Annotated in this window: 119 protein-coding genes and 1 riboswitch (2 of these 120 running past the window's edge); of the genes, 101 read left to right on the forward strand and 18 right to left on the reverse strand. The window is 38.0% G+C overall.

The genetic code is table 11. The features are described from left to right. From wecB to MKX47_RS05270, 21 genes are all read left to right on the forward strand, one after another. Window positions 1–211: the 3' portion of a non-hydrolyzing UDP-N-acetylglucosamine 2-epimerase gene (gene wecB, locus MKX47_RS05170; protein WP_340771886.1), read on the forward strand. Its footprint begins 920 nt before the window's first position; the window shows 211 of its 1,131 coding nt (coding positions 921–1,131); its start codon lies off the left edge, out of view; it ends in the stop codon at window positions 209–211. Further along, window positions 211–1,323, forward strand: coding sequence for a glycosyltransferase family 4 protein (locus tag MKX47_RS05175; protein ID WP_340771889.1), 1,113 nt, complete (start codon window positions 211–213; stop codon window positions 1,321–1,323). Before wecB ends, MKX47_RS05175 begins: the two co-directional genes overlap by 1 nt. Window positions 1,324–1,352: 29 nt before the next feature. Further along, on the forward strand, window positions 1,353–2,711 hold the full coding sequence (locus MKX47_RS05180; protein WP_340771891.1) for an O-antigen ligase family protein: 1,359 nt from the start codon (window positions 1,353–1,355) through the stop codon (window positions 2,709–2,711). Next, window positions 2,674–3,906 (forward strand): glycosyltransferase, encoded by a 1,233-nt coding sequence (locus MKX47_RS05185; protein ID WP_340771893.1) that lies wholly within the window; start codon window positions 2,674–2,676, stop codon window positions 3,904–3,906. Before MKX47_RS05180 ends, MKX47_RS05185 begins: the two co-directional genes overlap by 38 nt. Window positions 3,907–3,930: 24 nt before the next feature. After that, complete coding sequence (locus tag MKX47_RS05190) at window positions 3,931–4,914, forward strand: glycosyltransferase family 2 protein (RefSeq protein ID WP_340771895.1); 984 nt, start codon at window positions 3,931–3,933, stop codon at window positions 4,912–4,914. Next, a complete protein-coding gene (locus MKX47_RS05195) occupies window positions 4,899–6,371 on the forward strand; it encodes a lipopolysaccharide biosynthesis protein (RefSeq protein ID WP_340771897.1) in 1,473 nt (490 codons plus the stop codon). The genes MKX47_RS05190 and MKX47_RS05195 overlap by 16 nt, the downstream gene beginning before the upstream one ends. Window positions 6,372–6,455: 84 nt before the next feature. Next, window positions 6,456–7,013, forward strand: coding sequence for a GNAT family N-acetyltransferase (locus MKX47_RS05200; RefSeq protein ID WP_340771898.1), 558 nt, complete (start codon window positions 6,456–6,458; stop codon window positions 7,011–7,013). A gap of 26 nt (window positions 7,014–7,039) precedes the next feature. Beyond that, a complete protein-coding gene (locus MKX47_RS05205) occupies window positions 7,040–8,182 on the forward strand; it encodes a DegT/DnrJ/EryC1/StrS family aminotransferase (protein ID WP_340771900.1) in 1,143 nt (380 codons plus the stop codon). Continuing rightward, entirely contained in the window at window positions 8,179–8,883 is a 705-nt protein-coding gene (locus MKX47_RS05210; protein ID WP_340771901.1) for a WbqC family protein, read from the forward strand. Before MKX47_RS05205 ends, MKX47_RS05210 begins: the two co-directional genes overlap by 4 nt. Window positions 8,884–8,900: 17 nt before the next feature. Then, window positions 8,901–9,794 (forward strand): glucose-1-phosphate thymidylyltransferase RfbA, encoded by an 894-nt coding sequence (gene rfbA, locus MKX47_RS05215; protein WP_340771903.1) that lies wholly within the window; start codon window positions 8,901–8,903, stop codon window positions 9,792–9,794. A 16-nt stretch (window positions 9,795–9,810) separates the two neighbouring features. Next, window positions 9,811–10,803 carry a dTDP-glucose 4,6-dehydratase gene (gene rfbB, locus MKX47_RS05220; protein WP_340771905.1) on the forward strand — a complete coding sequence of 331 codons (993 nt, stop codon included), beginning with the start codon at window positions 9,811–9,813 and terminating at the stop codon, window positions 10,801–10,803. Window positions 10,804–10,950: 147 nt separating this feature from the next. Beyond that, a complete protein-coding gene (locus MKX47_RS05225; protein WP_340771909.1) occupies window positions 10,951–12,768 on the forward strand; it encodes a CocE/NonD family hydrolase in 1,818 nt (605 codons plus the stop codon). 245 nt (window positions 12,769–13,013) lie between these two features. Next, window positions 13,014–14,288: a glucose-6-phosphate isomerase gene (locus MKX47_RS05230; RefSeq protein ID WP_340771911.1), complete on the forward strand. Its 1,275-nt coding sequence runs from the start codon at window positions 13,014–13,016 to the stop codon at window positions 14,286–14,288. Between the two features lie 32 nt (window positions 14,289–14,320). After that, window positions 14,321–15,307 (forward strand): 3-oxoacyl-ACP synthase III family protein, encoded by a 987-nt coding sequence (locus MKX47_RS05235; protein ID WP_340771913.1) that lies wholly within the window; start codon window positions 14,321–14,323, stop codon window positions 15,305–15,307. A gap of 31 nt (window positions 15,308–15,338) precedes the next feature. Continuing rightward, entirely contained in the window at window positions 15,339–15,584 is a 246-nt protein-coding gene (locus MKX47_RS05240; RefSeq protein ID WP_340771915.1) for an acyl carrier protein, read from the forward strand. Further along, window positions 15,577–16,278 carry an acetyltransferase gene (locus MKX47_RS05245; RefSeq protein WP_340771918.1) on the forward strand — a complete coding sequence of 234 codons (702 nt, stop codon included), beginning with the start codon at window positions 15,577–15,579 and terminating at the stop codon, window positions 16,276–16,278. The genes MKX47_RS05240 and MKX47_RS05245 overlap by 8 nt, the downstream gene beginning before the upstream one ends. Before the next feature lie 434 nt (window positions 16,279–16,712). Further along, window positions 16,713–17,447: a YveK family protein gene (locus MKX47_RS05250; RefSeq protein WP_340771922.1), complete on the forward strand. Its 735-nt coding sequence runs from the start codon at window positions 16,713–16,715 to the stop codon at window positions 17,445–17,447. Continuing rightward, window positions 17,440–18,162, forward strand: coding sequence for a CpsD/CapB family tyrosine-protein kinase (locus MKX47_RS05255; protein WP_340771924.1), 723 nt, complete (start codon window positions 17,440–17,442; stop codon window positions 18,160–18,162). The genes MKX47_RS05250 and MKX47_RS05255 overlap by 8 nt, the downstream gene beginning before the upstream one ends. Before the next feature lie 112 nt (window positions 18,163–18,274). Next, complete coding sequence (locus MKX47_RS05260) at window positions 18,275–18,541, forward strand: stage V sporulation protein S (protein ID WP_340771926.1); 267 nt, start codon at window positions 18,275–18,277, stop codon at window positions 18,539–18,541. Window positions 18,542–19,038: 497 nt separating this feature from the next. Then, complete coding sequence (locus tag MKX47_RS05265; protein ID WP_340771928.1) at window positions 19,039–20,772, forward strand: 2-oxoacid:acceptor oxidoreductase subunit alpha; 1,734 nt, start codon at window positions 19,039–19,041, stop codon at window positions 20,770–20,772. Window positions 20,773–20,774: 2 nt separating this feature from the next. Further along, window positions 20,775–21,641, forward strand: coding sequence for a 2-oxoacid:ferredoxin oxidoreductase subunit beta (locus MKX47_RS05270; RefSeq protein ID WP_340771930.1), 867 nt, complete (start codon window positions 20,775–20,777; stop codon window positions 21,639–21,641). Window positions 21,642–22,011: 370 nt separating this feature from the next. Here MKX47_RS05270 and MKX47_RS05275 read toward each other — a convergent pair whose 3' ends face one another. Next, window positions 22,012–23,325 (reverse strand): short-chain fatty acid transporter, encoded by a 1,314-nt coding sequence (locus MKX47_RS05275; RefSeq protein WP_340771932.1) that lies wholly within the window; start codon window positions 23,323–23,325, stop codon window positions 22,012–22,014. 272 nt (window positions 23,326–23,597) lie between these two features. Here MKX47_RS05275 and MKX47_RS05280 point away from each other — a divergent pair, with 272 nt between their 5' ends. The 18 genes from MKX47_RS05280 to MKX47_RS05365 all read left to right on the forward strand — a co-directional run bounded on the left by MKX47_RS05280 (window position 23,598) and on the right by MKX47_RS05365 (window position 45,422). After that, window positions 23,598–24,464, forward strand: coding sequence for a LysR family transcriptional regulator (locus tag MKX47_RS05280; RefSeq protein ID WP_340771934.1), 867 nt, complete (start codon window positions 23,598–23,600; stop codon window positions 24,462–24,464). A 100-nt stretch (window positions 24,465–24,564) separates the two neighbouring features. Next, the gene (locus tag MKX47_RS05285; protein WP_340771936.1) at window positions 24,565–25,263 is read left to right on the forward strand and encodes a CoA transferase subunit A; all 699 of its coding nucleotides are present in this window, start codon (window positions 24,565–24,567) and stop codon (window positions 25,261–25,263) included. Next, on the forward strand, window positions 25,263–25,895 hold the full coding sequence (locus MKX47_RS05290; protein WP_340771939.1) for a 3-oxoacid CoA-transferase subunit B: 633 nt from the start codon (window positions 25,263–25,265) through the stop codon (window positions 25,893–25,895). The genes MKX47_RS05285 and MKX47_RS05290 overlap by 1 nt, the downstream gene beginning before the upstream one ends. Window positions 25,896–26,161: 266 nt before the next feature. Beyond that, the gene (locus MKX47_RS05295; protein WP_340771941.1) at window positions 26,162–27,688 is read left to right on the forward strand and encodes a methyl-accepting chemotaxis protein; all 1,527 of its coding nucleotides are present in this window, start codon (window positions 26,162–26,164) and stop codon (window positions 27,686–27,688) included. Window positions 27,689–28,236: 548 nt separating this feature from the next. Then, complete coding sequence (locus tag MKX47_RS05300) at window positions 28,237–28,563, forward strand: geranylgeranyl pyrophosphate synthase (RefSeq protein ID WP_340771943.1); 327 nt, start codon at window positions 28,237–28,239, stop codon at window positions 28,561–28,563. A 136-nt stretch (window positions 28,564–28,699) separates the two neighbouring features. Continuing rightward, on the forward strand, window positions 28,700–29,851 hold the full coding sequence (hemW, locus tag MKX47_RS05305) for a radical SAM family heme chaperone HemW (RefSeq protein WP_340771945.1): 1,152 nt from the start codon (window positions 28,700–28,702) through the stop codon (window positions 29,849–29,851). A 110-nt stretch (window positions 29,852–29,961) separates the two neighbouring features. Continuing rightward, the gene (gene hrcA, locus MKX47_RS05310) at window positions 29,962–31,005 is read left to right on the forward strand and encodes a heat-inducible transcriptional repressor HrcA (protein WP_340771947.1); all 1,044 of its coding nucleotides are present in this window, start codon (window positions 29,962–29,964) and stop codon (window positions 31,003–31,005) included. A gap of 24 nt (window positions 31,006–31,029) precedes the next feature. Next, entirely contained in the window at window positions 31,030–31,587 is a 558-nt protein-coding gene (grpE, locus tag MKX47_RS05315) for a nucleotide exchange factor GrpE (RefSeq protein ID WP_340771950.1), read from the forward strand. A 193-nt stretch (window positions 31,588–31,780) separates the two neighbouring features. Beyond that, on the forward strand, window positions 31,781–33,625 hold the full coding sequence (dnaK, locus tag MKX47_RS05320) for a molecular chaperone DnaK (RefSeq protein ID WP_340771953.1): 1,845 nt from the start codon (window positions 31,781–31,783) through the stop codon (window positions 33,623–33,625). 151 nt (window positions 33,626–33,776) lie between these two features. Beyond that, complete coding sequence (gene dnaJ / locus MKX47_RS05325; protein WP_340771957.1) at window positions 33,777–34,886, forward strand: molecular chaperone DnaJ; 1,110 nt, start codon at window positions 33,777–33,779, stop codon at window positions 34,884–34,886. Window positions 34,887–34,901: 15 nt separating this feature from the next. Continuing rightward, entirely contained in the window at window positions 34,902–35,840 is a 939-nt protein-coding gene (prmA, locus tag MKX47_RS05330; RefSeq protein ID WP_340771960.1) for a 50S ribosomal protein L11 methyltransferase, read from the forward strand. Between the two features lie 65 nt (window positions 35,841–35,905). Next, window positions 35,906–36,649, forward strand: a complete 744-nt coding sequence (locus MKX47_RS05335) for a 16S rRNA (uracil(1498)-N(3))-methyltransferase (RefSeq protein WP_340771963.1) — start codon at window positions 35,906–35,908, stop codon at window positions 36,647–36,649. 217 nt (window positions 36,650–36,866) lie between these two features. Continuing rightward, a complete protein-coding gene (locus MKX47_RS05340; protein WP_340771966.1) occupies window positions 36,867–37,751 on the forward strand; it encodes an amidase in 885 nt (294 codons plus the stop codon). Between the two features lie 146 nt (window positions 37,752–37,897). After that, window positions 37,898–41,017: a hypothetical protein gene (locus MKX47_RS05345; RefSeq protein WP_340771968.1), complete on the forward strand. Its 3,120-nt coding sequence runs from the start codon at window positions 37,898–37,900 to the stop codon at window positions 41,015–41,017. 16 nt (window positions 41,018–41,033) lie between these two features. Continuing rightward, entirely contained in the window at window positions 41,034–42,092 is a 1,059-nt protein-coding gene (locus MKX47_RS05350) for a hypothetical protein (RefSeq protein WP_340771970.1), read from the forward strand. A 17-nt stretch (window positions 42,093–42,109) separates the two neighbouring features. Next, the gene (locus tag MKX47_RS05355; protein WP_340771973.1) at window positions 42,110–42,964 is read left to right on the forward strand and encodes a response regulator transcription factor; all 855 of its coding nucleotides are present in this window, start codon (window positions 42,110–42,112) and stop codon (window positions 42,962–42,964) included. Window positions 42,965–42,966: 2 nt separating this feature from the next. Beyond that, window positions 42,967–44,010 carry a HEAT repeat domain-containing protein gene (locus MKX47_RS05360; RefSeq protein ID WP_340771975.1) on the forward strand — a complete coding sequence of 348 codons (1,044 nt, stop codon included), beginning with the start codon at window positions 42,967–42,969 and terminating at the stop codon, window positions 44,008–44,010. 8 nt (window positions 44,011–44,018) lie between these two features. Next, the gene (locus MKX47_RS05365) at window positions 44,019–45,422 is read left to right on the forward strand and encodes a glycosyltransferase family 2 protein (RefSeq protein WP_445683605.1); all 1,404 of its coding nucleotides are present in this window, start codon (window positions 44,019–44,021) and stop codon (window positions 45,420–45,422) included. 56 nt (window positions 45,423–45,478) lie between these two features. Here the strand turns inward: MKX47_RS05365 and MKX47_RS05370 are convergent, their stop codons facing one another. Next, entirely contained in the window at window positions 45,479–45,658 is a 180-nt protein-coding gene (locus MKX47_RS05370) for a hypothetical protein (protein ID WP_340771982.1), read from the reverse strand. 327 nt (window positions 45,659–45,985) lie between these two features. On the opposite strand from MKX47_RS05370, the gene MKX47_RS05375 reads away from it, so the two are divergent. The 20 genes from MKX47_RS05375 (at window position 45,986) to MKX47_RS05470 (ending at window position 65,439) form a co-directional block, all read left to right on the forward strand. After that, the gene (locus MKX47_RS05375; protein ID WP_340771986.1) at window positions 45,986–47,062 is read left to right on the forward strand and encodes a hypothetical protein; all 1,077 of its coding nucleotides are present in this window, start codon (window positions 45,986–45,988) and stop codon (window positions 47,060–47,062) included. A gap of 5 nt (window positions 47,063–47,067) precedes the next feature. Next, window positions 47,068–48,750, forward strand: a complete 1,683-nt coding sequence (locus MKX47_RS05380; RefSeq protein ID WP_340771989.1) for a hypothetical protein — start codon at window positions 47,068–47,070, stop codon at window positions 48,748–48,750. A gap of 127 nt (window positions 48,751–48,877) precedes the next feature. Then, the gene (gene mtaB, locus MKX47_RS05385) at window positions 48,878–50,227 is read left to right on the forward strand and encodes a tRNA (N(6)-L-threonylcarbamoyladenosine(37)-C(2))-methylthiotransferase MtaB (RefSeq protein WP_340771991.1); all 1,350 of its coding nucleotides are present in this window, start codon (window positions 48,878–48,880) and stop codon (window positions 50,225–50,227) included. A gap of 566 nt (window positions 50,228–50,793) precedes the next feature. Beyond that, window positions 50,794–51,270: a hypothetical protein gene (locus tag MKX47_RS05390; RefSeq protein ID WP_340771994.1), complete on the forward strand. Its 477-nt coding sequence runs from the start codon at window positions 50,794–50,796 to the stop codon at window positions 51,268–51,270. Window positions 51,271–51,390: 120 nt separating this feature from the next. Next, complete coding sequence (deoC, locus tag MKX47_RS05395; RefSeq protein ID WP_340771997.1) at window positions 51,391–52,059, forward strand: deoxyribose-phosphate aldolase; 669 nt, start codon at window positions 51,391–51,393, stop codon at window positions 52,057–52,059. Window positions 52,060–52,169: 110 nt separating this feature from the next. Next, window positions 52,170–52,343, forward strand: coding sequence for a 30S ribosomal protein S21 (gene rpsU / locus MKX47_RS05400; protein WP_004227078.1), 174 nt, complete (start codon window positions 52,170–52,172; stop codon window positions 52,341–52,343). A gap of 281 nt (window positions 52,344–52,624) precedes the next feature. Continuing rightward, a complete protein-coding gene (locus tag MKX47_RS05405; RefSeq protein ID WP_340771999.1) occupies window positions 52,625–53,941 on the forward strand; it encodes an NfeD family protein in 1,317 nt (438 codons plus the stop codon). Between the two features lie 20 nt (window positions 53,942–53,961). Continuing rightward, on the forward strand, window positions 53,962–54,963 hold the full coding sequence (floA, locus tag MKX47_RS05410; RefSeq protein WP_340772002.1) for a flotillin-like protein FloA: 1,002 nt from the start codon (window positions 53,962–53,964) through the stop codon (window positions 54,961–54,963). Between the two features lie 23 nt (window positions 54,964–54,986). Beyond that, entirely contained in the window at window positions 54,987–55,460 is a 474-nt protein-coding gene (locus MKX47_RS05415; protein ID WP_340772004.1) for a hypothetical protein, read from the forward strand. A gap of 124 nt (window positions 55,461–55,584) precedes the next feature. After that, a complete protein-coding gene (locus MKX47_RS05420; protein WP_340772006.1) occupies window positions 55,585–55,818 on the forward strand; it encodes an RNA methyltransferase in 234 nt (77 codons plus the stop codon). Further along, window positions 55,815–56,918: a sporulation protein YqfD gene (locus MKX47_RS05425; protein ID WP_340772009.1), complete on the forward strand. Its 1,104-nt coding sequence runs from the start codon at window positions 55,815–55,817 to the stop codon at window positions 56,916–56,918. Before MKX47_RS05420 ends, MKX47_RS05425 begins: the two co-directional genes overlap by 4 nt. 2 nt (window positions 56,919–56,920) lie before the next feature. Then, complete coding sequence (locus tag MKX47_RS05430) at window positions 56,921–57,880, forward strand: PhoH family protein (RefSeq protein WP_340772013.1); 960 nt, start codon at window positions 56,921–56,923, stop codon at window positions 57,878–57,880. 226 nt (window positions 57,881–58,106) lie between these two features. Next, window positions 58,107–60,212 carry an HD family phosphohydrolase gene (locus tag MKX47_RS05435; protein WP_340772015.1) on the forward strand — a complete coding sequence of 702 codons (2,106 nt, stop codon included), beginning with the start codon at window positions 58,107–58,109 and terminating at the stop codon, window positions 60,210–60,212. Between the two features lie 18 nt (window positions 60,213–60,230). Continuing rightward, window positions 60,231–60,716, forward strand: coding sequence for an rRNA maturation RNase YbeY (gene ybeY, locus MKX47_RS05440; RefSeq protein WP_340772018.1), 486 nt, complete (start codon window positions 60,231–60,233; stop codon window positions 60,714–60,716). Beyond that, window positions 60,703–61,053, forward strand: coding sequence for a diacylglycerol kinase family protein (locus MKX47_RS05445; RefSeq protein WP_340772020.1), 351 nt, complete (start codon window positions 60,703–60,705; stop codon window positions 61,051–61,053). Before ybeY ends, MKX47_RS05445 begins: the two co-directional genes overlap by 14 nt. A gap of 36 nt (window positions 61,054–61,089) precedes the next feature. After that, the gene (locus MKX47_RS05450; RefSeq protein WP_340772021.1) at window positions 61,090–61,497 is read left to right on the forward strand and encodes a cytidine deaminase; all 408 of its coding nucleotides are present in this window, start codon (window positions 61,090–61,092) and stop codon (window positions 61,495–61,497) included. Further along, window positions 61,484–62,398 (forward strand): GTPase Era, encoded by a 915-nt coding sequence (gene era / locus MKX47_RS05455; protein WP_340772023.1) that lies wholly within the window; start codon window positions 61,484–61,486, stop codon window positions 62,396–62,398. The genes MKX47_RS05450 and era overlap by 14 nt, the downstream gene beginning before the upstream one ends. 118 nt (window positions 62,399–62,516) lie before the next feature. After that, window positions 62,517–63,707 carry a CapA family protein gene (locus tag MKX47_RS05460; RefSeq protein ID WP_340772027.1) on the forward strand — a complete coding sequence of 397 codons (1,191 nt, stop codon included), beginning with the start codon at window positions 62,517–62,519 and terminating at the stop codon, window positions 63,705–63,707. A 120-nt stretch (window positions 63,708–63,827) separates the two neighbouring features. Next, a complete protein-coding gene (recO, locus tag MKX47_RS05465; protein WP_340772030.1) occupies window positions 63,828–64,601 on the forward strand; it encodes a DNA repair protein RecO in 774 nt (257 codons plus the stop codon). Between the two features lie 58 nt (window positions 64,602–64,659). After that, window positions 64,660–65,439 (forward strand): MBL fold metallo-hydrolase, encoded by a 780-nt coding sequence (locus MKX47_RS05470; protein WP_340772032.1) that lies wholly within the window; start codon window positions 64,660–64,662, stop codon window positions 65,437–65,439. Between the two features lie 20 nt (window positions 65,440–65,459). Here MKX47_RS05470 and MKX47_RS05475 read toward each other — a convergent pair whose 3' ends face one another. Together MKX47_RS05475 and MKX47_RS05480 are read right to left on the reverse strand one after the other, a co-directional pair. Further along, complete coding sequence (locus MKX47_RS05475) at window positions 65,460–66,263, reverse strand: EcsC family protein (protein ID WP_340772034.1); 804 nt, start codon at window positions 66,261–66,263, stop codon at window positions 65,460–65,462. A 63-nt stretch (window positions 66,264–66,326) separates the two neighbouring features. Next, entirely contained in the window at window positions 66,327–66,791 is a 465-nt protein-coding gene (locus MKX47_RS05480) for a hypothetical protein (protein ID WP_340772036.1), read from the reverse strand. Window positions 66,792–66,884: 93 nt separating this feature from the next. Here MKX47_RS05480 and MKX47_RS05485 point away from each other — a divergent pair, with 93 nt between their 5' ends. Continuing rightward, window positions 66,885–67,565 carry an HAD family hydrolase gene (locus MKX47_RS05485; RefSeq protein WP_340772038.1) on the forward strand — a complete coding sequence of 227 codons (681 nt, stop codon included), beginning with the start codon at window positions 66,885–66,887 and terminating at the stop codon, window positions 67,563–67,565. Window positions 67,566–67,746: 181 nt separating this feature from the next. Here the strand turns inward: MKX47_RS05485 and MKX47_RS05490 are convergent, their stop codons facing one another. Beyond that, window positions 67,747–69,135, reverse strand: a complete 1,389-nt coding sequence (locus tag MKX47_RS05490) for a glycine--tRNA ligase (protein ID WP_340772039.1) — start codon at window positions 69,133–69,135, stop codon at window positions 67,747–67,749. A 442-nt stretch (window positions 69,136–69,577) separates the two neighbouring features. Between MKX47_RS05490 and MKX47_RS05495 the strand changes: the two genes are divergently transcribed. From MKX47_RS05495 to MKX47_RS05535, 9 genes are all read left to right on the forward strand, one after another. Next, on the forward strand, window positions 69,578–70,216 hold the full coding sequence (locus MKX47_RS05495) for a helix-turn-helix transcriptional regulator (protein ID WP_340777723.1): 639 nt from the start codon (window positions 69,578–69,580) through the stop codon (window positions 70,214–70,216). 7 nt (window positions 70,217–70,223) lie between these two features. Further along, window positions 70,224–71,039 carry a pyruvate, water dikinase regulatory protein gene (locus MKX47_RS05500; RefSeq protein ID WP_340772040.1) on the forward strand — a complete coding sequence of 272 codons (816 nt, stop codon included), beginning with the start codon at window positions 70,224–70,226 and terminating at the stop codon, window positions 71,037–71,039. A gap of 278 nt (window positions 71,040–71,317) precedes the next feature. Beyond that, on the forward strand, window positions 71,318–73,150 hold the full coding sequence (gene dnaG / locus MKX47_RS05505) for a DNA primase (protein ID WP_340772041.1): 1,833 nt from the start codon (window positions 71,318–71,320) through the stop codon (window positions 73,148–73,150). Between the two features lie 30 nt (window positions 73,151–73,180). Further along, window positions 73,181–74,308, forward strand: coding sequence for an RNA polymerase sigma factor RpoD (rpoD, locus tag MKX47_RS05510; protein WP_340772043.1), 1,128 nt, complete (start codon window positions 73,181–73,183; stop codon window positions 74,306–74,308). 177 nt (window positions 74,309–74,485) lie between these two features. Then, window positions 74,486–75,040: a hypothetical protein gene (locus MKX47_RS05515; RefSeq protein WP_340772045.1), complete on the forward strand. Its 555-nt coding sequence runs from the start codon at window positions 74,486–74,488 to the stop codon at window positions 75,038–75,040. Between the two features lie 192 nt (window positions 75,041–75,232). Beyond that, window positions 75,233–76,369 (forward strand): acyl-CoA dehydrogenase family protein, encoded by a 1,137-nt coding sequence (locus tag MKX47_RS05520; protein ID WP_340772047.1) that lies wholly within the window; start codon window positions 75,233–75,235, stop codon window positions 76,367–76,369. Between the two features lie 237 nt (window positions 76,370–76,606). Continuing rightward, window positions 76,607–76,936: a cytochrome c550 gene (gene cccA / locus MKX47_RS05525; RefSeq protein WP_340772049.1), complete on the forward strand. Its 330-nt coding sequence runs from the start codon at window positions 76,607–76,609 to the stop codon at window positions 76,934–76,936. A gap of 130 nt (window positions 76,937–77,066) precedes the next feature. Continuing rightward, on the forward strand, window positions 77,067–77,762 hold the full coding sequence (locus tag MKX47_RS05530; protein WP_340772051.1) for a tRNA (adenine(22)-N(1))-methyltransferase: 696 nt from the start codon (window positions 77,067–77,069) through the stop codon (window positions 77,760–77,762). After that, window positions 77,759–78,880 (forward strand): Nif3-like dinuclear metal center hexameric protein, encoded by a 1,122-nt coding sequence (locus tag MKX47_RS05535; RefSeq protein WP_340772053.1) that lies wholly within the window; start codon window positions 77,759–77,761, stop codon window positions 78,878–78,880. The genes MKX47_RS05530 and MKX47_RS05535 overlap by 4 nt, the downstream gene beginning before the upstream one ends. Before the next feature lie 58 nt (window positions 78,881–78,938). On the opposite strand, the gene MKX47_RS05540 is transcribed toward MKX47_RS05535, so the two are convergent. Next, window positions 78,939–80,753 carry a dihydroorotate dehydrogenase gene (locus MKX47_RS05540; RefSeq protein ID WP_340772055.1) on the reverse strand — a complete coding sequence of 605 codons (1,815 nt, stop codon included), beginning with the start codon at window positions 80,751–80,753 and terminating at the stop codon, window positions 78,939–78,941. Between the two features lie 98 nt (window positions 80,754–80,851). After that, window positions 80,852–82,105, reverse strand: a complete 1,254-nt coding sequence (dctA, locus tag MKX47_RS05545; RefSeq protein ID WP_340772057.1) for a C4-dicarboxylate transporter DctA — start codon at window positions 82,103–82,105, stop codon at window positions 80,852–80,854. A gap of 387 nt (window positions 82,106–82,492) precedes the next feature. Here dctA and MKX47_RS05550 point away from each other — a divergent pair, with 387 nt between their 5' ends. Both MKX47_RS05550 and MKX47_RS05555 read left to right on the forward strand, forming a co-directional pair. Further along, the gene (locus MKX47_RS05550) at window positions 82,493–82,786 is read left to right on the forward strand and encodes a transposase (RefSeq protein ID WP_340770128.1); all 294 of its coding nucleotides are present in this window, start codon (window positions 82,493–82,495) and stop codon (window positions 82,784–82,786) included. Window positions 82,787–82,797: 11 nt separating this feature from the next. Further along, a complete protein-coding gene (locus MKX47_RS05555) occupies window positions 82,798–83,682 on the forward strand; it encodes an IS3 family transposase (RefSeq protein ID WP_340777677.1) in 885 nt (294 codons plus the stop codon). A gap of 109 nt (window positions 83,683–83,791) precedes the next feature. On the opposite strand, the gene MKX47_RS05560 is transcribed toward MKX47_RS05555, so the two are convergent. Then, window positions 83,792–84,811, reverse strand: coding sequence for a DctP family TRAP transporter solute-binding subunit (locus MKX47_RS05560; protein WP_340772059.1), 1,020 nt, complete (start codon window positions 84,809–84,811; stop codon window positions 83,792–83,794). Window positions 84,812–84,912: 101 nt separating this feature from the next. On the opposite strand from MKX47_RS05560, the gene MKX47_RS05565 reads away from it, so the two are divergent. From MKX47_RS05565 to tnpA, 3 genes are all read left to right on the forward strand, one after another. Next, window positions 84,913–86,511: a sensor histidine kinase gene (locus MKX47_RS05565; RefSeq protein ID WP_340772061.1), complete on the forward strand. Its 1,599-nt coding sequence runs from the start codon at window positions 84,913–84,915 to the stop codon at window positions 86,509–86,511. Between the two features lie 16 nt (window positions 86,512–86,527). Next, complete coding sequence (locus tag MKX47_RS05570) at window positions 86,528–87,235, forward strand: response regulator (RefSeq protein WP_340772062.1); 708 nt, start codon at window positions 86,528–86,530, stop codon at window positions 87,233–87,235. A 177-nt stretch (window positions 87,236–87,412) separates the two neighbouring features. Next, complete coding sequence (tnpA, locus tag MKX47_RS05575; RefSeq protein WP_340772063.1) at window positions 87,413–87,886, forward strand: IS200/IS605 family transposase; 474 nt, start codon at window positions 87,413–87,415, stop codon at window positions 87,884–87,886. A gap of 128 nt (window positions 87,887–88,014) precedes the next feature. Here the strand turns inward: tnpA and MKX47_RS05580 are convergent, their stop codons facing one another. Continuing rightward, window positions 88,015–88,983: a 4-hydroxy-3-methylbut-2-enyl diphosphate reductase gene (locus MKX47_RS05580; RefSeq protein ID WP_340772064.1), complete on the reverse strand. Its 969-nt coding sequence runs from the start codon at window positions 88,981–88,983 to the stop codon at window positions 88,015–88,017. A 200-nt stretch (window positions 88,984–89,183) separates the two neighbouring features. Between MKX47_RS05580 and MKX47_RS05585 the strand changes: the two genes are divergently transcribed. Both MKX47_RS05585 and MKX47_RS05590 read left to right on the forward strand, forming a co-directional pair. Beyond that, window positions 89,184–89,456 carry a DUF1450 domain-containing protein gene (locus tag MKX47_RS05585; RefSeq protein WP_340772065.1) on the forward strand — a complete coding sequence of 91 codons (273 nt, stop codon included), beginning with the start codon at window positions 89,184–89,186 and terminating at the stop codon, window positions 89,454–89,456. Window positions 89,457–89,636: 180 nt separating this feature from the next. After that, window positions 89,637–90,368, forward strand: coding sequence for an HAD-IIB family hydrolase (locus tag MKX47_RS05590; protein ID WP_340772066.1), 732 nt, complete (start codon window positions 89,637–89,639; stop codon window positions 90,366–90,368). Between the two features lie 39 nt (window positions 90,369–90,407). Here MKX47_RS05590 and vrrA read toward each other — a convergent pair whose 3' ends face one another. After that, window positions 90,408–90,908: a VrrA/YqfQ family protein gene (gene vrrA, locus MKX47_RS05595; RefSeq protein ID WP_340772067.1), complete on the reverse strand. Its 501-nt coding sequence runs from the start codon at window positions 90,906–90,908 to the stop codon at window positions 90,408–90,410. 159 nt (window positions 90,909–91,067) lie between these two features. On the opposite strand from vrrA, the gene MKX47_RS05600 reads away from it, so the two are divergent. From MKX47_RS05600 to MKX47_RS05620, 5 genes are all read left to right on the forward strand, one after another. Then, window positions 91,068–92,375, forward strand: a complete 1,308-nt coding sequence (locus tag MKX47_RS05600) for a DEAD/DEAH box helicase (RefSeq protein WP_340772068.1) — start codon at window positions 91,068–91,070, stop codon at window positions 92,373–92,375. A gap of 64 nt (window positions 92,376–92,439) precedes the next feature. Continuing rightward, window positions 92,440–93,327, forward strand: coding sequence for a deoxyribonuclease IV (locus MKX47_RS05605; protein WP_340772070.1), 888 nt, complete (start codon window positions 92,440–92,442; stop codon window positions 93,325–93,327). A 114-nt stretch (window positions 93,328–93,441) separates the two neighbouring features. Continuing rightward, on the forward strand, window positions 93,442–94,860 hold the full coding sequence (gene dacB / locus MKX47_RS05610; protein WP_340772073.1) for a D-alanyl-D-alanine carboxypeptidase/D-alanyl-D-alanine endopeptidase: 1,419 nt from the start codon (window positions 93,442–93,444) through the stop codon (window positions 94,858–94,860). A 15-nt stretch (window positions 94,861–94,875) separates the two neighbouring features. Continuing rightward, a complete protein-coding gene (locus tag MKX47_RS05615) occupies window positions 94,876–95,499 on the forward strand; it encodes a pyroglutamyl-peptidase I (protein WP_340772075.1) in 624 nt (207 codons plus the stop codon). Window positions 95,500–95,664: 165 nt separating this feature from the next. Then, window positions 95,665–95,997 carry a MerR family transcriptional regulator gene (locus tag MKX47_RS05620; RefSeq protein ID WP_340772077.1) on the forward strand — a complete coding sequence of 111 codons (333 nt, stop codon included), beginning with the start codon at window positions 95,665–95,667 and terminating at the stop codon, window positions 95,995–95,997. Window positions 95,998–96,150: 153 nt separating this feature from the next. On the opposite strand, the gene MKX47_RS05625 is transcribed toward MKX47_RS05620, so the two are convergent. Continuing rightward, the gene (locus MKX47_RS05625; RefSeq protein WP_340772078.1) at window positions 96,151–96,747 is read right to left on the reverse strand and encodes a TetR/AcrR family transcriptional regulator; all 597 of its coding nucleotides are present in this window, start codon (window positions 96,745–96,747) and stop codon (window positions 96,151–96,153) included. Window positions 96,748–96,891: 144 nt separating this feature from the next. Here MKX47_RS05625 and MKX47_RS05630 point away from each other — a divergent pair, with 144 nt between their 5' ends. The 4 genes from MKX47_RS05630 to MKX47_RS05645 all read left to right on the forward strand — a co-directional run bounded on the left by MKX47_RS05630 (window position 96,892) and on the right by MKX47_RS05645 (window position 99,129). Next, on the forward strand, window positions 96,892–97,671 hold the full coding sequence (locus MKX47_RS05630) for an SDR family oxidoreductase (RefSeq protein WP_340772079.1): 780 nt from the start codon (window positions 96,892–96,894) through the stop codon (window positions 97,669–97,671). Between the two features lie 467 nt (window positions 97,672–98,138). Next, complete coding sequence (locus MKX47_RS05635; protein WP_340772080.1) at window positions 98,139–98,375, forward strand: hypothetical protein; 237 nt, start codon at window positions 98,139–98,141, stop codon at window positions 98,373–98,375. Between the two features lie 76 nt (window positions 98,376–98,451). After that, entirely contained in the window at window positions 98,452–98,586 is a 135-nt protein-coding gene (locus MKX47_RS05640) for a hypothetical protein (protein WP_340772081.1), read from the forward strand. A gap of 210 nt (window positions 98,587–98,796) precedes the next feature. Then, window positions 98,797–99,129 carry a DUF3889 domain-containing protein gene (locus tag MKX47_RS05645; RefSeq protein ID WP_340772082.1) on the forward strand — a complete coding sequence of 111 codons (333 nt, stop codon included), beginning with the start codon at window positions 98,797–98,799 and terminating at the stop codon, window positions 99,127–99,129. Between the two features lie 77 nt (window positions 99,130–99,206). Here MKX47_RS05645 and MKX47_RS05650 read toward each other — a convergent pair whose 3' ends face one another. Beyond that, a complete protein-coding gene (locus MKX47_RS05650; protein WP_340772083.1) occupies window positions 99,207–99,446 on the reverse strand; it encodes an isopropylmalate synthase in 240 nt (79 codons plus the stop codon). A 104-nt stretch (window positions 99,447–99,550) separates the two neighbouring features. Here MKX47_RS05650 and MKX47_RS05655 point away from each other — a divergent pair, with 104 nt between their 5' ends. The 13 genes from MKX47_RS05655 to MKX47_RS05715 all read left to right on the forward strand — a co-directional run bounded on the left by MKX47_RS05655 (window position 99,551) and on the right by MKX47_RS05715 (window position 108,650). Then, window positions 99,551–100,297: a metal ABC transporter ATP-binding protein gene (locus MKX47_RS05655; RefSeq protein WP_340772084.1), complete on the forward strand. Its 747-nt coding sequence runs from the start codon at window positions 99,551–99,553 to the stop codon at window positions 100,295–100,297. A 15-nt stretch (window positions 100,298–100,312) separates the two neighbouring features. Continuing rightward, window positions 100,313–101,176, forward strand: coding sequence for a metal ABC transporter permease (locus MKX47_RS05660; protein ID WP_340772086.1), 864 nt, complete (start codon window positions 100,313–100,315; stop codon window positions 101,174–101,176). Next, window positions 101,176–101,586, forward strand: coding sequence for a Fur family transcriptional regulator (locus MKX47_RS05665; RefSeq protein WP_340772088.1), 411 nt, complete (start codon window positions 101,176–101,178; stop codon window positions 101,584–101,586). The genes MKX47_RS05660 and MKX47_RS05665 overlap by 1 nt, the downstream gene beginning before the upstream one ends. Before the next feature lie 96 nt (window positions 101,587–101,682). Then, a riboswitch (cobalamin riboswitch) is annotated at window positions 101,683–101,862 on the forward strand. Window positions 101,863–102,032: 170 nt separating this feature from the next. Next, complete coding sequence (locus tag MKX47_RS05670) at window positions 102,033–102,587, forward strand: hypothetical protein (RefSeq protein ID WP_340772090.1); 555 nt, start codon at window positions 102,033–102,035, stop codon at window positions 102,585–102,587. Continuing rightward, window positions 102,577–103,527, forward strand: coding sequence for an ABC transporter substrate-binding protein (locus MKX47_RS05675; RefSeq protein ID WP_340772091.1), 951 nt, complete (start codon window positions 102,577–102,579; stop codon window positions 103,525–103,527). Before MKX47_RS05670 ends, MKX47_RS05675 begins: the two co-directional genes overlap by 11 nt. A 67-nt stretch (window positions 103,528–103,594) precedes the next feature. Further along, on the forward strand, window positions 103,595–104,137 hold the full coding sequence (locus MKX47_RS05680; protein ID WP_340772093.1) for a bifunctional adenosylcobinamide kinase/adenosylcobinamide-phosphate guanylyltransferase: 543 nt from the start codon (window positions 103,595–103,597) through the stop codon (window positions 104,135–104,137). 11 nt (window positions 104,138–104,148) lie between these two features. Continuing rightward, window positions 104,149–104,922, forward strand: a complete 774-nt coding sequence (cobS, locus tag MKX47_RS05685; protein WP_340772095.1) for an adenosylcobinamide-GDP ribazoletransferase — start codon at window positions 104,149–104,151, stop codon at window positions 104,920–104,922. Further along, on the forward strand, window positions 104,895–105,491 hold the full coding sequence (locus MKX47_RS05690; RefSeq protein ID WP_340772097.1) for a histidine phosphatase family protein: 597 nt from the start codon (window positions 104,895–104,897) through the stop codon (window positions 105,489–105,491). Before cobS ends, MKX47_RS05690 begins: the two co-directional genes overlap by 28 nt. Further along, window positions 105,443–105,871, forward strand: coding sequence for a bifunctional adenosylcobinamide kinase/adenosylcobinamide-phosphate guanylyltransferase (locus MKX47_RS05695; protein WP_340772099.1), 429 nt, complete (start codon window positions 105,443–105,445; stop codon window positions 105,869–105,871). The genes MKX47_RS05690 and MKX47_RS05695 overlap by 49 nt, the downstream gene beginning before the upstream one ends. Then, window positions 105,858–106,352 carry an ECF transporter S component gene (locus MKX47_RS05700; protein ID WP_340772101.1) on the forward strand — a complete coding sequence of 165 codons (495 nt, stop codon included), beginning with the start codon at window positions 105,858–105,860 and terminating at the stop codon, window positions 106,350–106,352. Before MKX47_RS05695 ends, MKX47_RS05700 begins: the two co-directional genes overlap by 14 nt. Further along, complete coding sequence (locus MKX47_RS05705; protein ID WP_340772102.1) at window positions 106,349–107,017, forward strand: hypothetical protein; 669 nt, start codon at window positions 106,349–106,351, stop codon at window positions 107,015–107,017. Before MKX47_RS05700 ends, MKX47_RS05705 begins: the two co-directional genes overlap by 4 nt. Before the next feature lie 97 nt (window positions 107,018–107,114). Further along, window positions 107,115–108,185 (forward strand): branched-chain amino acid aminotransferase, encoded by a 1,071-nt coding sequence (locus MKX47_RS05710; RefSeq protein WP_340772103.1) that lies wholly within the window; start codon window positions 107,115–107,117, stop codon window positions 108,183–108,185. A 75-nt stretch (window positions 108,186–108,260) separates the two neighbouring features. After that, the gene (locus tag MKX47_RS05715; protein WP_340772105.1) at window positions 108,261–108,650 is read left to right on the forward strand and encodes a hypothetical protein; all 390 of its coding nucleotides are present in this window, start codon (window positions 108,261–108,263) and stop codon (window positions 108,648–108,650) included. 68 nt (window positions 108,651–108,718) lie between these two features. On the opposite strand, the gene MKX47_RS05720 is transcribed toward MKX47_RS05715, so the two are convergent. The 3 genes from MKX47_RS05720 to MKX47_RS05730 form a co-directional block, all read right to left on the reverse strand. Next, window positions 108,719–110,239: a flotillin family protein gene (locus tag MKX47_RS05720; protein WP_340772106.1), complete on the reverse strand. Its 1,521-nt coding sequence runs from the start codon at window positions 110,237–110,239 to the stop codon at window positions 108,719–108,721. 12 nt (window positions 110,240–110,251) lie between these two features. Continuing rightward, window positions 110,252–110,782, reverse strand: a complete 531-nt coding sequence (locus MKX47_RS05725; protein ID WP_340772107.1) for a hypothetical protein — start codon at window positions 110,780–110,782, stop codon at window positions 110,252–110,254. A gap of 89 nt (window positions 110,783–110,871) precedes the next feature. After that, entirely contained in the window at window positions 110,872–112,317 is a 1,446-nt protein-coding gene (locus tag MKX47_RS05730; RefSeq protein WP_340772108.1) for a bifunctional metallophosphatase/5'-nucleotidase, read from the reverse strand. 111 nt (window positions 112,318–112,428) lie between these two features. On the opposite strand from MKX47_RS05730, the gene MKX47_RS05735 reads away from it, so the two are divergent. Further along, window positions 112,429–112,752, forward strand: a complete 324-nt coding sequence (locus tag MKX47_RS05735; RefSeq protein WP_340772109.1) for a heme oxygenase — start codon at window positions 112,429–112,431, stop codon at window positions 112,750–112,752. A 49-nt stretch (window positions 112,753–112,801) separates the two neighbouring features. Here MKX47_RS05735 and MKX47_RS05740 read toward each other — a convergent pair whose 3' ends face one another. Continuing rightward, complete coding sequence (locus tag MKX47_RS05740) at window positions 112,802–113,416, reverse strand: hypothetical protein (RefSeq protein WP_340772110.1); 615 nt, start codon at window positions 113,414–113,416, stop codon at window positions 112,802–112,804. Between the two features lie 261 nt (window positions 113,417–113,677). Between MKX47_RS05740 and MKX47_RS05745 the strand changes: the two genes are divergently transcribed. Further along, window positions 113,678–114,367, forward strand: a complete 690-nt coding sequence (locus tag MKX47_RS05745) for an O-linked GlcNAc transferase (protein ID WP_340772111.1) — start codon at window positions 113,678–113,680, stop codon at window positions 114,365–114,367. 13 nt (window positions 114,368–114,380) lie between these two features. Further along, window positions 114,381–114,821 (forward strand): iron ABC transporter substrate-binding protein, encoded by a 441-nt coding sequence (locus MKX47_RS05750; RefSeq protein ID WP_340772113.1) that lies wholly within the window; start codon window positions 114,381–114,383, stop codon window positions 114,819–114,821. Between the two features lie 47 nt (window positions 114,822–114,868). Here MKX47_RS05750 and MKX47_RS05755 read toward each other — a convergent pair whose 3' ends face one another. Together MKX47_RS05755 and MKX47_RS05760 are read right to left on the reverse strand one after the other, a co-directional pair. Next, on the reverse strand, window positions 114,869–115,180 hold the full coding sequence (locus tag MKX47_RS05755; protein WP_340772114.1) for an acyl-CoA dehydrogenase: 312 nt from the start codon (window positions 115,178–115,180) through the stop codon (window positions 114,869–114,871). 11 nt (window positions 115,181–115,191) lie between these two features. Continuing rightward, window positions 115,192–115,343 carry the 3' portion of a response regulator transcription factor gene (locus MKX47_RS05760; protein ID WP_340772115.1) on the reverse strand. The gene runs 478 nt beyond the window's last position, so 152 of the gene's 630 nt are visible here — the last part of the coding sequence; its start codon lies beyond the right edge, outside the window; its stop codon occupies window positions 115,192–115,194.

Raw genomic sequence — 115,343 nt, forward strand, 5'->3', positions numbered from 1 at the left:
ACCAGAAGCGATGGAAGAGGTCGCGGTGATGATGGTCGGGCTTGAAAAGGAAAGAATATTACAAGGGTTAGATATATTAGAAACACAGGATACAGACACATTAAGACTTGTGGGGGATTATGGGATGCCGAATGTTTCAGATAAAGTGTTACGAATTATTGTGTCGTACACAGATTATGTAAATCGGGTAGTGTGGGGAGTCGTTCAGTGATGAGATTAAAAGGCGAAAAATTAAAGATTTTATTAATATCCCCTCTACCTCCTCCTGCTGGGGGTATTGCCACTTGGACTAAATTATTTATAAACTCTGAAATCGCAAAAGAACATAATGTGGATCTTATAAATAGTGCAATTAAAGGCAAAAGAATAAATAAACTTGAGAAAAAATTTATAGTTGATGAAATCAAGAGAGTTGCATCAATCTATTTAAAAGTAAGAAAGTTTCTTAAGGATGATTATGATATTGTTCATATTAATTGTGCTGGCTCAACTTTAGGAATGATAAGAGATTATGTTTGTGCAAAAAAGGCAAAAAAAACAACAGCAAAAGTTGTGTTTCATTTCCATTGCGATACAAAATTTATGATTAAAGGGAAATTTCCCGAATTTATATTTCGAAAAATTTGTCATAAAGCAGACCAGATTCTTTGTCTAAATCAGAGTTCTCAAGAATATATAAAATATAAGACCACAAAAGAAAGTATAAAAATCCCTAATTTTATAGACTTCGATAATAGAAAATTTATTCGAGAAGAGATTTCAAGTCAAATTACAAACATTATTTTTGTTGGTCATGTTATGAAGTCTAAAGGTTGTGCTGATATTATTTCTATAGCAGAAAAACTACCGGATATAAACTTCAAATTAATTGGTAAAGTAGCAGAGGAATTTAAAATGTTGCCAAAATTGAAGAACATCCAATATTGTGGAGAAATTTCAAAAGAAGAGGTCTTGAATAATATGCAATCAGCGGATCTATTGTTATTTCCAACTTATACAGAGGGTTTTCCCAATGTTGTTCTTGAAGCTATGGCTTGTGGACTCCCAATTATTACAACACCAGTCGGAGCGATTCCCGAAATGTTAGAGGATAAGGGTGGAGTTCTTGTTGATGTTGGAGATATAAATGGCTATATTACTGCAATAAATACTTTACAAGATAAAAAATTAAGAATAAGCATGTCGTTATGGAATCAAGAAAAAGTATTTAAATCATATACTACCAAAATAGCTATGGAAACTATTTTTTCGGAATACGCTAAAATATCAAGAAATCAGATAAATAATTATTATAAAGAACAGCCTATGAACCTTAAAATATAGAAATGATGCAGTAAGAATGGAGTAAATTTATGAAAAAACTATATAATTCAAACAATAAAAATATAATCATTCTAATTGTTGGACTTTCAATATGTTGGCTTATCTATTGTTACATTTTTAAAACCTTTAACTATACTTTTGGAATTGTTTTTTCATTTTTTTATATATTATTCTTTTTTTATCTAAATCCTGAAAAAAAGTATTATGTAATCTTATTTACTTTACCATTTGCTAGTATTTTTAAGATAGGTAGTGGTCTACCGTCATCTATTGTTTTGCTATATATATTATATATTATTCAAGTTCTTCTTCAAAAGAACACAAAAATAAAAACAATCGATTACTTATTTTTTGTATTAATTGCTTTACTTCAATTTATAAGTATGTCCATATATCAAGGCAGTTATTCAAATTTACTTTCTTTTATTCTAAATATTCTTTTTATGAAAGTTTGTATTTATAATTTCATTCAATTAAATAATAAGCAAACAGTTTTATATAACAGTGTTTATATTTATAGTGTTGCAATGTGTTTGACTATTGTGTCAGCTGATATTTTTCCGGAAATACCATATATAGTTATGTGGGAAAAACAAACTTTATTAATGAGTATTAATAGATTTTCTGGGCTCAATGCAGATCCAAATTACTATAGTCAGTTAGTATTAGTGGCAATATGTTTACTTATTGGATCATTGTTGGCGAAACAGAAAAAAACTAGATTGTTGGGACTGCTCTTAGGCGTGTTTTTAATAATAAATGGATTTAGAAGCATTTCAAAAAGCTATGCTCTCTCAATTATTGTTGTAATAGCCACTTCATTTTATTATTTTATTAATTCGATACAAAATAAGTCATATAATGATAGGTTAAAAAAAATACTCTTATCAATTGTTATTGTAAATGTAGGGATGATTTCATTAATATTCGTTATTCAAGAATTTGTTATTCCTATATTTGAGATGAGAACTGAAACGAATGATATTTTGACTGGAAGAGGGGATATTTGGAAGGAATATATCAATTTAATGATATTAAAACCAGAAATTCTATCCATTGGCGTAGGTTTTGCCAATGATGCGAATATTTTAGGTAAAGAATTAGGTGTATATATGGCGCCTCATAATATTTATATAGAATTAATAATTGGATGTGGATTAGTAGGGATTATTCTACTACTTTTACTTTTCAGAGACTTATTCAAACATTTTAAATACACTATAAAATCACCTTATTTTATGTTTTTAGTAATATTTTTATTTACATCTTTTGGGCTATCACTTTCTAGTAATGATGCTTTTTTTATTTTGATACCATTAATAATATTATTAAGAACTGGGGTTAATAGTAATGAAGAAACTAGCGATAATAACACCTACACTAGCTAATGGTGGAGCTGAAAGAATTATTTCAACATTATCACAATCCGAAAAATTAAAAGAAATGTATGATCTAACAATCATTACTTTTGATAATGATGCCAATGATTATAAATTTGATTGTGAAGTTATCGATTTAAAAAAAATTTATTCAAAAGAATTAAATAGTATTAAGCCAATAAAATACCTAAACTATTTTAAAATTATTTATAAAATAAAAAAAGAAATGAATTTTGATATAGTTCTAAGCTTTATGGAAAATATGGGGATCGTTAATGCAGCTACAAAAAGGAATGAAACCACACTTCATGCAGTAAGTAGTTATTTGTCGGGTCAATTTGAATATACAAGCAGTAAAAAAAAGAATATATATACTTTTATATTTAAAATGTTAATAAAAAAGTATTTCAATAAGCTTGATGGAATTTTAACGATTAGTCAAGAATCGTGTCAGGATTTAGTAGAAAACTTTAAAATAAAAGAAAATAAAACAGTCGTTTCCTACAATCCCTATGATATAAAAATGATAAATAAGTTGTCAGGCGAACTAGAAAAGAGAAGTAATGGAAATTGTTTAAGAATTGTTACGATGGGATCTTTAATAGATCTTAAGGCGCAATGGAATTTACTTAGGGCCTTTAAAGAAATAGAGACTAAATTTAAGGATGTAGAATTACTTATTATAGGAAGGGGCGAAAATGAAAATTACTTAAAAGAAATGACGAGTTATTACCATTTAAATCATAAAGTTAAATTTATTGGGTATGTCACTAATCCTTTTGAATATCTGAAAAACTCCGATATTTACGTTTTAACTTCTATTAGAGAAGGCTTACCTAATGCTTTAATTGAAGCTATGGCTTGTGGTTTACCAGTGATAGCTACTGATTGTTCTTCAGGACCTAGGGAAATAATTGCTCCTTCTACTGAATTTAAAATAAAAACTACTAAACTCGAAATAGCTGCGAATGGCATCTTGATTCCGATAAATAATGGAGTTAAGAAAAAAAATAGTGAGCCATTAGATAGGCAAGAAAATATTTTAAAAAATGCCTTGCAAATCTTAATTGAAGATCGGCAATTAAGGGAAAAGTACGCTCTAAAATCTGTTGAAAGAAGTTTAGATTTTGATGTGAAGACAATTATTCCAATTTGGTTAAATGCTTTAAACAAGTTCGATTATAATTCTAACAAATCCTTATAAGTAGAGTAGGGGAGAGTATAACAAATGGAAACGATTTTAGTGAGCGTTCATTGTTTAACGTATAATCATGAAAAATATATAGCAGAGGCTATCGAAAGTTTTTTAATGCAAAAGACTAATTTTAAATTTGAAATATTAATACATGATGATGCCTCTACCGATAGGACAGCAGATATTATTAGAGAATATGAGTTACAATACCCAGATTTAATAAAGCCTATTTATCAAACAGAGAATCAATATTCAAAAGGAGATTCATTTAATAGGGTAAATCTTATTAATTTAAATCGGGCAAAGGGAAAATATGTTGCCGTGTGTGAAGGTGATGACTACTGGATAGATCCGTATAAATTACAAAAGCAAGTGGATTTTATGGGAAAAAATCCAGATTATTGTTTGTGTGTTCATGGTGGTTATATCGTGTCTGCAGCAGAAAAAACCGTACAATTTTCCAATCGACCTTATAAAAAGAATAAAACTTTTACAGTGGAAGAGGTCATTGAGGGGGGTGGTGGATTGTTTTTAACAAATTCTATGCTATTCCTAAAAGAATATGCATTCGACAAACCCACATTTCTACAAAATGCTCCAGTAGGTGATTATCCCTATGCGATTAACCTATCATTGCTAGGCAAAGTGTATTATATAGATGAATTTATGTCAGCTTACCGAGTGGGGCATAGTGGCTCTTGGTCAGCAACGGAATTTAATAATATAGAAAATAAGAAGCGGCATTATATTGAAATTGAAAAAATGCTAGATAGCTTAAATAACTATACGGATTATCGATATACGGATGCTATTACTAGAACAAAATTAAAAACACAATTCTCTTTTTTATTAGAGCAAAGAAATTATTCTGAAGTAAAAAAGGGTATTTACAAAGAATATTATTTAGCACTAAGTGTTAAAAGGAAATTAATTATTTTTATGGATCAATATAGTCCGTTTATTTCTAATACTTTAAGAGGTGTTAAAAGGAGGTTAAATGGGTGGACCTCCATATAACAAAATTCAAAGTATTATCTTCTCTTCTGTGGAAATTAATGGAGAGGGGTGGGGTGCAAGGGATTCAGTTTATAGTAATGATTGTTCTTGCACGAATTCTTTTACCAGAAGATTTTGGATTAATCGTTCTAGTAACGGTTTTTATTAATATGGCTGGAATTATAACACAAGGCGGATTTAATCTAGCTTTAATTCAAAAGAAAAAAGTTGATGAAGCGGATTTTTCATCGGTCTTTTATTTAAACATATTTATTGCATCTATTCTATATATACTACTCTTTTTCATAGCACCATATATAGCCTCCTATTTTGAACAACCTCAATTAAAATCTATTTTAAGAATACTTGCTATAACCTTATTTTTTTATTCTTTTAGTGCTATTCAAAATACTATAATTTCGCGAGAATTTAAATTTAAAAAACTATTTATTAGTACACTGACGGCATCTATTATAGCTGGAATAGTTGGTATAGTAATGGCATATACTAATTATGATATATGGGCTTTAGTAGGTTTTCAATTAACAAATCAATTTCTAGTTTCGATTATATTATGGTTCACAATAAAATGGAGACCAAAACTTCTTTTTTCTTATAAAAGAATTAAGAGTTTATTTTCATTTGGTTGGAAGTTACTAGTTTCTTCTTTGATTGATGCAATGGACATGAATATTAGAAGTTTGTTAATTGGTAAGTTGTTTAATCCAGCAATACTAGGTTTTTATAATAGAGGAGATCAATTTCCTAGCCTTGTTGTAAATAATATAAATGGGGCGATACAAGCAGTCATGTTTCCTACACTATCGACGCTTCAAGATGATAAAAATAGGGTGAAAGAGATGGTTAGGAGAGCCATTGTGACGAGTTCATTTATCATTTTTCCTATGATGGTTGGATTAGCTGTAATTGCAGAACCATTAGTTGAACTATTATTGACGGATAAATGGTTACCTGCAGTGCCGTTCATCCAAATATTTTGTGCCGGCTATGCATTATGGCCAATCCATACAGCCAATTTACAGGCTATCAATGCATTAGGCAGAAGTGATATTTTTCTCAAATTAGAAATAATTAAAAAGGCTTTAGGTATAGTTGTTTTAATTGTGAGTATCCCTTTCGGCGTTTATGCAGTAGCTATTAGTATAGTAGTTGGTGGAGTTATGGCGTCGTTCATTAATGCATTTCCCAATTCGAAATTACTAAATTATAGTATTCGAGAGCAATGGAACGATGTAATCCCTTCTTTGCTTTTATCCATTGTTATGGGCGCTGTTATATATACGTTTCATTGGCTTGAAATGCCAGCCTTGTTAACGATAGTAGTCCAAGTTTTTGCTGGCATCGTTATATATATAGGACTAGCTGCTCTTTTCAGACTCGAGTGCTTTACTTATTTATTTGTAACGCTAAAAGAACTGGTAAGAAAAAGAAGAAGTATGCAGTTAAATGTAGATTAAATCAAAAACGTTACGATGAAGATGATACGTATATTGTTGAATGCGCAAGTGAAAATATACCATTTAATAACTAAGGAGAATAGCATGAAAAATAATTTATATTTGAGAGCTTTTGAATATAGTGATTTAAACTTATTAAATTTAATAAGAAATGATGATATTCTATTCCAATCAACTTTAGGTAATAAATATTATATCTCTTCTGAATACGATAAAAAATGGATAGAAGATAAAATATTTAATAATTCCAATCAGCTTTATCTTGTAATTTGTTGCAAAGGTATTGATGAACCAATTGGATATATATGTGTAACTAATATTGATTATATTAATAGAAAGGCTGAATGGGGTGGCTTCGTCATTTCTAGAGAATTTATTAGTAAAGGCTTAGGGACTGATGCTGGTTATTTACTGCTAGATCATTTATTTGGCGAGCTTGGTATGAATATGGTTTATGCATATGTAAAGGAAGATAATAAAGCATCCTATAGACTATCTGAAAAGTATGGCTTTAAAAAGGATGGCTTAATAAGAGACTTTGTTTTTAAGCAGAATCGCTTTCACAATGCCTATATATTTTCTATGTTGAAATCAGAATATGAAGAATTACAGCTACGGGAGCAAGAGACCTCAATTAGCTAGTCAACTATAAAAGCAAAGGTGATCATATGGACAAACCTATTCAAGTAACAAGCTCCTCAATGCCCACTTTAGATGAGTATATTGAGGAAATTAAGGATTTATGGGAAAGTAAATGGCTTACGAATAATGGGGCTAAGCATGCTAGATTAGAGCGAGAGCTTGCTGACTATTTAAATACGCCAAATATTGCCCTATTTACAAATGGCCATTTAGCTTTGGAATATATAATAGAAGTTTTCCAGCTTAAAGGGGAAGTGATTACCACACCATTTACGTTTGCATCCACTACTCACGCCATTGTAAGAAGTGGCTTAACACCCGTTTTTGCTGATATTAATCCGACTGATTTTACAATGCAAACGGATAGTTTAGAGAGTCTTATTACCGAAAAAACATCTGCTATTTTGCCTGTTCATGTGTACGGAAATATATGTGATGTTAAAGAGATTGAGCGGATCGCAAAGAAATACAAGTTGAAAGTAATCTATGATGCAGCCCATGCCTTTGGTGTCACGGTAAATGGAGAAAGTGTTGCCAACTTTGGCGATGCTTCGATGTTCAGTTTTCATGCTACAAAAGTTTTTAATACAATTGAAGGTGGGGCTCTCGCGTTTAAAGATCCCAACCTAAAACAGGCTATAGAAGCATATAAAAACTTTGGTATCACTGGTCCTGAAACGGTAGAATACATTGGTGGCAATGCTAAAATGAATGAATTTCAGGCAGCTATGGGTCTATGTAATCTTAGAACTGTAGATCAAGAAATTGAGAAAAGAAAATTAGTTTATGAAAGATATCTTGAAAATCTGAGCGAAGTTGAGGGCATTATGTTGCCAAGTATCCCTAAAGATGTCATTAGCAATTTTTCTTACTTCCCAGTCCTTTTTGATAGCGAAAAAATCTCAAGAGACGAGATTCATCAAGAATTAATGAAACACAACATTTATACTAGAAAATATTTTTATCCGTTAACCAATCAATTAGAATGCTACCGATCCAAATTTACCCCAAATCACACTCCAGTCGCACAAAATATTGCACAAAGAATTTTAACACTTCCACTTTATGCCAAACTACAGTTAGATGCTGTAGATAAAATTTGTACCTTAATTAAAACACAATTCAATAGTAGCAAAGCAACCGATCTGAAAGAGAGTATTTCTACATGAAAGTAGCCTTAATGCAACCTTATTTCTTTCCCTATATTGGTTATTTTCAACTAATACATGCGGTAGATGAATTTATTATTTTTGATAATGCTCAGTATATTCGTAGAGGCTGGATCAACCGAAATCGAATATTAAATGCCCAGAAGGAAACCGTTTATATTAATATTCCCGTACACAAAGCTCCAAGAGAAACAAAGATTAAGGATATTGTAATTGCTAATGGCAATTGGAAGGAAACGATATTTCATCAGTTAAATTATTACCGTAAAGCGCCACATTATGATTTTGTAATGGTTTTTTTGGAAGACTGTTTAACTAGTCATAATTCTAACTTAAGTGAATTGAATATAAGTCTAATAAAAAAGGTATGCAATCTACTTGAAATTGATACAAAAATTACGGTTTTATCAAATAAATTCCCAATGCTGAGTGATATAAATGCAGCAGATGAATGGGGAATTGAAGTGTCCAAAGCTTTGAATGCAACAACCTATATTAATGCAATTGGTGGAATGGAATTTTATGATTCGCAGAAATATAAGGCAAATGGTTTAGATATTCAATTTGTTAAAACTGAACTAAAACCGTATCAACAATTTCAGGATGTTTTTGTACCGGGTTTATCGATTATCGATGTGCTGATGTTTAATCAACCAGATGAGATAAGAGAAATGTTAGAGATTCATGAATTAATCAAATAGCACAAAGGGGACTTTATATGAAAGGTATTCTTTTAGCAGGGGGTTCAGGAACTAGACTGTATCCTTTAACTAAATCCATTTCAAAGCAAATGCTACCGATTTATGACAAACCGATGATTTATTATCCGCTATCCGTATTAATGTTAGCGGGTATTAGAGAAGTGTTAATTATTTCTACTCCTCGTGATATTGACGGATTCAAAGAGCTTCTAGGGGATGGTAGTAAGCTAGGTATGAAGTTCGAATATGCTGTTCAGGAAAATCCGAATGGTCTGGCCGAAGCATTTATTATCGGAGAGAGCTTTATAGGTAACTCCACTGTTGCATTAGTTTTAGGAGATAATATATTTTACGGCTCCAACTTATCGATGCTTTTAAAAGAGGCGGCGTCTTTAACGAATGGGAGTATTATTTTAGGCTGCTATGTAAATGATCCTCGCGCTTATGGCGTAGTAGAAGTAGATGAACAGCAAAATGCTATTTCAATAGAAGAAAAGCCTGAAAAACCTAAGTCCTCTTATGCGATTCCGGGTTTATATTTCTTTGATAATAAAGTTGTCCAGTTTGCAAATAGTGTTGAGCCTTCTGCACGAGGTGAGTTAGAAATCACTTCTATATTAGAGAAGTATATGCACCAAGATGAATTGACTGTAAAACTGGCAGGTCGTGGATTAGCTTGGTTGGATACAGGTACGCATGAATCGCTTTTAGAAGCCTCCAATTTTGTTGAGGCTATTCAAAAACGTCAAGGTTTGTATATTGCGAGTATTGAAGAGATTGCCTATCGAAAGGGCTACATTAATAAAAAAGAGCTAATAAAACTCGCTGAACCACTTATGAAAACTGAATATGGCAAATATTTAATGGATCTTGCACAAATTGTCGACGTATCATTTGAATCAGTAATCTAAAAGGTGGATAAGTTATATGAAAAAAGTATTGGTAACTGGTGGAGCTGGATTTATTGGCGGTAATTTTATTCATTATCTAATAAAACAATACCCTCACTACAAAATTTTTAATTTAGATGCACTGACGTATGCAGGCGATTTAACAAAGCATGTTGCAATAGAAACGATGGAAAATTATCATTTTATAAAGGCGGATATTACAAATTATCAGGAAATCACGCAGTTATTTGAAAAAGAGCGATTTGATTTTGTCGTTCATTTTGCTGCAGAAAGTCATGTGGACCGTTCGATTATAGATCCTGGTATTTTTGTTCAAACGAATGTGCTAGGCACACAAGTGTTATTAGAGGCAGCAAGGAAAATGGGGCTTACAAAATTTGTTCATGTATCAACAGATGAAGTATATGGGGAACTGGATTTTGACCCTACAACCTTTTTTACGGAAGAAACCCCATTAAAACCAAATAGCCCTTATAGTGCAAGTAAGGCATCTTCAGATTTATTGGTGCAAGCTTATCACCACACTTATGGATTACCTATGAATATTACGCGCTGTTCGAATAATTATGGTCCATTTCATTTCCCAGAAAAGTTAATTCCTTTAACAATTAGTCGGGTTTTGAATAATGAAAAGGTTCCTGTTTATGGAGATGGCCAAAACATCCGAGACTGGTTACATGTGTTTGATCATTGCACGGCTATTAATCTAGTATTGCACGAAGGTGTCAATGGTGAGGTTTATAATATTGGTGGTCATAATGAGCGCACGAATTTACAAGTGGTGAATACCATTATTCACGCATTAGGTAAGTCTGATAAATTAATTGAGTTTGTAGAGGATCGTTTAGGACATGATAAACGTTATGCAATTGATGCCTCTAAATTAGAGCAATTAGGGTGGAAGCCAAAGTTTACATTCGAAACAGGCATTGACGAAACAATCAAATGGTATGCAGAGAATATAGTTTGGATTGAGCAAATTAATAATAGGGATCTACACATGTCTTGAAAAAATTTTGATTAGATCTTACGTAAGCACTTGTTCAAATAACACATAAAAAACACTTGGCATCTCCGGTACGTTGAACGTATTAAGTTATTGGAGATGCCTATCTTATTTAAGAATAAATTCTAGCAAATTTAGTAGGAGGTCGTTATGGTATTTAATCAAAAAATTCTTATCTCATTAATTGCTTTTTTTACGTTAATTCTAAGTGCCTGTTCAGAGGAAGAAGGACAAGTGGAGTTTGATATTGTCATTGATGACGTATTGATTCAAATGAATGATGGCGTAAACCTAGCTACCCGTGTATATCGCCCAGATGATAATAACCGTTATCCCGTATTGCTAGCTAGAACTACATATTATAGTGGGGCATTTGGCAGTAAAGAAATAGGAGATTACCGAGAACTAGGAATAAGGATGGCTAGAAAAGGATATGTAGTCGCTATACAAGATATAAGAGGCTTATATGGTTCTGAAGGAGAATGGCGATTGTTTAAGGATGATGCATCTGATGGCCATCAAACGGTCATTTGGCTAAACGAACAACCATGGAGCAATGGAAAGGTAGGTGTCTTTGGAACATCTGCTCTTGGTATGACAGCCAATTTATTAGCTACTACGAACCCTCCAGGATTAGAGGCTGCCTTTGTTCAAATGGCACCTTCGCAATTTTTTGAAGAAGTTATTGCAGAGGGGGGAATTTATAGACATGAGCTTGCTACCAGGTGGATGTATTTTATAAACGCTAATTATTCAATAAAAATGCTACATCAAGGAAAAATTGACGAAGATACCTATTCTAAATTATTAAATGCTAATAAGGATTTTCCGGATTTATTTTTTCATACACCGCTTAATAGTTTTCCTTATTTAAGTGATAATCCGTTGTATACTTCGATTTTTGATCATTATATTCAGGATAATTACTATGATTATTATGATATTCCATCGAACTTTTCAAATATTAAAATCCCTATCTATCATCTTGGAGGTTGGTATGACACCTTTTTAGAAGGGACGATGAAAAACTATCAAGGGCTGCAACAAAATGGAGGAGAGGGAGCGAAAGGGAACCAAAAGCTTCTAATGGGACCTTGGACACATCAAGATTTCGGGAAAAATGGTATTAATGCAGATAGTACTTTTTTTTACGGAGATGAAATTTATTTAATAACCGAGATGGAACGCTGGTTTGATTATTGGCTAAAAGATATCGATACAGGTGTTATGGAAGAAGATTCTATAAAGTATTTTACAATGGGTGAGAATAAATGGAGAGAGACGAAGGTATGGCCGGTTGCAGGTGCAAAAGAAGAAAAATGGTATTTTAATAGTGAAAAAAGCAATAGTGCAACGTCGATAAACGATTCGCTATTGTCGAAAGAACAGCCACGTAAAGAAGTAAAAAATCAATATAAATATGACCCTAAAACCCCAATTATTACGATTGGAGGGAGAAATTTATTCGGTGAGTTGGGGCAAGGGCCATTCGATCAACGACCTGCCGAAGTAGATTCATTAACATATACGTCTGAGCCGTTAACGGAATCACTAGAAATAGGAGGCACAGTTAAAGCGACCTTATTTGTTTCTTCAGATGCCATTGATACCGATTATACTGTGAAATTAACTGATGTTTCACCCAATGGTACTTCCTATTTATTAAGTGAAGGGGCATTACGAATGCGATTCCGTGAAGGGCTAGATAGAGAAGTATTTATGGAAGACGGGAAGGTGTATGAGATAGAAATCAATTTACATGATATTAGTCATGTATTTAAAGATGGGCATAGAATTCGAGTTGCTGTAGCAAGTAGCAATTTCCCACGATTTGACCGAAACTCAAATACTGGCAATCCACTTGGCGTGGATTCAGTGGAAGATTTTGTGATTGCTGAAAATGCAGTTCATATAGGTCCAGACCATCTATCACAAATCACGCTACCAGTCATAAAAAATCAAGAATAAAAATTATTTTACTAAACTTGCAATTAGATTTATCTTTTCTCAGTGTGTTCTTCCAACCTTCCAGTTAAAAGCTGAATTCTATTAAGTAGAATTCAGCTTTTGTGTACTCGTTAGTAATTATTCCTAATGACAGACCATATAATAGATAAGCTAAAAAAATTTTGACATCAATTATCTAAATTAATCAAGCTGAAAAATGTAGAAATGGTAAATTTATTAGTCATTATGAAATGAGGTTAATTTTGATGATTCAATTACTCCAAACCGGTATTTTAAATGAATCCTTAATTCAAATTGAGTGGGGAAATTATACTCAATCAGTAGCAGCGATTCATCGCCATCTTGAAAATTCAAATAGTGAAATGACAGGCTGGCTAAACTCTCCAATAGAAAATAATGTAGAATTGGTGAACTCGATTCAACAAAACGCATATAAAATTAAAATGTTGGCGGATGTATTAGTAGTTATCGGTATTGGGGGCTCATTTTTAGGTGCAAAAGCCATTCAAGATGCATTAACACCGTATTTTGGTGATTGTGCGAATGGGATTGAAGTTGTCTATGTTGGTCAAAATATGAGCGGTGCTTATATTCGGCAGTTACTCAATAGTCTCGAACATAAAGAAGTATATGTAAATATTATTTCAAAATCTGGTACAACAATGGAGCCGGCGTTAGCCTTTCGTGTTTTGAGACAATATATGGAGAAGCGATATGGAGAAGAAGCGCAAAATCGGATTATCGTGACAACTGATGCTGAAAAGGGATTATTGAAGGCTATAGCAGAAAAATCAGGTTACCAACAATTCTTAATTCCAGCGAATATTGGTGGTCGTTATTCCGTGTTAACACCAGTTGGACTGTTACCAATTGCTGTCGCAGGTGTTGATATTGAAAAGTTACTAGCAGGGGCAAAACAAGCTGCAATAGTTTTAAAGAATGAAAACCTCGACCAAAATGAAGCGTATCGTTATGCAGTAATCCGACAAGAACTTTATAAAAAAGGTTATCAAATTGAACTATTAGCCTCTTTTGAACCAGGGCTTACAAAACTCCATGAATGGTGGAAGCAATTATTCGGTGAAAGTGAAGGGAAAGAAAAAAAAGGATTGTTTCCAGCTACAGTCAGTTATTCAACGGACTTACATGCAATTGGTCAGTTCATACAAGATGGTAGCCCCATTATTTTTGAAACCTTACTTCACTTCAAGGAGATTCTTTGTGATTATCATGTTCCATTTGATAGTGAAAACGATGATCAACTGAATTATCTAGCAAACTATAGCTTTAACGAAATCAATGCCATTTCCAAGCAAGGTACGGCTATGGCCCATGCGGATGGGGGGGTTCCGATCATCCAACTCGAATTAGAGCGGTTGGATGCCTATCATTTAGGGTACCTTATTTATTTTTTCATGAAAGCATGTGCGATGAGCGCTTACCTTTTACAAGTTAATCCTTTTGATCAACCAGGTGTTGAAGCCTATAAAAAGAAAATGCTTCAATTGTTACAAGAATAGAATGTAAAAAAACAAGTAGGATGGGGATGTAAATGACCACGATAAAGGCGATAGAATATCACTTTCCAACAAATCAAATTATGAATGATCCAAACAATAAACTAACTAAAAAAATAGGGATTTCATCTAGATACATCGCAGAGAAAGATGAAACTGCCTCAGACTTGGCAATAAAAGCCGCTGAAAAATTGTTTGATAAGGGAATTTTTAAAAAGAGTGAAATTGATTTTTTGCTATTTTGTACGCAAGCCCCAGACTATATTTTACCTACATCGGCATGCATCATTCAGGAAAAATTAAAACTCCCAACTAGTTGTGGTGCACTCGATTTTAATTTAGGCTGTTCTGGTTTTATTTATGGGCTCTCGCTTGCTAAAGGGTTAATTGAAAGCGGGCAAGCAAAGAATGTATTGCTTTTAACAGCAGATACTTACAGTAAATTTATCCATGAACATGATTTCAGCACATCTGTATTATTTGGTGATGGAGCGGCGGCAACTTTAATTACTGAATCTTCGGAGAGTAATAATCTTGGTCCATTTGTATTTGGAACAGATGGTAGTGGTGCAGAAGAGTTAATCGTTTATGCAGGTGGATCTAGAGAGCCCATGGATACTGAATCTTTACTGGAATTTGAAGATGAAAAAGGTAATATTAGAACGCGAAGTAATCTATATATGAATGGATCAGAAGTATTTAATTTTGCTATGCGAGAAGTACCGAAAGCGATTGCTGATTTGGTTAGTAAAGAAAATACAACATTAGATGATTATGATTACTTTATTTTTCACCAAGCGAACAAATATATGTTAGATGCTTTGAGAAGAAGGATAGAAATTGATAAGGATAAATTTTCGATTCAATTGAATGATTGTGGGAATACGGTATCTTCTACAATCCCAATCGCTCTAAAAAGAGAAATCGAACAAGGACATATAAAAAGCGGGGACAAAATTTTATTAGTCGGATTCGGAGTAGGGTTATCTTGGGGCGCTTGCTCAGTAAGAATAAGTTTCTAACAGTATATTTTAAATGCGGGAGGTCTATGAGGTGAATTTAAATCAATTTATAGCTTTATGTGAAGATATTTTAGAATTAGAAGAAGGTACGCTGACAATGGATACGGTTTTAGATGAAATAGAAGAATGGGACTCATTAACAAGGATGGACTTAGTTTCATATTGTGATGAGAAATTTAACACTACACTTCCTGTAGAAATATTTCGAGATACTGAAATATTTCAAGATGTAGTAGATAAAGTGAAGCACTTTTTACAGGTGACAGTCCATGAATAAAGAAGAGTTGCTAGTATTAGTTGGTGATGGAGAATTTGCCGAAATCGCATATGAATATTTTACTTATGACTCTCCATATCGTGTCGTAGCATTTGCGGCTGAAAAAGAGTATCTAGTGAAGGAAACACTGTATGGTTTACCTGTTATACCTTTTGAGGAAATCGAACAAAGGTATCCATCCGATCAATATAAAGTTTTTGTTGCTATTAATAGTACAAAATTAAATAGACCTAGGACTAGATTATATAATGAAGTAAAAAATAAAGAGTATGAGGTTGTTTCATATATTAGCTCAAAAGCATTTGTATGGCGAAATGTAAAGATTGGAGAAAATACGTTTATTTTCGAAAACAATGTCTTACAGCATCATGTTGAAGTAGGGAATAATGTCATTATGTGGAGCGGTAATCATATTGGGCATCGTTCAGTTATTAAAGACAATAGTTTTATAACTTCCCATGTTGTGATAGGGGGGCGATGTGAAGTAGGAGAGAGTAGCTTTCTAGGTATAAACAGTACTATAAATGACATGATTAAAATAGGAAAAGATTGTTTCATTTCTTCTGGAGCAGTAGTAAATAAAAATACAAAAGAAGGATATATTTACTCGGGAAATCCCGCAAAATCTATGGCTATAACGAGTTATAGATATTATGAAATAGAAGTGGACAGGATTATATCTTGGAAGAAATGATTATATGTATTCAAAGCTCGAATTTAATCTAAACCTAATCTAGTATTTCACCATCTTGAGAACAAAGTTATTTATGTCACTAGAATTATGAATAGAATATCCAAAGTTTGTTTGATACTTTGGACATTTATAGTGAAAAGTCTGTTGAAGTAATAGCTTTATTGTTAACTTCATATAGTAATCAATAGAATTAGAAGCATATTATCTAGTAAATTACTCTTCCCGTAAGTTTGGGCGACTTTCGTAAATAATGTTGATTGTAGTTGCGGCAGTTGACTCCGTGGGGATTAAGTGACTAATGAACAAATGCTAGATACGTCATGACCTAAGGCAACCTATTTGTAACCATTATAGAATTGACCTCAGCTAGAACGGAAAATAACCCAATATTATGGAGATGAAACTATTAAATGTATCTCAAGGGGGCACAACTATTGGAAGAATCAATCAGTTTACAAGAAATGGCGAAAATAATAAGGAAAAGATTATTACTAATTATTATCCTAATGGTTATCAGTGTTGGAATTTCCGTATGTATTAGTTTTTTTGTATTAACTCCGATCTATAAGGCTCAAACACAAATATTAGTAAATCAAAAAAGTATATCTGAGGAAGCATATATATGGCAAACAACAGAGGCTGATTTACGATTAATTAATACGTATAATGTTATTATTACAAGTCCGGTCATTTTAACTCCCGTTATAGAACAACTTGGGTTAAATATTACTCCGGATCAATTAATGAAAAAAATCTCAGTTTCAAATGAACTTGAATCGAAAGTTGTAAATATCAGCGTGTTGGATCCCGATCCATCCAAGGCTGTGGACATTTCAAATACAGTGGCAGAAGTGTTTGAAAAGCGAATTCCGAATCTCATGAGTGTTGATAATATTTCGATTTTATCAGCCGCGAAAATAAGTGATGATCCAAGTCCGGTAAAACCGAATAAAATATTGAATGTCGGGATTGCGGTATTTATTGGTCTCGGGTTAGGTGTGGGGTTAGCAATTCTACTGGAACTTTTAGATACAACGGTCAATAGCGAGAGAGATATTGAAGAAATGAAAGGTTTACCCGTCATCGGCGTAGTGGGCTTTATAGCCGATGAAAAGGAAAAAAAAACTTCCTTTATTTCACGTAGAGCGAGGAGGAACATAAATGTTTAAGTTGAATCATAGAAGAAAGAAAAAAAAGCTAAAACTCTCAAAACTATCCCGAAAACTTGTTACGATTTCTGATACGAAATCGATTATTGCAGAACAATTTCGCACAATCCGTACAAACATCACATTTTCAATGCCTGACCAAGAATTGAAAACGATTTTAGTTACCTCGTCTACACCAGGAGAAGGGAAATCTACGAATGCAGCAAATCTTGGGGTCGTATTCGCGCAAGAAGGTAAAAGAGTCCTAATTATAGATGGAGATTTGAGGAAACCGACTTTGCATTATACATTTAATACTTTCAATAAAGTGGGGCTATCCAACGTGATTGCAAAAAAGGCGGCTTTCTATGAAGCGATTCAAGAGACCTTTATAGTTGGACTGAATGTATTAACGAGTGGTCCCGTTCCACCAAATCCATCTGAATTGCTTGCTTCAAAAGCGATGGATGTATTGCTCTTTGATGTGAGAAAAGATTATGACGTCATTATTATTGATGCACCACCATTGTTATCTGTTTCAGATTCCCAAATATTAGCGAATAAATGCGATGGCACGATTTTAATTGCAAATACAGGTGTTGTCGAAAAAAGTGCTGTCCAAAAAGCACATGCCATTTTGTCTAACTCTCAATCAATCATTATAGGGGTAGTTTTAAATAATTATGTAACACCAAAACATCAGCATTATTATTATGAATATAGTTTTGGTGAATAATTTTCTGAAGAGTTTCAATTTTCGGATTCTAAACGATAATCATACCGCATACAATGACGTACAGGCAATAAAAATTGTCTAAAAAGCAGTACTAGATGAGGAGGAAATAGCTGTGGATTCATTAAAAGTATCATCACGTTCAAATCCTAACTCTGTTGCAGGTGCACTCGTTGCGGTAATACGAGAGCAAGGGTTTGCAGAAATGCAGGCAGTTGGGGCAGGTGCATTAAATCAAGCGATTAAGGCTGTAGCCATTGCAAGAGGATTTGTCGCACCAAGTGGAACGGATTTAATTTGCGCACCAGCCTTCGCGGACATTACCATTGCAGGGGAAGATCGTACAGCGTTAAAATTACTCGTTGAAAAAAGAAATCGTTAATAATAAATTTAAAACACTTGCACAGGGATGAATAATCCACTATGCAAGTGTTTTTTGTTGTACTTAAACGTTTTGGAACAAACTAATCCGAATTTCGTTGTAATAATTAACTACATTTAAGATAGAAGCCATGGATTCGAAAAGATCTTGTTTATGCAAGTGCAACAATTAAGCCGAGTCCAAATGCGATTATAAGAAGGTATCAATAATCAAAAATGTACTCAAACCAATTTGTGTACAAAACTTTCCGTCAAAGGTCTGATTTTTTGACTCAATATGACATTTGCAATAGAAGGAACGTACACTTCATGTTAAACTAATGAAGGAAAATTAACTGAATTCATTTGCAGATTAAAGGATATCGGTTAAGCCTCTGGTAACCATTACGCAGAGGTGTAATGGCATATACATAGCTGTAGCATTATCCAGCTACCTAATAAAGTAATTTTAATTACTTTATTTACTTATACAATTAGAAATCTTAAGGAGATGTTGATATGTTACATCAGCTTTCATGGAAAGTCGGTGGGCAACAAGGTGAAGGGATTGAGAGTACAGGTGAAATTTTCTCAATGGCAATGAATCGTTTAGGGTATTTCCTATACGGTTACCGTCATTTCTCTTCTCGTATTAAAGGTGGCCATACGAATAATAAAATTACGGTTCGTCCAACGGAAGTACGTTCAATTGCGGACGATTTAGATATTTTAGTGGCGTTCGATCAAGAAACAATCGACGTGAACTATAAGGAATTAACAGCATCTAGTATTATTTTAGCAGATGCAAAATTTAATCCAACAAACCCAGAAGACTGTGTAGCACCTCTATATGCAGTGCCATTTACAGAAATCGCAGCAGAGCTTGGAACGTCACTCATGAAAAACATGGTGGCAATTGGTGCTACAGCAGCTCTTTTAAATTTAAGCGAAGAAGTGTTCCAAAGCGTAGTAGACGAAATCTTCGGTCGTAAAGGTGAAGAAGTCGTAGCGAAAAACATTGAGGCCATTACGCGCGGTCGTGAAGCCATTTCTGAACAAATTGGCGAGCGTGTAGGTAGCTGGGAGTTAGTACCGGCAGATGGTAAGCGTCGTATGTTTATGATTGGGAACGACGCAGCGGCATTAGGTGCGCTTGCGGCGGGATCACGCTTCATGGCAGCTTACCCAATTACACCTGCTTCTGAAATTATGGAATACATGATTAAAAAGTTACCATTAGTTGGTGGAGCGGTGATTCAAACAGAAGATGAAATCGCAGCCGCTACAATGGCAATTGGGGCAAACTATGGTGGTGTTCGTGCATTCACTGCATCAGCAGGTCCTGGTCTATCATTGATGATGGAAGCAATCGGTCTTTCAGGTATGACCGAGCAGCCGCTTGTTATTTTTGATACACAGCGTGGTGGCCCATCAACAGGTTTACCAACAAAGCAAGAGCAATCAGATTTAATGGCGATGCTTTACGGTACACATGGTGAAATTCCGAAAGTTGTCATTGCTCCTTCTACGATGGAAGAAGCTTTCTATGACACAATTCAAGCATTTAACATTGCCGAAGAATTACAATTACCAGTTATCGTCATGACGGATTTACAATTAGCATTAGGGAAACAAACGGTAGAGCCATTTGATTATAGCAAAATTGAAATCCGTCGCGGTAAAATCGTCGAGGCGGTTGAAGATGAAGAAACAAAAGATTACTTCAAACGTTATGAAAACACAGAAGACGGCGTTTCACCTCGTGTATTACCAGGCTTAAAGGGCGGTATTCACCACGTAACAGGTGTAGAGCATGATGAAACAGGGAAGCCATCCGAAGCAACGGGCAACCGCCGTACACAAATGGATAAACGTATGCGTAAATTAAATCATGTACGCTTCCATAATCCAGTGTACGTAAACGCGCCACATGAAGAAGCAGATGTATTATTAGTAGGCTTCAACTCAACGCGCGGTGCTTTAGAAGAAGTACAAGAAATGTTAAATAACGAAGGCGTAAAAGTAAACCATGCCCATATCAAATTAGTGCACCCATTCCCAGCCGAAGAAATGACGGCATTAATGGATCGTGCGAAAAAAGTCATCGTAGTAGAAAATAATGCTACAGGACAATTAGCGAACATTATGAAAATGAATATCGGTGGTCATGCAAAGACAAAATCGATTTTAAAATACGATGGGACACCGTTCTTGCCACGTGAATTAACAAACTTAGTGAAGGAGGAAATGTAATCATGGCAACATTTAAAGATTTCCGAAATTCAGTAAAACCGAACTGGTGCCCTGGCTGTGGTGACTTCTCTGTGCAAGCAGCAATTCAACGTGCAGCAGCAAATGTCGGATACGAGCCAAACGAATTAGCTGTTATTTCTGGTATTGGCTGTTCAGGTCGTATTTCAGGCTATATTAACTCATACGGTTTCCATGGTATTCATGGACGAGCATTACCAATCGCACAGGGCTTAAAAATGGCCAACAAAGATTTAAAAGTTATCGCTTCTGGTGGTGACGGTGATGGCTTTGCAATCGGTATGGGACACACAATCCATGCAATTCGCCGAAACATCGATATTACGTACGTAGTCATGGATAACCAAATTTACGGTTTAACGAAAGGGCAAACATCTCCACGCTCAGCAGCAGGTTTCATTACGAAATCAACGCCAGGTGGGGCAATTGAGCCATCGTTAAAACCTTTAGAAGTCGCCCTTACAAGTGGTGCAACATTTGTAGCGCAAGGATTCTCAACGGATATTAAAGAATTAACAGCATTAATTGAAGCAGGCTTAAATCATAAAGGCTTCTCATTCATCAACGTGTTCTCTCCATGTGTCACATACAACAAAGTGAACACATACGAATGGTTCAAGGAGCATTTAACGAAATTAGCCGATATCGAAGGCTATGACAATTCAAATCGCGAGCAAGCGATGCAAACGGTTATGAAGCATGAAGGGTTAGTAACAGGGATTATTTATCAAGATACGGAAACAAAATCGTATCAGGAAAAAATCCGCGGCTATTCAGAATTGCCATTAACAGATATTGATATTAGCTTATCAGAAGCACAATTCGATAATTTAGTGAAAGAATTTATGTAAATACAAGGGACAGCATGAGTGAGAAACGCTTTTGCTGTCTTTTTTCGTTTTATCACGCTAAGTAGGGGGGCATGCAGTTTTGTTGGAGAAGGATATGGGGATTTTTGGGTATTCGCACGTAAATAGGCTAAAAACGCACGCATTTCTCGAAAATCGCACGTAAAAAATTCTGAGCATTGCCACGAAAAGAGCCATGCAATCGCCTATCTATAGACGATCGTAAAAATCCACCCATTTTTTCAGAGATAAGCCTTTTTTATTAATAGTAGAAAATTTAGTAAGTAAACTTGTATAACAAAAAAACACCTTTTGTGGAAATCTAGTATTGGCTACTACGAATTCCACATGAAGGTGTTTTACTTTTCAATTATTAAAAGAAGAAAAAGCCGATACTAATAATGATGCCTGAGTATACGAGAACGAGTACACAGAAGCCCATAATATCTTTCGCACGTAACCCAGCAACGGCTAATGCAGGTAATGCCCAGAAAGGCTGGATCATATTAGTCCAAGCGTCTCCCCATGCAATCGCCATCGCAGTCTTTGCAAAGTCTGCATTTAATGAAGCTGCTGCATCTAACATAATAGGTGCTTGTACAGACCATTGGCCACCACCTGATGGTACGAAGAAGTTAACAAGACCTGCTGCAAAGAATGTGAATAAATAGAATGTACTTTCATTTGAGATGGATACAAACCAGCCAGACATAACTGCTGCTAAGCCTGAAGCTGTCATCATTCCCATAATTCCCGCGTAGAATGGGAATTGGAATACGATACCACCCGTTGTTTTAATTGCATCTTGAACGGCTGCTAAGAAACGCTGTGGTGTACCGTGTAAAATGATCCCTAAAATGACGAACATCGTATTGACAATATTCAAATCTAAAACAAAGCCATTTGTCATAAAGTGATAGCCTAAATAAGTTAAACCCATTAATCCGATAAATCCTGTAATCAAATAGCTACGCTCCGTAATGGACGCAAATGTTTTTTCTGCTGGTGGAAAAGCTTCCTTTTCATCTTTTAATAAAGCTGGATCTATTTCTACGATTTCATCTTCCCTTGGCATTAAGAAACGGTTGAAAATCGGTAATGTTATAAGAATGACAATGACGATAAATAAGTTATATGTTGAGAAAATTGTTTGAGATGTAGGTACAACGCCCATTAACGATTGGAATGGATGATTTTCCGTTGCAATTGATAATGGAATGGACCCCGCTAAACCACCGTGCCATATCACCATCCCAGAGTAGGCACTCGCAATTAATAAACGATAATCTACTTTTTTCACATGACGTGCAATTTCTTTTGCAAAGATTGCTCCGATTACTAAACCGAAGCCCCAGTTAACCCAACAAGCAATTAATGATACGAATGTTACGATAATAATCGCCATGCTCGGTGTTTTAATTGTAGAAGCTAATTTTGATAACCCCTTTTTAAATAACGGACTATGTGCTAGTACGTGTCCAGCAGCTAATACAACAACCATTTGCATCGTAAAGCCTAATAACCCCCAAAAACCGTTCCCCCAATGAAGCGTCATGTCTAAAGGTGAAGAATCTGTAAATGTGACTCCTAATAACATGACTAGAAAAGTTAAAATTGCTACAAATATGTATGGGTCTGGAAGGAATTTTTCCATTAGTGCATTTGTAAAACGTGTAATATACCTCATATAAATTGCCCCCTTTGTTATCTCTCTAAATTTAATCTACTAGAAAAAATACTATATTTAAACAAAAATTTTATGCATTTTCGAGAAGAAATGGATTTTTATATTTTGGTGAATTTATAAATATGTCTAAAATTTGTATGGAAGCATTCAAAGAAACTCAATCGTATCAACATGTTTTCACAATATAGTAAGAGGAATAGAAAAGGATTTATTTATACTTATAGAGAATAAATAAGAGCGTCCTATAACAAAATGGAATAGAAGGTGTTTACGTGGAATTACGAGATTTACGAAATTTTATTGCCGTCGTGCAATCCAGTAGCTATACAAAGGCGGCACATCAGTCATTTGTATCACAACCCTCTCTTAGTAAAAGTATAAAAAAATTAGAAGAAGAACTAAATGTCAAATTATTAGAACGCTCTACTCGCTTTGTTCGATTGACCGATGCAGGTAGGATTGTATTTGATCAGGCTAAAAAGGCGGTGCTCGCATTGGATGAAATGCCTGTTTTACTAAATGATTTAAAGCAAATGCATACAGGAAGCATTTCGATTGGGATCCCTCCGCTTGTCAGTCTATTATTTTTCCCAGCAATTGCACGCAAATTTCATGAAAAGTATCCAAAAGTAAAATTAGACTTAACAGAACGTGGTGCAAAATTAATTTGGGAATTAGTTGATAATGGCGATGTGAATATTGGCTTTATTGTGCTGCCTACAAATGAGTCTTTATTTGATATTCAGCCATTTATAGAAGATGAATTCGTATTATTCGTCCATAAGGAGCATCCGCTTGCTAGTTGTGATGTTGTTTCGTTAGAACAATTAAAAGAAGAGCAATTTATTGTTTTTTCAGATGAGTACTCCCTTCATGATGTCGTCATTCAAGCATGTACAAAGGCAGGATTCATTCCGACAATTGCTTATAAAAGTTCTCAGGGCGATTTAATTGTTGAGCTTGTTGCTTCTCGTTTAGGTATTACACTATTACCGCGTTCTATATATGAAAAGCAGAAGCATGAAGATATTCGAATAATTGAGTTACAGGAGCAATTACTTTGGCGTTTAGGGATTATTACAAAAAAAGGCGCCTACCTATCTGTTGCTGCGAAGGAATTTCTCAGTTTTACGAATTAATTATTCTGTTATGGCATGAGTATTATTCAATATATGAATTTCCCTAATAAATCGCACCTTTGTACAATGTAGGAAATAAGTCAAGGGGAGGCGCATTGAGATGGAGAAAGTAGTCGCATCAGTTCAAGAGGCCATTCATGATATTGAAAACGGCGCAACAATTTTAGTAGGGGGATTTGGGCTTTGTGGAATTCCAGAAAACTTAATTACCGCGCTACATGAAAAAGGGGTAAACGAATTAACGGTTGTCAGCAATAACTGTGGTATAGATGATTTTGGGTTAGGTGTATTACTGCCAAATAAACAGATACAAAAAATGATTGCCTCTTACGTAGGGGAAAATAAATTATTTGAACAGCAATTTCTAAGTGGGGAGCTTGAAGTCGAGTTAACGCCACAAGGAACCTTAGCAGAGCGTATTCGTGCTGGTGGTGCGGGCATTCCGGGATTCTATACAGCAACTGGTGTAGGAACGGACATTGCACAGGGTAAAGAAGAAAAAGAATTTAACGGGAAGTCTTATATTTTAGAACGTGCGATTACAGGTGATTTTGCCTTTGTTAAAGCATGGAAGGCCGATCGTTCAGGCAATCTCGTATTTCGCAAAACATCACGCAACTTCAATCCACTCGTTGCAACAGCTGGTAAAGTGACGATTGTCGAAGTAGAGGAACTGGTTGAAACAGGGGAGCTTGATCCAGATGAAATTCATGTACCTGGCGTTTATGTACAGCGAATTGTTCACGGATTAACACATGAAAAACGCATCGAATGTCGTACAGTAAGGGAGGAAGCATAATGAATAAACGATTAGCAATTATTCGCCGCGCTGTAAAGGAAATTGAGGATGGGATGTATGTTAATTTAGGGATTGGCATGCCTACATTAATTGCCAATGAAATTCCGGAAGCCTATGATGTGATGCTTCAATCTGAAAATGGCATGCTCGGCATTGGATCCTATCCAACTGCAAATGAAGTGGATGCGGACCTTATTAATGCTGGAAAGGAAACGGTAACTGCTAAGGCGGGGGCATCCTTTTTCGATAGCGCGGAAAGCTTTGCGATGATTCGCGGTGGGCATATTGATGTTGCGATTTTAGGTGGCATGGAAGTGTCAGAAACCGGCGACCTAGCAAACTGGATGATTCCGGGGAAGGTTGTAAAAGGAATGGGCGGTGCGATGGACTTAGTTGCGGGTGCAAAAAAGGTAATCATCGTAATGGAGCATACAAATAAATATGGTGAATCGAAAGTAAAACCGGCTTGTACCTTACCGTTGACGGGCAAAGCGGTGGTCAATCGTCTCATTACAGATTTAGCTGTATTTGATTTTAAAGATGGACGTATGCAGCTTGTAGAATTACAAGAAGGTGTAACACTCGAAGAAGTACAAGCGAAAACCGAGGCTCAATTTGAAATAGCACTTTAAGCGTATTAAGACCAAAACGAGCGAACTAAAAATTATAAGGCTACATAAAATGCACCTCTGAAATGGGTATGTAAAATCCTATACATACTCGATTTGGAGGTGTGTTTTTATGGTGAAAACATAGTAATGCAAGTACATATAACTCCATGTTTATTGGTAATATGCTTTTTTACATCATTTTACAAGGAATTAACAATTCTACGGAAGCAATTTAATAAAAGATGCGTACAATTAATTTAAAATGACAGTGGAAGAGGTTTTGTGACGTGCGCTTTCTACAGGCGATAAAGGTAAAAGATCGACTAGCCGTTTTAATGATTATTTGTATTTTATCAAACATCATTTTAACCGTTTTTAGCTTAGATTATTTACGCAAAATGGAACATGAAACGTCGAAAATGTATCATGAAAAATTACAAGCGACGCAAGTATTACAGGAGACCATGCTTCAAATCGAAACAAACAATGCTATTTCAGATGAGGTCCAGCAGCAACTAAAGACTATTGCGTTTGATGGTAAAATGGAGCATTATATCAAGCAAGTAATGGCGAACCCATCTCCGAGCCTTCTTGTAGAAATCAATACATACATATTAGAGCGTGCGCAAAAACAGCTCGAAAATCACGAGTTAGATATTGCATTTGGTTATCGGTTAATTGTCAGCATTTCTGTTATTTTAATGGGACTCATTTTATTTTTCGGCATTCAAGCAATTCGTTCAATCAACAAACCAACGCGTGAATTAAAACAGTTGTTTAAATTAGCCCAGCAGGGGGATTTAACAAAATTTGCAACCTATAGCGCGCGCGATGAGTTAGGAGAAACAACGAAGTACTATAATTTAATGATTTCAGATATGAAGGAGTTATTGAAAACGGTTCGTCACGGGGCAGGGGAAGCGACCATAGCGAATCAAGATTTAGCCTATAATTTCGAGCAAATTACAAAGGGCGCGGTGCATATTGCTTCGAATGCAGATGTCATGACAAGCTCATTGCATTATGCAACTGTACAGCTTGGAGAAAATACTGCATCCATTCAGCAGGTCGCAGCGGGTGTTGAAGAAATTTCACAGCGAATGCATGCAATTGAGCATGTCGTACAAACAACGGTTCACAAAGCGTCTAATGGTGAAATTCTTGTTGAGCAAAACCTTGTGCAAATGCAATCAATTGAGCAGGCAATGGAGCAATCGAATAACAAGCTACAACAATTAAAGGGACAATCTCATGAAATTTCACAGGCTGTTCATATGATTCATGAAATTGCCGATCAAACGAATTTACTGGCACTGAATGCCTCTATTGAAGCAGCGCGTGCGGGAGAGCATGGGAAAGGCTTTGCGGTAGTAGCTCAGGAAGTAAGTAAGCTAGCAGAGCAATCCAAGCGCTTCACCAATTCCATTGCGACGATTGTAAAGGATATACAGCAAGGCACATTGGAGGCCTCACATAGTATGGAGCAGGCAATGAATCGTGTCGTGACAGGAGCAAAAAGTACAGAGCAAAGTGCTTATACATTTAGAGAAATTACCGATGAGGTTCATCAAATTGGGCCACAAATTGAGCAGATGACGCATGTAGTGAACGAAATCGTCAACCATACACATGAGGTCTCGAATAGTGCAGTGGAGCTGAGCAATCGCTCTGAGGAAAATTTAGCTTCCATGCAAAAAATTCAGCAGCAAGTGGATCTACAAAAGCAATCAACAAGTGAAATATCCGATGAAATCCGTAGTATCGCCAAAAATATGCGTTCCCTAACACAGGCAGTGGACCGATTTCAAGTATAAATACCAAGAGCTTCTGGCGACAACTTGGCGTCAGAAGTTTTTGGTATTTAGCAAAGTAAAGGATCAACTCTGTTAGATAAAAAACCAAATTATGTTAAATAAATTGCAAGGAACTGTAAATAGTTTAATATAAAATAGATAGTTAATAAATAAATTATGAATATTTTCAAAAAAGTAGTGAAAATCATTAGATTAATTGGTATTATATAATCAATAAGTCATATTACTAGGCGATATGTAAAAAAGTGTCATAAGGGGATGTACCTAGAAGAAAATGTAAAGGTCGAAATAGTTATTGAATTGACACTTTTCTTAAAATATTGACTATAGTAGAATGGTTTTAATTGATTTATAAATGCGTTAGTGAAAAAGGTTTTAAAACCAAATAGACGAATAGTACAATGCGCATATATAAGTGTAATTTTTAAGGGGAAACGCTTTGTCGTTTACTCATTTAGGGAAAGGGTTAGTTGATTCATACGTTTGAAAATCATTGCTCGTACAATCTACGTAGCATAGCACTTCACTTAATTAGGGGGATGAATTTTATGAACAATCAAATTCAATTAATGGTTCCAGAGTGGTTTGTATTAGATGAACTACATATTATCGATACAGTGGTTGGTGAAGCGTCATCAGAAATCGGGCTTGTGATTGCAGGTGAAAACTTTGATTCTATGAAGCAATGTTGTCCTACAGTGCGCTTATATATGATTCGCTTAGTTGGAGAACAATATGAATTAATGAAAGAGCTTGATGCTTTTCAATTTCAATCAGCAGAAGATGCCAAAGAATTTTGTGATAAATTGCCACAGCTAAATGCGATTGATTTAATTATGTTAATGAATAAACAAGAGCCAATGTTTGCTCAATAAATGATTTGCCGTACTCCAAGAGGGTGCGGTTTTTTTGTTCAATTTAACTGCGATGACTATGATGTGCTTTCTTTGTAGGCATTGCATTATAATGGATGAGGAGCATTGAAGAAATTTAGTAAAGGAAGTGATTTTAATGGCTAGAGGTGTATATATTCACATTCCTTTTTGTCATCAAATTTGCAATTATTGCGATTTTAATAAGGTGTTTTTTAAAAACCAACCCGTTGATGAATATATTGAAGCGCTCGGTCACGAAATGGAGCTGATCGTACAGCAAATGCCAGAAGCATTCGCCAATATTGAAACTATTTTTTTAGGTGGCGGTACTCCGACTGCTTTATCAGCGCAGCAAATTGAAAGATTATTAGCGCTTATTGCGAAACATATTCCGATGTCAAACGTAAAAGAATTTAGTAGTGAAGCAAATCCAGATGAATTGACGATTGATAAATTACAGGCGCTATATAATGGTGGCGTCAATCGATTAAGCATGGGCGTACAATCCTTTGATCAAGCGTTACTAACGAAAATAGGTCGTACCCATTCAAATGAACATGTTTATCAAACGATTCAAAATGCTAAAGATGTAGGCTTTACGAATATAAGCATCGATTTAATGTACGGCTTGCCTGGACAAACGATGGCGCAGTGGCAGGATACGCTTGAAAAGGCGCTTGCTCTGAAGTTACCGCATTATTCTGCATATTCATTAATCGTTGAGCCGAAAACGATTTTTTATATCCAATATGCGAAAGGTAAGCTGAACTTACCGACCGAGGACTTAGAAGCCGAAATGTATGGTGTACTGATGGACACGATGGAAGCACATGGCATACACCAATATGAAATAAGCAATTTTGCGCATGATGGTTTTGGATCAACACATAATACAATCTATTGGGACAATGATGAATATGCAGGATTTGGCGCGGGTGCACATGGTTATTTACAAGGCATGCGCTATTCAAATGTTGCGCCAATTAAAAAGTATATCGAGCTAGTGATGGCTGGCAATCGCCCTTTATTGCATGAGCATAATGTTACTAAGGAAGAAAAGCTCGAGGAGCAAATGTTTTTAGGATTGCGTAAAGCAGCAGGTGTAACCCATCAAGAATTTGAACAAAAATTTGGTCAGTCAATGGCTTCATTATATGAAGAAAAGCTTGTCAAATTACAGCAGGAAGGTTTACTTGAAGCAGATGAAGAGGGCATACGTTTAACTCGCAAAGGACGCTTCATTGGCAATGAAGTTTTTCAACGCTTTTTAATAGAAGATGTCGATTGAAAAAGATTTAAAAAAAGTTGTGCGAATTCGTTGACATCAATTTAGGGATTTGTTAATTTATATAATATATTAGCACTCCACTTGAACGAGTGCTAACAGGGGTGAAAATGATGTTAACAAATCGGCAGTTACAAATATTACAAGTGATTGTAGATGATTTTGTGATGTCTGCTCAGCCTGTTGGTTCGCGTCAATTATCTAAAAAGGATGGCATTACGTATAGTGCTGCTACCATTCGAAATGAGATGGCAGATTTAGAGGAATTAGGCTTTTTAGAAAAAACGCATACTTCTTCAGGACGAGTTCCATCAGAAAAGGGCTATCGTTATTACGTAGACCACTTATTACAACCCCAGATTATTACCTCTGGGGAAGTTGAACAAATCCACTCACTATTTGAAAAGCAAATGCTTGAAGCCGAGCAACTTATTAAAGAATCGGCCAATATATTATCAGAATTAACGACGTATACAACGATACTGCTTGGTCCAGACGTAGCAAAGCATCGTGTAAAGAAATTCCAAATTGTTCCGTTATCCGATCAAATGGCAGTTGCGATTATTGTGACAGATAACGGACATGTAGAAAATCGTACTTTAACATTACCACCTGGCTTTAGCCCAGTTGACATTGAAAAGACAGTGAATATTTTAAACGAACGCTTAGTAGGAGTTCCATTATTCGAACTACCAATAAAGCTTCAAACAGAGGCATTGTCTGTACTAAAGCAGCATGTAAACGCATCGGAATCCGTTGTGCGTTCATTGCTATCGATTTCATCGGGTCAATCGGAAAATAAGGTGTACTACGGTGGTAAAACCAATATGCTAAATCAGCCTGAATTCCATGATTTGAACAAAATGCGCATGTTGATGGATTTAATGGATAAGGAAAGTCAGGTGCAATCTTTATTCAATGCACAAGACTACCGCATTAATAATAATCTAGGCATTCAAATTCGCATAGGCTCAGAAAATAATCATATGGCAATGGAAAATTGTAGTGTCATTACCGCCTCATTTTTAGTGGGGCAAGAGCAGCAAGGAGCAATCGCCATTATTGGCCCAACGCGCATGGATTACCGCCGTGTTGTGACGCTACTTGATGTGATGCGTAACAGTTTATCACAAGCCTTTTTCGAACAGAAAAAATGATTGATCATCCGAGGAGGAAAAGAAGTGACAGAAACAACAAAGACAACAGAAGAATTACAACAAGAAGCAACCGAGGAAACAGTTGAGGCTACAGAAACAGAAGTAGTAGAGGAAATTGTTGTAGATGAAAAAGAATTAAAAATTGCGGAATTAGAAGCAAAAATAGCAGAAGAGGAGGCACGTTACCTACGTTTACGTGCTGACTACGATAACTTATCTCGTCGCAATCGTCTAGATCGTGAAGCTTCAGAAAAGTATCGTGCTCAAAGCCTTTTAACAGAGCTTTTACCAGTGTTAGATAACTTAGACCGTGCCTTACAAGTAGAAGTGACAAATGAAGAAGCAGTAGCCTTATTTAAAGGTGTAGAAATGGTATACCAACAATTACTCGCTGCTGCAGAAAAAGAAGGCTTAGAGTTAATTGCTGCGGAAGGCGAAAGCTTTGATCCGAACTTCCACCAAGCTGTCATGCAAGAACAAGATAGCGAAAAAGAAACGGGCATTATTTTACGCGAGCTCCAAAAAGGCTATAAGTTAAAAGACCGCGTTCTACGACCATCAATGGTTTCGGTGAATGAATAAAATTCTCTAAGAGAAAAAAGCACTTACTCCTGCGGTAAGCGCAACGAGTTGCCCTTATACTCGTCGCAAGAAAATTAACATAAACAAGTTCGAGTTAATTTTCTTGCCATGCTTAGAGCAAAGTATGGCAACCTTTGAAATGAAATCGTAACGAAATTAATCAGTGTTTTAATAATAGGAGGAAAAATAAATTATGAGCAAAATTATCGGTATTGACTTAGGAACAACAAACTCTTGTGTATCAGTATTAGAAGGCGGCGAGCCAAAAGTAATCCCAAACCCAGAAGGTAACCGTACAACACCATCTGTAGTAGCGTTCAAAAACGGTGAAAAACAAGTTGGTGAAGTGGCTAAACGTCAAGCCGTTACAAACCCAAACACAATTATTTCAATCAAATCTAAAATGGGTACTAATGAAAAAGTAGATGTAGATGGCACAGAGTACACGCCACAAGAAATTTCAGCAATGATTTTACAATATTTAAAAGGCTACGCTGAAGATTATTTAGGCGAAAAAGTATCGAAAGCGGTTATTACAGTACCAGCTTACTTCAACGATGCGCAACGTCAAGCAACAAAAGACGCTGGTAAAATCGCTGGTTTAGAAGTAGAGCGTATTATCAACGAACCAACAGCTGCAGCACTTGCATATGGTTTAGATCAACAAGATGTAGACCAAAAAATCCTAGTATTCGACTTAGGTGGCGGTACATTTGACGTATCGATTCTTGAGTTAGCTGATGGTGTATTTGAAGTATTAGCAACAGCTGGTGACAACAAGCTTGGTGGCGATCACTTCGACGATAAAATTATTGAATATTTAGTAGCTGAATTCAAAAAAGAAAACGCTGTTGATTTATCAAAAGACAAAATGGCAATGCAACGCTTAAAAGATGCAGCTGAAAAAGCGAAAAAAGACTTATCAGGTGTAACATCTGCACAAATTTCATTACCATTCATCACAGCGGGTGCTGAAGGTCCATTACACTTAGAAATCAACTTAACTCGTGCGAAATTCGATGAGTTAACACATGACTTAGTTGAACGTACAATCGTACCAACTCGCCAAGCATTATCAGATGCAGGTCTTTCTGCTTCAGAATTAGATAAAGTTATCTTAGTTGGTGGTTCTACTCGTATTCCTGCGGTAGTAGAAGCAATCAAAAAAGCAACTGGTCACGAGCCACACAAAGGCGTAAACCCAGACGAAGTAGTAGCAATGGGTGCTGCTGTACAAGGTGGGGTTTTAGCTGGTGATGTACAAGGCGTATTATTATTAGACGTAACGCCATTATCATTAGGTATCGAAACAATGGGCGGTGTTATGACAAAATTAATCGACCGTAACACAACAATCCCAACTTCTAAATCACAAGTGTTCTCAACAGCTGCAGATAACCAACCAGCAGTAGACATTCACGTATTACAAGGCGAACGTTCAATGGCAGCAGACAACAAAACATTAGGTCGCTTCCAATTAGCGGATATTCCACCAGCACCACGTGGAGTTCCACAAATCGAAGTAACATTCGACATTGATGCGAACGGTATTGTATCGGTTAAAGCGAAAGACTTAGGTACGCAAAAAGAGCAAACAATTGTGATCCAATCTGATTCTGGTTTAACAGATGAAGAAATCGAACGCATGGTAAAAGATGCTGAAGCAAACGCGGATGCTGATGCAAAACGTAAAGAAGAGGCAGATCTTCGCAACGAAGCAGACCAATTAGTGTTCCAAGTGGATAAAACAATCACTGACTTAGGCGAGCAAATTACAGAAGACGAGAAAAAATCTGTAGAAGACGCACGTGATGAGTTAAAAACAGCTTTAGAAGCTGGTGAATTAGAAGGAATTAAAGCAGCAAAAGAAAAATTAGAAGGTGTATTACAACCATTAGTAATGAAGGTTTATGAGCAAGCGGCAGCAGCACAACAAGCAGCTGGAGCTGGAGCTGAAGCTGAAGGTGCACAAGATGCTGGTAAAAAAGACGATGATATCGTAGACGCTGACTTTGAAGAAGTAAAAGACGACAAATAAGAAGCATCACTAAAAAATACCATGGAAAAGCCAAAGACCGTTCGCGGCTTTGGCTTTTCCACATTAAATAGAAAGTGATGTAGCAAATGGTATACATCATTTTTTCAACATGTTAAAATAGACGTTATGTAAAAAGAGCGGAGAGTGAATTATGAGTAAGCGCGATTACTATGAGGTGCTGGGCATTGCAAAAGGTGCTAGCAAAGACGAAATTAAAAAAGCGTACCGTAAATTATCAAAACAATATCACCCTGATATTAACAAAGAAGAGGGTGCAGACGAAAAATTCAAAGAAATTGCAGAAGCATATGAAGTGTTATCAGATGACCAAAAGCGTGCACGCTACGACCAATTTGGCCATGAAGATCCAAACGCTGGTTTTGGTGGCGGCGGTGGTGGATTTGGTGGCTTCGAGGATATCTTCAGTTCATTCTTCGGAGGCGGACGTCGTCAAGATCCAAATGCACCACGCAAAGGTGATGACCTACAATTCCGCATGAACATAACATTTGAAGAAGCGGTATTCGGAAAAGAAACTGAAATCGAAATTCCGAAAGAAGAAACATGTGATACGTGTCACGGCTCAGGTGCAAAGCCTGGAACGCAACCACAAGCATGTTCTCAATGTAATGGCGCCGGTCAAATTAACCAAGCGGTGGATACGCCATTTGGTCGCATGATGAATAAACGCACATGTCCGAGCTGTCGTGGTGCAGGGAAAATTATCGTTGAAAAATGTACTTCTTGTCGTGGCGCAGGAAGTGTAACGAAGAAGAAAAAAATCAAAATTACAATTCCTGCAGGTGTGGATGATGGTCAACAGTTACGTGTTGGAGGTCAAGGGGAAGCCGGCTTTAACGGCGGTCCAGCTGGTGACTTATACATTATTTTCTCTGTTCGTAAGCATGAATATTTCGAACGTGACGGCGATGATATTTTATATGAGTTAAGCTTAACCTTCCCACAAGCTGCATTGGGTGATGAAATTGAAGTACCAACCATTCACGGCAAAGTGAAGCTGAAAATTCCAGCAGGTACTCAATCAGGTGCGCAATTCCGCTTGAAAGATAAAGGAGTTAAAAATGTCCATGGCTATGGTTTAGGTAACCAGTATGTAGTCGTGAAAGTCGTTATTCCGAAAAAGTTAACAGAAAAACAAAAGCAATTATTACGCGAATTTGCAGAAATTAGTGGTGATATTCCAGAAGAACAAGGAAGCTCACTTTTCGATAAAATTAAGAAAAAAATAAAAGGCGACTAAAAGGGGAGATTGCAAGTGAAATGGACAGAGCTTTCGATATTAACAACGCATGAAGCGGTTGATGCTGTGACGAACATTTTACATGAAGCCGGTGCAAGCGGTGTAGTTATTGAGGATTCAAAAGAATTAGATAAAGAAAGAATCGATAAATTTGGTGAGATTTACGCACTAAATCCAGAGGACTTCCCAAAAACAGGCGTCGTTGTAAAAGCGTATTTATCAGCGTCTAGCTTCTTAACGGAAACAATCGAAGAAGTGAAGCTTGCAATTGCTAACCTTGTGAATTTTGATATTAATATTGGTGAAAATGTACTGACACTGTGTGAAGTAGATGATGAAGATTGGTCAACAGCATGGAAGCAATATTACCATCCTGTAAAAATTTCTGAGCGTTTTACCATTGTGCCGACATGGGAGAATTACGAGCCTGTTTCAACTGATGAGCTAATTATCGAGCTTGATCCAGGGATGGCATTCGGTACAGGCACGCACCCAACAACTGTCATGTGTTTACAGGGACTTGAAAAAGTCGTAAAAGAGGGTGACACAGTCATCGATATTGGCACAGGTTCTGGTGTTCTTTCGATTGGTGCAGCGATGCTAGGGGCAAAAAGGGTACACGCATTGGACTTAGATGAAGTGGCCGTTACAGCAGCACGTGAAAATGTACAGCTAAACAAAACAGATGATGTTGTAGAAGTATTCCACGGAAATTTATTAGATACAGTAAAAGAGCCAGCAGATGTTGTGGTAGCAAATATTTTAGCAGAAATCATTATGTCCTTTACAGATGATGCCTTTTCAATTGTAAAACCAGGTGGCTTATATGTGACATCAGGAATTATTGGTGCAAAAAAAGATGAAGTAAAGGCAGCGTTAAAAGCTTCAGGCTTTGTCATTGAAGAAGTATTAATGATGGAAGACTGGGTAGCGATTATTGCTCGCCGACCATAATAACTAATAAAACAACAGCTGTGTAAAGCAGCTGTTGTTTTTGTATAAAGGAGAATGACGAACGTATGCAGCGATATTTTGTAGAGCAGCAGGGTGATGCACCAGATGAATTTACCATTGCAGGTGAAAATGCGCGCCATATAAGTAAAGTGATGCGGATGGCTGTCGGCGATGAGATTATTATTGTACAGGATAATATCGCCAATATTTGCGAAATTACAGCTATTGATCAAGACGTCACAGTGAAAAAAACTGGTCGAACAATTGCTTCGCCTGAAATGCCAGTGAAGGTTGATATTGCTTGTGGCTTACCAAAGGGGGATAAGCTTGAGCTAATTGCCCAAAAAGCAACGGAATTAGGCATGCATGCATTAATTCCATTTGCAGCCGAGCGCTCAATCGTAAAATGGGACGATAAAAAGGCAAAAAAAAATCAAGAGCGTTTACAGAAAATTGCTCAAGAGGCAGCCGAGCAATCCCATCGTACACATATACCTGAAATTGTTCAGCCAGTAAGCTTTAAGCAGCTCGTACAAACTTTCGATAACTATGACGCCGTATTTATTGCGGATGAAGAAGAGGCAAAATTAGCTGAGCGTACAAGCTTTAAGCAAAAATTACAGGCGCTCAATGCTACTCAAGCGTTGAAAATATTATGTATTTTTGGTCCTGAAGGTGGCATTTCACGTCAGGAATCTACTGCCATGCTTGCGGCAGGTGCACAAACTATGTCATTAGGACCGCGTATTTTACGTGCAGAAACCGCACCATTTTATGCATTAGCCGCAATTTCCTATGAGTTTGAATAAAAAAATTCCCGGCCTATTTTGAGTCGGGATTTTTTTATGGATTAGTTTACGTATCCATAATCATTTCAATGCTAATGTTTACCCTTGGAATGATAATAGGATTTGCACTTCCAATATAACAAAAAATAAAACTAATTACCTAAATGTTTTGGGTTTTTAAATAGTTAAATGTTTGGTATGGTAAAGAAGAATTAGTGCGAGGGAAGGGGGTTGTGAGATGAATCTTAGGAAAGTTAAAATGATCTTAATAGTCCTAATGACTTTACTTTTAAGCCTACATACATCAAAAACCTATGCTGATAAAAAAACCGAGAAAGAACGTTCGGTATGGATCTGGAATGCTAAGATACTTATAGATGAAAGCAAAGATCCACTAGCATTTCTGGAAAGCAAGCAAATTAATAAAGTATATTTACAGGTTGACGCTACTATTTCAAAAAGTGTTTATCAAACCTTTATTGAAACAGCTCATTCAAAGGGAATACAGGTTGCTGCATTAGATGGAGATGCACATTGGACGACTAAGAGTGGTACGCGTCCGCTGGATCAATTTTTGAGTTGGCTAGAGCAATATCAAAAAGAGTCAACAGAAGTACAGCAATTTATAGGCATTCACTTAGATATTGAGCCTTATACGACACCTCTTTGGGATGAAAATCGGATGAAGGCTATAGAAAATTTTCAACAATTAGTACTTCAAGCGAAAGAGAAAGCACAACAATTAAACATACCGTTAGAATTGGATATTGCCTTTTGGTATGACGAGGTTAATTATCAAACGAAATATGGGCGAGGCATTTTATCAAATTGGACGATTAATAATTCGGATAGCGTGACAATTATGGCCTATCGAGATTATTCGAATGGCATTATTAGAAGTGTCAAACATGAAATCGCCTACGCAAAACGTGTCGGAAAAAAAGTTGTTATAGGCGTTGAAACAATGAAATCAGCAGAAGGGGATCGTGTTAGTTTCTTTGAAGAAGGGGAAGAGTATTTAAATACGCACCTGAAAAATGTTCATAGTTATTATTCAAATCGACAAAGCTTTAATGGAATTGCCATTCATCATCTTGAAAGCTGGATGGAACTGAAGCCTTAAATGTCAATCATACAGTTAAACCAAATTTTTGTATTCAATCGATACGCTATAAAAAATATTTTCAAGAGTTGTTCAGAATTTGTTTAACGGACTAGTATAAATTATTGCTAGTGATTGATATTCGAAATCATAAGGAGAATAAATAAATGAAAAAAATAATAGCGGGAGTAATACTAATTGCGGCTGTTTTATCTCCTTGGTGGCTCTATTTTTTAAAAACAGAAACACCACTCGATGTGCTTGTATTGGATGTAAGTTCTACAAGTGATGAGTTAAAAGCGAGACAGGGAATTTATGAGGCATTAGCATTTAATAAAGTGGTAAATCTTGAGGGTGCTATATACGAGGCGGATCGAGATTATTTTGGTGTCAAAGTCGTTGATGCACGTAAAACGATTGAGACAAAAGAATTACCACTGCGTATCGATACAGTGGATATCATTTATTTAGCTGATTTAGAGGGGATTCATGAGCGCGATTTATCTTGGGGAGATGCCGCTTCGAATAAATTATTGTACAGTGGTCTTACTGGAGGTGCATGGCGTACGATTCAAAGTAGATTAGACCAAACTACGCCTAGCACACTCATTGTTGAATATAATAGTTTTACAGAGGCTACAGACGCGATTATTCAAGAACAGTTGGCTGCAGAGTTAGGTGTTGAACAAAGCGGTTATCGTGCCAAATATTTTGCTGATTTAAGCAAAGCCCCACTAACGACTCAAGAAAGCGGCAGTGGCTTAGTAATTCAACAAAAATCGACAGAAGAAACAGCTGTATTAAAGAGTGCGCAGCCTGTTCAATTTCAAGTAACGAAGCAGGGGAAGCAATCCCTTCCTTTTCAAGAGTTCGAAAATTTCACAGGCTGGTTTGATTTAGCTGTGGCAACAGATGCAGAAACATTAGCAATCTATGAGCCAGCTATATCAGCGCAAGATCAAGCTCAGCTACAAGCATTGAACTTACCAGCTGCTTTTGCCGTGATTACGACAAATACACGACAGCATCATACGAATTATTATTTTGCGGGTAAATTTTCGTATCAGTCGAAGCAAGCGTTGTCAATACCGAAGTTTTACGGCTATAAATGGTTACAGCAGCGGTTTGCTAAGGATGATGCATTTTATTGGAAAAATTACGAGCCGATGATGCAGCAAATCCTTAAGCATACATCACACCGTGAAGCAAAGGAGCTTGCGGCGGTATCATTAGAGCCGGAAATTTATGAGTCATTATCCTATAATGCACGAATTAACGATCAAAAATATGAAGTTCTGCAAAATGGTGTATGGCAAGAAATCACGATTAAAGGAGTCAATATCGGGATGGCCAAACCAGGGGCATTCCCAGGGGAAGCAGCGATTACGAAAAGTGATTATGCAGATTGGTTCAAGGCAATTGGTGAAATGGGCTCCAATGCAATTCGGGTGTATACCGTGCATCCGCCTGCTTTTTATGAGGCATTGCTTGAATATAATACAGCGCATGAACAGCCCCTATATTTATTTCACGGTGTTTGGTTAGATGAGGAGCCAGTGGAAGCAGCATTAGATGTCTACGGGGAGCCTACAGAAAACTTCCAGCAGGAAATACGACATATTGTTGATATTATTCATGGCGATGCGGTAATTGAGCCTCGACCTGGACATGCTTCAGGAACATATAAAGCGGACGTCTCGCCCTATATTATCGGCTGGATGATTGGTATTGAGTGGTACCCAGTGGCAGTAGAAAATGTCAATAAAACCTATAAAAATCAAGCGCAATTTGATGGGACCTATTTTTCTACAAAGGATGCACAGCCGTTTGAAATCTGGCTGGCACAACAAATGGAATATACAGCGAGCTACGAGGCACAAACGTATAACTGGATGCGGCCATTTAGCTTTACCAATTGGGTAACAACGGATTTATTAGAGCATCCCTATGAGCCAAGTGATCAGGAAGATTTAGTCTCGGTGAACCCGAATGTTATTTATGAAAAGGGTGCCTTAGAAAAAGTAGGGCAATTTGCGAGCTATCATGTGTATCCATACTATCCAGACTTTTTGAATTACACGCCTGAATATGTGAACTATACCGATCATCGCGGTCAAAAAAATAACTATGCGGCCTATTTAAAGGATTTACATGCAGCCCATCGAATGCCAATTTTGATTTCGGAATTTGGTATCCCTGCGTCCCGTGGCTTAACGCATCGCAATCCATTTGGCTGGAATCAAGGCTTTATTTCTGAACGTGAACAAGGAGAAATACTCGTTCGTTTGTATGAAGATATTATACATGAAGGCCTATTGGGAGGCTTAGTGTTTACTTGGCAGGATGAATGGTTTAAGCGGACGTGGAACACGATGGATTTAGATAATCCAGATGAGCGCCCATATTGGTCAAATGCTCAAACGAATGAGCAGCAATTTGGTGTGTTAAGCTTCGATACGTTAAAAATGAAGGTAGATGGGGATTCAACCGATTGGTACGGCATTACGCCATTTTATGAATCTGAAGAACTTTCGATGTATGTGGAGTCGGATGAGCGCTATTTATATATGAAGTTGGATGTTGAAAATACAAAGTTTAGTGACAATTATTACCCACTTATTTATATGAATACACTAGCAGCACAAGGTAATTCACGTTATCAAGGAATTCCATTATTAGCAGATTCCGAATTTGTCGTGACGATTAAGGGAGAACAAAACGCGCGGGTGGAAGTAGATGCTTATTATGATATCTTCCAAAAAATGTACGGCGACCAATTGCAATTAGTGCCATTCGAAGGAACGAAGCAAAAAAATAGCAATCAGTTTAATCCAATCGATTATGCGCTCAATAAATCATTAACAATTCCAATTAGTAATATCGTTTTACCATTTGAAAAATATGAAACAGGTATTTTACGACGAGGCAATGCCAATCCAAATAGTACAGAGTATGATTCATTAGCGGATTATGAAATCAACGAGCAGGAAGGCGTTATTGAAATACGAATACCTTGGTTATTACTAAATGTAACCGATCCGAGCCGATTGGAAGTACGATCCGATTTATATGCCAATGAACAGCTAGCAACAGAAATTATCGACGGGATTGAGTTCGGTGCTATACTCGTGAAGGATCAGCAAATCATGGCAACGATCCCAGAGGAAGCACAGCAGCTCCAAACTTATAGCTGGGAGGGGTGGCGAATGCCTGATTATAAGGAGCGCCTAAAAGAATCGTATTATTTATTGCAGGAAAAGTTTTTAGAAGATGAAGTAAGGGAATAATTAGGAGAGAATGAATATGAAAAAATTGCTGATAGCCCTTCTCGTCACTAGTGTTGTTTTTTCACCACGCCTTTATTGGCAATGGAAAGAAAGTACGCCATTAGATGTATTAGTTATCGATAAAACCGTCCCGAATGAGGAATACCGGGAGCATCAAGGCTTGCTTTGGTTTTTAACGAATGAAAAAATTGTTAAATCAGATGGGCAGCTTTATGATGGAAAGATAGATTATTATGGCTTTGATTCTTATATGCAGCAACCAATGGCAAATTATAAGCATTATGAAGCGATGGATGTCATTTATATTGCAGATACTTATGGGGTGTACTCAGATGATTTAGAGGATTTTAGTAATGGCGACCGCTCTGAAAAAATTTATGGTGGCATGACGCTGCCAGAGTGGCAGGAAATTATGAAATCCAAACAGCCGCACACAAAGTTAATTGCGGAATATAATTCATTTGCTACGCCAACAGAGGCAAATGTTCGGCAAGTAATGGAACAAGATTTAAATGTTCAGTGGTCAGGCTGGACGGGGCGTTATTTTGAAGATTTAACGAGCGCTGAAATACCTGCCTGGCTCATTCGCAATTATGAAGCCCAGTATGAAAAACAATGGACCTTTAAGCAGGGAGGTCTTGTATTTGTGAATACGTCGGATCAAGTAGTGATTATTGATGACAAGGAACTAGATGGGACGGTTTCATTTGAATTGACACTAGCAGGACAAGAGCACTTGCCGGGAGTCAAAAATTCGGAATATCCTTATTGGTTTGATATCGTGACACCGATGAATGCGGCGGTTGTCTATGCACAATATGAATTAGCCGTAGCCGATTATGCGCAACAAGTGTTAGCACAGCACGGGATTCCACTTACCTTTCCAGCGGTAACAGCAGACGAACGTTCAAATGTCTATTATCTTTCAGGCGATTTTGCTGATTATACAAAGGATAATTTGATGAAATGGCAAGGAAGTGAGCATTTAATGAAGCTTTTTTCAAACGAGCAATCTGATTTTATGTGGTCGACCTATATTCCGTTATTGCAAAATATTATTACACCAAATAGGTAAAAGAAAGGGTGATTGGCATGATAGATGTAGAGGTTCTTTATGAACAGAAAATTATTGAATATGCACAATTACAACAACTTTACAAATTACAACTTGCATATGTGATGCGTAAGAAAATTCACTTTTCAATTGTGCTTATTGAGTATAAAGAGGAGTTCCCTATATCCTATCAACAATTTTATGATCAATTAAAAGGGAGATTGCGAGACTCAGATTTTGCCTATATGCATTCAGAAAAGCAATATATTGTGCTTTTATTGACCATTAGTAAAACGGCAGAGGCTCAATCTTTTATTCAACGAATTCAACATGTCTTTACCAAAGACAATATCCCGATTGATTCTGTTATTTCAGAAGTGGCAAATGATGCACATTCGTTAGATGAGGTGTTAGCGATTAGCGAATCTGCATTATTGTATCAAGAGAATAAAGGACAGGCTCCAATTATTGTAAAGGATTTTTTAGCTAGATCGAAAGTGATTATTAAGGTAAGTATTATTGAAAATAACCGGATTACGCAGTCGATTTTCACGAATCTATTTCAACATCTGTCAATAGACAATGTGCAGCTAGATATCCAAACATTTAGTGATGGTTTGCAATTTATCGAATCGGATTGGTATCGCAGTGCGCATAGTCATATCGTAGTGTTGAATGATATTTTACCGAAAAAAACGGGCCTGGAAGTATTGGATTATTTGCGAGCTTTACCAAATGAGCAAAAGTATATTATTTTATTTTGTTCGTCACGCGTGTCCGAGGATGCCCAGTTATATTGTTTCGAACATGGCGCGGATGCCTATATCGTGCGTCCATTTAATTTGAAAATTGTCGAAAAACAAATTAAAAATTATTTGAGAAGGTTGAATTAGCGATGATTACAAGTCAAATATTAAAAATATCAATCATCGCAATTGTCGTCTTGCTTGGGTTTGTTACTATCCTCTTCTTTTATTTAGTATGGATGAACAGACGGCAGCAACGAAAAGAAAAAAGAATCACGCAATATTTCGAACAGCATGAAAAGGATTGGTACAATTATTTAGTCAATCAGAGCCCTTTCATAAAACAAAAGGAACATAAAACGAATCTAGATGCAGTGGATAAGCTATTTGTCACCTATATGCTGACAATTAATAATGAAGAAGTACGTAATCGCATTACCAACTATGCTGAACTGAATATGAAGCCGTATTATTTGAAGCAGCTACAGAGTAAGAGCTTGGTACAGCGCATCAATGTACTCCATCGTGCGCTCTTATGTAACTTTAGCTTTATTGTGCCGATCATCGAAAAGCAATTAAAAGCAGGTAAGGTTGAGTCCATCGAAGAATACTTGCTTTTATTGCAAATAATTTCAAAATATAATTCGAATTTATTTTTAGCACATATGTATCAGCCGCGTCTTGCTCTTCATGAGTACGAGTATAATGTGCTATTAACGAAAGTTGATCCGACCTATATTGAGCAATTTCAAGACAACTTTGATGAATTGCCAATTGAATTACGCTTATCGCTGCTTACTTTTTTTAGCTTCAATGCTAACTTTGGGGATAATGATTTGCCATTTTTTGAGAGCTTACTCTCCTCTATTTATACAGAAATTCGAATTCGTGCGCTAAAGGATATTGCGTCGTTTGGGATGATTTCATCTTTGGAGCCTTACCGAGTATTTTTAAAATCAACGTATTGGGAAGAAAGGCTAATGCTCGCAAAAATTTTACCCTTTTCAAATGATTCACAAGCATATGAATTACTGAAACAATTAATGATGGATAGGGAATGGACAGTACGTAGACAAGCCGCAGTATCACTTAAGTCGATGAAGCAGGGCCGCCGAATTTTACAAGAAATAATAGAAAAAAATGAAGATTTATTTGCTGCTGAGATGGCACAGGAAGTATTGAAAGTAGGCTGATCGGAATGATGGATTTTTTATTATATTGGCTCCATGAGATTTTTGGCGTATTTCTCATTTTTTATATGCTTTTAGTCATTGGGGTTTATACGCTCATGTTAATCTTTGCATTTACTTATTTAAAGAAAACGCGTCGCTTAGACAAATATATTGAGAATACCGTGAATTTACAATATACCTATTCGAAACCTGTTTCCATTATTGTACCTGCCTATAATGAGGAAGTCGGGATTCTCAGTACAATCCATTCACTACTGACAATCGAATACCCCCAATTTGAAATCATTATCGTTAACGATGGCTCTAAAGATGCAACATTGCAACAGGTCATTGAAGCCTTTCAGATGGAGCAAGTTTTTCAGACGGTACGCCAGCAGCTTCAAACAGAAGAAATAAAGGCGATCTACCGTTCAAATATCCATCATAATATTGTGTTAATTGATAAAAATAATGGTGGCAAGGCTGATGCGCTCAATGCAGGTATTAATGTTTCGCAGTATCCTTATTTTTGCTCAATAGATGGAGACTCCATTTTATCGGGAAAATCTCTATTACAAGTGATGAAACCGATCGTTGCCTCCAATGGTCATGTCATTGCAGCAGGTGGCAGTGTGCGTATTGCTAATGGTTCCAATTTCCAATATGGTACATTTATGAATGCAGTCATGCCGAATAATCCACTTGTCATTATGCAGATTATTGAGTATTTACGTGCCTTTTACATGGGGCGAATTGCGTTAAGTCGTTTTAATTTATTGTTAATTGTATCGGGTGCCTTTAGTGTATTCTCGAAGCATTATGCGATAAAGGTCGGAGGATACAATCGGCAAACAATTGGCGAGGATATGGAGCTAATCGTTAGGCTACATCGCTATTTGCTGAAAAATAAAATTAACAAAGCGATTGAATATGTGCCTGATCCCGTTTGCTGGACAGAGGCTCCAGATAATTTCAAAGATTTGCAAACGCAGCGTCGACGTTGGCATCAAGGACTGATTAGTAGTATTATGCTGAATCGGGGGATGCTATTTAATCCGAAATATAAGCAAATTGGAATGATTTCTGTTCCGTATTATGTATTTATCGAGCTTTTAGGACCGATTATTGAACTGATTGGGTATATTTATATGATTATTTCATTTGCTGTTGGAAATGTGTATTGGGAATCTGCTATCATTTTACTGACACTGTTTCTAATCTACAGTACAGTTATTTCGATGTTTGCAATTTTGCTGGAATCTTGGAGTATGCATACATATCCGCGTGCACGGGATACGTTAAAGCTCATGCTATACTCACTAACAGAGCTGTTTTGGTTCCGCCCGCTAACAACATGGTATCGAATTCAAGGCTTTTGGTATTATTTCCGTGGAAAAAACGACTGGGGAAAATTAAGTCGCAAAGGTTTATAGCGCTTGAAATAGATGAGGGCTGTTCAAAAAGTATATGCTTTTTGGATAGCCTTTTCTCATTGTGCGTAATCGCCAGTGTAATAAACGAGCGAACATGAATGCATCGCTTCAATTTCATCAATCATCGTGATGAAATACGTATTATCATCAACTTTCGAATTTTTACGGTCATTTTCGATTAAGCCTATACCTCTCTCGAATGGAAAAGGCAGCCCGCTTAGAATCCTCTTTCTCACTCGAAGTAAATCCCTCCCTAAATGAAATGAATTTAGGTCTCATGGCTTATTTTTAATTTAGTGAGTAAAATGCTTTTAAATTATTTAAATTTCTATTTTAAGTGTCTATACCTAAAATTTACACTTTAAAATTTAAAATATCATTGGATTAAAAAGTTTTATCTCATTTTATAAATTTAGGACTTAAAGGCTGCTATTTATATGAAACGTTGAATATTTTTTGTTTTTAAGGTATTATTTACCTATAATTAATTTTATGAAAATATTACAAATGAGTGATTTAATAGAGCGTTCACTAAGAAAAAATGCTTCTGGGGGGGTTATTAAATGAGTAAAAAGTATATTGTAGGATTGATTATTTTACTATTGCTAATTTTATCGCCGAGAATATATTGGCAGTTTAAAGAAAAGGTAGTACTGGATATTTTAGTTGTTGATAAAACAGTTCCAAATACACAGTATCGAGAGCATAACGGACTGTTTTGGTTTTTAACGAATGAAAAAATCGTAAAACCGAATGGTGAATTGTATGATGTAGGAATCGATTACTATGGTTACGATCCATATGAAGGAAAAGCGATGGATACATATGTTTATGAAGAGAAAAAGGATGTCATTTATATTGCAGATACATACGGTGTTTATTCGGATGACCTCGAGACGGTTGTGGAAGGAGATCGCTCGGAAAAAATATATGGTGGAATGGACTTATTAGAATGGAACGCCATCTGGCAATCGAAGGGCTCAAATACAAAACTAATTGCTGAATACAATTCCTTTGCATCGCCAACTGATGAACAAACACGCAAGGTTATGGGTGAAAACTTAAGTGTGGAATGGTCAGGCTGGTCGGGGAGATATTTCTCTGATTTCAATAATGATGAGGTGCCTCCATGGCTAATTGCCAATTATGAAGCGCAATACAATAAAAAATGGGATTTTGAGCAAGGTGGCCTAGCTTTTACGCACACATCTGATCAAATCATTGTTATTGATGAGGCAGAAATCACTTCGCCTGTATTATTTCAAATGACAGCGGATGGAGCAGGTGCATACCCGAATGTTTTAGAAACAGAGTACTCTTATTGGTTTGATATTGTGAAGCCGCTAAATAATGCTCAGGTGCTTGCCCAATATAAATTAAGCCTGTCGGATAATGCAGAAAATGAGCTGGCTGTTGCAGGAATCCCTACTGTGATCCCGGCAGTCACTCACCATGACCAAAATAATACGTTTTATTTTTCGGGTGACTTTGCAGATTATACAAGAGGAAATTTGAAAAAATGGCAAGGCAGTGCAAGAGCAATGCGGTTATTTACAAATGATGAATCGGATTTTTTCTGGGGCTCCTATATCCCACTAATGGAACAAATTTTTGCTGACATAAAAAATAACATGAGGTGATGAGGATGAAAAATAAAAAGGCGATTATCAAATTTTTCATGTGGTTTCTAATGCTTAGCACATTAGGCGTTGGGGGAGGGATTTTCTTTTTACTTTTTGCTGTCGTGCCGATTGAAGAATGGTATGTGCAGCGTGGCTGGTCACAATTTAAAATCGATGGCGTAATGTCCTACTATGTAGTCGGTTGGGTTATATTCGGATTTATCATGTCATTTGTTTACTATTTCCTATGTTTGAAAAAAGAAAAATGGATTATTAGTAGCGTTTTTTGTATCGCTTCTATTTTACTATGTGTTGCAGGATTAAATTACTTTTTAAATACAGGCTCCTCGGTCGTACAGGCGTCGCAAGGTGATGTGGAGGTGGGCGAGCGCTTTACGTTTGGCCCCTATCCAGAAAAAGTGAATTTACAAGAGCTAAAGGATCAAGGCTATGATGGTGTGATTGCACTGTTAAGCACAACCTTGCCAATTGAAAAGCCATTATTAGATAAAGAGTTCAAAGCAGGGGAAGAAATTGGCATAGAAATATTATCGATGCCTATGCTTCCATGGGTTGGTGATAATACAGAAACATTAAATAAAATTCGCGATTTAGTTGAACAGGATGATAAAAAATATTATGTGCATTGTTATTTAGGACGTCACCGGGTGGATGTTGTAAAGCAATTGGTTAATGAAGCTAGTGGTGCAGCACATGAGCTTTTAGTGTTACAATCAACATCCTTTGAACGTGGACATGTGTATTATGATTCTGAAAATGAAGTCATTATCGGACCATTTCCAACAGATGAAGAATGGTTTACACGTATCCGACGAGGCGAGGTGAAGGAGGTTATTTCATTACTAGGTACAGGGCATAGCTTCCGAGAGCAGGGCGAGCAAGTATCAAAAGAAATGAATATGATTTATACAGAAATGAGCCTACCACAAAATTACGAGCTCGCTGATTTGCAAAAAATAATCGATTACATAAAAACTAGAGAGCATAAAGTATTTGTCTATGATTTTAATAGGAGCACAGCCTTACAGGAGTTAGAGGCGTTGTACTCATATGGAAAAACGATTCATCCACTAGCCAAAGGGACGAAAAATTCCAATCAAGCATTGTCAGTGGGGGCGAAATATATGGTAGGTCCAGCGCTTAACGAACAGCAAAAGGAACGCTTGAAAGCAATTGGGATTGAACAATTCGTAGATGTACAAGGTGATTTAGCACAGTCCTACCAACAAATCAAGGCAATAATTGCACAAGAAAAGCTAACATATATTTCAACCTTGGCTGAAAATAAAGAAGCTGTCTATAAAATTGTTCACGGAATGGTGTATGGCTATGAGGATTATTTTTCAGCACAGGATGCAGGTTTATTGGACGGTCAAGCATATGTTGACGTGCGTAATTTAACGTATGGTCCAATTATAACAGAAGAGCAAATGCTAGAATTTATTATTCCTAATGGCATCAAAAAAGTCCTTTATTTGCATGTTGCTGCAACAACTTCTGAACAAGAGCTACAGCAAATCAAAATGTTATTTGAAAAGTATAAAGTCGATTTGGCGGTGTATCCGATTGGGGAAGGGTATGAGAAAACGATTATTCCTATAATTAATGCAGAGCAAGGAAGTAACTATTTAATGATGGATGAAGCGGTATTGCCGTCTGTGATGGACTTGCTAGATAAATATTGAGGAAATGGATGGAAATCAAGACAATCGTGCGCTCTAGTCAAAAAGATAGGCTTAACTCTCTAATTTATGCTATTATTAGACACGTTAATTAATTTTGAAGTGTAACCGTGAAAGGATGATATAGAATATGAGTTACGAGCAAACAAAAACCGTATCTCTACATACATTAGGGTGTAAAGTAAACCACTATGAAACAGAAGCGATTTGGCAATTGTTTAAAGAGCAGGGGTATGAACGCGTTGATTTTGAACATCAATCAGATGTATATGTCATAAATACATGTACCGTAACCAATACGGGGGATAAAAAATCTCGTCAAGTAATTCGTCGTGCAATTCGTCAAAATCCAGATGCGGTTATTTGTGTAACAGGCTGTTATGCACAAACTTCACCGGCTGAAATTATGGCAATTCCAGGCGTAGACATCGTTGTTGGTACGCAAGACCGTGAAAAAATGCTTGGCTATATTGACCAATACCGCGAAGAGCGTAAGCCAATAAATGCGGTGCGCAATATTATGAAAAATCGTGTATACGAAGAGCTAGACGTACCGGCTTTTACTGACCGAACACGTGCATCCTTAAAAATTCAAGAGGGCTGTAACAACTTCTGTACGTTCTGTATTATTCCATGGGCGCGTGGCTTAATGCGTTCGCGTGATCCAGAAGAAGTAATCCGCCAAGCGCAGCAACTAGTGGATGCCGGCTATTTAGAAATCGTTCTAACAGGTATTCATACAGGTGGCTATGGTCAGGATTTCAAAGATTACAACTTAGCTCAATTACTACGTGATATGGAAGCACAGGTAAAAGGCTTAAAACGTTTACGTATTTCTTCTATTGAAGCATCTCAATTAACAGATGAAGTAATCGAAGTGCTACAAAACTCAGAAATCGTTGTTAATCATTTACACATTCCGATTCAATCGGGTTCGGATACGGTATTAAAACGTATGCGTCGTAAATACACGATGGAATTTTTTGCAGAGCGTTTAGAAAAACTAAAAATTGCTTTACCTGATTTAGCTGTCACTTCTGATGTCATTGTAGGCTTCCCGGGTGAAACAGAAGAAGAATTTATGGAAACATACAACTTTATTCGTGACCACAAATTCTCAGAGCTTCATGTATTCCCGTATTCGCAACGTACAGGTACGCCAGCCGCTCGTATGGATGACCAAGTCGATGAAGAAGTGAAGAACGAGCGAGTTCACCGTTTAATCGCATTAAATGATCAATTAGCGAAAGAATATGCTTCTCGCTTTGAAGATGAAGTAGTAGAGGTAATCCCAGAAGAACGTTTTAAAGATGGGAACAGTGAAAACCTATATGTAGGCTACACAACCAATTATTTAAAAGTTGTCTTCGAAGGTAATGAAAATATGATCGGTCAAATTACAAAAGTAAAAATTACCAAAGCAGGCTATCCATACAATGAAGGACAGTTTGTGCGTGTATTACAGGAACAAAATCTATAAAATGAAGAATATATTTCTGATGATTACCAAATGAATGATTAGCATCTCTTTTAGGCACAACCTAAAGGAGATGCCTTTATATTTATTTTTAAGTCGTAATATTCTGAAAATAATTCATTCAAAAGTTCCTATACTTTAAAAAAATCACCTTTTCCGAATGAAATCATTGGAATAGGTGATTATGATTGGTCTGAAATGAATGGATACTTTATAAAGACTAAATTTCGTTTGGTTGTGGTTTTTTCTTCCACTTGATTCCGCTAGAAACGCAACCGAATGTTACGATTAATAATAGAACAAATAATGAGTTGTGTAACCAATAAGGCATAGAAATGCTCCTTTTCTATTGAATTGCTTGCATTTATGGTGATTAGTTATTATTTTAGTATATTAATACGAATTCATCTATTAATCAAGCAATAGGCTTTTGGATTGAGATGAACTATTCTAATCCGTATCCTCTTTTATGGTAGTTGCATCATTTCTTAGTGTTAAAAATTTGATTTTTTGATTATTATCATGAGATTGGGGTAATAACTTTTAATGGTGTGTGGGAGGCGAATTAGGTGAAAATAAATCATTTAAGTGAAAAAATGGCTAACTTATCGGTTGTAGAGGTGCCAGATGGTGTTATCGGAAGCATTCATCGATTTAGAAATTATGATCCGACTCGAATTATTCATTATGAATTAAAGGAGAATCGTTTATTTTTATTTATGGATGAAGAAAAGCGTCTTGAGGCAATGACTGAATTTCGTAGTACATTGGAGGCCTTTCACTATGAGGTGGGGCGCGGTGTTCGTCCAGAAGTAGAAGCATTTTATCATTTTGATTATCAAGAGGATTTTACGGAATTAACATTTACCGTGGATCGGTTGGAATATGAACAAGACATTACAGCGGAAATGATTGAGATGAGCATTGTAGAGGATGCCATAAAATATCAGATTTATAGTAGGAAGCCTATTCGTGTTCAAGTTACCTATATTGATTATGCAACGAAGCGGGTTTTTGAACAGCGGAATTACCCGGTGACAAGGTGATGGGTAGAAGCGTTTTGAATGCGAAATAAATTAAGTTGTCTAATAATTTATCTCTTTTTAATATCGTGCTAAACTATAGAGGTACGTACAACTATTACAATGTAAAGGGAGTAATTCAATATGACTCAAAACTATGCAGCAATGATTGATCACACATTATTAAAGGCGGAATCTACCCAAAAGCAAGTAGAGCAAATTTGTGCAGAAGCAAAACAATACAGCTTTGCATCTGTATGTGTTAATCCAACTTGGGTGAAATTTAGCGCGCAGCAATTAGCTGGTACAGAAGTAAAGGTATGTACAGTAATTGGCTTCCCTTTAGGTGCGAATACTTCGGCTGTAAAGGCATTTGAAACAAAAGATGCAATCGCAAATGGCGCTGGCGAAATTGATATGGTCATTAATATTGGTGCTTTAAAAGAAGGGAACTTTGATTTAGTTCGCGATGACATTAAAGCGGTAGTAAATGCAGCAAATGGTACACTTGTAAAAGTAATTATCGAAACATGCCTATTGACGAATGAGGAGAAGGTAAAAGCATGTGAATTAGCAGTTGAAGCGGGTGCTGATTTCGTAAAAACGTCTACTGGTTTCTCAACGGGTGGCGCAACAGCTGAAGACATCGCATTAATGCGTAAAACAGTAGGCCCAGACCTTGGTGTAAAAGCTTCTGGTGGCGTTCGTAGTTTAGAAGATATGCAAGCAATGATTGAGAATGGTGCAACTCGTATTGGTGCTTCTTCGGGTGTTGCTATTATGAATGGATTAAAGTCAAATTCTAACTATTAATTGTTATAGTTTCTGTTGACTCTTTTAGAACTTTACGTTATACTACTTTAGTACACATTAGCTAGATGTTAATGTTGTATTGACGTGTGTTCGGAGGGAGGGAAAGAGAGATGTCAAAAACTGTCGTTCGCAAAAACGAATCGCTTGAAGATGCTCTTCGTCGCTTCAAACGTACTGTATCAAAATCAGGTACAATTCAAGAAGTTAGAAAGCGCGAGTTCTACGAAAAACCTAGCGTAAAACGTAAAAAGAAATCAGAAGCTGCACGTAAACGTAAGTGGTAATTTCCCTGTAAAAACCCTACGTTCAAAACACGCAATTTTCAGATTCAATTGAGCAGATCAATGATATACCCCGCAGTTGCTTAGGCAATTAGCGGGGTATTTGTATTATTTGAGCAGAGAATGCAGCTATAATATAGAAAAACACGTATAATTGAGAAATCAGCATAAATAGCTTGTAATTTTGAATCATCGAACAAAAAACATTTTTTTGAAACTTTTTGCTTTTTGCCCCGTATAGTTACTGTACATAAAATTCCAAGCTAAAGAGAGGTGAATGAAAAATGAAACGAACAAAAATCGTCAGCTGGCTTTTTCTGATGGTCATGTCACTTGTCATAGTTTTTCCGTCAATAACAGCGTTCGCCAAAGGAACGGTTTATGAAATATCTGTGAATGATGAAATTGAAATGGGGCTGCATGAATATTTAAAACGTGGCTTTCAAGAAGCTACAAATGCTGGTGCCGATACGATTATTCTCAATATGCATACGCCGGGTGGTGCTATAGATGCTGCTGTAGAAATCGGGAGACTTATTGATTCCACAGATATTCCTGTCATCGCCTTTGTTAATACGAATGCGATTTCAGCTGGCGCATATATTGCACTACATGCCGATGAAATTTATATGATGCCTACTGCAACGATGGGATCTGCTGCGCCAATCGTTACATCAGGTAATACGGCTGGCGAGAAGGTGGAAAGCTACTGGTTAAAGGAAATGACAGCAGCTGCGCAAAGCTCGGACAACAACCGAAACCCAAAATATGCGCAGGCAATGGTTGTGGATACAATTGATTTGCCAGAACTAAATCAGCCAGCGGGCAAATTACTAACCTTAACCGCACAAGAGGCTGAACAAGTAGGGTATTCAGAAGGAACCGTTTCGTCATTTGAGGCGCTCCTAAAAGAATTAAATTTGGCTGAAAGTGACATTGTGCAAGTTGAACAAACCTTCGCTGAAAAGCTAGCGCGTTTTATTACCAATCCGATTATTGTCCCAATCTTATTGTCGATTGGTAGCATTGGTTTAGTTGTTGAATTGTATTCACCAGGCTTCGGAATTCCAGGTACAATGGGGCTAGCTGCGTTAGGGATGTTTTTCTTTGGACATATGGTTGCTGGATTTGCGGGCTATGAAACATTGGTTTTATTTGTAATAGGTTTGATTTTAATTGTCGCCGAGCTGGTTGTTCCGGGTGGGATTATTGGAATCATAGGTGGTGTATTAATCATCGGGAGTTTACTTTTTGCAGGGGAAAGCTTTGTCCATATGGCCTATTCGATTTTAATCGCAATGATTATTACTGGTATAGGAATGGTGATACTTATGAAATTCTTCGGGAAAAAGCTTCATCTGTTCAACCGTCTCGTATTAAGAGATGCGACGACAACAGAAGAAGGCTATGTATCCAATACAAACCGAATTGAATTAATCGGCAAGCGAGGACAGTCTATTACGCCTTTACGTCCTTCTGGTACAATTGTACTTGATGGGGAGCGTCTGGATGTCGTAACAGAAGGCAGCTATGTCGATGGTGGAAAAACAGTAGAAGTAATAAAAGTTGAAGGCTCGCGCATTGTTGTGCGGGAAATTTAAAGAAAAGGTGGAGAAATAGTATGGCATTTGATGCAGGAGCAATATCGTTAATCATTGGAATTGTCATTGTCTTTCTTATTTTAGCAGTTTTCTTCACATTTGTTCCAGTTGCACTATGGATTAGTGCACTGGCAGCAGGTGTAAGAGTAAGTATTTTCACATTAATCGGGATGCGCTTACGTCGCGTAATTCCTTCACGTATCGTGAATCCGTTAATTAAAGCGCATAAGGCGGGTATAGAAGTATCCATCAACCAATTAGAGTCTCACTATTTAGCGGGTGGTAATGTTGACCGCGTTGTCAATGCATTAATCGCTGCGCACCGTGCTAATATTGAATTAAGCTTTGAGCGTGCGGCAGCGATTGACTTAGCAGGACGTGACGTTTTAGAGGCTGTACAAATGTCAGTCAATCCAAAAGTAATTGAAACACCATTTATTGCCGGTGTTGCAATGAACGGGATTGAAGTAAAGGCAAAGGCACGTATTACAGTTCGTGCAAATCTAGATCGTTTAGTAGGTGGTGCGGGTGAAGAAACAATTGTAGCCCGTGTTGGTGAAGGGATTGTCTCAACTTTAGGTAGTTCGGAATCCCATTCAAAAGTATTAGAAAACCCAGATTTAATTTCTCAAACGGTGCTAGCAAAAGGATTAGACTCGGGTACTGCGTTTGAAATCTTATCTATCGATATCGCGGACGTTGATATCGGTAAAAACATCGGTGCGGAATTACAAATTGAGCAAGCACAGGCTGATAAAAATATTGCTCAAGCAAAAGCAGAAGAGCGTCGCGCAATGGCTGTTGCCAATGAACAGGAAATGGTCGCACGCGTTCAGGAAATGAAGGCGAAAGTAGTAGAAGCAGAAGCGGAAGTACCAATGGCATTAGCAGAGGCATTGCGTTCAGGTAACTTTGGCATTATGGATTACATGAATTATAAAAATATTCAAGCGGATACATCAATGCGTGATTCGATTTCAAAAGCTTCAAATACGGACACTCAAGATCCGAAAAACAAATAATCGAGGAAGGGAGTGAGCACTAAATGGAAGCGTTAATTATTGCAATTGTTATCGGTATTATTAGCTCAATATTTAAGGATAAAAACCAAAAACAGCAACCTAATAAAAAGCCGACAAATCAAATGCCGCCATTTAGCAGTCAACCTGCTCCTCGAAAGCAAGAAACACGACTAGATCCAAAGCAACAAGATCGTCCAAGAACATTGGAGGACTTTGCGAATGAAGTATTTGGTCAGTTAAATGAAAAATCAAAGCCGGTTATGCAGAAGATGGAGCCACCTCTTGAGGTCGTGTTACCACAAGAAGTTACAACGCCAAAAATTGAAGAACGATCAAAAATGGCAGCATCTCCGCGTAAGTTGACAGAGCGTCCAATTGTTGAAAAGCTCAAGCAACAATCCGAAGGGCTACAAATTGTGCCACAAAATAATAAACAGCTTATGCAGGCAATCATTATGACTGAAGTACTAGGACCGCCTAAAGCGCGGCGAAAATAATAGCAGGGGGGCATCCGGAAAGTGATTTCCAGGATGCCTCTTTTTTAAAACGGCTAGCAAAAACGGTCATGTATGCTCATGTCCCTTTTCATCACGGCATATAGTGCATAAAGGGGGCAATTTTTTGAAAAAATTATTCGAAGTACCAAATATGTTGACGATGAAGCAATTTGAGCGGCTTCGATTTGATGGCATGTACGAGCTTGAACAAATTTCTGAGCAACAATATGCATGTCAGACAGATCGTTTTCACATATTAATTGAAGCGAAGAAAATCCATGTGCAGCATTTATTTGATTCAGGGTTTTTATTAGACTGTGAATCCTTACAAAAACTTGTAATTGAGCGCATATCATGATGAATCATCAAATAGTGATTATTTCGGTAAAACAAAATGAACGTGCTACGAAGTTTTTGCAACAATTAAAAGCACAGCATATTCCAATACGCAAGCTAGCATTTTCAAAAGGGCAAGCATCGTTCGAAATGGATGTGCAGCATTTACGGGCAGTCCGGAAAATTCGAAAACGCTATGCTGTAAAATTAACGATTCACTACAAGTCACCGCATAAAATTTTGCAAAGAGATGGGACTACACTTTTTGGATTATTGCTACTGATCATTGTTCCGATTTTATTGGCGCAATTTATTTGGCGGGTAGAGGTGGATGCCGATACAATAGAATTATCAGACGAGATAGACCAGTATTTGCAAAGTGAGATGAATTTAACATTACCAATGTTAAAGCGTCAATTTTATTCAGATCGGGATTTACGCCAACAGCTAATGGAACAGTTTCGACAATTTTCTTGGGTACATATTACAAAGCAGGGAAGTAGCGTGACGCTCACACCACAATTAGCACCAAAGGAAACGATCTCACTAAAGCAAAGCATGAATCAACATTTAATTGCATCGAATAGTGGTGTAATAACACATTTTGATATTGAGCGCGGTGTTCGGAAAGTAGAGCCGAATATGACTGTTTATAAAGGGGATACATTAGTATCAGGTGTGTTAATGCGAGATGACGAGGTATTTGTTGTTGGTGCACAAGGTGAGGTTTATGCAGATTATTGGCTAGAAACGACATTTTCCATTCCAAAAAAGGTACAGATGCAGGTGCTCGATGAAATTTACTGGGATTTGGAGATTAATTGGAATCAACTGGTCGAGAGCTGGAATGGCATGTCACTAGCTCCATTGAAGTCACTTGTTGCATATACGCCATCACGTGTCTTTCATAAAAAAACAGAAACCATTAGCGAAAATGATATTGAAAAAGTAATTTTACCCTTATTACATGAAAAAATGATTCGATCCTTGCCACTTAAATCTACAATAAAATCGGAAAAACTTTTGCACGTCTATGCTGATGATGATACAGTAAAGGGGAAAGTCCTATATTTGGTAAATGAAAATATTGCAACACCACGTCCAATTCACCAAGGAGAATGAGTATGTCACAAAAATATATTGAGCTTCAAATCGACAATCCAAATGAAGCGGTCATGCTATTGGGAATGTCCGATGCAAATATAACATTAATCGAAGAAACGTACGGCGTTCAAATCATTACACGCGGTGAAGTGATTCAAATCGCGGGTGAAGATGAAGCAAATAAAAAGCATGCCTATGACGTATTAGAAGCGTTGTTGAAAGTCATCCGTAAAAACATTAATATTGACCAACGTGACGTCGCTACGGCTATTGAAATGGCGAATAAAGGCACGATTGAATATTATGCAGAGCTTTATGATGAAGAAATTGCGCGCAATACAAAAGGCAAGCCCATTCGTGCAAAAACGATTGGACAACGTGAATATATCCGTGCGATTCGCCATAAGGATTTAATTTTTGGCATCGGCCCAGCAGGTACAGGGAAAACATATTTAGCTGTTGTTATGGCAACACAGGCTTTGAAAAATGGTCATGTAAAGCGCATTATTTTAACGCGTCCAGCAGTGGAAGCGGGGGAATCACTCGGATTCTTACCGGGTGATCTAAAGGAAAAGGTAGATCCTTATTTACGTCCGTTATATGACGCACTCCATGATATTTACGGTCAGGAGCAAACACAGCGCCTTATTGAGCGTGGGACAATTGAAATTGCGCCGCTAGCATATATGCGCGGTCGTACGTTAGATGATGCTTTTGTTATTTTAGATGAAGCGCAAAACACAACACATCAGCAAATGAAAATGTTTTTAACGCGATTAGGCTTTGGCTCGAAAATGGTCATCACAGGCGATAAAACGCAAATTGATTTACCGAAAAATACGGAATCGGGTTTAATAATTGCAGAGCGTACATTAAAGTATGTAAAAGATATCCACTTCCAAATTTTAGAACAGGGTGATGTGGTAAGACACCCGTTAGTAGCAAAAGTCATTCAAGCCTACTCGGAACAAGAGTTATAAAATCAACCACCCAATCAAAATGAGTTGGGTGGTTTTTAATTTGCCTCCGTAGCCTTTTCTTGAAAGATAAACAAAGTGACAGATACAAAAGTCCTGATTAATTTTTAAGTAAGATAGTGACTTCCAACCACTGAATGCAATAATTTAAAAAACATACACGCTTTTCTTCAACAGTGCGGAATAAATTTGTTAGAATAATAACGATAGAGAAAAATGGAGGTGCATGATGAAAGAAAAATTAAACAAGCTCATCCAGCTCATTAGTTTTCGTACGTTATTGATTATTGTTTTATCAATAACTGCTGTCCTACAATTTTCATTGATGGTTGAAAATGTACGTGGGGTTACATATGATATACAGTTGACAGAATTATCGCCAGAAACGATTCGTTCAATGAAAACAATTGAAGATACGGCAAAAACTGAAATAGATAAGGAACATGCAGAAGAGGCTGTTGAACCTGTTTATGTTTTTGATGAGGATATACCGAATCATCGTGCCACATTTGTTACGACGATTTTTGATATTGTGTTAGAGGCAAAAAAGAAAATCGAAGAAAATGGTGAGTACACGCAGGAAGAGCAAGTGGATTTATTGCGTGAAGATTTTAAAAAGATATTTGAAAATCAGCAATCGTTAACCATTTCGGATGCACAGCTAAAAAATCTATTAGCTGCAACAAAGGAGCAAATTGAAGCGACGCGTGACACACTAGCATCTTTAGTAGAAGCCAACTTAGACCGTCCGTTACGTAAAGAAAATTTAATCACGTATCGCAATGAAATCGAAAGTAAAATTCGTCAGCAACTAGCGATTTTAGACAGTTTAATGAGTGTTGCGGTGATTGTTGGTCGTGCAGCAGTTGTTGAAACTGAAATTCTAGATGAAGAGAAAACAGTCGTAGCCAAACAGCAAGCACGTGAGGCAGTAGAGCCGACGCGGATTTTGCAGGGACAAATTATTGTACAAGAGGGCGAAGTTATTACACGTGAAATTTATCGCCAGCTTGAGCTGTTAGGCATGCTTGACAATAAAGTATCCATCAAGCCGATTATTGGTCTTTTATTCTTAATTTTATTGCAAATGGCATTTTTATTTGTACTATTTGATCGTTCAAAAAAAGAAGTATCAAAAAAACGAAAAGATTTATTTGTGACGGTCATTGTTTATGCGGTTGCACTTGTGACGATGAAGATTATTGGATTAATTGCAGCCAATTTTGATGTCATGTTGGCATTTATTTACCCGTCAGCGATGGCGACAATGCTCGTTCGTATTTTAACGAATGAAAAGGCCGCAAGTATCGTAACGGTCATTACAGCAGCATCCGCGGGAATCATCTTCCATGAGGGCTATGCGGCGGTGTTACAAATGGATGCGGCGCTGTATATTTTATTTGGTGGCTTTGCCGCATTAATCTTTATGCGTAGCTTCGAAAAGCGTTCGGATATTTTACAGGCTGTCGCAATTATTACACTCGTAAATGTGATCTTTATTGCCTTTTATTTATTGATGTCGCAATCTGGCTATCAATTCAAAGAAATTTCCTTTTATCTTGCAGCGGCGATTATTTCAGGGCTATTATCTGGTGCACTAACGATGGGGCTGTTACCGTATTTTGAGTCGGCCTTTGGCATTTTATCGACGATGCGCCTAATTGAGTTATCGAACCCGAATCATCCATTATTGAAAAAAGTATTAACTGAAACACCGGGTACGTATCATCATAGTATTATGGTCGCGAATTTAGCGGAGGCTGCATGTGAGGCGATTGGTGCGGATGGCTTGCTTGCGCGTGTTGGTTGCTATTATCATGATGTAGGGAAAACGCGCAGACCGCTGTTTTTTATCGAAAATCAAATGGGCACAAACCCACATGATTCATTACCACCTGAAAGTAGTGCGGAAATTATTATCGCGCATACAACAGACGGTGCAGAGCTACTGCGTAAATATAAAATGCCACAAGAGATTATTGATATTTGCTTGCAGCACCATGGGACAAGCTTACTAAAGTTCTTCCTGTTTAAAGCAAAAGAAGAAGGGAAACAATTGGATGAAAATACATTCCGTTACCCTGGACCGAAGCCACAAACAAAGGAAGCGGCCATTATTAGTGTAGCGGATAGTGTAGAGGCAGCAGTGCGTTCGATGAAAGAGCCAAATGCGCAAAAAATTCAAAAGCTTGTGCAGTCGATTATTCAAGACCGTGTACAAGATGATCAATTTGATGAATGCGATATTTCATTAAAGGAATTAAAAATGATTGAAGATGTATTATGTGAGACATTGAATGGGACGTTCCACTCGCGAATTGAATATCCAAAATAGTTGTAGGAGGGGACAAGCATGTTATTAATCGATTTTTTAGATGAAACGAATGAGGTGCAAGAAGCACATATTGATTTAGTAGAAAAATTACTACAACACGCGGCACAAATTGAAGGTATTGAGGATGGTTCTGAAGTGTCGATTACTTTTGTCACGAACGAAGCAATTCACGAAATCAACCGCCAATACCGTGACAAAGATCAGCCAACCGATGTGATTTCTTTTGCTTTAGAGGAAATGGGCGAAGGGGAAGTACAAATTATCGGTGAAGGCATTCCACGAATTTTAGGGGATATTATTATTTCGACAGATCGTACACGTGAACAAGCAGAAGATTTTGGTCATTCATTTGAACGGGAGCTAGGCTTTTTAGCGGTACATGGCTTCTTACACCTATTAGGTTATGACCATATGGAGCCAGAAGATGAAAAAGTGATGTTCGGTAAACAGGACGAAATTTTAGAATCTTACGGCTTAGGTCGTGATACGAATGAACGTCAGTAAATTTTTTAAGTCGTTTAATTATGCTATTGAGGGCATATTTACGGCGACAAAGGAGCAAAATTTACGCTTTCATTTAGTGAGTGCTCTTGTCGTTGTCATCGCTGGATTTTATACCGGCTTAAGCACGACAGAATGGCTCATCCTTATTTTGGTGATGGCGCTCGTTATTGGTACGGAAATGGTCAATAGCGCCATTGAGCGAGTAGTGGACCTTGCATCGCCGGAAATTCATCCGTTAGCGAAGCAAGCAAAGGACATCGCAGCTGGGGCTGTGCTTGTTTTTGCTGTGGCAAGTGTTATAATCGGACTACTCATATTTTTACCAAAATGGTTTTAACTAAATTATTTGAACTGGCGGAAGGAGCCATCTTTTATGACAATGGAGCAATTGATTGAACAATCGAAATTAGCGCGTGAATTTGCCTATGTGCCTTACTCAAAATTTAAGGTTGGTGCAGCGTTACTTGCTGAGGACGGTAAAGTTTATCAAGGCTGTAATATCGAAAATGCCGGGTATAGTATGACAAACTGTGCAGAGCGTACCGCATTTTTTAAAGCAGTATCAGAAGGTAATGTAAAATTTAAAGCACTTGCGGTAGTGGCAGACACACCAGGTCCATGCTCACCATGTGGGGCTTGCCGTCAAGTGATGAGCGAATTTTGCGCACCAGATATGCCTGTATATTTAACAAATATGAATGGCGACATACAACAAACAACTGTGGGCGAGCTCATTCCGGGCGCGTTTACAACGGAGGATATGAAATATGCAGGAAACTAAAGGATACAAATCGGGCTTTGTTTCGATTGTTGGTCGTCCAAATGTCGGCAAATCCACATTTTTAAACCGTGTCATCGGGCAAAAAATCGCGATTATGTCAGACAAACCACAAACAACGCGTAATAAAGTACAAGGCGTATTAACGCAAGACCATTCACAAACAATTTTCATTGATACACCAGGGATTCACAAACCAAAGCATAAGCTAGGCGAATTCATGCTAAAAACATCACGTAACGCACTTAAAGAAGTTGATGTCATTATGTTTATGGTCAATGCAGAGCAAGCAATTGGTAAAGGTGATGAGTTCATCATTGATTTATTAGAAGGCAATAAAACGCCGGTATTTCTAATTATTAATAAAATTGATTTAGTACACCCAGATGAGTTAATCAACATTATTGCATCGTATAAAGACAAATTTAATTTTGCGGAAATTATTCCGATTTCAGCATTACAAGGCAATAATGTAGAAAGCTTATTAACAACAATCGAGAAATACTTACCTGAAGGGCCGCAGTATTACCCTGCAGACCAAGTGACAGACCACCCAGAGCGCTTTATCATCTCAGAGCTCATTCGTGAAAAAGTCTTACATTTAACACGCGAAGAAATTCCGCATTCAATCGCTGTTGTTATTGATCGTATTAAGCCACATGAGGAAAAGGAACACATGATTCATGTGCAAGCGACGATTATGGTAGAGCGTGATTCGCAAAAAGGAATCGTAATTGGGAAGCGCGGTGCTTTACTAAAAGAAGTAGGCTCACAGGCACGTAAAGATATCGAAATGCTACTTGGCTCAAAAGTTTATTTAGAGCTTTGGGTAAAAGTACAAAAAGATTGGCGTAATAAGCATACGCATTTACGCGACTTTGGCTTTAGAGAAGACGAATATTAATAAAATCGTTTTAGCAGATGTGTCATATAAAGGACTACATCTGCTTTTTATATTGAATTAAGATTTACATTTGGTACTATTTAATAGGGAATATCTTACAAAAAGGGTAGGTGAGAAGTTGAATAAGCTAAATCAATTTTTATTAGGTCTGTGGATCGTTTCCCTTTCTGTGTTAGTATTCGTTGTCATGACGGTGGATAATGGGCAAGAAATACTGGCCGTAGAAGGGCAAATGAATGATCTGTCTGAGTCGGTAGTGGTTAAAAAGGAAATTTCAAATGAAGTGGTGCCACCGCCGACGATAGAGCCAGAACCGATGCCAGAACCAGAACTAGAACCAAAACCAGTAGTAACAAAGGAGACAATGCGATTGGCAATGACGGGCGATGTGCTGTTGCATTATCGTTTGGCACAGTATAAGGATTTTACGTCTTCTTTTGCTGCTGTCGCACCACTGATGCAAAGCTATGATTATTTACTCGCCAATCAGGAGTCACTCCCTGTAGGCAATAAATATGCGCTAAGTGGCTATCCCCAATTTTCAAGTCCCCCGCATATTTTACGTGATCTTCAAAATGCGGGTGTAGATATGGTCACGGTCGCTAATAATCATACGGTTGATAAGGGAGAAGGCGGTGTCCGAACTTTATTTGAAAACTTGGAAGCACAACAAATGCCTTACGTTGGCGCTTATAAAAATCAAGAAGATAAAAATACACATCGCATTATTGAAGTCGGCTCGATTAAAATAGGTATGCTTGCGTATACGTATGGTACAAACGGCTTGTATTTACCGAAAGGCTCTCCGTTTAGTGTAAATTATATCGATGAAGCTAAGATGAAGGTAGATATTGAAGCGCTTCGTCCAGAAGTCGATGTGCTGGTCGTTTCGATGCACTGGGGTTCGGAATATGTGTATGAAGAAAATGATTATCAGCGCACATATGCCAAACTGTTAAATGAGGCTGGCGTGGATATCGTATTTGGCACACATCCACATGTATTACAGCCCTACGAAAAATGGATCAGTGCGTCACAGCATGAAACCCACGTCTTTTATTCGCTTGGGAACTATTTTTCAACTATTTTAACGGTGCCTAATTCCATGATTGGCGGGATTGCGAGTATGGAAATTTCAAAGGAAGGCGATGTCGTTACACTTCGTAGTCCAAGGCTTGATGCAACATCCGTCTTATTAGATGCTGATGGTGTGTACCGCGTGTATCCATTAAAGGATGTTGAGGCACGTTCAGTGAAAAGTTTGGGGTGGGTGAGAAAGGTAGTAGGCCCTGATGTAAATGTCTATTAAGCCCTTTTGGCGACTGTTATGGAGTCGGACTTACGCAATGGGAATCGTTTGAAAACAAGCTTTTAGCGTCCAAATGCATTATAATGAATACTACGAAAGACAGTAAAGGATGTGCAAACGATGCTACATAAATGGGAAGGCATCATTTTAAAAGCGCGTGCTTACGGTGAATCAAATAAAATTGTGACGTTAATGACACGTGAAGCTGGCAAGGTAGCTTGTATGGCGCGTGGTGCAAAAAAACCAACAAGCCGATTAGCGGGGGTTACACAGCCCTTTATGCATGGCTCCTTTTTAGTGCAGCGAACAACCGGTATGGGGACAATGCAGCAAGGTGAGCATTTTAATACAATGCGCCATATTCAAACGGATATTATGGCAACCGCCTATGCGAGTTATATTGTAGAATTGGTGGATCGTTTAGTGGAAGAAAGCGGGCCCGTACCACATGCATTTGAGGTATTACTCCAGGCATTAAATGCGATTGAGGAAGGCCATGATCCAGAAGCGATTACACTATTTGTTGATTGGAAGATGCTGCCGTATGCAGGGGTACAGCCGATTCTACATGCATGTGCAGGCTGTGGTGCGGTGGATGGAGAATTTGCCTTTTCATTCCCACAAGGTGGCTTTTTATGTCATCGCTGTTTCCATTTAGATCCTTATATTATCCGCTTATCACCGACTCAACTGAAGTTGATTCGCATGTTTTATACGGTGCCGATTGAGCAGGTTGGAAAGCTAGAATTAAAGCCACAAACGAAGCAGTTTATAAAAAAAATTGTCACAACGATTTATGAAGAGCAGACAGGCATTCGTTTGAAATCGCGAAGTTTCATTGAGCAATTAGAGCGAACACCGCTACTACAACCGAAACCGAAAAAAGAAGAATAAGAGATTGAGCCAGTCAATTTATGTGACTGGCTTTTTTACTTAAGAATGGAGAATTTCGATGATTCAATTTCAAAATGAGCATTTGACGGTATTTCAAAGTGCACTTTATCAGACGACATCCGCGGTCATACAAACAGAAAAAGCAATGATTATCACAGACCCGAATTGGCTGCCTCATGAGGTTGAAGCAATTAAGGTTTTTGTAGAAAGCAGGATAGGAAATCGTCAACTATATGTGCTATTTACGCATAGTGATTTCGATCATATTATTGCGGCTGGGGCATTTCCACAGGCGATAAAAATTGCGAGTGCGGCGTTTGTTGACCTTGTGGATAAGGAAAAGGCGCTTAATGATATTAAGGATTTTGATGCACAATATTATATAACGCGTGATTACCCGATAATTTATCCAACTATTGATATTGTGATTCGACAAGATGGGCAACGAGAAGTGCTTGGGGATATCGCATGTAGCTTTTATTTGGCGCCAGGCCATACAGAGGACGGGATTTTTACGTTTGTCGAGCCCCTAGGTATATTGCTTGTAGGAGATTATTTGTCAAATGTCGAATTTCCGTTAGTGAATAATCTATTGGCATATGAATCAACTTTACAAAAGGCAAAGAGTTTGCTGGAACAGTTTGGTGTGCAGGCGTTAGTTCCAGGACATGGGCAGACGACAACGGACACATTAGAAATGGAAAATCGTATAGAGGAATCTCTGGATTATTTAATAAAGCTTCAGCAAGGCATGAATCAAGAACAGGCATTAGAAGCGAGGTATTCTTTTTATCGCTCGTTAAAGGCGTTGCATGAAGCGAATAAACAAGTGCTGTAAGATGTTTACAGCACTTGTTTTTATTCGGTAGCCTTATTTAAACGCTCTAATACACGGCGTTTTCGGTAAAGCATGATGCCTGCCTCGGCAATATCATGAATCATGGATTTATTAATAAAGGCGCCGAATATCATACCGGCAATCGGGATCATTTGGAATAGTTTTTTCATACCGAAATTATCGCGATATGTATAAAACACCTCCTGCCAGCCTTTTAATTGTGACATCATATTTTCACCAGATTGGGCGTTTTCGAAGCTTGTTGTTAGCTCCTTTAAAATTTGATCTTTACCGACGATATCTGAGGAAGCGAATTGAATGCATTTGACAATAAAAATGCGTTCCTGTTTTTCACTCGGATCATAGCCATGAATCATCGCGATTTCTTGTAAGGTTTTTAATGCAATGCCTAAAATAACAGGAATATCTATGGCTAGTGTGAAAATGCCGCCAAAGCCCGTGGAAGCACCTTGAACAGTCGCCATATTTGCGCGATTTTTTTGTAGTTTTGCACTGAGCTCCACCATATCGCTTAGCGGCATTTGCTGAATGTCTTCAAGGGAAGTGACATTGTGTAATGTATGCTTTTGAATATGGCGTATCATGGCTTGTTGGCTGACTAAATATTTGCCTCCATTTTGAACGTAGCTTACTAGTTCGTCGATTAATAAGGCAATTTTTTCTTGTACAAATTTTGGTGTCAGTTTATCTAATAGCTTAAAAGGGAGACGACCGAGCTTTTCCCAAAACCAGAGCCCGCTTTGATCTTGCTCCCATTTTTGAATTTCCGTTAAGTATTGTTGTAGCTGTTCTTTGGATTCCATAGTAGCCCTCCTGTTGGACGCGTTCGTTACTATACGTTTCTAGGCTGAGATGGTTTCAAAATATTATTCGAATTGTGTTAAAAGTGGTGTAATATCTTCTTTTAAACATTGATAAAACGCTGCTTCAAGTTGTAACTGTTTATGAAGTTCTTTGTTTGAAAATAATGTATACATCGCATCAATTTTTTCCTTTGAAAAACGAAAATGATGGTTAAAATGCTCGCGCTGTTTTTCATCGCTTAAGTGCATATAGCCGCGAATTATCGTGTACAGCTGATTGTATTTTTGATTTGCAAGTTGATAAGCGTCACGACTAAATTGACCGATGGAGGTACTGGGATTATCAAAACGACGATAGAAATCGCGTGCCTCACGATAGCTTTCAAGCTTTGAATTGGCGCTATATAAAATATGATGATTCGCGCGATGATCGGGACATTCGAAATCAAGAATAGCGCGTACAAGCTCGGAGATTTTATCGTACGTATCCAGTGTTTTTTTAGGTGCCTCCTTCAATTGAAAAAACATCTTTATCCCTCCAAACATCGTTGTCAGAAAATTATAACTCATTTTTGTTCATTTTGTTCACAAAAATAGATAAAAAGTGTAGTAGCATAGTAATTGAACGAAATTGGCAAGGATGGTGGCATGATGAAATACGAAGTGGTGTTATTTGATTTGGACGGAACCATTATTGATCCGAAAGAGGGCATTACAAAAAGTGTGCAATTTGCGTTAGCGAAAATGGGCGTGACAGTGGAAAACTGTGATACGTTGGAAAGCTTTATCGGTCCTCCGTTACAGCTTTCATTTCAGGAGCAATTCGGCTTTAGTATACAACAAGCAAATGAGGCGATAAGCTATTACCGAGAGCGCTATAAACCAACAGGGATTTATGAAAATACGGTGTATGAAGGAATGGCTGAGTTATTAGCTGAGCTGAAATCGAAGGGGTATAAGCTGGTAATTGCGACGTCAAAGCCGACTGTGTTTGCACAAAATATTGCAGAACACTATGATTTTGCACGTTATTTTGATGGGATTATTGGAAGTGAACTGGATGGTACGCGTACTCTAAAGGCTGAAGTTATTGAAGAGGGGCTTCGCCAATTGGGGAGCTACGAAACTTCAAAATGTATCATGATTGGTGATCGGAAATATGACATGATCGGCGCGAAGGCAAATGCTATGGATTGTGTGGGGGTAACCTATGGATATGGCTCGGAGCAAGAATTAGCCGAAGCTCAAGCAACCTATATTGTGCAAACCGTACCGCAATTACGTGATGTGCTGATGCAATAACCAAAAAAGAAGCTGTTCTCCTTAAATGGGAGAGCAGCTTCTTGTGCTTTAACTTAAAATTGTAAGTGTTTTTCGATATAAGCTTTAACATCAGCAATTGGCATGCGTGAGGTGCTCGGAGTTACCGTGCTAAAGCACCGTAACCCACTAGCAGAACACGCCTTTTCGAATAAACTGTTACTTAGAATTGTAAGTGCTTCTCAATATAAGCTTTTACCTCTGCAATCGGCATGCGTGTTTGCTCCATGCTATCGCGGTGGCGGACTGTTACTTGACCGTCTTCTTTTGAATCGAAGTCGTATGTGATACAGAATGGTGTACCGATTTCGTCTTGACGACGGTAGCGTTTACCGATTGATTGTGATTCGTCGAAATCTACTGGGAAGGCTTTTCGTAAGTCAGCCCATACGTCGCCAGCTTCTTCTGATAATTTTTTTGATAATGGTAATACGGCTGCTTTGAATGGTGCTAAAGCAGGGTGGAAGCGTAATACTGTACGTGTATCATCACCTTCTAATTGCTCTTCCTCAAAAGCATCACATAAGAATGCTAAAGTTACACGGTCTGCACCTAATGATGGCTCGATGCAGTATGGTACGTAGCGCTCATTTGTAATCGGATCAATATAAGTGAAATCTTCACCTGAATGCTCCATATGTTGTTTTAAGTCGTAATCTGTACGGTCTGCGATACCCCATAGCTCGCCCCAGCCGAATGGGAAACGGAATTCGATATCTGTTGTTGCATTAGAATAGTGAGATAGTTCGTCTTCTTCGTGGTCACGTAAACGCATAGAATCTTCCTTCATGCCTAAGTTTAATAACCAATCCTTACAGAAGTTTTTCCAGTAAGCGTGCCACTCTAAGTCTTCACCTGGTTTACAGAAGAACTCTAATTCCATTTGCTCGAATTCGCGTGTACGGAATGTGAAGTTACCTGGAGTGATCTCGTTACGGAATGATTTACCTACTTGTGCGATACCGAATGGTGTACGTTTGCGCATTGAACGTTGCACATTTTTAAAGTTCACGAAAATCCCTTGAGCGGTTTCAGGGCGTAAGTAAATTTCATTTGAAGAACTTTCTGTTACACCTTGATGCGTTTTGAACATTAAGTTGAATTGACGGATGTCTGTGAAATCGATTTTACCGCAGTCTGGACAAGCGACTTCTAGCTCTTCCATTTTCGCCTTCATTTGGTCAAATGTCATACCGTCGACGATAATTTCTTTACCTGTTTTTGTTAATGATGCATCTTCAATTAATTTGTCGGCACGGTGACGCGCTTTACATGCTTTACAGTCGATCATTGGGTCATTGAAGTTTCCAACGTGACCAGAAGCTACCCAAGCTTTTGGATTCATGAGAATGGCTGCGTCAAGACCTACATTGTGCTCAGATTCTTGAACGAATTTTTGCCACCAAGCTTTTTTTACGTTGTTTTTTAATTCGACACCTAGTGGACCGTAATCCCAAGTATTTGCTAAACCACCGTAAATGTCTGAACCTGGGAATACGAAGCCACGATGTTTTGCTAATGATACAATTGTTTCCATTGATTTTTCTGCCATGAAAAATTCCTCCTAAATAAAAATTCTATTTTGCCTTAGTGTCATAATGTCTTAAGGCATATCGATAATCATCCAATATAAAGTATTGAATGAATAAAGATAAAAAGCACCCGTCTCCGGGCACAAAAGTTATGCCCGGGGACGAGTGCATCGAATGTGATTTACCCGCGGTTCCACCCCGCTTGTTTTTATATGAAATAAAAACCTCTTTCAAAAAATTAGCTCAAGGGTGCCGTTTCTCAATTTGTGTGGGCTTGCACCATCCCCACTCGCTAAAAATAAAATTGATACTTATTTTCCCCGTCATCGCTTACGTATGAAGTTAGATGTTTGAACAACTTGTTTGTTCGCTCATATTGTAGCAAAAGATTCTTTTCTTCGCAATATAGAACAATATAGTATATAATAATTCATGAATAAGTATAACATTATTTTGAAGCGGGTGAGTCTAATAGAACTCAATAAACGTCAAGAGGCGATCTTGCAAATTGTAAAAGAAAATGGTCCTATTACGGGCGAACATATTGCCGAACGCCTTGGATTAACACGCGCAACCTTAAGACCAGACTTAGCAATCTTAACAATGGCAGGATTTTTAGATGCGCGACCACGTGTCGGCTATTTTTATGCGGGGAAAAAATCAGCAGTAGCACTAACCGAGTCCATGCTTAACCTAAAAGTAAAGGATTTTCAAGCATCCCCAGTAGTCGTACATGACCATATGACAGTGTATGATGCAATAATTCATATGTTTTCTGAAGATGTCGGAACATTATTTGTCATTGATCGTGAGGAAATCCTACAAGGCGTATTATCACGAAAAGACTTATTGCGCTCGAGTATCGGGTCTCAAGATTTAGATAAAATCCCTGTGCATATGATTATGACGCGTATGCCAAATATTGCCTATTGCACAAATTCAGATACTTTAGTAGATGCAGCGAAGAAATTAATTGAACGTGAGATTGATTCCATGCCAGTAGTAAAAGAAACGGAGGCGGGAATCCATGTAATTGGTCGAGTAACCAAAACAAATATCACGCGTGCCTTTATTTCACTAGCTGATACGCATGATTTATAGGTGTACGATGAAAAAGATTACGATATTTGTTGTTTCAGACTCTGTCGGTGAAACGGGAGAAGCAGCAGCAAAAGCAGCAATTAGCCAATTCCGTCCAAATTTTGAAAGTGTAAGAATTCGTAAGTTTCCTCATATTAATAATCGTGAGTTGCTAGAAAAGGTTGTCCATATTGCGGCCTTAAATGAGGCGACGATTATTTTTACATTGGTTTCGCGAGAGATGCGTAAGGCGATGGAAGAGCTCGCGCAGCAGCAACGAATTCCAGCAATCGATTTATTAGGCTCCATGATTGATTTAATCGAAACGTCAACAGGGGAAGCGCCATTACAAAGACCAGGACTTGTACATAAATTGGATGATGATTATTTTAAAAAAATCGAAGCAATTGAATTTGCGGTGAAGTATGATGATGGACAAGATCCACGCGGTATCCCATTAGCAGATATTGTACTCATTGGTGTTTCGCGGACATCCAAAACGCCACTCTCTCAATATTTAGCACATAAAAGCTATAAGGTTGCGAATGTCCCCCTTGTGCCCGAAGTCACACCACCGGAAGAACTGATGCAAATCGATCCGAAAAAGTGCTTTGGCTTGGTCATTACACCGGAAAAATTAAATAATATTCGAAAAGAGCGTCTGATTACATTAGGTCTTACAGAAAATGCCTTTTATGCGCAGCAAGCAAGAATTGAGCAAGAGATTAGCTATTTTTATAGTATTGTTGATAAAATTGGTTGTCAGGCCATTGATGTTACCAATCGTGCGGTGGAAGAGACGGCACATAAAATTATTGACTTATATGAACGAGAATGTAAATAACTGCAAAAACCGCCTCGGAATTCTTTTTGTGAGGAGGTTTTTTTAAGGTTTTAAGCGAAATCATTAGAGATACTTATCTATGCAGAATTTATGGTATTCTACATCTAGTTTCTATTGTTTTCTCAAAAAAATATAGCAGTATAGACCTTTTTGTTTTATAATAATAAAATTGTGGTAAAAATATTATTTAAAGGGAGATACAATAATTATTCTTAAAAATTTGTCGAAATTTAGAGGATTTTTATAACTCATCTCGAAATATCTTAGATGGTGATAAAGTGGCTGGGAAAATACCTGAACATGTGATTGAGCAGATTCGCTCACAGTCTGATATAGTCGACGTCATAAGTGACTATATGCAGTTAACGAAAAGAGGGCGCAACTATTTTGGATTATGTCCATTTCATGGGGAGCAAACACCCTCTTTTTCAGTTTCTCAAGAAAAGCAAATTTTCCACTGCTTTGGCTGTGGTGCGGGCGGAAACGCCATTACCTTTGTTATGGATATTGAACATATTCCATTTCCAGACGCACTCGTAAAGCTAAGCCAGCGTGCAGGCATTCCACTCGAGATGGAGCTTGTAGGCGAACAACAGACGGAAAACAACCCTTTTTCAAAAAAAGAGCAACAAATGCGAGAAGCACATGCATTTGCGGTAGAGTTTTATCATCATATTTTAATGAATACGGAAGATGGCGAGCCGGCGTTAAATTACTTGCTTGAAAGAGGATTTACACGCGAGCAAATTGAAACACATCAAATAGGATGGGCAATGCCAAATTGGGACACACTGTCTATACTATTAGATCGTAAAGGATTTGATTTAGAGGAGATGGCAGAAAGCGGGCTCATCATTCATAAAGAGAGTGATGGTCGTTATTTTGATCGCTTTAGGGGACGGATTATGTTCCCGATTCGTGATGAAAATGGCAAAGCAATTGCATTTTCTGGTCGAATTTTAAATTCAGATGGCGACGATGCCAAATATTTAAATAGCCCAGAAACGCCTATTTTCCACAAAAGTCAGGTGCTTTATAACTTAGATAAAGCACGCGCCTCGATTCGTAAAACGAGACAAGTAGTTTTAATGGAAGGCTTTATTGATGTATTAGCAGCGAATCGTGCAGGGGTATACAATGCGGTTGCCACGATGGGTACGTCACTTACATCCCAGCATATTACAAAGCTTAAACGCTTAGTGCAGCAAGTTACAGTTTGCTATGATGGTGATAATGCTGGTTTTGAGGCGGCCAAACGTGCAGCGCAAATGCTTCACGAAGAGCAATTGAAAGTGGAAATTTCGGTTTTACCAGATAAGCTTGACCCGGATGAATTTATCCGAGCTAACGGTGCTGAAGTTTTTAAAGATCAAATTATTGAGAAGCCGCATGCCTATATTGCATTTATGATGATGTATGCAAAGCGCGGAAAAAACTTTCAATTTGAAAATGATACATTGCAATATATTCAGGAAGTATTAGAAACTTTAAAAGGTAATACTTCCCCAACCGAACGAGACTTATATATTCGTCAAATCGCAGCAGAGACCAATATTTCACCAGAAGCGATTAGTGCACAGCTGCGAAAATTAACGGCAGATACTGTCAAAGAGCAAAAGCGAAGTCAAACGGTGCTACAAACGCCTCCAAGTGAACTCTCGATGCAAGAGCGTAAAAGAGATGCAACGGATCGCGCTGAACGTTTGCTATTAGCGCATATGCTGCATGATGTAAATGTTGTGAATAGGGTGCTTAAAAGTGGAAATAATGAGCCCTTCATTCACGAGGAATATTTAGCTGTCTTTGTCCGTTTAATCGGTTTTTACGAAGAATATGAAATGGCAGATTTTCACCGTTTTGTCGAGGTGTTAAACGACGCTGAGCTGCGCAAAATTGTAATGGAGTCAGCTTATATTGATCGTGATCCTGAACATGGTGAAGCCGAAATCACGGATTGCCTAAAGCAAATCGAAAAGCGTCGCCTAGAATTACAAATTGAACAATTAAAACACAATCAAAAAGAAGCGGAAAAGATGCACGAACATAGACGGGCTCTTGAAATCGCCCAACAAATTATTGACCTTAGCAGAAAAATAAAAATGGGCATTTAACGCGATTTGTTTTTAGAAGGAGGAAGGTTTATGGCGGACAAGTCAAAACATTCAAAAGATATGAAGGTAAATGGTGTTTCGTTAGAGCAAATTAAAAAACAACTATTAGCAAAAGCAAAATCAGTTGGTGAAATTTCAATGAAAGAAATTTCAGATACACTCGCATTTTTTGAATTGGAAAACGAAGAAATTTTCAACTTTGCAGATGAAATCGAAAAAAGTGATGTAACAGTTGAAGGTAAAGAAGAATTTGAAGAAGAAGCACTTTCGAAGCAGGAATCAAGCGAAGAAGTTTTTGATTTAAATGATTTAAGTGTTCCTCCGGGCGTTAAAATCAATGACCCAGTTCGTATGTATTTAAAAGAAATTGGTCGTGTAGATTTACTTTCTGCTGAAGAAGAAATTCGTTTAGCAGAGCGTATTGAGCAAGGTGACGAAGAAGCACGTAAGCGTTTAGCAGAAGCGAACTTACGTCTTGTTGTTTCGATTGCCAAGCGTTACGTAGGACGCGGTATGTTATTCTTAGATTTAATTCAAGAAGGAAATATGGGTCTTATTAAAGCGGTTGAAAAGTTTGACCACCGTAAAGGATTCAAATTCTCCACTTATGCAACATGGTGGATTCGTCAAGCGATCACGCGTGCCATTGCAGACCAAGCGCGTACAATCCGTATTCCGGTACACATGGTTGAAACAATTAACAAATTAATTCGTGTACAGCGTCAACTGCTTCAAGATTTAGGGCGCGAACCATCTCCAGAGGAAATCGGAGAAGAAATGGATTTAACACCTGAAAAAGTACGTGAAATTTTAAAAATCGCGCAGGAGCCCGTTTCACTTGAAACGCCAATCGGGGAAGAAGATGATTCGCATTTAGGTGATTTCATCGAGGATTCAGAAGCACAATCTCCAGCCGATCACGCGGCTTATGAATTATTAAAAGAGCAATTAGAAGACGTGTTAGACACATTAACAGACCGTGAAGAAAATGTATTACGCTTACGTTTTGGTTTAGACGATGGTCGTACACGCACATTAGAAGAGGTAGGGAAAGTATTTGGTGTAACACGTGAGCGTATTCGCCAAATCGAGGCAAAAGCATTGCGCAAATTACGCCACCCATCTCGCTCAAAACGTCTAAAAGATTTCTTAGAATAGGAATGAAAAAAAGATGAAGCACAACGGTGACTTCATCTTTTTTTATACATAAAAATAGCAAAAAAGTATTACGCTTAAAAAAAGACGATGTTACTTTTTACAGATGTCGTGCGCTACTTATTTCCTTACAATAAAAGGTAGTAACAAATACATAAAAGACAGATTTGGAGCGTAGTTATGTCAAATCAAAAGAAACAAATCATTATGAATGAGATTACATTTTGGAAGCAAAACAAGTTGTTGCCTGAGCACTATTGCGATTTTTTAATGACGCTCTATTCAGAGGGCAATCAAAATGAGGAAATTGAAGGGAAAACAAAGAATGCGATAAAAAGTGTCGAAAAACGTAAGAAGCTTAGCATCGCCACATTTTTTCCAATTGTCGCCGCGGTCATCGTTTTATTGCTTTTCACGATCCAATATGAATGGGTTGTTATTGCCATTGCAGGTGTTTTCGCTGCTTGCTGCTTAGTTGGAGCAATCTATTTTGCGAAGAAAAACAATATTTTAGCAATAATGCTACAATTAGCGACGGCATTATCCGCACTTGGCGTGACTTTAAAAATTTGTACAACGTATTTTGATGGAAATAATGAAATGCTGTATATGCTATTGCTTGTAAACTGTATATTTTGGTTAATAAGCGGAATCATGATGCGGATCATTTATTTCACGATTTCAGGTGTGCTCGGCGTCATTGTTATTATGGGGGCATGGGTGTATTTATTATAATGAAGAAGCTCGTTTCATTTCTAAATAACGGATTTGAAACGAGTTTTTTTGAGAATCATTAAAAAAAAATTGAATATCAAGAAATTAATGAAATCCCATTTAATTCTCTAAAATACGTATATTTTCTGTAAAAAATAAGATTTTTAGATTACAATAAACTTGTAAACTACGTTGGTTGAGAGGATGAATACAATGCATTTTGATTTATCGACAGAGCAAGCAATGTTACAGAAAATGATTCGGGAATTTTCAGATGAGGTGGTCGCACCAGGAGCGGTAGAACGTGATCGCACAAAAGCATTTCCACTTGCAATTTTCAACGAGCTTTCGCAAATGGGCATCATGGGCTTACCCTTTTCAGAACAATATGGCGGAGCGGGAGCAGATACAATAAGCTTTGCAATTGTGACGGAGGAATTGAGCCGTGTTTGTGCATCGACGGGTATTACGTATTCGGCGCATATTTCATTAGGTGGAGCACCACTGAACTTATTTGGTACAGAGGCGCAAAAGCAAAAATATTTAGTGCCGATCTGTACAGGGGAATCCTTTGGCGCATTTGGTTTAACCGAGCCTAATGCGGGTTCAGATGCAGGGGGGACTGAAACAACGGCTACACTTCGCAATGATGAATATGTCATAAATGGTACGAAGGTTTTCATTACAAATGCAAGTTATGCCAAGCATCTCGCGTTAACAGCTATAACAAATCGAGATGGAGACAAAAAAGAAATAAGCGCGATTATTGTACCAACTGATGCACCAGGATTTTCGATTAAATCGGATTACGAAAAAATGGGCTTACATGCCTCCAATACGACGGAATTGATTTTACAGGATGTGCATGTTCCAGAAGAAAACTTGCTCGGTGTTCGTGGCAATGGCTTTAAGCAATTTTTAACAACGCTCGATGGTGGCCGAATTGGAATCGCCGCAATGGCAGTGGGAATTGCGCAAGGTGCGTTAAATAAGGCGATTCAATATTCAAAAGAACGAAAGCAGTTTGGCAAGTCACTGGCTGAATTTCAAGCAACACAGTTTAAACTGGCTGATATGGAGGTAAAGATTCAACTAGCAAGAACATTTGTTTATAAGGCGGCCTGGTTAAAGGATCAAGGGCGACCTTTTAGCAAAGAGGCAGCAATCGCGAAATACTATGCTTCTGAAATGGCGATGGAAGTATGTGATGAAGCGATTCAAATTCATGGTGGCTACGGTTATATGAAAGAATATGAGGTAGAGCGCTTTATGCGAGATGCAAAATTACTCGAAATTGGTGAGGGAACTTCGGAAGTTCAAAAAATGGTGATTGCAAGACATATCTTATAATGTGTAATAAAAATGGAAAAATTGTTACAAAGCTAGTAAAACTTGTTGCGTAGGTCTTTTCGTTTTTTACAGAATCAAGTACAATTAGAATTGTTTACTAGACTTTGGTTTAGTTAGAAAAACATATTTCGTGTCTAAATGACTCGAAATAACGGCTTTTCTGATGTGGATGGACTTAAAAAGTTTCTACTTTTTTATCCACAAGAAATAGAATAATTAATGAGGGAGGGGAACTCAATGAAAAACAATCCACTAATTCCTTACGTTCTTATCATGGTATTCGGTATCGGTCTAATTTTCTTCATGTCATTTGAGGGTGCTGCTGATAAAAACAGTGCGGATGAGGGTCAAGCTGAAACAGCTGAAATTAGCGGTGAAGAGGTAGCTCAAAAGAACTGTATCTCTTGTCACGGCGGTGATTTAACTGGTGGTATGGGTCCATCTATTGTAGGTTTAGATGCTGTTCATATTCAAGAGGTGGCGTTAAAAGGTCAAGGTTCAATGCCTGCTATTTTAAAAACTGAAGAAGAAGCTCAAGCTGTAGCTGAGTATATTTCAGGTCTATAATTGTCGAAGTGTGGAAGTAGAGTAATCTATTTCTGCACTTTTTTTGATGAAATGGACTTGCGCGAGACTTGTCGGCAAATTTTATATATAATGAGAGTAATTTGTCATAAAGAAAAGAGGAAATTGAAATATGAACGCGCAAAAACTTTCAAAAAGACTGGAAACGGTGGCATCGTTTGTACCAACAGGAGCCGTTGTAGCGGATATTGGCAGTGACCACGCTTATTTACCATGCTATCTAGTACATAAGGGAATTGCGGCACGGGCAATTGCAGGTGAAGTCGTACAAGGTCCATATGATTCTGCTGTCCGTCAAGTGCGCACAGAGGGTTTAACGGAAAAAATTACGGTGCGCCTAGCGGATGGGCTTGCAGCGGTAGAAGAATCAGATCATGTTACCGCGATTACAATTGCTGGTATGGGCGGCCCCTTAATCGTATCGATTTTAGAAAAACACCCACAAGCATTAAAAACGGTGACACGATTAATTTTACAGCCGAATATTCATGCAAAAGCCATTCGAGAATGGGCATTAGCACATGGCTGGGCTTTACAAGACGAGGTCATTTTAGAAGAAGACGGCAAAGTATATGAGGTGCTTGTATTACAGCGTGGTTCGATGGATTTAAATGAAGCACAAATTTTAATGGGACCAAAGCTAATGAATACAAAATGTGCGGTCTTCGTGGAAAAATGGTCTCGAGAAGTCGCAAACTGGCAGCGTGTGCAGCAAGCCATTCGCAATGCTGAACAAACCGAAGAAAATAAAGCGAAATATGAAGAACTAACGCATTTAATTGCGCTCGTGCAGGAGGCGATTCAATGAAGACTGTAAACGGTAACGAAATCATTCAACTTTTTGAAGCATGGTCACCCAAAAAATATGCGTGTATGCCAAATGATCCGATTGGTTTAGCGATTGGTACGTTAAATAAAGCAGTATCTAAGGTGCTCGTTACGCTGGATGTGACACATGAGGTGGTAGATGAGGCAATCACACAGGGCTGTGAGCTAATTATTGCCCATCATCCACCAATTTTTATGAAGCTATCGAATTTACGTACCGATAACCCACAAGGAGCATTGTACGAAAAGTGCTTGAAAAACAATATCGCGGTTTACGCAGCGCATACAAATTTAGATGTGGCGCCAGGTGGGGTTAATGATTTACTGGCTGATGCTTTACAGCTAGAAAATCGTCAAATTTTAGAACGCTCTTATGAAGAGAAAATGATGAAGCTTGCAGTATTTGTTCCAGCTGCTGAGAGTGAAGCGATGCGAGAGGCACTAGCAAAAGCCGGAGCTGGACGAATCGGCCATTACGAGGCTTGTAGCTACACACTTGCCGGTGAGGGGCGCTTCCGTGCATTAGCAGGTGCGAATCCGACTATTGGAGAAGTAGGCGATTTGCATGTAGAGCCCGAAGAAAAAATTGAGGTTGTGTTCCCACAATCGATAAAAAATAAAGTATTAAAAGCGATGTTAAATGCGCATAGCTATGAAGAACCAGCATATGATTTAGTTGCGATGGAGCTATCGACAAATGAGCAAGGGTTAGGGCGCATCGGAACATTAAAAGAGCCGATGACGCTGCTTGAATTTGCAGAGTTTGTGAAGGTACAGTTAGATGTACCTGCCTTGCGCGTTGTTGGACCATTGGATCGCACCGTTCAAAAGGTAGCGGTTGTTGGTGGAGACGGCAACAAATACATTCGAACAGCAAAATTTGCAGGTGCAGATGTCTTTGTAACAGGGGATATCGGCTTCCATATGGCACAAGATGCAGAGGTGAGTGGTCTAAGCATCGTTGACCCAGGACATCATGTGGAGAAGGTAATGATTAAAGGGGTAGCAGAAAAAATGGCCGCTTTATGTGCGGATAAGAAATTACAAGTAACATTTATTCAATCGACAATTCATACAGAGCCATTTCAATTTATTTAAAAGCAAAAAAGTTGTTCATTTTGATTATCCGAAATGAACAACTTTTTTATTTGTAACATTATTTTGACTTTTGCATTAAATGCGAATAGGACAATACTAAGCCGAGTAAATAAAGAACGACTAAAAAATACAGTGGGACAAGATGAATGAAGCTTGTGTAGCCAATGGCAAAATGTGTGCCAATTCCAGCGATAAATGCAGGGAGTGCACCAAGTAGTAATGTATACCAAAGCCAGCGTTCACCAGCGCGGAATCCCCAAAGTGATAGGCAAAGTACAAGGATGCCCACACTAATAAGTGCACTACCAAAGCCAGCACGGTCATGGGCAATAACAGGAATCAAACGATTGCTAATGGATTGTAATGTAGATGCATCCATACATAAAAAGCTAATATCCGTTGTCACAAAAACGCTTGTAATCCCAATAATTGAAATGACCAAGCCACCGATTAATAATGAAAAACCGAGTACGACAAATAGAAATTGACCATAAACAGAACGCGTCCATGCAAGGTCATTTGTGTCATGCCAGCTTTGCGGACTGGCTTTGAGATTTTTTCCCTCACGCCAACTCATCAGATAAATTGGGAGAAGTACCAACCAAAACAACCCATGGAGCCAATCAAAATAACCATAGCCAATGAATAACAAAATGCCTAAAAAACCGATGATTGCCGCACTGTGAAAGGTCACTTTTACCCAGTGCAACCCTCGCCTCAACCCAAAATAAGCAAGTGCCATATAAATAATACTAGCTGAAATCATCGTTCCTGCGAGCGACATGCGGTCATGTGCCATAAAGGCCAAAATTTTAGGGTTTACGAAGTTCAATTGCTCACGGGTTAGCCCGATAAATCGTTCATCATATTGTAAGATGACGGTATTTAGTGCAAAAAATAGAGCGATAACACCACCAATAAAAATGGCAAGTCCGAAAAGAAAAGACCAAAGCCATTGCTGCGGTGGAGGAGTTGGTGTTAACTGATCTACAAATTTTTCGTGGATACGCTTTGGCAACCCCGGCCCGACTTGGACATAACCCTCTGTAAGCATCATTAAATCCGCTCCAGCTTCTTTTAAGGCGACAGCATCTGCTGGACTGTAAATGCCCCCAGTTGTCATTCTCGGTATATGTGGATAATCTCTTTTCAGAGTTTGTAGTCCATGTTGTAGCGCTTGTAAGCTATTCTTTTGTTCAACTAGACGGTCAGTTGTCGTTGTAAAGGGTGCATCAATACAAACGCCTTGAACAGAGGGAGCTAACTGAACCGAATTAGTAATTTGTTCAGCAGAAATAATTTGATAGATAGGGATAGGGATACCAACAGCTTGTTTCAATTGATTGATATGCTGTGTATGCAACAGAAATCCATCAACGAAAGGTGCTAAATGTTCAAGACATGCCTGTAACTGCTGTGTCGTCAAGCTAATATCGAGTCGGGCAAAAAGTGGAACATGAAACCCATGATTTCCGACTAATTGCAATGCCTGCTTCAATGGAACTTTTTCAGCAGATGTTGAAAAAGCAATTTGTCCATCTAACCAAATCGGCGAAATTTGTTCTGCTGATGCACGAAAAACAATCGGTCCAATTTCAATAAAACCAAAGCCAAGCTCTTGGAAGGCGGGCGTTCCTGTAAGCTGAGGATCCATTATACCGCTCAGCCCAACTGGCGATTTGAAAAGCGTATTATTGTATGTTTCCTGTAAAAGTGGACTTGTTTGATTATGGCCTAAAAATTCAATGACATATTTGCCACCGAGAACTTTCGCAACGTTTCGCATGCTTGCATGGATCAATTGCCGGCTTTTATTGGCATCAAGTTTAGAAAGCACGGTCTTTTTTAGAGGATGATAGGACCAATCAGGCATACTAGTTTCACCACCGATGAATTCATTTGTTCTTAGTGTACCATAGGAAATAGTGGGAAAATAAAACAGCACCTCAAAATTGAAGTGCTGTTTGAATATTATGCTTTTGTAGGAATGGCTTTTGCTGCCATTTCTTCATTAAAATCATTTTCTGATTTGGATACAACGACACATGCCACACCATTACCGATTAAGTTCGTAACAGCACGTGCTTCAGACATGAAGCGGTCAACCCCGATTAATAACGCAATCCCTTCAAGTGGAACCATTGGGAATGCCGCAAGTGTTGCAGCTAATGTGATGAAACCTGAACCTGTTACACCTGCTGCCCCTTTAGAAGTAATCATTAATACCCCTAAAAGTGTCGCAATTTCTAACCAAGATAAGTCAACCCCGTAAGCTTGCGCAATGAATAATGCCGCCATGGATAAATAAATGGACGTACCATCTAAGTTAAACGAATAGCCAGTCGGAACAACTAAACCAACAACTTGCTTGCCACAGCCTAAGTTTTCTAGCTTGCGCATCATTGCTGGTAATGCTGATTCAGAAGATGATGTACCAATTACGATAAAGATTTCCTCTTTAATGTACGCGATGAAGCGGAAAATATTGAAGCCATAATATTTGGCAATGGAGCCAAGTACGAACACGATGAATAGGAACATCGTAATATATACGGCCGCCATTAACAGCCCTAGTGATTTTAATGACTCTAAACCAAAATTACCAATTGTATAGGCCATTGCCCCGAATGCCCCGATTGGCGAGAATTTCATCACGATGCCAACAATTTTGAAGAAGATTTCAGAAACTTGCTCAAAGAATGTAATAACCGGACGAGATTTTTCACCTAGAGATGCAGCAGCAATACCGAATAGAACAGCCGCAAATAATGTTGGTAGTAAAGCGCCACTTGCAATGGCACCAACGAAGTTTTCTGGAATAATATCATAGATGAAGCCACCTAAGCCAGCTTCACTATTTGCATCTGCAGCTTCTGTATATTTCGAAATATCCGCATCCGCCGCTTTTGACGTATCAATCCCAGCGCCTGCGTTTACAAGAACACCAACAAGAACACCGATTGCCAGGGCGATTGTGGAAACAATTTCGAAGTAAAGTAATGCTTTCCCTCCGATTTTCCCAACCTTTTTCATATCTCCCATGCCACCGATACCAATAACAACAGTTAAGAAGATAATTGGTGCAATTAACATTTTAATTAATTTGATGAATAAATCAGCCAAGATTTTTAAGCTTGCGCCGAATTCAGGCCAAATTGCGCCCACGATGATCCCTAAAATAATCGCGATAATAACTTGGACCGTTAGATTTTTTAATAATTTCACGATTGAAGCCCCCTAAAGAAATGGTTTATATGATAACGTTTACATTGGCAATGATAACGTATGATTATTCAAAATATTTATTTTGATAATAAAAAACTTATCGTTCATTTTGTTCAATGTTGACCGAAAAATGCGGGAACTGTTGATACATAAGGGATTTTATTGTTATATTACTGACATCGCAGCATTTGATTTTGTACTATAACAAAACAAAAAAGCTACTTAAATTTCATAAGTAGCATAGTTTTGTTCATTTTGTTCATCTATTGTACTGCTGAAAGTTCTTCTTGAAGCTGTTGCAAATAGTTTTGAGGTTAGTATAAATAATGGACACGTAATTGCGAGCGTATGTATGATAAGACTAATACATTAAAGGACGTGTTCAAAATGAGTAAAAGGCCCACACCAGAGTACAAAGAGTATGTCGTAAAGCTTGTAGTGGAAGAAGGGAAAAAAGCCACTCAACTAGCCTATGAGTTAGGGATTGGAGAATCTTCTATTCGACGCTGGGTAAAAGAATATCGTGATCAAAAGGCAGCCGAAACAGAGGGTATTCAGTATGTCACACCGACAGAGTTAAAACGAATGCAAAATGATTATGAAAAGAAATTGCGTGCGCTTGAGGAGGAAAATGCGATCCTAAAAAAGGCGATGCACATCTTTGCGAAAAACCAGCCGTAATTTATACCTTTATTCAAGCACATGTAGGTGAATTTACGATTGTAAAGATGTGTAACGTACTTGGTGTCTCCAAAAGTGGCTACTATAATTGGCTTCAGAAACAATCTGCCCCCCTAACTGAACGTGAAGAGAGAGAAATTGAAATTACTCAAAAGGTACATCAATCCTTTCATGAAAGCTATGGTACATATGGTAGCCCTCGTATTCGAAAGGACTTACAAGAATGGGGATATGTTTTATCTCAAAAGAAAATAGCGAATTTGATGCGAGAGCTCGGTTTATGTGCTGTCATTCCTAAACAATATCAACGAACAACCAATTCCGATCACGACCATTTTATTTATCCTGATTTAGTGAAGCGTGACTTCGATGTGAAAGAGCCAAATCAAGTGTGGGTGGCGGATATTACGTATATACGGACGATGCAGGGATGGCTTTATTTAGCGAGCATTATGGATTTATACTCACGTAAAATTATTGGTTGGGCAATCGCTGACCACATGAAAGAAGCCTTGGTTTTAGAGGCATTGGAAAAAGCGTTACTAATAAGAAAACCACCAGCAGGTTGCATTCATCATTCCGATAGAGGGGTACAATACTGCTCAAACGCGTATACCAACCTATTAAAAGAATATCAGATGGAAATAAGCATGAGTAAAAAAGGCGATCCTTATGATAATGCCTGTATCGAGTCATTCCATTCGACCATCAAAAAAGAATGTATTTATCGTCAACGATTCCAAACAAAACACGAGGCCAAACAAGTAGTTCAAGCTTATATCATTGAGTTTTATAACAAGAAAAGACGTCACTCAACATTGGGATATGTGTCTCCGAATCAATATGAGCGAATCAACAACCCAAAAAACACATCTAGCCGCTCAAAATCTGCTTAGAGGTAGTTGTATCGTTAAGCTCCAATTTGGAGGTTAACGATACGACTACCAGACCAACCGAAGGGCGGTAGTACTAAAACGCTCGATTTTTTATGTCCATTTTATTGACTTAAGACCAGTTTTTTGATGTTTGTTGCTCATAGTATTGATAAATCGGCTGCAGCGCTTTAATCCAACTGTTACGCTGTTCATCCGTTAAAGTGTAGAGTTGTGCTTGTTTAGAGTGTTGAAGCTGCTGTAAATTTTCATCATTGAGTTTGACTGCTGCATCATGCTGCCAGCGCTGAAGCTCATCGATGGATTCGGTGATGATTTGCTGCTGTTGCGCCGTTAAGTTGTTCCAAAAATCCTCATTCATCAAAATGCTATAGGCCAAAATGCCATGATTCGATAATGTAATTTGGGGGTGCATCGTGTAATAGCCCTTTGAGTAAATATTAGATATCGTATTTTCCTGGCTCGCGATATTTTTATTTTGAATCGATGCGTACAAATCATTAAACGAAGTGACAATCGGATCGGCATGTAATAATTGAATTTGCTTGATGAGTACTTTACTAGGCATGGAACGCATTGTTAAACCGATAAAATCAGAGGCTTCCAGCAGTGGTCCATTTTTTGCTGCGATTTGTTTAAAGCCATTATGCCAAAATGTAAGTCCACGGATATGTATGGATTCTAATTCCTTTAGAAGTTGGTCACTTAAAGGACCATGCAACACTTCATAAACTTGCGCATCGTTTTCAAACAAAAAAGGAAGGTCTAGCACTTGCCATGACGGGAGCTCTTCAGTCATTTTTGAAATCGTTGGAGCGATCATTTGGACATCGCCCTCCTGTACTGCAGCAAGTTCGGTTTTGTCATTGTATAAAATCCCATTTGGGTAAATTTGAACAATCATATTGCCGTTCGATTTTTCCTCAATGAGCTCGGCAAATTTACTTGCAGCAAGGCCTTTTGGGGTGTTTTCAGCAACGACATGGCTAAAGTTGATGACAATTTGATCATCAAGACCGATTTGCTCTTCATCGTATGGCAGTTCATGCTGATTCCAAAAGTCAAAGCGAAATGAAATGGAAATGATGAGTCCCACAATCGTTATAACAGCTGTCATAATATAAAAACGCAAAATAATCGCCTCTTTTTTCTAAGAATTTCTAAAACCATTTGTAAAATTGACTGCAAATCGAATCGGTTTGTTATATTATATAGCAAAAAAGGAGGCAGAAAATGAAAACGAAACAATTAACGATGAATAGGAAAATTGTGTTACTGACTTTTTTCATTATCGCCTTTTCTTTTTTAGTTGCAGGCATTTTATTAATAAGCAATTTAGCACAAAACAATGAAGAAACACTCGGGCAGCGCGCTATGCTCGTTGCTCGTACCATTTCGGATTTACCCGATATTCATAAACATTTAGATCAAGAAAATTTACAGCTTGCTCAAACGAATATTCAAAAAACGATAAACGATATTAAAACGATTAACAAAGCGGATTATATTGTTGTGATGAATATGGATCGCATCAAGTTATCCCATCCATCACCAAACCAGCTAGGAAAAAAAAGCTACTCGACCGATATTGAGGCTGCATTTAGTGAAAATTATTATATTTCAAAAGCCATTGGGGAACAAGGGAAAATGGTGCGCGCATTTGTTCCGATACTGAATGATGCACGAAAGCAAATTGGTGTCGTTGTTGTAGGCTTTGCGCTGCCTACATTTTTAGACATACTGAAGCAAAATATGAATGAAATCATTGTAACAGTTACATTGTCGATTTTATTTAGTATTTGGGGTGCGCATACGTTAGGGCGACATATTAAGCGCCAAATGTTTGGTCTAGAGCCTCAGGAAATTGCGAAGGTATATGTTGAACGCAACGAAACCTTTAACGCAATGCATGAAGGAATTATTGCGGTCGATAAAGATATGGTCATTACGATTTTCAATAAAAAGGCGAGCCGAATTTTAGGCGTTGGCGGCAATCCGAAAAAATACATTGGTAGCTATATTTATGATGTGCTGCCCGATACACGTTTACCAGAAATCGTCGAGAGTGGTCGCGCTGTGTATAACCAAGAAATTTATGTGAATAACCATAGTATTTTAAGTAACCGCATTCCTATTTTGGTAAATGGAAAAACAGTAGGGGCGGTTGCGGTATTCAAAGATTTAACTGAATTTAAGCAGCTTGCCGAAGAGTTGACCGGTGTCAAGGCGTTTGTACAAGCACTCCGTATCCAAACGCATGAATATAAAAACAAGCTGCATACCATCGCCGGGTTACTGCAGCTCGGGCATCATCAGCAGGCGCTTGATTATTTATCGCAAGTGAAAATTCAGCATGATGAAGTAACAAAATTTTTAAACGAGCGGATTTATAATGAAAATATTTCAGGGCTGTTGCTGAGTAAAATTAGCCGTGGCAACGAACTAGGAATTCATGTGAAAATTGACGAGGAAAGTCGATTAACCCATTTTCCAGCGTTGTTAGACCATCATGATTTTGTCCTGTTGTTCGGGAATCTGATTGAAAACGCGTTTGATGCACTCGTAGGGGTTGACCGAGATTATAAGGAAATTCTTATTTCGATTGATGATAATGATGGGATGCTAGCAATTATGGTAGCGGATAATGGGATAGGTATACCAAAAAAACATTTAGAAAATATATTTGAAAATGGTTTTTCAACTAAGCAAAATGCGAATCGTGGAATTGGTTTGTTTTTAATTAATGAAATTGTTAAAAAAGGTAATGGTACTATTGAAATAACAAGTGAAGTAAATAAGGGCACAACATTTATTTTGACATTTGATTTTTAAAAAGGGGGCTACTCGCTTGAAAACGATTCAAGTTTTGTTAGTAGAAGATGATCCGATGGTGCGCGAAGTAAATCGACAATTTATCGAGCGTGTGGAAGGATTTAAAGTAATAGACATGGCATCAGATGGGGTAAAAGGAATTGAAAAAATTAAAGCACTGAAGCCGGATTTAGTTGTGATGGATATTTTTATGCCCGAACAGGATGGAATCCAAACGCTGCATCAAATTCGCGCTGAAAATTTAAATGTCGATTGCTTGACGGTGACAGCAGCGAATGATGTGCAGACAATTCAGCAAATATTACATCTAGGGGTATTTGATTATATTATGAAGCCCTTTACGTTTGAACGGATGGAGCAAACATTAATTCATTATCGTCAATTCAAGGAAAAGATGGCATCAGCAAGTGATGTATCACAGGCTGAGCTGGATGAAATGATTGGACAGGCATGGCAGCCAATCAACGAGGAGCAGGAGCAAGTGATAAAAGTTTCGCAGGATTTACCGAAAGGCTTTAACCGGGCAACGATGGATAAGGTACTTAAGTATTTAAAGCAATGTGAAGTGGGTGCATCTGCTGATGATGTAGCGACAGGCATTGGCGTAGCACGTGTCACAGCGCGTCGTTATTTGGACTATATGGAAAAAAACGAAATGATTCGCGTCGATATTCAATATGGAAGTGTAGGGCGTCCGATTAATCAATATTTTATCGAGGAATAACAATAGCAATTAAAAAGTGTCCAAGTGATTAAACTTGGACACTTTTATTGTATGTTTTGAAAACCCCCTGCTATGCGGGGGGTTCCGGAAAGCTTTTAGCTATGGACAAGAAAAAAACTCCAGTCGTACAATAGAGTCAGGTCTGGACAACCGACTATGTACGAAAGGAGTATCCAAATGGATAATAAAAGTTTAGCACATACAACCTGGAATTGTAAGTATCACATCGTCTTCGCGCCAAAGTATAGAAGACAAGTCATTTATGGAAAGATCAAAGCAGATATCGGGCAAATTTTACGCCAGTTATGTGAACGAAAAGGTGTGGAAATTATTGAAGCTACAGCGTGCCCGGATCATATTCATATGTTAGTAAGTATCCCGCCCAAATTAAGTGTGTCACAATTTATGGGGTATTTAAAAGGGAAAAGTAGTTTAATGATTTTCGATCGACATGCCAATTTAAAGTATCGATATGGCAATCGTCAATTTTGGTGTAGAGGTTACTATGTAGATACAGTGGGACGAAATAAAAAAGTCATTCAGGCGTACATTCAAAACCAATTACAAGAGGACAGATTGCACGACCAAATGACGATGAAAGAATTTATTGACCCGTTTACAGGGGAAGAAATGAAGCGTAGTAAAAAATAAATCAGCCGCTTTAGCGGTAGTAGGAAACGTAGTGCAGGTGCCAGACCGTTCAGTGCGTCTTTAGACGTGGGCCAGTAACAACGCGTTTCACGCGCAGTGCAAACCACCAGTTATACTGGTGGTTTTGATTAGAAGGGCATAATTTTTTCAACGGGCTTTGGTTCTTTAATTTTTGGTAGAATTTTGTCAAGTGTCACCGTACGAACGATTTCATGTGTAGATGGATCGTTTTTGTCGTATTTTTCGATGAAGGCAATCACTTCTTTTACGATAGGCGTTGGTGTAGATGCCCCTGCTGTAATGGCAACTGTTTCAACATGCTCCAACCATTCTAGCTTTAGCTCCGAAATATCTGAAATACGGTAAGAAGGTGTCCCGGCAATTTCAACAGAAACCTGTGTTAAGCGGTTTGAGTTATTTGATTTTGGATCACCTACTACGATTAATAAGTCGGCAACTCCAGCCTGTTCAGCAACAGCCTCTTGTCGAACTTGCGTAGCTAAACATATTTCTTTATGAACTTCGATATGTGGATATTTTTCTTTTAAACTATCCATTAAGAAAGCAACATCCCATTGACTCATAGTTGTTTGGTTAGTCACTAAGATTTTGTCGCTTACGAAAGATAAGTTATCAATATCTTTCATCGACTGAACAAGATGGACGTGTTCTGGTGCAACACCAATTGCGCCTTCTGGTTCGGGATGGCCCTTTTTCCCAATATAAACAATTTCATAACCTTCTGCTGTTTTTTCGCGAATTAAATCATGCGTCACCGTTACATCGGGGCATGTGGCATCAATGGCGATAAGTCCTTTGCGCTTAGCAATTTCACGAATTTCTGGTGAAACCCCATGCGCAGTGAAGATAACAGTCCCTTGTTCCACTTGCTCGATAATTTCTTTACGGTTGTCACCATCTAATGTAATAATTCCGTCTTTTTCGAATGCATCTGTAACATGTTTATTGTGCACAATCATACCGAGAATGTAGATTGGTCTTGGTAATGTTTTATCCAGTGCTGCATTTCGTGCGATAACCATGGCATCTACAACACCGTAGCAATAACCACGTGGGGTAATTTTAATGACTTTCATGTACGAAACTCCTTTCAAAGCTCTGTCCTATTTATTATATAGGACGCCATATGAATATTCAAAGTTCGGTTACTTTTTTGCTGGAATAGAAAAATGATAAATTGTTTATGTGTAAGATTCATTCATTTGTTGGAATTACTTTTCTGTAGGATTATGTATAATGATGGAAATGGAAAAAAGAGAACGTAGGAGGAACAACAATGGCTTTTTCATTTTTCAAACGAAAGAAGGATTTAAAAAACCAAGTCGAATTTTGCATTACGAATTTATCGTTAGGGGCTGCTGATGTTTATGATGAGTTAATTGGGCGAGATGATATTGAAATATCAGAATCAGGCTGTACATCAAACTGTGAAATATGCGAGTGTCAGCTCTTTGCAATTGTTAATGGTGAATTGATTCAAGAGGATTCAGCAGAGCAATTATTAAAATCTGTTGAAAAAGAGCTAGAAGAAAATTCAATTGCCCTATAAGTGTTAGGAGCGAATGTATGCATCTTGGAGTTTTTTTGAAAATCTGAATTCAAAATGTTTGATGCGTTATTCAATACGCCAGACTGTTTTTGCTTGAGTTTTGTTACAAAAAGAACGATTCCTCAAAGTGAATTTCCATTTCTTCGTTTATTAGGTATCATAGCGAGGTGAGGTGGGAATATGATATTTGTATTTGATTTAGATGGAACAATTTGTTTTGAGGGTGCGCCATTAGACAAACAAATTGTGAATGCATTACATACGATCCAAGCGCAAGGACATGAAATTATTTTTGCATCGGCTCGTCCGATACGTGATATGTTGCCCGTGCTTCCAGTGTCATTACATGATTGTCGCATGATTGGCAGTAATGGTGCCTTTACCTATGTGGATGGCCTGATTGAAGTTGAATTTTTACAAGCCAATATTCAAAAGCAAATTATTGAACTTGTTGAAACCTATGAGTTGGCCTATTTAGCTGATAGTGATTGGGACTATGCGTATACGGGCAGTGTGAATCACCCGATGTATAAGGGCATTGATAGTGAAGGCAAGGCGACTCAACGTGCCATTCACGAATTATCAGGCTTTTCGAAGGTGCTTTTATTCGATCCGCCAACAAACGTAACGCAGCATGTGAAAAAGTGGCAAGTGACAACATTTGAATATACGGAAGAAAAAATTCTTGATATTTGCTCGCCAAACTTAAATAAAGTAAAAGGGCTGGAGCGATTAGGGGTTAAAGAGTACATTGCATTTGGGAATGATGTTAATGATCGTCTCATGTTTGAGCAGGCACTTCATAGTGTTTGTGTAGGTACGCATCTTGTCGGAGAGGTTGCGACAGAGCGTGTTACGCAAGAGGATGTCCATTTGAAAATAATCGAGCTTGGAGAAGAGTGGCATCAATAGGAGGAGCGACACCATAATTTCAATTGGTGTCGCTCATTTTTATTCAAATGGGGGCTGAAAAATCATTGGTAGGGATGGTTTTGATTTAATTGGCGCATTGGGTTGCTGTGGTTGACGGGGCCCACGTGCCTGTCTCTGTCTAGATGGGCCTTCTACAGGCGCTACAATTGTTGAAGATTCAAGGATATCAGGGGAACCTTTAAAGCCTCGGTACATTCGCCATAGTGCTGGAAGGTTTTTAATCATAGGTGTTGCCTGTTGGATATACGGTGTGAATTTTTGGGCATTTTCAAAAAGGCTATTGGCCCCTGCTAAAAAGCCCTCCAATCGTGGTGCTCCAGCCGTTGCAGAAGCCGTAGCAGCAGGAATCTGCGGTGACACAGGCATGCGCATTTGCATAGGCGCAGGATTCATTGGCATTTGTGGAGGCATCATATTCATCGGCATATTCATCATATACGGTGCATACATCGGAAAACGTGGGGTAACTGGCATTTGTTGCATCATTCCCCCTGGAGGCATGTAAAATGGTCGTCGCATAATGAGCTCCTTCCTCAATTTCATCGTCAAATTCTGTATTTCTTTAGGAATTTTATCTTAACTGTTTGACGGCAGTTCTATTTATCGTTATGATATGCAGATGGTCACTAAAATGTACGAAACATGGTACAATAGGACAGATGTAAGGAGGTACGAAAAATGTCAAAATATACTGATTATCAATTCAAGCCATTTTTGCAGGACGCCATTGCAAAGCTTGGATTTACAGAGCCGACACCGATCCAAAAAGAGATTATTCCACTTGTACTAAAAGGGAAAAGTGCAATCGGACAAGCGCATACGGGTACAGGGAAAACACATAGTTTTTTACTGCCAATTGTACAGCGAATTGTGGAAGACAATCAAGAAGTACAAGCAGTCATTACTTCACCAACACGCGAATTAGCGCAACAAATTTTTGATGCATTAAATCAATTAGTAGAAGGTACTGAAATTTCTACGAAGCTATTTATCGGTGGTACGGACAAACAGCGTACAATCGATCGTTTAAAAACACAGCCTCAAATCGTGGTAGGGACACCAGGACGAATTAAGGACTTAGTAAAAGAAAATGCACTGTTAGTACACACAGCACCAATTTTAGTTATTGATGAGGCAGATTTAGCATTCGACATGGGCTTCATTGAGGACATCGATGGTTTTGCTTCTCATATGCCTGAAAAACTAGAAATGTTCGTGTTCTCAGCGACAATTCCAGAAAAATTAAAACCATTCTTAAAGAAATATATGGATTCACCCGTTCATATTCATATGAACGACAAACGTCCAGTTGCAGAAGGCATTGATTTTGTATTAGTTCCTGTGCGTTCGAAGTCACGTAATACACGTTTAATGGACGTAATTAAAGGAATTAATCCATTCTTAGCAGTTATTTTCTGTAACACACGTAAAACAGCGGAACATGTTGCTGGCTATTTAGCAGAGCAAGGCATTCGCGCAGGTCAAATTCACGGGGATCTTTCACCGCGTGACCGTAAAAAAATGATGAAGCAAATTCGTGATTTAGAATTCCAATATATCGTAGCGACCGACTTAGCTGCACGTGGTATTGATATTCAAGGAATTTCACATGTTATTAACTATGAAATCCCAGAAGATTTAGAGTTCTTCATTCACCGTGTAGGTCGTACGGCACGTGCTGGTTCGAAAGGTACTGCGATTACATTATTCCAACCAGAAGATGAAGATGCATTAGTACGCGTAGAAAAAATGGGTATTCCATTTGTTCAAAAAGATGTGAAAAATGGTGAATGGACCGAGTTAAAAGACCGTCACCAACGTGCTAGCCGTAAAGGTGAGCGTCAACAAGACGAAATTGATGCAAAAGCGAAATCAATGGTTCGTAAGCCTAAGAAAGTAAAACCAGGTTACAAACGTAATATGCGTTGGGAAATGGAAAAAGTTAAAAAACGCGAACGTCGTATTAAACGTCGTACAAATAAATAAAATTACGAATACGGCTGCTTAGTAACCTCTATGCAGCCGGTTTGTTCGTTTAGGAGGAAGAAAGATGCTATTAGGTTCACATGTTTCGATGAGTGGTAAAAAAATGCTGCTCGGCTCAAGTGAAGAGGCACTAAGCTATGGTGCCAACACTTTTATGATCTACACAGGCGCACCTCAAAATACGCGTCGTAAACCAATCGAAGACTTAAATATTATGAAAGGCTTGCTGCATATGAAAGAAAATGGTATGTCAAATATCGTTGTGCATGCCCCTTATATAATTAATTTAGGTAATACGACAAAGCCTGAAACTTTTGAGCTTGGGGTCAACTTCCTACAAGAGGAGATTAAGCGTACGGCAGCACTTGAAGCAACGCAAATTGTTTTACATCCAGGTGCTCACGTTGGTGCGGGCGTAGATGCAGGCATTGCGAAAATTGTTGAAGGACTAAATGAAGTATTAGCGCAAGATTATCCCGTACAAATTGCATTAGAGACAATGGCAGGGAAAGGCACTGAAATTGGGCGCAACTTTGATGAACTAGCACGAATTATCGATGGCGTAACGAATAATGAACGCCTTTCAATTTGTATGGATACGTGTCACATTCATGATGGTGGTTATGATATCGTTAACGATTTTGATGGCGTGCTAAATGAATTTGACAAGACGATTGGCCTAGATCGTTTAAAGGTATTACACATTAATGACTCGAAAAATGTGCGTGGTGCTGCGAAGGACCGTCATGAAAACATTGGTTTTGGTGAAATCGGCTTTGAGACATTGAAATACATTGTACATCATCCGCAATTAATGCACTTACCGAAAATTTTAGAAACACCCTTTGTAGGTAGTGATGCGAAAAACAAATTAGCACCTTATAAACATGAAATCGCGATGCTGCGTGATGGAGAATTCCGTCCAGAGCTAATCGATCAAATGCGCGGTTAAGATGTATGAACACCTTTTGCACTATTTTGTTGCAGAAGGTGTTTTTTTGATTTACTTTATTGAGTTTTTGCTATAATTAACAGTATATTAAAAATATTGTGATGGAGGAAAACGATGAAAAAAGTGGTTCAACTAATGATGATTTGTATAATGCTAGTAGTTTTACCATTGCAAAGCTTTGCGTCAATTAATGGTGCTGTTACTTCAAATTTGGGCTCAGGCAATGCTGCTGTGACAATTCGCGACATGGATACAGGACAAATAGTTTATTCGCATAATGGAAATAAATTAATGCGCCCTGCCTCGAATATGAAGCTCGTGTCTGGTGCGGCTGCTTTAGGTATTTTGGGGGAGGATTATCGCTTTACAACAAGTCTTTATATCGATGGGGAAATCGAAAATCATGTACTTAATGGCAATGTATACATAAAGGGCAGTGGTGATCCTACGTTAACGAAGGCCGATTTTTTAGAGTTTGCGTATTTATTGAAGCAAAAAGGGATTCGGAAAATAAACGGGAATTTAGTAGGGGATGATACCGCTTTTTCGGGGAGTACATTACCTGTTGGGGTGGAAAAGGCAGATGAATCCTACTATTTCGGTGCGAGAACTTCTGCCATTACGATGTCACAAAATGAGGATTTTGATGCAAGTACGGTCATTATTAATGCAACTTCAGGTAAAGTTGGTGCAAAGCCAAGCTATACCATTCAACCAAATTTAAGTGGACTAGTCATTTCCAATCAAGCAAAAACCGTGAAAAATGGTCAGAAAAATACCTTAAAGATTGAACGAGTTTATAATTCAAATAAAGTGATCATTTCGGGGAATTTACCAAAAGGTAGCAGTAAGAAGGAATGGGTAACCTTGCAAAATCCATCGGTTAACACGATGCAAGCACTAAAGCTTGTGCTGCAAGGAACGGGTATTCAATTCAGTAAGAAGTCAACAATTGTTTTAGCACCAGTAAAAGAAAATGTGACATTATTATACACAAATAAATCCAAGCCATTAGCAACAATTTTCCCGGCTTTTATGAAGCTAAGTAATAATAGCATTGCCGATATTTTAGTGAAAACAATCGGAAAACAGGAATTGGCAATAGGAAGTGCAGAGGCAGGAGCAATGGTGATAAAATCATATAGTCAATCCATTGGTGTGGATGTGGATAACTGGCGCTTTGTTGATGGATCAGGCTTGGCTAATTCCAATCGAGTAACATCCGATGGTCTATCACAATTATTATTTGCTGTGCAGCAGGAGCCGTATTTCGACACGTTCTTTGACTCACTCCCAGTGGCGGGAAATAGTGAGCGCATGGTTGGTGGTACTTTACGAAAACGCTTAACAGCAACACACTTAAAAAACCGTATTTTTGCAAAAACGGGGTACATCCCAAACGTCTATACATTATCGGGGTATCTCAAGGGGAATAGTGGCAAGCAATATATTTTTTCGATTTTATTAGAAAATAAAGCAAATGGAACTACTTATATAGACCGTACAATGACGGAGCTGGTAAAAAATTTATAAGGGGAGTGAGCATCGATGCAGAAGCTTTTATTAACAGGTTTTGAGCCATTTTTATCGAATCCCATTAATCCTACAATGGCAATTGTTGAGGCGTTAAATGGCAAGAAGATGGGGAATTATGAAGTGATTGGCCGTGTGCTGTCCGTTGATTTTACAAGAGCACCACAGCAATTTTTAACTTTGGTGGAGGAGATACAACCGACCATTATAATTTCACTAGGGCTAGCAGCAGGCAATACACGCATTATGCCGGAGCGTGTGGCTATTAATATACGAGATGGGGAGAAGGATAATCGGGGCATTGCTTATGTGGATGCACCAATCCGTGAAGATGGAGACGCAGCTTATTTTTCAACCTTACCAATTCGCAATATCGTAAATCGTTTAACCGAGGCAGGCTATCCAGCAGCTATTTCAAATTCTGCTGGAACGTATTTATGTAATAACATCATGTATGAAGGCTTACACTATGCAAAAAAATATTGCACTGTGGATGCTGCGGGCTTTATACATATTCCAGCTTCGTTTGAATTAGCGATTCAAAACGGTCGCATCGCAGGTTGGTCACAGGTGGATTTACAAGCTGCAATCGAGCTTGCAATAATAGAATGCATCGCAAATGACAAAAAATCGTCATAATTAACAAGACAATAGGATTGCTTCAACGTTGATTTGGCGCTTTATATCAAAATTCGATAATAGTCTTCGAAAAATGCTATGTAAAAATGAACAATAAATTATTGTTGTATAATGTCTCCCTGTTGTAATTTATTAGTAGATAAATGAAAAGCGGGGAGAGATACGATGAACAATAACTATCGAAAAGCAATGCCGATTTTACCAATTCGTACGGTGATGCAAATTACGAATTTAACAGCAAGACAAATTCGCTACTATGAGGAACATGAATTAGTAGAGCCAATGCGTTCGGTTGGTAATCGTCGTGTATTTTCACTGCAAAACGTCGACGAATTATTAGAAATTCAAGAGTTATTGGAAGAAGGCATCAATATCGCGGGTATTAAAAAAATATTTGCGTTGAAACGTGCGAACAATAGCCATACATATCGCGGCAAAACAATTAGCAATGATGATTTACGGGCAATGGTATTAAAAGAAATGCAGGCATTATCATAATTGTATATATTTCTTAAGGGAAAATTCGTAGCAATAATTGAATAGAATAAACGTAAGCGTCAAATAGCGTCCACCGTTTTCAGTGGGCGCTATTACTTTGAAATGTATCTTATTCTTCTTTGGCTAATTGGCTGACCTCGGTCCATTTGTGGTCTATTCAGCACTGCCCATGTTGATAATAAAGCTTTTTGCAAAGGTATTTAAAATGCCAATAAGGCGTTCGGTCATTTCAGCAGGGGTCACGTCAAAATCCTTTGTAATCCAGTCAGTAATCAAACCAGCTGTACCATATGCCATGTAGCGCTTTTGTGAGTGATCATCTACGAAAGAAACATCGTACTGAAAATCGAATTTATATTTCAATAAATTATAAATGGCCTCTGGGAGCTGCTGATGAATATGGGGTAGCGTATCTTCTATAAGCAGTAATTTGAAGTATTCACGATGATCGTATATATAGTAAAGTAAATCGAAGGAACTTGTTGTTAATTGGTTTACATTCACTCGATTTAAAGTTGTGTACTTGGATACACTATAATGCTGAATATCTTCAAATACTTCCTCCATTAATTCTTCAACAAGCTCATCTTTATTTTGATAATATACATAAAAGGTTGTTCGATTAAATTGCGCACAATCGATAATATCCTTCACTGTAACAGCACGAAATCCTTTTTTATGTACCATTTCAATAAATGCCGCTTTTAAGAACTTTTTTGTTCGCAAAGCTTGAGCTGATTTGGATTTCATAAAAATTACCTCCCTTTGGACATTTTCTTAAAAAGTGTTGGTATTCTCAACATTTTATCAATTATTGCGGATAGATTAAAGCGACGTACATTGGTTATGATTAATTTGTAAGCGCTTTTAAAATTATTTTGGGAGGTATTTCATATGAGATTTGAAAATAAAGTCGTAATCGTAACTGGTGCAGGCTCAGGTCTTGGACAAGCCGCATCACTTCAATTAGCAAGTGAGAACGCTAAATTAGTATTAGTTGACTTAAACGAAGCAGGTTTAAAAGAGACAGAAGAAAAGGTGTTAGCTCTTGCACCACAAGCTGAAATTTTATTAGTAACTGCAAATGTAGCAGACGAGGCCGCTGTAAAAGGCTTTGTAGATGCAACGGTTGAAAAGTTCGGTAAAATTGATGGTTTCTTTAACAATGCAGGGATTGAAGGAAAACAAAATTTAACAGAAGATTTCGGTATCGATGAATTCCAAAAAGTTGTTTCAATTAATTTAAACGGTGTATTCTACGGTATGAAATACGTATTAAAAGTAATGAAAGAGCAAGGATCAGGCTCAATCGTAAATACGGCTTCTGTAGGTGGTATTCGTGGTGTTGGTAATCAATCAGGATATGCGGCATCGAAACATGGTGTCGTAGGGTTGACACGTAACTCGGCTATTGAATACGGGCAATTCGGTGTATCAATTAAGGCAATCGCTCCAGGTGCAATTATGACACCAATGGTAGAAGGCTCATTACGCCAAATTGGTGGCGATAATTGGGAAGAGGTAGGAAAAGAGTTTGTAAAACCAAACCCAATGCGTCGCTTCGGTAAACCAGAAGAAGTTGGTTATTTAGTTGCCTTCTTGTTATCAAATCAAGCAGACTTCATTAATGGGGTTGTAGTACCAATTGACGGTGGTCAATCTTATAAATACTAATTTTTGTCAACCTAATAGAAGTCGCAATTCATAAAAGACATTGGGAAACCAATAGCTTTGACTGTGGGTAAGCTCAACCATTCTGAGTTTGCTCACAGTTTTTTTGTGAAGGAAACTAGAGATTTTCGAATTGTGGATAACTATAATAAAAAATTTTGCTACCGTCCAGGCTAAAGCGCCAACTACTCACACCATTAGAGTCCTTCCTTCAAAAGTGGTGGAGCGTTTACTTTTGAGTCAGGCCCTCCAATGTCTGAGGCTCACACGATGTGAGTCATTGGGGGCATGCCACATGGACGTGGCGTTTTGCCCACTCGGAGTTGGATGGGCGCCTTAGCGCTTTTGTTCTGTGAAGTATTAAGCGTCCCATTAAACTAACTCAAAATAGAGGAATGGATTGAATTTTGAAGCCTTGAAGCATAAAATCTCCTCACTTGTGCAAATTACATAGTGGGAGGTGAATATCAATGGGAAATAAAAACGGCAATCATAATAATCGAAATAGCAAAAAGACAATGAATGCAAGAACGCATAATCCATTTGGTACCTATAAAAGTAAGGATTTAGATGCTAGCAATAGTAATAATAACAATCCTAATGATAATCTAAACGAAGAGTTTGCTGCAGAATTTGATGCCAAACTCAAAAATGCAAACAATAAAACGAACCACGACAAAAATCAACAATCCAATAAAAATAAATAGTCAAACCTAACTTTGAAATAAAACAGGACATCATTATATTGTGCAATTTTGATTTCATTTTGGAGGTGGATAAGTAGTGGCGAAAAAAGGGAAAACAAGCTTTAAAAAGAAAAAACAAGATGATAAACCTAAGTCTAACAACAACCGTGAAGAATATGCGCCTGAATTTAATGCCGTCATTCATAATAATGCTCAAAAACCTAAGCAATAATTAAAACACTAAAAAATAGATGTCCTATGAAGTGAAGGAAAAGCTTCAGGTACATCTATTTTTTGTGATTTCTAAGGGGATATAAATTGTTCTCACTATACATAGCTTTCTTTAAGTAATAGTAAAATATTAACAGACCCAAAAACTACATACGTGCATTCGATTGATTTTCCTTAAGTTGCGCAAGCTATAGATGAGGTGAGAAGGTGAATGATAGTTAGAAAAATGATTGTATGTATAGCTTTTATAACGATCTTATTCATGCCAGTACACACGCTACAAATGGTTAATGCCCAGCAAGAAGCACCTGCCTATGCAAAGTGGGGCATACTCGCTATGAAGGAAACGCAAAAAAGATATCCTAATGCAAAAATTATTGACTATTTGCATCAAGGAAGCGAAAAAAGTGAAGCCGTAACAACTGAAAGATTTAAGCTATGGTTAAAAAAAGGTGAGAAAGAATTTGGGGTATTTGTCAGCATCGTGTTTGTTACAAATACAGAAAAATTGGTTGTGATTGAATTTCAAGAAACAGACAGATGACGTACATGGTTTAGTATGTGCAATTTTTTCATGGATTTCCTCAAAATTTATACCTTTACTAGGTTGGGATTTATGGATTAAATCCCAACTAGCCGCATTAATTTTTTATAGCGTTTTTCACCGAGTAGCTTATGCAATTTTTGTAATACTTCATTTGGTATGCCGGTGATGGCCCAGCTAATATTGGCGTGACGCATGATTTTGCGTAGCTTTTTAATTTCCTCCAAAGTTAATGCAACCTCGTTTTTTTGAGCAAATTGTTGAAGCTGTTCATCATTCATGTGCTGCAACTTATTTAATAGTTCTAAATTCTTCATCCTAGCTCTCCTTTCAAGTTTCTTTCCTTTACAATGCAAAAAAAGTCCTCTATACTAACTTGGTATAAATCGTAATGATTTTGAATTAGAAAGAAGCGAAAAAAATGAACAAACCATTGATTGAATTGAAGGATGTTTCCTTTCAATATGAATACACACAAGTATTAAAGAACATTTCTTTACGCGTCGATGAGGGTGATTTTTTGGCATTAATCGGTCAAAATGGCTCGGGGAAATCGACGCTCTTAAAATTGATATTGGGGCTATTAAAGCCAATGTCGGGGGATATTAAATTGTTTGGTGAGCCAGCGAATCAGTTTAAACACCGAGAATGGATTGGCTATGTGTCACAGAAGTCAAATGCCTTTAACTCAGGCTTCCCAGCAACCGTTGAAGAGGTTGTCAAAAGTGGCTTATCGCAAAAGGTAGGGCTGTTTAAGCGTTATCCAAAAGATACAGACATTTTAGTGAAATCGGCCTTGAAGGATGTCGGTATGGAGCAATTTATGAAGCGAAATATTGGACAACTTTCGGGAGGACAGCAACAACGTGTGTTTATTGCGCGCGCATTAATAGCCGATCCAAAACTACTTATTTTAGACGAGCCTACTGTTGGGATTGACCGTGAAAACGTGCAGGCATTTTATGATATGCTCGCACACTTAAATGAGCATCATAAAATGACGATGATTTTAGTAACACATGATGTAGATACCGTATCTGACCGTGTGAGCCATGTCGCATGTTTAAATCAAACGATTCATTTCCACGGTTATAAAAATGATTTTGATACCATTTCGGAAGAACAGATCGAAAGCTGGAACGGCCACTCTGTTCGAAAGATTCATTAAGAGGAGCTGGCCATTATGATTGAAGCAATATTAAACTATGAATTTTTACAAAACGCCTTTTTTTCAGGGCTTATTATTGGGGTTATCGCACCGTTACTAGGTGTATTTATTGTCGTACGCCGTTTATCGCTGATCGCGGATGCACTATCACATGTGACGCTTGCCGGGATTGCGGGGAGCTTATACTTAAGTCAGTCTTTTTCAGCACTTGCCCTACTTAACCCAATTTATTTAGGTATTGTAGCGTCGGTAAGTGGTTCCATCTTAATTGAGCGCTTACGCCGTTTGTATAAGCACTACGAGGAGCTTGCGATTCCGATTATTATGTCAGGTGGTATTGGTATTAGTGCGATTTTAATTTCGCTTGCAAGTGGCTTTAATACAGATTTAATGAGCTATTTATTTGGCTCAGTATCGGCGGTTTCGAGGCAAGATTTATTTGTTGTCCTTGCCATTGCGATAGTCGTTGTGATTTTCTTAGCATTATTTTTCAAGGAATTATTCGTATTATCCTTTGACGAAGAATATGCAAAGGCAAGTGGGTTGCCAGCGAAATGGATCCATTTGCTATTTATGATTGTTGTGGCACTTGTTATTGCGGCAAGTATGCGTATTGTGGGGATCTTATTAGTATCGAGCTTAATGACATTACCCGTTGCAGCGGCAATGCGTTTAGCCCGTGGATTTAAAGAAGCGATCATTTTAGCGATTGTCTTTGGTGAATTGGCGGTATTAATCGGATTAGTTAGCGCATTTTACTTAAACTTAGCGCCAGGTGGTACTATTGTCGTTACATCTATTATGATTTTATTAATCGTGATTTTCATGAAAAAAATAGTTTTAAAATTTTCAACTAAGGTGGAAGGGGAAGAAGCATAGTGAATACAATACGCGCGTGGGAAATATTAAAAGACAATGGCTATAAAAAAACAGATAAACGAGAATTAATTTTAGGTATGTTTGCGGCTACGGATAAATATTTGACTGCCCGTGATTTACTGCAAGTGCTGAAAAAGGATTTCCCAGGCATGAGCTTCGATACAATTTATCGTAACTTAGCAACATTTGTTGAATTAGACATTTTAGAAGAAACTGAGCTAGGTGGCGAGCGCAATTTCCGCATGCATTGTGAATCGGATCATCACCATCATCATTTTATTTGTCGTGATTGTGGGAACGTCAAGGAGTTATCCCTATGTCCAATGGAAATGCTCGGTGAAAAGCTGCCTGGCTATGCAATAGAAGCACATAAGTTTGAAATTTATGGTAAATGTCCAAACTGCTTATAAAGGTATCAATTTTATGTTTTTAAGCTTGAAATTGATGTGAAATTAAAAACTATTTGCATAATTTCAACAGTATGATAAAGTTAGTTTTACAAATTGAATAGTTTGCAAGAAAGAGATGCCTTGTGCATAAATGGGAATTCGGTGTAAATCCGAAGCTATATCCGTAACTGTAAGCGTAGATGAAAGTAAGTAAAATGCCACTGCTAAAAGCGGGAAGGTGCTTATGAGTAAAGTGAAACGCGAAGCCAGGAGACCAATCTTTTTCTGATCGTAACACACCTCTTCGGAAATAAAGAGAATGTACGGCAGCCATACATCAAACAAGCATGTTTACCTATGTATTTTTTGATTTTATGAAGCCATCCATTTTCTGGGTGGCTTTTTTTCATGCCACTTTAGTTTTCTAGAAGTAATGAATTTGAAGTTTTGAAGTGAGGTTGAGAAAGTTGAAGAAGGATATTCGTTATTCATGCTATCCATTCATGCGTGAAAAATGGAACTGTGTTGATTATGAAATTCGCACAGATTCATTAACGACACGTATTGGGGCAGTTATTCCGACATTGGTGGATGATGCACATGGCCAAACGGTATTAGAAGATATACGTATCATCCAGCCACTTGCTTATCACGTAAATGGTTCTGTACGCGGAAAATTAGCGATTACAGAAAATGACTTGCATTGGTTAAGTGATCGCTATGATTATTATGTCAGTGAAGTAAAAGATGCGATTCAGCAGTTTTTATTACCTCAAGGGGTGGAAAGCGCGGCTCGTCTTCACATTTGCCGAAGTGAAGCGAAAAAATCCTATCGCGCATTACATAAAGTAAGCGAAGAACGAGAAGTTCCTGAAATTTTATTCGACTTTTTAGGCTTACTTGCCAATGTATTGTTTGTGATGGCTGTGTATATGAACAAGCAACACGAATGTGATGAAATTGTCTTCATCTCAAAATCGTATCCAATGAAAAAGAAAAAGGAGCAAAACAATGAACTTTAAAATGAAATGGGTTGCACCTGTTGCTGCAGCACTACTTTTAGCAGCATGTGGAGCAGACGAAGAAAAAGCATCAAAGGATTCAGCAAAAGAGCCAGTTAAGCAAACAGAGGTGGATGGACCATACACAGTTGTAGATGACCGTGGGATTGAAGTAACGTTTGAGGAAGTCCCAAAAACAATCGTATCCTTACAGCCAAGTAATACTGAAATTTTATTTGAATTAGGCGTTGGGGATCAAATTGTTGGTGGAACAGATTATGATACATATCCAGAAGCAGCACAAAAAATCGAACGTGTTTCGACATCAACCGTTATTAACGCGGAACGTATTGTGGAGTTAAATCCAGACGTAGTCGTAGCGTATACAGCTGGTGATGAGGCGCAAGTTACACAGTTAGAAGATGCAGGCTTAAAGGTATTTGTCATCGCATCCGCTACATCTTTTGACGATGTCTACACAGATATCATTCAGCTTTCTGAAGTCATGGGCATTGAGGAAAAGGGAAATGAAGTTGTGGCAGATATTAAAGATCAAATTGCAGCAGTTCAAGAGAAAACAGATACAGTTGATACAAAGAAAAAAGTATACTATGAAGTATCACCAGCGCCAGATATTTGGACAACGGGTAATAACACATTCCAACAAGAAATTATGAATACTGCCGGTGTTGAAAATATTTTCGTCGATCAAGAGAGCTGGTTAAGCGTAACGGAAGAAGATGTCATCGCACGTAATCCAGAAGTAATTATTACACCAGCAACATATATGGAAAATGCAGTGGATGAAATTTTAGCTCGTGCAGGCTGGGATCAAATTCAAGCGGTTTCAAATAAAGCGGTTGTGTTAGTCGATGGTGATGTGATGTCTCGCCCAGGGCCACGTATTGGTGAAGCGGTAGAAATTATGGCAGAAGCCGTATACCCAGAATTATTTAAATAAGCTTATAATAAAGGGGCATGCCTAATTTTAGGTATGTTCTTTTAGTTATTTGCAAAGGTGGAGTAAAATGATCTTTATAACTGGCGGAGTACGTAGTGGTAAAAGTGCCTATGCCGAACAGCGCGCCCTAGCTTTGGGAAATGATAAACACTATTACTATATTGCCACGGGAGTCGCATTTGATGAAGAAATGAAAAAGCGAATTATGCGTCATCAGGAAGACCGCATGCAGCAAGCAAGCCATTGGACAACCGTGGAAATGCAAGCGGTAATACCTCAACACATCCAGCTATTATCATCCGATGCGGTTGTTTTATTTGAATGTGTGACGACATGGCTTTCCAATGTTCTCTATTTAAGTGAGCAGGAAAAAAATCGTAGCGAATATATCAAGAGCTGCATCGAATCCTTACAAAAGCAATTGTTAAATTGGCAAGTTCAAGGTGTTACAATAATTATTGTATCGAATGAAGTATTAGACGAGCTCCCTTCAACGTACGAGGAAGTGAATCATTATCGCAAGTTATTAGGGCATTTGCATCAATGGCTTGTGCAGCATAGCCATGAAGCTTATGAAGTACAGTTTCAACTCGTACAACGATGGAAATAGGAGGGAGCAGGTTGAAAAATGCAAGTCAAGGTTTCTTATTAGCATGGCAGTTTTTTTCTTTCGTACCGATAAAAAAACAATTCGATATGAATAAAAGCTCCATTACGTGGATGTATGCGAGTTTGCCGCTCATTGGTTTAGCCATCGGGTCACTGCTAAGCGGTGGGGCGTATGTACTTATGAGCTATAGCGATATTTCCGATTTATTATTGTCGATTTTACTTGTAGTTGGCATGGTCATTTTTACTGGTGGCTTACATTTAGATGGCTTTATCGATATGTGTGACGCCTTTTTTTCATATGGTGATAAAGAAAAGCGGTTGCAAGTACTAGATGATCCTCGCACAGGCGCTTTTGGTGTGTTAGGGATTGTCTCCTTGCTGTTATTGAAGCTCGGTTTTGTTTATGAAGCACTCGTACAGGGGCAGCTAGCAATGCTTGTGTATATTGTCATGATTCCTTATATTGCGCGCATCGGGATGCTCGTATATTTTGTAACAATGAATACGTCGAAGCAAACCGGTTTAGCTGCTTATTTTAAAGCGCAGGTAGTTACAAAGCAGCTTGTGATTTATAGTGCAGTGCTGTTTACACTACTAAGTGCAGCGCTGCTATATACGGGAATTTATAGCTTCTTTATTTTAGTCGCCGTAATGTTCGCTGTAGTTGTCGTTTACCGTAAATGGTCATACCGGAATTTTGGTGGTATGAGTGGAGATTTACTAGGGGCATTAGGGGAAATACTGGAGGTTATGCTATGGTTAACGGCGTTACTGTGCATTTAATTCGGCATGAGAAAACGGATGCTAATTTGAAGCGGAAGTATATCGGGTGGACGGATGAGCCAATTGTTGAGCAAGTGGAATTCTCACCATTCGTACAGTCCGAATTCATTTATGGTAGTGACCTCATACGCTGTCAACAAACAGCGAACGGTTATTTTCCAGAGGCGACATTCATTGCACATAAGCAGCTGCGCGAGCTAAACTTCGGAGATTTTGAGATGAAAACGTATGAGCAATTGCAGCATGACCCCATTTACAGGGCATGGATTGATGACCCATACAATGTAACACCGCCAAATGGTGAAGACTTCGAACAATTTAAGCAAAGAGTAATTTCGGCATTTATGGAAATCGTGGAAGCGCAACAAAACTACATATTCGTTGTCCATGGCGGCGTAATTCGGGTGCTTCTTTCTCAATTGGCATCTGAAGAGAAAATGTTTCAGCAAGTAATGGCCCAGCATCGGATGGTTTATACGCTGCATTGGGATTCACTTGAAGATTTGAAAGGAGGTGCGAGATGCACGTCATACTCGGAGGCGCACATAACGGAAAACATGCGTATGTAGAAAGAACAATCCAATCGCTCGAACAAAGTGAAGTCGTCTATTTTAAAGGGAAATTACCAGATGCAGCGTATGATAAGATTGGAAAAGTGCTAGTCATTAGTCAATTTGAAAAGATTGTCGTCCCATTTTTAGATCAGCCTGAGCAAATTATTGCGCAGGAAATATTCGAGCAAATTGAACGGCTGACGAAAAATAACGAGTTGTATTGTATATGTAACGATATGAGCCGTGGTGTCGTGCCTTTAGAAAAAGAGGCGCGCCAACTGCGAGATACTTGTGGACGTTTGTATCAATTATTATGTGCGCATGCCGATACAGTTACGCGCGTATGGTACGGTATTCCACAGCAACTAAAAGGAGAACATTATGGAGAAAACTAAATTACGATTGATTATTTTAACGGCTTTAATTGCCGCGATTTGTGTGATTGGCAGCTTTATTAAAGTACCAGTAGGAATGATTACAACGGCCGCACTTGATTCGGCCCCAGCATTTATTAGTGCCGTATTTTTACCCCCTGTTTTTGCAGGAGCAGCCGGTGCATTTGGACATATTGCCACAGGATTCACTTCAGGATTTCCACTTGGTGTCTTTCATGGGTTAATTGCGATTGAGATGTTTGTCATCGTCGCTGTTTTTGCATGGCTACATCGAAAAGGCCATCACTTTTTGAAATGGATTTTTGCGATTGTCGCGAATGGCATTCTTTCACCGTTACCGTTTTATTTCTTAATTTCGCCCGCATTTTATCTTGGTGCGTTGCCTTCTTTATTCATTGCGACTGTGATCAATGTTGCGATTGCAGCAGTTGTCATGCCGATACTTAAAAACGTAATTCAGCGCGTAGGGGTAAGTGCATGAGAAATGCCATTGAAGTGAATAACATGATTGTGACGATTGATAATTCGGGTTGTATTGGTAGTAAGGAGTTGGACGCGGTACAAGTACCAGACGAGATTACCGCCTATTTCACTGCGCGTACGGCAATTTTAGAACAGCTTTGTGCTGGTGCATTACCCATTCAATTATTAATGGCCAATTTTTCAGGAGATATAGTTTGGGCGAGCTACGAACAGGGCTTCAAGCGTGCCTTTGATGAAATGAAACTTGCGATGCCACCACTTACAGGTTCGAGTGAATCCAATTTTCAGGCGCTACAATCAGCGGTATCTTTAACCATACTGGGGCAGAAAAAATTTCAACGCACGATACAAGACTGTGCTTACTTTGTTGTGGGTGAACCACTTGTTGGCAATGAGGTATTAGCTAATCCACAAAAAGTAGCAAAATTGCATGAATTATATGAGAGGTTAGTAGATGAAACGATTGTTGCAATTTGGCCAACTGGATCAAAAGGCATTGCAGCGGAAATCGAGCGCTTTATCGGTAAGGGCTTTACAAGTGCTGTTGATTTACATACGTCAGCAGGACCATCTAGTGCAGTGCTCGTCGCGGTACAATATCATAATATACAGCAGTTTAAAACAAAAATGACAGCGCCTATTTATGAAATTACTACTCTTTAAAAAATTTTCTAACTAAATAATAAAATATTGTAAATTTTCTAAAAATAAATGGTATGATAGAACGTATCAATTCATTTTTTAGTTAAGGAGCATGAACATGACGACGTACCAAATTTCAACCAATTTAACAACGAATAAAAAAGAAAAAACACCTACAGAACAGCTTGGTTTTGGTCAAATATTTACAGACCATATGTTTGTAATGGACTATATAGAGGGACAAGGCTGGATCAATCCAACCATTACGCCATATGCTCCAATCGAGTTAAGCCCTGCCGCAATGGTGTTCCATTATGGACAGGCGGTATTTGAAGGGTTAAAGGCCTATATGACAGAGGCTGGGGAAGTACAATTATTCCGTCCAGAGCGCAATTTCAAACGCTTAAATGCTTCGAATGAGCGCCTATGTATTCCCGCGATTGATGAAGAGCTTGCATTAGAAGCATTAAAAGAATTAATTCGTGTAGATCGTGATTGGGTTCCATCTGCACCAGGGACATCCTTATATATTCGTCCGTTCATCATTGCAACGGAGCCGTATTTAGGGGTAAATCCAGCAAAGAACTATAAATTTATGATTATAATGTCGCCAGTAGGCTCTTATTATAAAGAAGGCATTAATCCGGTGAAAATTTTAGTAGAGCAGCATTATGTACGCGCCGTTGTAGGGGGTACGGGTGAAGCGAAAACAGCAGGTAACTATGCGTCAAGCCTAAAAGGTTCGGAATTAGCCGCACAACAAGGTTATTCACAAACACTCTGGCTGGATGGAAAGGAAAATAAATACGTAGAAGAAGTAGGCAGCATGAACATCTTCTTCAAAATTGCTGGCAAAGTAATTACACCCGCATTAAACGGCAGTATTTTACCAGGGATTACACGTGATTCTATGATTCAAGTGTTAAAATCAAAAAACATTGCAGTAGAAGAGCGTGCAATTGCGTTTGAAGAGGTTTTAACAGCAGCGAAGGACGGTACACTGGAAGAAGTATTTGGTACAGGTACAGCGGCTGTTATTTCTCCAGTTGGTGAGCTGAAATGGTTAGATGAAATCATCGCCATCAATGATGGTCAAATCGGGGAAGTAACGCAAATGTTATACGATACATTAACAGGTATCCAATATGGGAAATTAGAAGATCCATTTGGTTGGACGATTAAGCTATAATCGACACAATGCAAGTCGCTTTAAACAGGTGGCTTGCATTTTTTATTGCTATAGTTACGGAAGGGGATAAAGATTTTGAAAAAGCTTCTATTCATCATCTTCTGTCTGCTCATCGTAAGTGGTTGCACAATTTATTCCACAACTTCGATATCCTTCGAAAAAAAGATACCAAATAAAATAGAAAAAATTATTAAAGATAACCCCGTTTTGAGGGATACCGGGCTTCAGTTGTTTTCAAATGGAAAGGATACCCTTTACATCATTTATGAAACAACAAAACAAATGGATGACATACCAGGAATTCGTGAAGAAGATTCACAAATCACCATTATAATTCGGGAAGGTGAGGAGCAAAATGAAGAAACTCGCTATGTTTATAAGTTTAAATCCGATAAAACGTTTCAAACTATAAAAATTTCCGTAAATGGTGTACCAACCTCATTTGATAGAGTATCACAGTATTGAAAGCCCTATATGAAAGCCCTATATGAAAGCCCGAAAACACGGTAGATTTTGTGCTTTCGGGCTTTTCATTATTTCTCTACTAATTCCTCAACTTGAGAAAATCTCTCGTTAGAAATGGATGCCGTTTTTTCAAAAGCATTTTTTCCAACATACGTTTCGATTAAATCCTTCACATCAATTCCAGAGGATGCTTTTAATGTTTCTTGCAAACCAGCCATTAAATCTGTTGCATAGCCGGTTACTTTGCCAGCACCACCATTTGCACCGCCCCCTGTATCCACAACGGTAATTTTATCAATATTTGATAATGGGCTTGCCACTTGTTTTGCATATTCTGGTAGCATTTTCACGATCATATCAAGGACAGCCGCTTGACCAAATTGCTCGAAGGCTTCGGCGATTTTTTGTTTTGCTTCGGCTTCGGCTAAACCACGTAGGCGAATGATTTCTGCTTCTGCTGTACCTTGTGCGCGCTCTGCATCCGCCTTCGCAAGACCATCTAAACGAATGCGTTCAGCTTCCGCCTGTGCCTGTGTTTCGATACGGTATTTTTCTGCATCGGCTTGTGCAAGCTCTTTTCGTTTTTGTGCTTCTGCATTTTGCTCGATGGCATAACGATCCGCATCCGCCTTTTTCTTTACTTCTGAATCATATTGCTTCTCTCGACGTAAAATTTCTTTTTCTTCTAATTCAATTTGCTTCTGACGCTCAATAATTTGAATTTGCATTTCTTGTTCTGTTACTTCTTGTTTTGCACGCGCCGTTTCAAGTTCATAGGCTTGGTCTGCTCGGGCTTTTGCGATATCTTGCTCGCGTCGATATTCAGCCACTTTTAACTGATTATTCTTTTCGGCTTCGGCAATTTCAGTTGCGCGTTCTAGTTCCGCTTTTTGAGCTTCTTGAGCAGCTTGAGCACGCTTAATACGTGTTTCCTTATCCGCTTCGGCTGTCGCAATATCCGCATCACGCTTTACTTGTGCAATACGCGGCTTACCTAAAGAATCTAGGTAGCCATTTTTGTCGCGTACATCTTTGATCGTAAATGAAACGATAATTAAACCCATCTTCGCCAAATCCTGCGAAGCGACACGCTGTACTTCCTGTGAGAATTTATCACGATTTTTATAAATTTCCTCGACTGTCATCGAGCCAAGAATAGAGCGTAGGTGACCTTCTAATACTTCACGAGCTTCCCCTTCACGCTCATGCTTTTCCTTTCCTAAAAATTGCTCAGCAGCAGTCGCAATTTCCGAAATCGATCCGCCGATTTTAATAATGGCTGTTCCATCTGCCATTACTGGAACGCCTTGTTCTGTATATACTTCTGGAGTAGTAACCTCAAGCTTACTAGATAGCAGGCTTAAAGGCTGTGCTTGCTGGAAAACAGGGAATACAAATGTACCGCCACCGCGAATGATTTTAATGCGATTGCCCGACTCATCGGTATGTACATTTTTGCTGCCTAAATAGCTACCTGTCACAATAAGCGCTTCATCTGGACCAGCTGTACGATATTTCATAATATAGACTGCGACAATGGCAAGAATTAAGAATAAAACAACGCCAATGGCAATAAGTATACCTAACATATAAACATCCTCCTAAAATGTAAATTCTTCGTTTTCATAGATTGCTACAAATGCGGTACCATCACGAACTTCGATAATTAACACTTGGGTATCATAAGGAATTTCAACATGGTGATAACTAGCCGCCCGTTTGGAAATAATGCCGTTGACTCCTTCAATCACGATTTCTCCAAAGCCATCTAACGGAATCGGGACAATGACTCGCGCAACCTGACTTTCTAGTGAGGCATCGGTATAGGCTAATGACACTTCGGCAGAGCGCAGTGGCACGAGTAAGAAAAAATAAAGTAGTGCGGTAAAAATGCTCGCGATAAAAAATGCGATGCCTAAAATGATCAAGCTTGTAAATGATGTGAAGCGTTCGAAAATGTATCCAGCGGCGGCTGTAAAGGTAATGAAGGATAAAATAATGGCTGGATCAAAAATAGGAATGGTATCCAACGAAACATCTGCTATGTCTGCGAAAAACAAATACAAAACGGTACAGCAGCCGATGACGATTAAAATAATTAAGTAAATGATATCTAATGAATACCCAAACATCTTAACACCTCCTTTGCTTTGTTATTTACTTATACGGAATAAAGTGGGTAAAGTTTCAGAAAAAATGAAATTTTATAATAAAAGAAAAATCATTTCCTCATGCGAAAATGATTTTTGATTTGAATTTGTAGAGGACGATTCGTTTGGATATAGGTCATCATCAATTCCGGAACAAATTTGCTCGTTTTGTAAAGTGGCGTTTTATGAAACATCGCATAATTATGTGCACCGGTCGCGCGGTAGCTATTGATGACAACGCTAAAAATGTCATGGTCCTGTATTTCCTGTCCGTTATAGATACAGCTGTCAACGCGTTGTCCAACAGGGTGACTTAAACAAATATCATAATCCAATCCGCCCCAAAGATCATAAATAAAAGGTTGTGGCTGTGGGTAATGGACGTTCATGCTAAAATCGATTTCGTTTTGTGTATTAATGGCGAATACACTAGCACTTAGCTCCAGTGCTTGACGAATTTCAGCTCCCGTCATTTCAATTTTTACAAGTTGATTTTGGCGCGGTAAATTATGTAGGACATCTTTTCGGGTAATTTGTTTTGGAAATCCACCGTTTTGATGATAGGGAAGCTCGATAACGGAGAGCTGAGCCTTTGTATAATGCCTTTGCATGTCATGTAGAAGTTGCACATAATTGGATTGCATAAGACGAGGCGTGAAAAAATCGCTGTATTGTAAATCGCATGCACTTTCACTGATGATTTCATTTTTCCAACGATTAAATGCACTATCAGAAAAAGATGGTAATGCTTCATCTACATAGACTAACATTGGTTCATGAGTTATGTTGTCGCCGTCGATTATCACGTCAATTTGTGCAAAACAGTTTGCATTGGCCCCGGGCTGAACGACAGAAACCCCGTTTATTTTGGTCGCAATTTCTAAATGCTGATGACCGGTAATGAATAAATCAATCCCGTCAATTTCATGAAGCATGCGATAGGCTTCATTCTCACCTTCCTGTAAATCGATTAGATGACCGGTCTTCAAATCTCGTTCAAAACCCCCATGATAGCATAAAATCACGAAATCTACCTGCTCGTGTGCGCGAACATACTTGACAGTTCTTTGTGCAGCGTCAAAGGCTTGCTCAAATTGTAAGGATTTTGTTGCTGTGCCTTCATCCCAAAATGGTGTAAAATGCGTCACGACACCGATGACCGCCACGCGAAAACCATCCATGTCTTTCACTATATAATCTTTTGCGAACGCTTCTATATTAGCGGCGATCCAGGGGAAATTACAGGCATTGCGCATCGCCTCAATAGCAGGAAGGGGATAATTGAATTCATGATTTCCAAAAACCGCTACATCATATTGTAGGGCATTGGCCATGCTGATTTGAGGGTGCTCACATTGTTGGATATTTTCATAAAAATAGCTTAAATGACTGCCTTGCAAAAAATCGCCATTATCGATTAAAAGCGCGGGCTGTCGGTCTTTAATCATTGAGGCAAGCTGTGAAAAGCGTTCGGTATGTCCGTGTATATCACTTGTTGCGATAATTGAAAATTTCATGTACATTACTTCCTTTATACTTCGTTGTTGCTATTATAGCGTGAATTATTGCGCAATAGTGGTGAAAATGATTAAATAAATAAGAAGAGAAAAATTGGAGGAGTGATGTTCATGATTACAGTAACCAATCGCATTAAAGTAAAAAAAGGATTTGCTAAAATGATGGCACCAAAATTTGCACAGCCAGGGCCATTACAACAGTTTAAGGGATTCGAAAAAGTTGAAGTATTAATTGCAACTCAATTTGAAGAGTACGATGAAATGAGCGTTGTGATGTATTGGGATTCGAAAGAGAACTTTGCTGTTTGGCGTGAAAGTGATGCCTTTAAGGAATCTCATAAGCGTCCAGAGGGTGGACCTGGTGCACAGGGGGACTCACCGATGTTAGGTTCTGAAATTGTTATTGCTGAAGTGGCGGCATCCATTTCAAAATAACAAGCAATCTATTAAAAAAGCCTGTCGAACTAAAAACGACAGGCTCCTTTTATAAGGTTTGATAGGATTGATTTTTAATATAGTCTTGATAGAAGAAATTTGCTTCATCACAGCATTTTTTGACGAGGCGTTCAAATTCATTGGACCCATTTAAATGCTGAATCAAAATTTTCACCAGAATGGATTGATCCTTCATAAAGGGCTGTAATTGCTCTTTGGTTTTTAAATGCATGAAATAATACGGACGTTGTCGATTGCGTTTAATTAAGGGACGTTGGTTCGCGATTTTTAATATTTTTACATACCAATTGTTTATTTGTTTTGTTAATAATATAGATAGAATATAGAGATGTTCTAATGTAGTGTCTGGATGAGCGCGGAAATAGTTAAAATAATAATCATTTTTCAAAGCCTTAATCATAATATGGTTGGAAGAATAATAGAGGATTTTGTCGAAAGACTCCATAATATTTTCTTCCTCGCGATGTAATAGCACCCACAGATTAAATGCAGAAACCCACATATCTTCCGTATTATAATAACTAGAATCATCAATTGATATGGTCAACAACGGATTCATTTTTTTGGCTAATTGCTTGAAATCTGATACATACTGCTCATTAATGAAAAATAGACTTTGCTCAAGTGTAATTTGATTATACATAGATTTTCTCACCTCTTTTAAAATTCGGTGCAGTGATGATCTATTGTCTAAACGTACTATGGAAGATCCGTAAAACGAATGAGTAAGTCTTACGATTGCTTTTATTATCGCCGAAATTGGATATATTTTCATCTAAAAAGCTATATTTAGTTCGAATGAATAATAGAAATCCTAATATAGTATGAGGTTGCAAATTGATTATTCCTAAAATACTCACATAAATAAATTTGAAATTATAAGGTAAAAGGTAGGAGACGACTGATGAACATGGAGCAATACTTTTATGATGGCCAATTTTTAAAAAGCTATCAAATGGCACAACAGGATTCGACAGATGAAAACAAAAAGTCCTATTTAGCTATATTCGAGAAATATGAGTACGCAAAATTCCCTCAGCCGACCGCACAGCTTGAACAAAGTGTAGAACGTGCGGATGAACGCTATGAAGAATTAGATGAGGTTGAGCAAATACGTACTATTCAGGATGAAGCCCAATTTGCACAAGCCATTAAAGCGCTTGAAAACGATGCGCGTACAGCAGATGATATGCGAAAAGCGGAGTCATTTTTCGTACAGGCCCAATTATTTTTAATGGCTCATCATTACGATGAAAGCATTCATTGCTTTATGCAGGCAGTAAAGCATAATCCAAATAAGGCGTTATACTACGGTTTTGCAGGGCAAACGATGAATCGCTTCAATTGGTCGCCATTTGATACATTACCATACATTGAACGTGCCATTGAGTTGGATCCACAAAATGCGCGCTGGTATTGGAATAAGGCGCTTGTATTAACACAGTTATACAAAGACTTGCAGGCAGAGCCATTTTTAGAGAATGCGCTAATCGCGATTGAAAAAGCGATTGAAGTTTGTCGAGAAGACCAAACCTCATTACGAAACGGAATCGACTCTACGTTGGAGAATTTAAAGGAATATTTATTTAATTAACCGGGGGCACAGCATGAAGAGCAAAAAGTTTTTGTCGTGGAAGGGTATTTCGATTTATTTAACGATTATTTTATTTTTAGTTATTTTCATTCAAATGATGGATCAAAATAAACGCAACGAAAAGGAAGGGCAATATTTAGCGGAAATCGAGAAGGCTTATATCGCGCTAGTTGACTTTCAAATGTATATTATAAATGATGAAGTACAGGTGGATGAAAACAAGTATGTGTTAACAATGGCGGAACGAGACTTCCAATATCAGCTAAGCTTATTTATTGATATTTTTGGCAATCTGGAAAAGGATGATAAGAGCTTATATGATTTCTATATCGAATCAGACAAAGCATTGCAAGCCTTTTATGACGCCACAACAAAAGAGCAACAATCGGCTGCACATGAACAGCTATTGGCGATTAAGCACCCGTTATTTGCACTAATTGCCGAGCAAAAATAAAGTAACTAAAGCTCACAGAACGAATCATTCGTTTTGTGAGCTTTTCGTTATTTCTTCTTTGATTTAACAAATGCGATGACGATACATGCAACTTGAATGACCACAGTGGCAATGACCATATAAAAGTCTTTTTCTGAGCTACTTAAGCCCAATTCATCAACTAATATTGCTGAAATAAAGTATAGCTGTGCACTTAGTAGGATAATAAAGGTACCGATAAACAGCATGATTTTTGGATTGAAATCAAAGCGTAGTACGATAATCACAAATAAGGCACTGAAGATGAGCATTAAAGTGAATAATGGGTCGAGTAGTGTTAATATGCCGTCCTTGGCAAAGTTTTCATAGGTGTAGTTCATTTCGTTTCTCCTTATTTGACAAGTCCATTTTGGAATGCATAAACAACTGCTTGGGTGCGGTCCTGAACTTCTAATTTGCTTAAAATATTACTAACATGGGTTTTGACCGTCTTTAAGGCGATGAATAATTCCTCGGCAATTTCTTGATTCGCCAAGCCGCGTG

Origin of the sequence: Solibacillus sp. FSL R7-0668, from assembly GCF_038006205.1 — a bacterium.
GTDB lineage: Bacteria > Bacillota > Bacilli > Bacillales_A > Planococcaceae > Solibacillus.

Coding starts and splice junctions, on each gene's coding strand:
- MKX47_RS05180 (WP_340771891.1), top strand. CDS start 1,353: ATGAAAAAACTATATAATTCAAACAATAAAAATATAATCATTCTAATT.
- MKX47_RS05500 (WP_340772040.1), top strand. CDS start 70,224: ATGAAAAAGATTACGATATTTGTTGTTTCAGACTCTGTCGGTGAAACG.
- MKX47_RS05360 (WP_340771975.1), top strand. CDS start 42,967: ATGATTACAAGTCAAATATTAAAAATATCAATCATCGCAATTGTCGTC.
- tnpA (WP_340772063.1), top strand. CDS start 87,413: ATGGATAATAAAAGTTTAGCACATACAACCTGGAATTGTAAGTATCAC.
- MKX47_RS05585 (WP_340772065.1), top strand. CDS start 89,184: ATGGCTTTTTCATTTTTCAAACGAAAGAAGGATTTAAAAAACCAAGTC.
- MKX47_RS05730 (WP_340772108.1), bottom strand. CDS start 112,317: ATGAAATTTTCAATTATCGCAACAAGTGATATACACGGACATACCGAA.
- MKX47_RS05230 (WP_340771911.1), top strand. CDS start 13,014: ATGATTCAATTACTCCAAACCGGTATTTTAAATGAATCCTTAATTCAA.
- MKX47_RS05695 (WP_340772099.1), top strand. CDS start 105,443: ATGCACGTCATACTCGGAGGCGCACATAACGGAAAACATGCGTATGTA.
- MKX47_RS05710 (WP_340772103.1), top strand. CDS start 107,115: ATGACGACGTACCAAATTTCAACCAATTTAACAACGAATAAAAAAGAA.
- MKX47_RS05740 (WP_340772110.1), bottom strand. CDS start 113,416: ATGTATAATCAAATTACACTTGAGCAAAGTCTATTTTTCATTAATGAG.
- rfbA (WP_340771903.1), top strand. CDS start 8,901: ATGAAAGGTATTCTTTTAGCAGGGGGTTCAGGAACTAGACTGTATCCT.
- MKX47_RS05535 (WP_340772053.1), top strand. CDS start 77,759: ATGAAGACTGTAAACGGTAACGAAATCATTCAACTTTTTGAAGCATGG.
- MKX47_RS05405 (WP_340771999.1), top strand. CDS start 52,625: ATGAAACGAACAAAAATCGTCAGCTGGCTTTTTCTGATGGTCATGTCA.
- MKX47_RS05245 (WP_340771918.1), top strand. CDS start 15,577: ATGAATAAAGAAGAGTTGCTAGTATTAGTTGGTGATGGAGAATTTGCC.
- hrcA (WP_340771947.1), top strand. CDS start 29,962: ATGTTAACAAATCGGCAGTTACAAATATTACAAGTGATTGTAGATGAT.
- MKX47_RS05490 (WP_340772039.1), bottom strand. CDS start 69,135: ATGGCAGAAAAATCAATGGAAACAATTGTATCATTAGCAAAACATCGT.
- MKX47_RS05550 (WP_340770128.1), top strand. CDS start 82,493: ATGAGTAAAAGGCCCACACCAGAGTACAAAGAGTATGTCGTAAAGCTT.
- dnaJ (WP_340771957.1), top strand. CDS start 33,777: ATGAGTAAGCGCGATTACTATGAGGTGCTGGGCATTGCAAAAGGTGCT.
- vrrA (WP_340772067.1), bottom strand. CDS start 90,908: ATGCGACGACCATTTTACATGCCTCCAGGGGGAATGATGCAACAAATG.
- MKX47_RS05705 (WP_340772102.1), top strand. CDS start 106,349: ATGAGAAATGCCATTGAAGTGAATAACATGATTGTGACGATTGATAAT.
- MKX47_RS05255 (WP_340771924.1), top strand. CDS start 17,440: ATGTTTAAGTTGAATCATAGAAGAAAGAAAAAAAAGCTAAAACTCTCA.
- MKX47_RS05475 (WP_340772034.1), bottom strand. CDS start 66,263: ATGGAATCCAAAGAACAGCTACAACAATACTTAACGGAAATTCAAAAA.
- MKX47_RS05345 (WP_340771968.1), top strand. CDS start 37,898: ATGAAAAAAATAATAGCGGGAGTAATACTAATTGCGGCTGTTTTATCT.
- MKX47_RS05725 (WP_340772107.1), bottom strand. CDS start 110,782: ATGTTTGGGTATTCATTAGATATCATTTACTTAATTATTTTAATCGTC.
- floA (WP_340772002.1), top strand. CDS start 53,962: ATGGCATTTGATGCAGGAGCAATATCGTTAATCATTGGAATTGTCATT.
- MKX47_RS05700 (WP_340772101.1), top strand. CDS start 105,858: ATGGAGAAAACTAAATTACGATTGATTATTTTAACGGCTTTAATTGCC.
- MKX47_RS05520 (WP_340772047.1), top strand. CDS start 75,233: ATGCATTTTGATTTATCGACAGAGCAAGCAATGTTACAGAAAATGATT.
- cccA (WP_340772049.1), top strand. CDS start 76,607: ATGAAAAACAATCCACTAATTCCTTACGTTCTTATCATGGTATTCGGT.
- MKX47_RS05600 (WP_340772068.1), top strand. CDS start 91,068: ATGTCAAAATATACTGATTATCAATTCAAGCCATTTTTGCAGGACGCC.
- MKX47_RS05185 (WP_340771893.1), top strand. CDS start 2,674: ATGAAGAAACTAGCGATAATAACACCTACACTAGCTAATGGTGGAGCT.
- dacB (WP_340772073.1), top strand. CDS start 93,442: ATGAAAAAAGTGGTTCAACTAATGATGATTTGTATAATGCTAGTAGTT.
- MKX47_RS05175 (WP_340771889.1), top strand. CDS start 211: ATGAGATTAAAAGGCGAAAAATTAAAGATTTTATTAATATCCCCTCTA.
- MKX47_RS05270 (WP_340771930.1), top strand. CDS start 20,775: ATGGCAACATTTAAAGATTTCCGAAATTCAGTAAAACCGAACTGGTGC.
- MKX47_RS05340 (WP_340771966.1), top strand. CDS start 36,867: ATGAATCTTAGGAAAGTTAAAATGATCTTAATAGTCCTAATGACTTTA.
- deoC (WP_340771997.1), top strand. CDS start 51,391: ATGACTCAAAACTATGCAGCAATGATTGATCACACATTATTAAAGGCG.
- MKX47_RS05750 (WP_340772113.1), top strand. CDS start 114,381: ATGAAGAGCAAAAAGTTTTTGTCGTGGAAGGGTATTTCGATTTATTTA.
- MKX47_RS05335 (WP_340771963.1), top strand. CDS start 35,906: ATGCAGCGATATTTTGTAGAGCAGCAGGGTGATGCACCAGATGAATTT.
- MKX47_RS05415 (WP_340772004.1), top strand. CDS start 54,987: ATGGAAGCGTTAATTATTGCAATTGTTATCGGTATTATTAGCTCAATA.
- MKX47_RS05235 (WP_340771913.1), top strand. CDS start 14,321: ATGACCACGATAAAGGCGATAGAATATCACTTTCCAACAAATCAAATT.
- hemW (WP_340771945.1), top strand. CDS start 28,700: ATGGCTAGAGGTGTATATATTCACATTCCTTTTTGTCATCAAATTTGC.
- MKX47_RS05655 (WP_340772084.1), top strand. CDS start 99,551: ATGAACAAACCATTGATTGAATTGAAGGATGTTTCCTTTCAATATGAA.
- MKX47_RS05300 (WP_340771943.1), top strand. CDS start 28,237: ATGAACAATCAAATTCAATTAATGGTTCCAGAGTGGTTTGTATTAGAT.
- MKX47_RS05480 (WP_340772036.1), bottom strand. CDS start 66,791: ATGTTTTTTCAATTGAAGGAGGCACCTAAAAAAACACTGGATACGTAC.
- MKX47_RS05205 (WP_340771900.1), top strand. CDS start 7,040: ATGGACAAACCTATTCAAGTAACAAGCTCCTCAATGCCCACTTTAGAT.
- rpoD (WP_340772043.1), top strand. CDS start 73,181: ATGGCGGACAAGTCAAAACATTCAAAAGATATGAAGGTAAATGGTGTT.
- MKX47_RS05470 (WP_340772032.1), top strand. CDS start 64,660: ATGATTCAATTTCAAAATGAGCATTTGACGGTATTTCAAAGTGCACTT.
- MKX47_RS05625 (WP_340772078.1), bottom strand. CDS start 96,747: ATGAAATCCAAATCAGCTCAAGCTTTGCGAACAAAAAAGTTCTTAAAA.
- MKX47_RS05190 (WP_340771895.1), top strand. CDS start 3,931: ATGGAAACGATTTTAGTGAGCGTTCATTGTTTAACGTATAATCATGAA.
- MKX47_RS05720 (WP_340772106.1), bottom strand. CDS start 110,239: ATGTTAGGTATACTTATTGCCATTGGCGTTGTTTTATTCTTAATTCTT.
- MKX47_RS05285 (WP_340771936.1), top strand. CDS start 24,565: ATGGAGAAAGTAGTCGCATCAGTTCAAGAGGCCATTCATGATATTGAA.
- MKX47_RS05645 (WP_340772082.1), top strand. CDS start 98,797: ATGATAGTTAGAAAAATGATTGTATGTATAGCTTTTATAACGATCTTA.
- MKX47_RS05380 (WP_340771989.1), top strand. CDS start 47,068: ATGAAAAATAAAAAGGCGATTATCAAATTTTTCATGTGGTTTCTAATG.
- MKX47_RS05425 (WP_340772009.1), top strand. CDS start 55,815: ATGATGAATCATCAAATAGTGATTATTTCGGTAAAACAAAATGAACGT.
- MKX47_RS05630 (WP_340772079.1), top strand. CDS start 96,892: ATGAGATTTGAAAATAAAGTCGTAATCGTAACTGGTGCAGGCTCAGGT.
- MKX47_RS05675 (WP_340772091.1), top strand. CDS start 102,577: ATGAACTTTAAAATGAAATGGGTTGCACCTGTTGCTGCAGCACTACTT.
- MKX47_RS05620 (WP_340772077.1), top strand. CDS start 95,665: ATGAACAATAACTATCGAAAAGCAATGCCGATTTTACCAATTCGTACG.
- MKX47_RS05680 (WP_340772093.1), top strand. CDS start 103,595: ATGATCTTTATAACTGGCGGAGTACGTAGTGGTAAAAGTGCCTATGCC.
- dnaK (WP_340771953.1), top strand. CDS start 31,781: ATGAGCAAAATTATCGGTATTGACTTAGGAACAACAAACTCTTGTGTA.
- mtaB (WP_340771991.1), top strand. CDS start 48,878: ATGAGTTACGAGCAAACAAAAACCGTATCTCTACATACATTAGGGTGT.
- MKX47_RS05590 (WP_340772066.1), top strand. CDS start 89,637: ATGATATTTGTATTTGATTTAGATGGAACAATTTGTTTTGAGGGTGCG.
- MKX47_RS05515 (WP_340772045.1), top strand. CDS start 74,486: ATGTCAAATCAAAAGAAACAAATCATTATGAATGAGATTACATTTTGG.
- MKX47_RS05430 (WP_340772013.1), top strand. CDS start 56,921: ATGTCACAAAAATATATTGAGCTTCAAATCGACAATCCAAATGAAGCG.
- MKX47_RS05635 (WP_340772080.1), top strand. CDS start 98,139: ATGGGAAATAAAAACGGCAATCATAATAATCGAAATAGCAAAAAGACA.
- MKX47_RS05445 (WP_340772020.1), top strand. CDS start 60,703: ATGAACGTCAGTAAATTTTTTAAGTCGTTTAATTATGCTATTGAGGGC.
- MKX47_RS05615 (WP_340772075.1), top strand. CDS start 94,876: ATGCAGAAGCTTTTATTAACAGGTTTTGAGCCATTTTTATCGAATCCC.
- MKX47_RS05745 (WP_340772111.1), top strand. CDS start 113,678: ATGAACATGGAGCAATACTTTTATGATGGCCAATTTTTAAAAAGCTAT.
- MKX47_RS05540 (WP_340772055.1), bottom strand. CDS start 80,753: ATGCCTGATTGGTCCTATCATCCTCTAAAAAAGACCGTGCTTTCTAAA.
- MKX47_RS05690 (WP_340772097.1), top strand. CDS start 104,895: ATGGTTAACGGCGTTACTGTGCATTTAATTCGGCATGAGAAAACGGAT.
- MKX47_RS05735 (WP_340772109.1), top strand. CDS start 112,429: ATGATTACAGTAACCAATCGCATTAAAGTAAAAAAAGGATTTGCTAAA.
- ybeY (WP_340772018.1), top strand. CDS start 60,231: ATGTTATTAATCGATTTTTTAGATGAAACGAATGAGGTGCAAGAAGCA.
- MKX47_RS05290 (WP_340771939.1), top strand. CDS start 25,263: ATGAATAAACGATTAGCAATTATTCGCCGCGCTGTAAAGGAAATTGAG.
- MKX47_RS05265 (WP_340771928.1), top strand. CDS start 19,039: ATGTTACATCAGCTTTCATGGAAAGTCGGTGGGCAACAAGGTGAAGGG.
- era (WP_340772023.1), top strand. CDS start 61,484: ATGCAGGAAACTAAAGGATACAAATCGGGCTTTGTTTCGATTGTTGGT.
- MKX47_RS05450 (WP_340772021.1), top strand. CDS start 61,090: ATGACAATGGAGCAATTGATTGAACAATCGAAATTAGCGCGTGAATTT.
- MKX47_RS05275 (WP_340771932.1), bottom strand. CDS start 23,325: ATGAGGTATATTACACGTTTTACAAATGCACTAATGGAAAAATTCCTT.
- MKX47_RS05365 (WP_445683605.1), top strand. CDS start 44,019: ATGGATTTTTTATTATATTGGCTCCATGAGATTTTTGGCGTATTTCTC.
- MKX47_RS05375 (WP_340771986.1), top strand. CDS start 45,986: ATGAGTAAAAAGTATATTGTAGGATTGATTATTTTACTATTGCTAATT.
- MKX47_RS05650 (WP_340772083.1), bottom strand. CDS start 99,446: ATGAAGAATTTAGAACTATTAAATAAGTTGCAGCACATGAATGATGAA.
- rpsU (WP_004227078.1), top strand. CDS start 52,170: ATGTCAAAAACTGTCGTTCGCAAAAACGAATCGCTTGAAGATGCTCTT.
- MKX47_RS05435 (WP_340772015.1), top strand. CDS start 58,107: ATGAAAGAAAAATTAAACAAGCTCATCCAGCTCATTAGTTTTCGTACG.
- MKX47_RS05755 (WP_340772114.1), bottom strand. CDS start 115,180: ATGAACTACACCTATGAAAACTTTGCCAAGGACGGCATATTAACACTA.
- MKX47_RS05350 (WP_340771970.1), top strand. CDS start 41,034: ATGAAAAAATTGCTGATAGCCCTTCTCGTCACTAGTGTTGTTTTTTCA.
- MKX47_RS05225 (WP_340771909.1), top strand. CDS start 10,951: ATGGTATTTAATCAAAAAATTCTTATCTCATTAATTGCTTTTTTTACG.
- MKX47_RS05660 (WP_340772086.1), top strand. CDS start 100,313: ATGATTGAAGCAATATTAAACTATGAATTTTTACAAAACGCCTTTTTT.
- MKX47_RS05565 (WP_340772061.1), top strand. CDS start 84,913: ATGAAAACGAAACAATTAACGATGAATAGGAAAATTGTGTTACTGACT.
- MKX47_RS05355 (WP_340771973.1), top strand. CDS start 42,110: ATGATAGATGTAGAGGTTCTTTATGAACAGAAAATTATTGAATATGCA.
- MKX47_RS05200 (WP_340771898.1), top strand. CDS start 6,456: ATGAAAAATAATTTATATTTGAGAGCTTTTGAATATAGTGATTTAAAC.
- rfbB (WP_340771905.1), top strand. CDS start 9,811: ATGAAAAAAGTATTGGTAACTGGTGGAGCTGGATTTATTGGCGGTAAT.
- recO (WP_340772030.1), top strand. CDS start 63,828: ATGCTACATAAATGGGAAGGCATCATTTTAAAAGCGCGTGCTTACGGT.
- MKX47_RS05580 (WP_340772064.1), bottom strand. CDS start 88,983: ATGAAAGTCATTAAAATTACCCCACGTGGTTATTGCTACGGTGTTGTA.
- MKX47_RS05530 (WP_340772051.1), top strand. CDS start 77,067: ATGAACGCGCAAAAACTTTCAAAAAGACTGGAAACGGTGGCATCGTTT.
- MKX47_RS05210 (WP_340771901.1), top strand. CDS start 8,179: ATGAAAGTAGCCTTAATGCAACCTTATTTCTTTCCCTATATTGGTTAT.
- MKX47_RS05605 (WP_340772070.1), top strand. CDS start 92,440: ATGCTATTAGGTTCACATGTTTCGATGAGTGGTAAAAAAATGCTGCTC.